General features: G+C 70.3%; 115 protein-coding genes (1 of these 115 only partly in view). 16 read left to right on the top strand and 99 right to left on the bottom strand.

From position 1 onward, the window contains the following. The 3 genes from MQP27_RS42095 to ptsP all read left to right on the top strand — a co-directional run. Positions 1-263: hypothetical protein (locus tag MQP27_RS42095; protein ID WP_242775533.1), on the top strand; the 263-nt coding region annotated here is incomplete at its 5' end. A gap of 246 nt (positions 264-509) precedes the next feature. Next, positions 510-959: a PTS sugar transporter subunit IIA gene (locus MQP27_RS42090; protein WP_242775532.1), complete on the top strand. Its 450-nt coding sequence runs from the start codon at positions 510-512 to the stop codon at positions 957-959. 78 nt (positions 960-1,037) lie between these two features. Further along, on the top strand, positions 1,038-2,708 hold the full coding sequence (gene ptsP / locus MQP27_RS42085) for a phosphoenolpyruvate--protein phosphotransferase (RefSeq protein ID WP_242775531.1): 1,671 nt from the start codon (positions 1,038-1,040) through the stop codon (positions 2,706-2,708). A 60-nt stretch (positions 2,709-2,768) separates the two neighbouring features. On the opposite strand, the gene MQP27_RS42080 is transcribed toward ptsP, so the two are convergent. Next, complete coding sequence (locus tag MQP27_RS42080; protein WP_242775530.1) at positions 2,769-3,662, bottom strand: DUF8829 domain-containing protein; 894 nt, start codon at positions 3,660-3,662, stop codon at positions 2,769-2,771. A 22-nt stretch (positions 3,663-3,684) separates the two neighbouring features. Continuing rightward, positions 3,685-4,893, bottom strand: coding sequence for an MFS transporter (locus MQP27_RS42075; protein ID WP_242775529.1), 1,209 nt, complete (start codon positions 4,891-4,893; stop codon positions 3,685-3,687). A gap of 111 nt (positions 4,894-5,004) precedes the next feature. Between MQP27_RS42075 and MQP27_RS42070 the strand changes: the two genes are divergently transcribed. Then, complete coding sequence (locus tag MQP27_RS42070) at positions 5,005-6,324, top strand: aminotransferase class I/II-fold pyridoxal phosphate-dependent enzyme (protein WP_242775528.1); 1,320 nt, start codon at positions 5,005-5,007, stop codon at positions 6,322-6,324. Between the two features lie 3 nt (positions 6,325-6,327). Here MQP27_RS42070 and MQP27_RS42065 read toward each other — a convergent pair whose 3' ends face one another. Continuing rightward, on the bottom strand, positions 6,328-8,295 hold the full coding sequence (locus MQP27_RS42065) for an acetoacetate--CoA ligase (protein WP_242775526.1): 1,968 nt from the start codon (positions 8,293-8,295) through the stop codon (positions 6,328-6,330). A gap of 264 nt (positions 8,296-8,559) precedes the next feature. Beyond that, complete coding sequence (locus MQP27_RS42060) at positions 8,560-9,738, bottom strand: tyrosine-type recombinase/integrase (protein WP_242775524.1); 1,179 nt, start codon at positions 9,736-9,738, stop codon at positions 8,560-8,562. A 471-nt stretch (positions 9,739-10,209) separates the two neighbouring features. On the opposite strand from MQP27_RS42060, the gene MQP27_RS42055 reads away from it, so the two are divergent. After that, positions 10,210-10,452, top strand: a complete 243-nt coding sequence (locus MQP27_RS42055) for a DNA-binding protein (protein WP_242775523.1) — start codon at positions 10,210-10,212, stop codon at positions 10,450-10,452. 230 nt (positions 10,453-10,682) lie between these two features. Beyond that, a complete protein-coding gene (locus tag MQP27_RS51260; protein ID WP_308290084.1) occupies positions 10,683-10,967 on the top strand; it encodes a helix-turn-helix domain-containing protein in 285 nt (94 codons plus the stop codon). Between the two features lie 31 nt (positions 10,968-10,998). Here MQP27_RS51260 and MQP27_RS42045 read toward each other — a convergent pair whose 3' ends face one another. From MQP27_RS42045 to MQP27_RS42015, 7 genes are all read right to left on the bottom strand, one after another. Further along, positions 10,999-11,313 carry a MazG-like family protein gene (locus tag MQP27_RS42045; protein ID WP_242775521.1) on the bottom strand — a complete coding sequence of 105 codons (315 nt, stop codon included), beginning with the start codon at positions 11,311-11,313 and terminating at the stop codon, positions 10,999-11,001. Between the two features lie 25 nt (positions 11,314-11,338). Beyond that, positions 11,339-12,136 carry an endonuclease/exonuclease/phosphatase family protein gene (locus MQP27_RS42040; RefSeq protein ID WP_242775551.1) on the bottom strand — a complete coding sequence of 266 codons (798 nt, stop codon included), beginning with the start codon at positions 12,134-12,136 and terminating at the stop codon, positions 11,339-11,341. Continuing rightward, positions 12,021-12,761, bottom strand: coding sequence for a dTMP kinase (tmk, locus tag MQP27_RS42035; RefSeq protein WP_242775519.1), 741 nt, complete (start codon positions 12,759-12,761; stop codon positions 12,021-12,023). Before tmk ends, MQP27_RS42040 begins: the two co-directional genes overlap by 116 nt. Then, complete coding sequence (locus tag MQP27_RS42030; RefSeq protein ID WP_242775518.1) at positions 12,758-13,873, bottom strand: radical SAM/SPASM domain-containing protein; 1,116 nt, start codon at positions 13,871-13,873, stop codon at positions 12,758-12,760. The genes tmk and MQP27_RS42030 overlap by 4 nt, the downstream gene beginning before the upstream one ends. Further along, a complete protein-coding gene (locus tag MQP27_RS42025; protein ID WP_242775517.1) occupies positions 13,870-14,124 on the bottom strand; it encodes a hypothetical protein in 255 nt (84 codons plus the stop codon). The genes MQP27_RS42030 and MQP27_RS42025 overlap by 4 nt, the downstream gene beginning before the upstream one ends. 96 nt (positions 14,125-14,220) lie before the next feature. Continuing rightward, positions 14,221-14,700: a hypothetical protein gene (locus MQP27_RS42020; protein ID WP_242775516.1), complete on the bottom strand. Its 480-nt coding sequence runs from the start codon at positions 14,698-14,700 to the stop codon at positions 14,221-14,223. Next, positions 14,697-15,227: a hypothetical protein gene (locus MQP27_RS42015; protein WP_242775515.1), complete on the bottom strand. Its 531-nt coding sequence runs from the start codon at positions 15,225-15,227 to the stop codon at positions 14,697-14,699. Before MQP27_RS42015 ends, MQP27_RS42020 begins: the two co-directional genes overlap by 4 nt. A gap of 377 nt (positions 15,228-15,604) precedes the next feature. On the opposite strand from MQP27_RS42015, the gene MQP27_RS42010 reads away from it, so the two are divergent. Then, positions 15,605-16,879: an NsdA family TPR-like regulatory protein gene (locus MQP27_RS42010; protein WP_242775514.1), complete on the top strand. Its 1,275-nt coding sequence runs from the start codon at positions 15,605-15,607 to the stop codon at positions 16,877-16,879. Between the two features lie 3 nt (positions 16,880-16,882). Then, entirely contained in the window at positions 16,883-17,425 is a 543-nt protein-coding gene (locus MQP27_RS42005; protein ID WP_242775513.1) for a GNAT family N-acetyltransferase, read from the top strand. 823 nt (positions 17,426-18,248) lie between these two features. On the opposite strand, the gene MQP27_RS42000 is transcribed toward MQP27_RS42005, so the two are convergent. From MQP27_RS42000 to MQP27_RS41925, 16 genes are all read right to left on the bottom strand, one after another. Next, positions 18,249-18,581 (bottom strand): hypothetical protein, encoded by a 333-nt coding sequence (locus MQP27_RS42000; protein ID WP_242775512.1) that lies wholly within the window; start codon positions 18,579-18,581, stop codon positions 18,249-18,251. A gap of 38 nt (positions 18,582-18,619) precedes the next feature. Further along, a complete protein-coding gene (locus MQP27_RS41995) occupies positions 18,620-19,561 on the bottom strand; it encodes a GH25 family lysozyme (RefSeq protein ID WP_242775510.1) in 942 nt (313 codons plus the stop codon). After that, positions 19,561-19,752, bottom strand: a complete 192-nt coding sequence (locus MQP27_RS41990) for a hypothetical protein (RefSeq protein ID WP_242775509.1) — start codon at positions 19,750-19,752, stop codon at positions 19,561-19,563. Before MQP27_RS41990 ends, MQP27_RS41995 begins: the two co-directional genes overlap by 1 nt. Positions 19,753-20,354: 602 nt before the next feature. After that, complete coding sequence (locus tag MQP27_RS41985; protein ID WP_242775508.1) at positions 20,355-20,918, bottom strand: hypothetical protein; 564 nt, start codon at positions 20,916-20,918, stop codon at positions 20,355-20,357. A 43-nt stretch (positions 20,919-20,961) separates the two neighbouring features. Beyond that, on the bottom strand, positions 20,962-24,375 hold the full coding sequence (locus MQP27_RS41980) for a hypothetical protein (RefSeq protein WP_242775507.1): 3,414 nt from the start codon (positions 24,373-24,375) through the stop codon (positions 20,962-20,964). Between the two features lie 49 nt (positions 24,376-24,424). Next, a complete protein-coding gene (locus MQP27_RS41975; protein ID WP_242775506.1) occupies positions 24,425-28,423 on the bottom strand; it encodes a phage tail tape measure protein in 3,999 nt (1,332 codons plus the stop codon). Between the two features lie 63 nt (positions 28,424-28,486). Beyond that, entirely contained in the window at positions 28,487-28,900 is a 414-nt protein-coding gene (locus tag MQP27_RS41970) for a phage virion morphogenesis protein (protein ID WP_242775505.1), read from the bottom strand. A gap of 270 nt (positions 28,901-29,170) precedes the next feature. Next, the gene (locus MQP27_RS41965; protein WP_242775504.1) at positions 29,171-29,539 is read right to left on the bottom strand and encodes a hypothetical protein; all 369 of its coding nucleotides are present in this window, start codon (positions 29,537-29,539) and stop codon (positions 29,171-29,173) included. A gap of 38 nt (positions 29,540-29,577) precedes the next feature. Next, positions 29,578-30,825, bottom strand: coding sequence for a phage tail tube protein (locus tag MQP27_RS41960; RefSeq protein ID WP_242775503.1), 1,248 nt, complete (start codon positions 30,823-30,825; stop codon positions 29,578-29,580). A gap of 3 nt (positions 30,826-30,828) precedes the next feature. Next, a complete protein-coding gene (locus MQP27_RS41955) occupies positions 30,829-31,236 on the bottom strand; it encodes a hypothetical protein (RefSeq protein ID WP_242775502.1) in 408 nt (135 codons plus the stop codon). A gap of 55 nt (positions 31,237-31,291) precedes the next feature. Next, complete coding sequence (locus tag MQP27_RS41950) at positions 31,292-31,828, bottom strand: hypothetical protein (RefSeq protein ID WP_242775501.1); 537 nt, start codon at positions 31,826-31,828, stop codon at positions 31,292-31,294. Next, positions 31,825-32,679 carry a hypothetical protein gene (locus tag MQP27_RS41945; protein ID WP_242775500.1) on the bottom strand — a complete coding sequence of 285 codons (855 nt, stop codon included), beginning with the start codon at positions 32,677-32,679 and terminating at the stop codon, positions 31,825-31,827. The genes MQP27_RS41950 and MQP27_RS41945 overlap by 4 nt, the downstream gene beginning before the upstream one ends. Before the next feature lie 25 nt (positions 32,680-32,704). Further along, complete coding sequence (locus MQP27_RS41940; RefSeq protein ID WP_242775499.1) at positions 32,705-33,046, bottom strand: hypothetical protein; 342 nt, start codon at positions 33,044-33,046, stop codon at positions 32,705-32,707. A gap of 83 nt (positions 33,047-33,129) precedes the next feature. Further along, positions 33,130-34,605, bottom strand: a complete 1,476-nt coding sequence (locus MQP27_RS41935; protein ID WP_242775498.1) for a hypothetical protein — start codon at positions 34,603-34,605, stop codon at positions 33,130-33,132. Positions 34,606-34,687: 82 nt separating this feature from the next. Beyond that, positions 34,688-36,649, bottom strand: a complete 1,962-nt coding sequence (locus MQP27_RS41930; RefSeq protein ID WP_242775497.1) for a hypothetical protein — start codon at positions 36,647-36,649, stop codon at positions 34,688-34,690. Beyond that, positions 36,646-37,029: an XkdF-like putative serine protease domain-containing protein gene (locus tag MQP27_RS41925; RefSeq protein ID WP_308290083.1), complete on the bottom strand. Its 384-nt coding sequence runs from the start codon at positions 37,027-37,029 to the stop codon at positions 36,646-36,648. The genes MQP27_RS41930 and MQP27_RS41925 overlap by 4 nt, the downstream gene beginning before the upstream one ends. Before the next feature lie 32 nt (positions 37,030-37,061). Between MQP27_RS41925 and MQP27_RS41920 the strand changes: the two genes are divergently transcribed. Continuing rightward, the gene (locus tag MQP27_RS41920) at positions 37,062-37,703 is read left to right on the top strand and encodes an HNH endonuclease signature motif containing protein (protein WP_242775494.1); all 642 of its coding nucleotides are present in this window, start codon (positions 37,062-37,064) and stop codon (positions 37,701-37,703) included. Between the two features lie 57 nt (positions 37,704-37,760). On the opposite strand, the gene MQP27_RS41915 is transcribed toward MQP27_RS41920, so the two are convergent. From MQP27_RS41915 to MQP27_RS41735, 37 genes are all read right to left on the bottom strand, one after another. After that, the gene (locus tag MQP27_RS41915) at positions 37,761-41,195 is read right to left on the bottom strand and encodes a phage portal protein (RefSeq protein WP_242775493.1); all 3,435 of its coding nucleotides are present in this window, start codon (positions 41,193-41,195) and stop codon (positions 37,761-37,763) included. A 15-nt stretch (positions 41,196-41,210) separates the two neighbouring features. Further along, on the bottom strand, positions 41,211-42,902 hold the full coding sequence (gene terL / locus MQP27_RS41910; protein WP_242775492.1) for a phage terminase large subunit: 1,692 nt from the start codon (positions 42,900-42,902) through the stop codon (positions 41,211-41,213). A gap of 22 nt (positions 42,903-42,924) precedes the next feature. Further along, positions 42,925-43,632, bottom strand: a complete 708-nt coding sequence (locus MQP27_RS41905; protein WP_242775491.1) for a hypothetical protein — start codon at positions 43,630-43,632, stop codon at positions 42,925-42,927. Continuing rightward, positions 43,632-44,132, bottom strand: a complete 501-nt coding sequence (locus MQP27_RS41900; protein ID WP_242775490.1) for a hypothetical protein — start codon at positions 44,130-44,132, stop codon at positions 43,632-43,634. The genes MQP27_RS41905 and MQP27_RS41900 overlap by 1 nt, the downstream gene beginning before the upstream one ends. A 56-nt stretch (positions 44,133-44,188) precedes the next feature. Continuing rightward, positions 44,189-44,479 (bottom strand): hypothetical protein, encoded by a 291-nt coding sequence (locus tag MQP27_RS41895; protein ID WP_242775489.1) that lies wholly within the window; start codon positions 44,477-44,479, stop codon positions 44,189-44,191. Positions 44,480-44,508: 29 nt separating this feature from the next. Further along, the gene (locus tag MQP27_RS41890; protein ID WP_242775488.1) at positions 44,509-45,945 is read right to left on the bottom strand and encodes a hypothetical protein; all 1,437 of its coding nucleotides are present in this window, start codon (positions 45,943-45,945) and stop codon (positions 44,509-44,511) included. A gap of 21 nt (positions 45,946-45,966) precedes the next feature. Continuing rightward, on the bottom strand, positions 45,967-46,365 hold the full coding sequence (locus MQP27_RS41885) for a phage tail fiber protein (RefSeq protein ID WP_242775487.1): 399 nt from the start codon (positions 46,363-46,365) through the stop codon (positions 45,967-45,969). Between the two features lie 362 nt (positions 46,366-46,727). After that, positions 46,728-47,057 (bottom strand): hypothetical protein, encoded by a 330-nt coding sequence (locus tag MQP27_RS41880; protein ID WP_242775486.1) that lies wholly within the window; start codon positions 47,055-47,057, stop codon positions 46,728-46,730. Between the two features lies 1 nt (position 47,058). Further along, on the bottom strand, positions 47,059-47,397 hold the full coding sequence (locus MQP27_RS41875; protein WP_242775485.1) for a hypothetical protein: 339 nt from the start codon (positions 47,395-47,397) through the stop codon (positions 47,059-47,061). Further along, a complete protein-coding gene (locus tag MQP27_RS41870) occupies positions 47,378-47,782 on the bottom strand; it encodes a hypothetical protein (protein WP_242775484.1) in 405 nt (134 codons plus the stop codon). The genes MQP27_RS41875 and MQP27_RS41870 overlap by 20 nt, the downstream gene beginning before the upstream one ends. A gap of 65 nt (positions 47,783-47,847) precedes the next feature. Beyond that, complete coding sequence (locus MQP27_RS41865) at positions 47,848-48,366, bottom strand: hypothetical protein (protein WP_242775483.1); 519 nt, start codon at positions 48,364-48,366, stop codon at positions 47,848-47,850. Between the two features lie 41 nt (positions 48,367-48,407). Next, on the bottom strand, positions 48,408-48,563 hold the full coding sequence (locus tag MQP27_RS41860; protein WP_242775482.1) for a hypothetical protein: 156 nt from the start codon (positions 48,561-48,563) through the stop codon (positions 48,408-48,410). Beyond that, positions 48,553-48,798: a hypothetical protein gene (locus MQP27_RS41855; protein WP_242775481.1), complete on the bottom strand. Its 246-nt coding sequence runs from the start codon at positions 48,796-48,798 to the stop codon at positions 48,553-48,555. The genes MQP27_RS41860 and MQP27_RS41855 overlap by 11 nt, the downstream gene beginning before the upstream one ends. Positions 48,799-49,153: 355 nt before the next feature. Further along, positions 49,154-49,831, bottom strand: coding sequence for a GIY-YIG nuclease family protein (locus MQP27_RS41850; RefSeq protein WP_242775480.1), 678 nt, complete (start codon positions 49,829-49,831; stop codon positions 49,154-49,156). A 216-nt stretch (positions 49,832-50,047) separates the two neighbouring features. Next, a complete protein-coding gene (locus tag MQP27_RS41845) occupies positions 50,048-50,263 on the bottom strand; it encodes a MerR family transcriptional regulator (protein WP_242775479.1) in 216 nt (71 codons plus the stop codon). A 110-nt stretch (positions 50,264-50,373) separates the two neighbouring features. Continuing rightward, complete coding sequence (locus tag MQP27_RS41840) at positions 50,374-51,189, bottom strand: hypothetical protein (RefSeq protein WP_242775477.1); 816 nt, start codon at positions 51,187-51,189, stop codon at positions 50,374-50,376. Positions 51,190-51,474: 285 nt separating this feature from the next. Beyond that, the gene (locus MQP27_RS41835; RefSeq protein WP_242775475.1) at positions 51,475-52,002 is read right to left on the bottom strand and encodes a hypothetical protein; all 528 of its coding nucleotides are present in this window, start codon (positions 52,000-52,002) and stop codon (positions 51,475-51,477) included. Between the two features lie 345 nt (positions 52,003-52,347). Beyond that, entirely contained in the window at positions 52,348-53,076 is a 729-nt protein-coding gene (locus tag MQP27_RS41830; protein ID WP_242775473.1) for a PP2C family serine/threonine-protein phosphatase, read from the bottom strand. Positions 53,077-53,430: 354 nt separating this feature from the next. Next, positions 53,431-53,997, bottom strand: a complete 567-nt coding sequence (locus tag MQP27_RS41825) for a hypothetical protein (RefSeq protein ID WP_242775471.1) — start codon at positions 53,995-53,997, stop codon at positions 53,431-53,433. Between the two features lie 16 nt (positions 53,998-54,013). Beyond that, the gene (locus MQP27_RS41820; protein ID WP_242775469.1) at positions 54,014-54,247 is read right to left on the bottom strand and encodes a hypothetical protein; all 234 of its coding nucleotides are present in this window, start codon (positions 54,245-54,247) and stop codon (positions 54,014-54,016) included. Positions 54,248-54,342: 95 nt separating this feature from the next. Continuing rightward, a complete protein-coding gene (locus MQP27_RS41815; protein ID WP_242775468.1) occupies positions 54,343-55,374 on the bottom strand; it encodes a hypothetical protein in 1,032 nt (343 codons plus the stop codon). Further along, positions 55,371-55,826, bottom strand: a complete 456-nt coding sequence (locus MQP27_RS41810) for a hypothetical protein (RefSeq protein WP_242775467.1) — start codon at positions 55,824-55,826, stop codon at positions 55,371-55,373. The genes MQP27_RS41815 and MQP27_RS41810 overlap by 4 nt, the downstream gene beginning before the upstream one ends. A gap of 14 nt (positions 55,827-55,840) precedes the next feature. After that, on the bottom strand, positions 55,841-56,815 hold the full coding sequence (locus tag MQP27_RS41805) for a hypothetical protein (RefSeq protein WP_242775466.1): 975 nt from the start codon (positions 56,813-56,815) through the stop codon (positions 55,841-55,843). Continuing rightward, positions 56,812-56,979 carry a hypothetical protein gene (locus MQP27_RS41800; protein WP_242775465.1) on the bottom strand — a complete coding sequence of 56 codons (168 nt, stop codon included), beginning with the start codon at positions 56,977-56,979 and terminating at the stop codon, positions 56,812-56,814. The genes MQP27_RS41805 and MQP27_RS41800 overlap by 4 nt, the downstream gene beginning before the upstream one ends. Before the next feature lie 9 nt (positions 56,980-56,988). Next, on the bottom strand, positions 56,989-57,222 hold the full coding sequence (locus tag MQP27_RS41795; protein ID WP_242775464.1) for a hypothetical protein: 234 nt from the start codon (positions 57,220-57,222) through the stop codon (positions 56,989-56,991). Further along, positions 57,219-57,359 carry a hypothetical protein gene (locus MQP27_RS41790; protein ID WP_242775463.1) on the bottom strand — a complete coding sequence of 47 codons (141 nt, stop codon included), beginning with the start codon at positions 57,357-57,359 and terminating at the stop codon, positions 57,219-57,221. The genes MQP27_RS41795 and MQP27_RS41790 overlap by 4 nt, the downstream gene beginning before the upstream one ends. Continuing rightward, positions 57,356-59,044 (bottom strand): hypothetical protein, encoded by a 1,689-nt coding sequence (locus tag MQP27_RS41785; RefSeq protein WP_242775462.1) that lies wholly within the window; start codon positions 59,042-59,044, stop codon positions 57,356-57,358. Before MQP27_RS41785 ends, MQP27_RS41790 begins: the two co-directional genes overlap by 4 nt. Further along, entirely contained in the window at positions 59,041-59,769 is a 729-nt protein-coding gene (locus MQP27_RS41780; RefSeq protein ID WP_242775461.1) for a hypothetical protein, read from the bottom strand. Before MQP27_RS41780 ends, MQP27_RS41785 begins: the two co-directional genes overlap by 4 nt. Continuing rightward, a complete protein-coding gene (locus MQP27_RS41775; protein WP_242775460.1) occupies positions 59,766-60,197 on the bottom strand; it encodes a zinc finger domain-containing protein in 432 nt (143 codons plus the stop codon). The genes MQP27_RS41780 and MQP27_RS41775 overlap by 4 nt, the downstream gene beginning before the upstream one ends. Next, positions 60,194-60,781 carry a hypothetical protein gene (locus MQP27_RS41770; RefSeq protein WP_242775458.1) on the bottom strand — a complete coding sequence of 196 codons (588 nt, stop codon included), beginning with the start codon at positions 60,779-60,781 and terminating at the stop codon, positions 60,194-60,196. The genes MQP27_RS41775 and MQP27_RS41770 overlap by 4 nt, the downstream gene beginning before the upstream one ends. Then, positions 60,778-61,242 carry a hypothetical protein gene (locus tag MQP27_RS41765; RefSeq protein ID WP_242775457.1) on the bottom strand — a complete coding sequence of 155 codons (465 nt, stop codon included), beginning with the start codon at positions 61,240-61,242 and terminating at the stop codon, positions 60,778-60,780. Before MQP27_RS41765 ends, MQP27_RS41770 begins: the two co-directional genes overlap by 4 nt. 47 nt (positions 61,243-61,289) lie before the next feature. After that, positions 61,290-62,702, bottom strand: coding sequence for a glycosyltransferase family 2 protein (locus MQP27_RS41760; RefSeq protein WP_242775455.1), 1,413 nt, complete (start codon positions 62,700-62,702; stop codon positions 61,290-61,292). Next, a complete protein-coding gene (locus MQP27_RS41755; RefSeq protein WP_242775453.1) occupies positions 62,695-62,853 on the bottom strand; it encodes a hypothetical protein in 159 nt (52 codons plus the stop codon). The genes MQP27_RS41760 and MQP27_RS41755 overlap by 8 nt, the downstream gene beginning before the upstream one ends. A gap of 46 nt (positions 62,854-62,899) precedes the next feature. Then, positions 62,900-64,159, bottom strand: a complete 1,260-nt coding sequence (locus MQP27_RS41750; RefSeq protein ID WP_242775452.1) for a nucleotide sugar dehydrogenase — start codon at positions 64,157-64,159, stop codon at positions 62,900-62,902. 96 nt (positions 64,160-64,255) lie between these two features. Next, entirely contained in the window at positions 64,256-64,429 is a 174-nt protein-coding gene (locus MQP27_RS41745; protein WP_242775450.1) for a hypothetical protein, read from the bottom strand. Then, positions 64,429-64,638 (bottom strand): hypothetical protein, encoded by a 210-nt coding sequence (locus MQP27_RS41740; protein ID WP_242775449.1) that lies wholly within the window; start codon positions 64,636-64,638, stop codon positions 64,429-64,431. Before MQP27_RS41740 ends, MQP27_RS41745 begins: the two co-directional genes overlap by 1 nt. Next, positions 64,635-65,051 carry a hypothetical protein gene (locus MQP27_RS41735; protein ID WP_242775447.1) on the bottom strand — a complete coding sequence of 139 codons (417 nt, stop codon included), beginning with the start codon at positions 65,049-65,051 and terminating at the stop codon, positions 64,635-64,637. Before MQP27_RS41735 ends, MQP27_RS41740 begins: the two co-directional genes overlap by 4 nt. A gap of 170 nt (positions 65,052-65,221) precedes the next feature. Between MQP27_RS41735 and MQP27_RS41730 the strand changes: the two genes are divergently transcribed. From MQP27_RS41730 to MQP27_RS41720, 3 genes are all read left to right on the top strand, one after another. Beyond that, entirely contained in the window at positions 65,222-65,542 is a 321-nt protein-coding gene (locus tag MQP27_RS41730) for a helix-turn-helix domain-containing protein (RefSeq protein WP_242775446.1), read from the top strand. Between the two features lies 1 nt (position 65,543). After that, entirely contained in the window at positions 65,544-66,269 is a 726-nt protein-coding gene (locus MQP27_RS41725) for a hypothetical protein (RefSeq protein WP_242775444.1), read from the top strand. Positions 66,270-66,468: 199 nt separating this feature from the next. Continuing rightward, a complete protein-coding gene (locus MQP27_RS41720) occupies positions 66,469-66,708 on the top strand; it encodes a hypothetical protein (RefSeq protein ID WP_242775443.1) in 240 nt (79 codons plus the stop codon). A 3-nt stretch (positions 66,709-66,711) separates the two neighbouring features. On the opposite strand, the gene MQP27_RS41715 is transcribed toward MQP27_RS41720, so the two are convergent. Beyond that, positions 66,712-67,275 carry a hypothetical protein gene (locus MQP27_RS41715; RefSeq protein WP_242775442.1) on the bottom strand — a complete coding sequence of 188 codons (564 nt, stop codon included), beginning with the start codon at positions 67,273-67,275 and terminating at the stop codon, positions 66,712-66,714. 51 nt (positions 67,276-67,326) lie between these two features. Here MQP27_RS41715 and MQP27_RS41710 point away from each other — a divergent pair, with 51 nt between their 5' ends. The 4 genes from MQP27_RS41710 to MQP27_RS41695 all read left to right on the top strand — a co-directional run bounded on the left by MQP27_RS41710 (position 67,327) and on the right by MQP27_RS41695 (position 69,086). Continuing rightward, a complete protein-coding gene (locus tag MQP27_RS41710; RefSeq protein ID WP_242775441.1) occupies positions 67,327-67,665 on the top strand; it encodes a DUF6233 domain-containing protein in 339 nt (112 codons plus the stop codon). A 44-nt stretch (positions 67,666-67,709) separates the two neighbouring features. Continuing rightward, a complete protein-coding gene (locus MQP27_RS41705; RefSeq protein ID WP_242775440.1) occupies positions 67,710-67,934 on the top strand; it encodes a hypothetical protein in 225 nt (74 codons plus the stop codon). A 78-nt stretch (positions 67,935-68,012) separates the two neighbouring features. Further along, positions 68,013-68,249, top strand: coding sequence for a hypothetical protein (locus tag MQP27_RS41700; RefSeq protein WP_242775439.1), 237 nt, complete (start codon positions 68,013-68,015; stop codon positions 68,247-68,249). 69 nt (positions 68,250-68,318) lie between these two features. Beyond that, positions 68,319-69,086, top strand: coding sequence for a hypothetical protein (locus MQP27_RS41695; protein ID WP_242775438.1), 768 nt, complete (start codon positions 68,319-68,321; stop codon positions 69,084-69,086). A gap of 465 nt (positions 69,087-69,551) precedes the next feature. On the opposite strand, the gene MQP27_RS41690 is transcribed toward MQP27_RS41695, so the two are convergent. The 34 genes from MQP27_RS41690 to MQP27_RS41530 form a co-directional block, all read right to left on the bottom strand. Then, positions 69,552-71,216 (bottom strand): TROVE domain-containing protein, encoded by a 1,665-nt coding sequence (locus MQP27_RS41690; protein ID WP_242775437.1) that lies wholly within the window; start codon positions 71,214-71,216, stop codon positions 69,552-69,554. Positions 71,217-72,407: 1,191 nt separating this feature from the next. After that, entirely contained in the window at positions 72,408-72,551 is a 144-nt protein-coding gene (locus tag MQP27_RS41685; protein ID WP_242775435.1) for a hypothetical protein, read from the bottom strand. Between the two features lie 105 nt (positions 72,552-72,656). Next, a complete protein-coding gene (locus tag MQP27_RS41680; RefSeq protein WP_242775433.1) occupies positions 72,657-72,896 on the bottom strand; it encodes a hypothetical protein in 240 nt (79 codons plus the stop codon). An 88-nt stretch (positions 72,897-72,984) separates the two neighbouring features. Next, positions 72,985-73,161 (bottom strand): hypothetical protein, encoded by a 177-nt coding sequence (locus tag MQP27_RS41675; protein ID WP_242775431.1) that lies wholly within the window; start codon positions 73,159-73,161, stop codon positions 72,985-72,987. A 69-nt stretch (positions 73,162-73,230) separates the two neighbouring features. Next, positions 73,231-73,449: a hypothetical protein gene (locus MQP27_RS41670; protein ID WP_242775430.1), complete on the bottom strand. Its 219-nt coding sequence runs from the start codon at positions 73,447-73,449 to the stop codon at positions 73,231-73,233. 2 nt (positions 73,450-73,451) lie between these two features. Further along, positions 73,452-73,658 (bottom strand): hypothetical protein, encoded by a 207-nt coding sequence (locus tag MQP27_RS41665; protein WP_242775429.1) that lies wholly within the window; start codon positions 73,656-73,658, stop codon positions 73,452-73,454. Next, entirely contained in the window at positions 73,655-74,836 is a 1,182-nt protein-coding gene (locus tag MQP27_RS41660) for a hypothetical protein (RefSeq protein WP_242775428.1), read from the bottom strand. The genes MQP27_RS41665 and MQP27_RS41660 overlap by 4 nt, the downstream gene beginning before the upstream one ends. Positions 74,837-74,842: 6 nt before the next feature. Next, complete coding sequence (locus tag MQP27_RS41655) at positions 74,843-75,004, bottom strand: hypothetical protein (protein ID WP_242775427.1); 162 nt, start codon at positions 75,002-75,004, stop codon at positions 74,843-74,845. Continuing rightward, on the bottom strand, positions 75,001-76,707 hold the full coding sequence (locus tag MQP27_RS41650; protein WP_242775426.1) for a hypothetical protein: 1,707 nt from the start codon (positions 76,705-76,707) through the stop codon (positions 75,001-75,003). The genes MQP27_RS41655 and MQP27_RS41650 overlap by 4 nt, the downstream gene beginning before the upstream one ends. A gap of 3 nt (positions 76,708-76,710) precedes the next feature. Further along, positions 76,711-76,836, bottom strand: a complete 126-nt coding sequence (locus tag MQP27_RS51255) for a hypothetical protein (RefSeq protein WP_278197151.1) — start codon at positions 76,834-76,836, stop codon at positions 76,711-76,713. 3 nt (positions 76,837-76,839) lie between these two features. Further along, complete coding sequence (locus MQP27_RS41645; protein ID WP_242775425.1) at positions 76,840-77,499, bottom strand: helix-turn-helix domain-containing protein; 660 nt, start codon at positions 77,497-77,499, stop codon at positions 76,840-76,842. After that, complete coding sequence (locus tag MQP27_RS41640; protein WP_242775424.1) at positions 77,496-78,335, bottom strand: tRNA(His) guanylyltransferase Thg1 family protein; 840 nt, start codon at positions 78,333-78,335, stop codon at positions 77,496-77,498. Before MQP27_RS41640 ends, MQP27_RS41645 begins: the two co-directional genes overlap by 4 nt. Beyond that, a complete protein-coding gene (locus tag MQP27_RS41635) occupies positions 78,320-78,772 on the bottom strand; it encodes a hypothetical protein (RefSeq protein ID WP_242775423.1) in 453 nt (150 codons plus the stop codon). Before MQP27_RS41635 ends, MQP27_RS41640 begins: the two co-directional genes overlap by 16 nt. Next, positions 78,769-79,056, bottom strand: coding sequence for a hypothetical protein (locus tag MQP27_RS41630; RefSeq protein WP_242775422.1), 288 nt, complete (start codon positions 79,054-79,056; stop codon positions 78,769-78,771). The genes MQP27_RS41635 and MQP27_RS41630 overlap by 4 nt, the downstream gene beginning before the upstream one ends. Continuing rightward, complete coding sequence (locus MQP27_RS41625) at positions 79,053-79,499, bottom strand: hypothetical protein (protein ID WP_242775421.1); 447 nt, start codon at positions 79,497-79,499, stop codon at positions 79,053-79,055. Before MQP27_RS41625 ends, MQP27_RS41630 begins: the two co-directional genes overlap by 4 nt. Next, positions 79,496-79,744, bottom strand: a complete 249-nt coding sequence (locus MQP27_RS41620) for a hypothetical protein (RefSeq protein WP_242775420.1) — start codon at positions 79,742-79,744, stop codon at positions 79,496-79,498. The genes MQP27_RS41625 and MQP27_RS41620 overlap by 4 nt, the downstream gene beginning before the upstream one ends. Next, complete coding sequence (locus MQP27_RS41615; RefSeq protein WP_242775419.1) at positions 79,741-80,100, bottom strand: hypothetical protein; 360 nt, start codon at positions 80,098-80,100, stop codon at positions 79,741-79,743. The genes MQP27_RS41620 and MQP27_RS41615 overlap by 4 nt, the downstream gene beginning before the upstream one ends. Then, entirely contained in the window at positions 80,097-80,879 is a 783-nt protein-coding gene (locus MQP27_RS41610) for an RNA ligase 1 family protein (protein ID WP_242775418.1), read from the bottom strand. The genes MQP27_RS41615 and MQP27_RS41610 overlap by 4 nt, the downstream gene beginning before the upstream one ends. Beyond that, complete coding sequence (locus MQP27_RS41605; protein WP_242775417.1) at positions 80,879-81,208, bottom strand: hypothetical protein; 330 nt, start codon at positions 81,206-81,208, stop codon at positions 80,879-80,881. The genes MQP27_RS41610 and MQP27_RS41605 overlap by 1 nt, the downstream gene beginning before the upstream one ends. Before the next feature lie 28 nt (positions 81,209-81,236). Next, on the bottom strand, positions 81,237-81,797 hold the full coding sequence (locus MQP27_RS41600) for a hypothetical protein (protein ID WP_242775415.1): 561 nt from the start codon (positions 81,795-81,797) through the stop codon (positions 81,237-81,239). Further along, positions 81,797-82,129, bottom strand: coding sequence for a hypothetical protein (locus MQP27_RS41595; protein ID WP_242775413.1), 333 nt, complete (start codon positions 82,127-82,129; stop codon positions 81,797-81,799). Before MQP27_RS41595 ends, MQP27_RS41600 begins: the two co-directional genes overlap by 1 nt. Positions 82,130-82,193: 64 nt before the next feature. After that, positions 82,194-82,511, bottom strand: coding sequence for a hypothetical protein (locus MQP27_RS41590; protein ID WP_242775412.1), 318 nt, complete (start codon positions 82,509-82,511; stop codon positions 82,194-82,196). Beyond that, complete coding sequence (locus tag MQP27_RS41585) at positions 82,508-83,005, bottom strand: helix-turn-helix transcriptional regulator (RefSeq protein WP_242775411.1); 498 nt, start codon at positions 83,003-83,005, stop codon at positions 82,508-82,510. The genes MQP27_RS41590 and MQP27_RS41585 overlap by 4 nt, the downstream gene beginning before the upstream one ends. An 86-nt stretch (positions 83,006-83,091) precedes the next feature. Then, positions 83,092-83,481 carry a hypothetical protein gene (locus MQP27_RS41580; protein ID WP_242775410.1) on the bottom strand — a complete coding sequence of 130 codons (390 nt, stop codon included), beginning with the start codon at positions 83,479-83,481 and terminating at the stop codon, positions 83,092-83,094. 57 nt (positions 83,482-83,538) lie between these two features. Next, positions 83,539-83,757: a hypothetical protein gene (locus tag MQP27_RS41575; RefSeq protein WP_242775409.1), complete on the bottom strand. Its 219-nt coding sequence runs from the start codon at positions 83,755-83,757 to the stop codon at positions 83,539-83,541. Further along, positions 83,754-85,298: a hypothetical protein gene (locus MQP27_RS41570; RefSeq protein WP_242775408.1), complete on the bottom strand. Its 1,545-nt coding sequence runs from the start codon at positions 85,296-85,298 to the stop codon at positions 83,754-83,756. Before MQP27_RS41570 ends, MQP27_RS41575 begins: the two co-directional genes overlap by 4 nt. 39 nt (positions 85,299-85,337) lie before the next feature. Then, complete coding sequence (locus tag MQP27_RS41565; protein WP_242775407.1) at positions 85,338-85,862, bottom strand: hypothetical protein; 525 nt, start codon at positions 85,860-85,862, stop codon at positions 85,338-85,340. Between the two features lie 26 nt (positions 85,863-85,888). Further along, on the bottom strand, positions 85,889-86,110 hold the full coding sequence (locus MQP27_RS41560) for a hypothetical protein (RefSeq protein WP_242775406.1): 222 nt from the start codon (positions 86,108-86,110) through the stop codon (positions 85,889-85,891). A gap of 203 nt (positions 86,111-86,313) precedes the next feature. Beyond that, the gene (locus tag MQP27_RS41555; RefSeq protein ID WP_242775405.1) at positions 86,314-86,937 is read right to left on the bottom strand and encodes a hypothetical protein; all 624 of its coding nucleotides are present in this window, start codon (positions 86,935-86,937) and stop codon (positions 86,314-86,316) included. Beyond that, positions 86,934-87,407 carry a hypothetical protein gene (locus MQP27_RS41550; protein ID WP_242775404.1) on the bottom strand — a complete coding sequence of 158 codons (474 nt, stop codon included), beginning with the start codon at positions 87,405-87,407 and terminating at the stop codon, positions 86,934-86,936. The genes MQP27_RS41555 and MQP27_RS41550 overlap by 4 nt, the downstream gene beginning before the upstream one ends. Beyond that, positions 87,404-87,667 carry a hypothetical protein gene (locus MQP27_RS41545; protein WP_242775403.1) on the bottom strand — a complete coding sequence of 88 codons (264 nt, stop codon included), beginning with the start codon at positions 87,665-87,667 and terminating at the stop codon, positions 87,404-87,406. Before MQP27_RS41545 ends, MQP27_RS41550 begins: the two co-directional genes overlap by 4 nt. A gap of 18 nt (positions 87,668-87,685) precedes the next feature. Next, complete coding sequence (locus MQP27_RS41540) at positions 87,686-88,009, bottom strand: hypothetical protein (RefSeq protein ID WP_242775402.1); 324 nt, start codon at positions 88,007-88,009, stop codon at positions 87,686-87,688. Then, complete coding sequence (locus tag MQP27_RS41535) at positions 88,006-88,317, bottom strand: zinc finger domain-containing protein (protein WP_242775401.1); 312 nt, start codon at positions 88,315-88,317, stop codon at positions 88,006-88,008. The genes MQP27_RS41540 and MQP27_RS41535 overlap by 4 nt, the downstream gene beginning before the upstream one ends. 17 nt (positions 88,318-88,334) lie before the next feature. Continuing rightward, positions 88,335-89,300, bottom strand: partial view of a zinc finger domain-containing protein gene (locus MQP27_RS41530; RefSeq protein ID WP_242775400.1) — the 3' portion only. Its footprint extends 78 nt past the window's final position; 966 of the gene's 1,044 nt are visible here — the last part of the coding sequence; its start codon lies beyond the right edge, outside the window; it ends in the stop codon at positions 88,335-88,337.

Below are 89,300 nucleotides of genomic sequence, written 5' to 3'. Positions count from 1 at the left end.
CCCCGACGGTTCACAGCGTCCTCGCTGTGTTTTATTTCAAAGGAACCTCGCCCCAACCGGCAAAGCCGACCGGAGACGGGGTATCAACATATCTGGCGTTGATTTTTGGCACGCTGTTGAGTTCTCAAGGAACGGACGCTTCCTTCGTACTCACCCTCGCGGGCTTTCCTCCGGGCTTCCCTTCGGTGTTCCAAACTCTATCAGTGTTTTTCCGTCTCCCTGACCACCCTCCCGCAGGCATGCGGAAGATGACCCCGAGATAGGATCTGACGAGTATGGGTGCTGCTGAGCAAGGACGCTTGGTCGCGTCGCTCGGCCTCAAGCAGGAGTACGACTGTACACGGGGCCGCAGAGCGGGTGCAAATCGATTGGGGCTGGTGGTCTAGACCACTAACCGGTATCTTTCGTGCGGAACCAGCACTTCATATGACATACCCTGCTGCACAGTGCGCCGTCCGGGACACACAGTGACGGCCCGTATATGCATCTCCACCCCTGGGAGGCTTCCCATGACCACCGTGACGTCCCCTCTGGCCGGACGCGCCATCGGACTGGCCGCAGTCCCTGATCCGGTCTTCTCCGGGGCCATGGTCGGCCCGGGTACGGCGATCGACCCTGTCCGTGAGCCCTCCGAGGCCGTCGCTCCCGTGGACGGCGTGATCGTCTCTCTGCACCCGCACGCTTTCGTCGTCGTCGACGATCAGGGGCACGGAGTCCTCACCCACCTCGGCATCGACACCGTTCAGCTCAACGGCGAGGGCTTCGAGCTCCTCGTGAACAAGGGCGACACCGTGACGCGCGGCCAGGGCGTCGTGCGCTGGAACCCGGCCGCCGTGGAGGCCGCAGGCAAGTCCGCGGTGTGCCCGGTGGTGGCGCTGGAGGCCACCACCGAGGCCCTCTCCGATCTTCGTGACAACGGCGATGTGAAGGCCGGCGACAGTCTCTTCGTCTGGAAGTGACGTCACTGCCGTCGTATGACGGCGAGTAGGACAACCATCGCGGCGGCGGGACCCGCCGCACTATCGGAGACGGGTGAGATGGAGACAACGCTGCGAGGCGTCGGCGTGAGCCACGGTGTGGCGATCGGCGAGGTTCGGCACATGGGAACGGCGGTGCTCGAGCCGCCTGCCAAGCAGATCCCGGCGGAGGACGCGGAGCGCGAACAGGGGCGCGCCCGCCAGGCCGTTCAGGCTGTGGCGGCCGATCTGATGGCGCGCGGCAATCTGGCGGGGGGCGAAGCCCAGGCGGTGCTCGAGGCGCAGGCCATGATGGCCCAGGACCCGGAGCTGATGGCGGACGTCGAGCGGCGTATCGCCGTCGGCAGCACGGCCGAGCGGGCCGTGTACGACGCCTTCGCCGCGTATCGCGCCCTGCTGGCCGGTGCCGGGGAGTACCTCGCCGGCCGCGTGGCCGACCTGGACGATGTGCGGAATCGTATCGTCGCCCGGCTGCTCGGGGTTCCGATGCCGGGCGTCCCGGACAGCGACGAGCCGTACGTACTCATCGCGCGTGACCTCGCGCCCGCCGACACGGCGCTGCTGGATCCGACCCTGGTCCTCGGCTTCGTCACCGAGGAGGGCGGGCCGACCAGCCACAGCGCGATTCTCGCGAGGGCGCTCGGCGTGCCGGCCGTGGTGGCTCTGCCGGGTGCCGGCGAGCTCGCCGAGGGCACGGTGATCGCCGTGGACGGCAGCACCGGCGAGATCTTCGTGAACCCCAGTGCGGAGAAGCGGGCGCAGCTCGAGGCCGCGGCCTCGGAGCGCAAGGCCGCGCTGGCCGCCTCGACCGGGCCGGGCGCGACCTCGGACGGGCACAAGGTGCCGCTGCTGGCCAATGTCGGCGGTCCCGCCGACGTGCCGGCCGCCGTAGAGGCCGGGGCCGAGGGCGTCGGTCTGTTCCGTACCGAGTTCCTCTTCCTGGACGACAGCAAGAACGCCCCGTCGGAGGAGAAGCAGGTCGAGGCCTACCGGCAGGTGCTGGAGGCGTTCCCGGAGGGTCGTGTCGTCGTCCGTGCGCTGGACGCGGGCGCGGACAAGCCGCTGGACTTCCTGACGCCGGCGGACGAGCCGAACCCGGCGCTGGGCGTCCGTGGGCTGCGGACGCTGCTCGACCACCCCGAGGTGTTGCGCACCCAGCTGACAGCGCTCGCGAAGGCGTCGGAGGGACTGCCCGTCTACCTCGAGGTGATGGCCCCGATGGTGGCGGACCGCGCCGACGCCAAGGCGTTCGCCGACGCCTGCCGTGAGGCGGGTCTGCAGGCGAAGTTCGGTGCGATGGTCGAGATTCCGTCTGCCGCGCTGCGGGCCCGCTCGATCCTTCAGGAGGTCGAGTTCCTGTCGCTGGGCACGAATGACCTCGCCCAGTACACCTTCGCCGCCGACCGGCAGGTCGGTGCGGTGTCCCGGCTGCAGGATCCGTGGCAGCCCGCGCTGCTCGACCTGGTCGCTCTGTCCGCGGAGGCGGCCAAGGCCGAGGGCAAGAGCTGTGGCGTCTGCGGTGAGGCGGCGTCCGATCCGCTGCTGGCGTGTGTGCTGACGGGTCTGGGTGTCACCTCCCTCTCCATGGGTGCGGCGTCGATTCCTTACGTCCGGGCGACGCTGGCCAAGTACACGCTGGCCCAGTGCGAGCGGGCCGCCGCGGCCGCCCGGGCCACGGAGAGCGCCGAGGAGGCGCGCAACGCGGCTCAGGCGGTGCTGTCCGGCGAGTAGGAGCCGGAACGGCTGTTCGTGAGGGGCGCTCCGCCTGCGGGTGGGGCGCCCCTCATGCGTTCAGTGGCGGTGGCCCGGTGTCTGGCCCTCCTGTCCGAGGTCGGGCGGTACGCAGTAGTCGACATCTGACTCGGGGGAGATCAGGTCTCCCGATTCGATGTCGGTGCAGTAGGCGTCGAACACCTCGCCGGCAGTGAGGGGTTCCAGGCCCTCCCCGCGCAGGCGCCAGCCGTAGATGCGGTCGCCGGTCCCGGGAGCGGTGGTGCGCATGACGAGTCCGCCGGGGCTCCGGGTGGCGATGCCGAGGGCCAGCACCGTGGTGAATTCGAGGGCTTCGGCTTCGTCCAGTTGGACCGTGCCCTCGTCGTCCTCGTCGGCGTGCAGGACGGAGACGAGTGTTTCCGGTGTCCCCTTGACGCTGCAGACGAGGTGGCGGTTGCCCGGTCCTGCCGTGTCGAGGATGCGAACGAGGAGGTCGGACGCGCGGGTGAAGGAGGCGCGGCCGATGTCCTCTCCGCAGGAGGCGCAGGCGCCGAGTCGGGCGAGGAGTGTCGAGGCGTACTCCCAGGTGGCCTGTCGTACGGCTTCGTCGACGAGGGCGGGGACGAGGTCGGCCAGGGGCCGGCCGTCGTACGGGACGGTCGGTCCTGTGGTCGCCAGTTCCGCGGTGAAGCGGGTGCGGCTGGACGGGAGGTCGGGGTCCAGGCCCGTGTCCGCGCAGAATTCGGCGTACTCCTGCGGGTCGAAGAGGGCCACCGTGGTGTGGCTGCCCTGGGAGGCGCGTGTCTTGAGGAGCGCCTCCACCTGGTTCAGGTAGGTCGTGTGGTCGCCGAAGGTGAAGCTGCGGTAGCGCCGCATGGCCCGGAAGTCGTGCTCGTCGGTCAGCAGGCCGATGGTGCCGGCGATTTCGCGGCGCAGGACGCGTCGCATGGTCTGGTGGTCGGTGCGCGTCATCTTTCCCCCTGTGCACGGTCGATCAATGCTCACTCACAGTAACTGGCGGCACTGACAACGCCGTCCGGGCGAGGCGTTCGCGGACCAGTCGGTGCTGGAAGATGCAGGTCAGGGCGATGGTGGCGCCGAAGACGGTCCAGCCGGCCGGGCCGGTGGCGATGGCTGCGGTGACGGCGAGTGGTCCGACGCTGCGCTGCGCCGACTGGGCCAGGCCGTGGACGCCGAGGTAGGCGCCCTGTGCGGTGTCAGGCGCCAGAGCGACGGAGAGTTCCCAGGAGACGGTGGCGTGGAGCATCTCGGCCAGGGTGAAGAGGACGGCCGAGGTGGTGAGCAGCAGCGTTGCGGTGACGGCTCCGCCGGTCGCCGAGAGCGCCAGTGCGGCACCGCCGAGGGCGAAGGCGGCGGACAGCGGGATCAGCAGGGCGCGTGCGGCGGCCGTGGTGGTGCCGAAGCGGGCCAGGGGGACCTGGAGGGCCACCACCATCACGTTGTTGAGGACCATCAGCAGGGGTGCGAGGCCGTGTGGTGCGTTGCTCGCGTGCGCGATCCACAGGGGCAGGCCGACCTTGAAGACGGCGTCGTCGAGGAAGAGGACCGTTTCCGTGGCGACGTAGACGAGGTACGTGCGGTCGCGCCAGGGGTTTGGGGGCTTGGTCGCGGGTGCCCGGGTCTTGGAGGTGGTGACGGTCCGGGCCGTGGACGGGGGTTCGCCGCAGCGCAGGGTGAGGAGCGCGGAGGCGACGAAGGAGACCGCGTCGCCGACGAGGAGCCACTGGTACGCGGTGGTGGTGCCGAGGGCGAGGGCCGCGGCTGCTGCGAGGCCGCCGAGGGCCCAGCCGACGTTGGCGACAGTGCGCTGTACGGCCTGGTAGCGGACCCGGTCTGGTCCGGCGGCGCGGGTGGCGTAGAGCTTGGTGAGGACGCTCGCGGCGCGGTCGCCGAGGCTGCCGGTCGCCGCGAAGGCGAGCAGCAGGGCGTAGTCGTTGGTGGTGAGGAGGGCGAAGGAGGCCAGGGCGCGCAGGAGTTGGAGGGCGATCAGGACGCGGGTGAGCGGGAAGCGGTCGGCGAGGCGGCCGCCGAGGGGTGCGCCGGCGATGCCGATGGCCCCTGCCGTTGCGGCGAGTGTGCCGACCTGGGCGACGGAGAGGCCGGACACGTAGGTGAAGTACAGGACGGACACCGAGGCCCACAGTCCGCTGCCGGTGCGGTCGACGAGGGCGACGGCGAGCATTCTGCGTCCGTCGCGTCCTCCGGGTATTCGGCTCGACCATGCGGCTGCGCGGCGCATCGGATGCACTGCTCCCCCTTGCCTCTATTTATGTACTGATACATAATTGGAAACGTGGCAATACAATATGGGATCCGTGGTACGACGGCCAAGGGAATTGCCGCGTCCGTCGAACGCCGTGTGACCGAGGGCGCGTTGGGCCCGGGGGCGGCGCTGCCTCCGGTGCGGCGGCTGGCGGAGGACCTCGGCGTGAGTCCGGGGACGGTGGCCACCGCGTACAAGGAGCTGCGCGGTCGCGGGATCGTCGTCACGCGCGGGCGTGGCGGGACGGTGGTGGCGCCCGCGCCCGCCGTGGCGTCGAGGCGGCCGCCCAGGGTTCCGGAGGGGCTGCGGGACTTGGCGGGCGGGCACCCGGATCCGAGGCTGCTGCCCGCTCTCGTACCGCCGTCGCGTCTGTCTCCCGGCTCTCGCTCGCATCGCTCGACTCCGAGGCTGGCGCGTCTGGAGGACGCGACGCGGGAGTGGGTCGGGGCCGATGGTGTGCCCGTGGAGCATGTGACGTTCGCGCACGGGGCGCTCGATCTGATCGGGCGGCTGTTGTCCGTGGAGCTGCGGCCGGGCGATGCCGTGGCCATGGAGGACCCTGGGTATCACCATCTGCTGGACCTGGTCACGGCGTTGGGGTTGCGCATCGTGCCGGTGGCCGTGGACGACGAGGGTGTGCGGCCGGATGCCCTGCGTGGGGCGCTGCGGGCGGGTGTGCGGGCTCTGGTGTGCAGTCCTCGGGCGCAGAACCCGTACGGCGGCTGCTTCTCCGTGACGCGTCGGGACGCGCTCGTGGAGGTGCTTCGGGACGAGCCGGACGTGCTGGTCGTCGAGAACGACCATGCGTCCGCCGTCGCCGCTGCGCCCCTGCGTTCGCTGGCCGTGAGCGGGCTGCCCCGCTGGGTGCATGTGCGGACGGTGAGCAAGTTCCTCGGGACCGACCTGCGGTGGGCCGCGGCCGCGTGTGACGCGACCACGCTGGCCCGCCACGACGGGCGGTTGCTGCTGACCTCGGGCTGGGTCAGTCATCTGCTCCAGGAGACCGTGCACGGGCTGCTGACCGACACCGCCACGCGCGCGTTGGTGGCGCGTGCCCAGGAGACGTACGAAGAGCGCCGCGGCGCCCTCCTGCGGGAACTCGGCGATCGTGGCATCCCCGCGCGCGGGACGAGCGGGATGAACCTGTGGGTGCCCGTGCGGGACGAGTCGGCCGTGGTGAACGGGCTGCGGTCGTACGGCTGGTGGGTGGCCGCCGGAGCCCGGTTCCGGCTGTCGTCGCCACCGGGTGTGCGGATCACCGTCGCGGAGCTGGAGCCGGCCGACGCGGCAGCGCTGGCCTCGGACTTCGCCACCGTGCTCGGCGAGTCCGAGGCCACCTACGGCGGCTGACGGTCAGGCGCGTTTGCGGGCGAGGTCCTCGTAGAAGGACAGCAGGTCGAGGTTGTCGATGGAGCCGGGGTTGACCGCCTTCTCCAGCGGAGCGCCCTGGAGGAGGCGTTTCACCGGGACCTCGATGCGCTTGCCGGTGAGGGTGTGCGGGACGCCCGGGACCTCGATGATCTCGTCGGGTACATGACGTGGGGAGAGCTGTTCGCGGATGGTCTGCTTGATGCGGTCGAGCAGGGCCTCGTCCAGGACTGCGCCGGGGGCCAGGTGCACGAAGAGGGGCATCCAGTAGCCGCCGTCGGGCTGTTCGATGCCGATGACGAGGGATTCCCTGATCTCCGGGAGGCGCTCGACGGCTTCGTAGATGTCCGCCGAGCCCATGCGCACGCCCTGGCGGTTGAGCGTCGAGTCGGAGCGGCCGTGGATGACGACGGAGCCGCGCGAGGTGACGGTGATCCAGTCACCGTGGCGCCACACGCCGGGGTAGGTGTCGAAGTAGCTGTCGTGGTAGCGGCTGCCGTCGGGATCGTTCCAGAAGCGGATCGGCATCGACGGCATGGGGTTGGTGACGACGAGCTCCCCGACCTCGTCGATCAAGGGTTCGCCGCTGGGGTCCCAGGACTGCAGGTCGGTGCCGAGGCCGGCGGCCTGGAGTTCGCCGATGTGGACCGGGAGGGTCGGTACGGCTCCGGCGAAGCAGGAGCACACGTCCGTGCCGCCGCTGACGGACGCGATCCACAGGTCGTCGCGGACCTCGTCGTGCAGCCAGCGGAACCCGTCGGGCGGCAGCGGTGACCCGGTGGTGGCGACGCACTTCACCTTGGCGAGGTCGAAGTCGCGCGCGGGATGGACGCCGGCCTTGCGGCAGGCCATGACGTAGGCCGCGGAGGTGCCGTAGAGAGTGGCTCCGGTGCGTTCGGCGATGCGCCACTGGGCGCCCGTGTCCGGGAAGCCGGGGCTGCCGTCGTAGAGCACGATCGTGGTGCCCGTGAGCAGGCCGGAGACGAGGAAGTTCCACATCATCCAGCCGGTCGAGGTGTACCAGAAGAAACGATCCTCGGGGCCGAGGTCGCAGTGCAGGCCGAGCTGCTTGAGGTGTTCGACCAGGATGCCGCCCTGGGACTGCACGATGGCCTTGGGCAGGCCCGTCGTGCCCGAGGAGTAGAGCACCCACAGCGGGTGGTCGAAGGGGACCTGCTCGAACTCGGGCTCCACGTCCGCGCCGGTGAGGGCCGACCACTCCAGGGCGCCGTCCGGGGCGTCGGTGCCGAGGAGCGGGATGTGGACCACGGCGCGCAGCGTGGGCAGTTCGCGGCGGAGTTCGGCGACGATCTCACGGCGGTCGTGCTCCTTGCCGCCGTACCGGTAGCCGTCGACGGTGAACAGCACGACCGGTTCGACCTGCTGGAAGCGGTCGAGGACGCTGCGGGCGCCGAAGTCGGGGGCGCAGGACGTCCAGACGCCGCCCACGGCGGCCGTGGCGAGGAGGGCGACGACGGCCTGTGGAACGTTCGGGAGATAGCCGCTGACACGGTCTCCCGGGCGTACGCCGAGGGCGCGCAGCTCGGCCGCCAGGGAGCCGACCTGGCGGCGCAGCTCGGACCAGGTCACGGGGCGTGGCTCGTGTGTCTCGTCGACATGCAGGAGCGCGGGTTGGTCCTCCCGGGCCTCGGCCGCGCGCAGGGCGTGTTCGGCGTAGTTCAGGGTCGCCCCGGGGAACCACTCGGCACCCGGCATCGAGCGGTCGCCGAGTACGCGCGCGTAGGGCGTCGAGAACCGTACGTCGAACCACTCGGTGACGGCTTTCCAGAACGCGTCCAGTTCCTGGACGGACCAGCGGTGCAGTGCCGCGTAGCCGCCCTCGGCCGGGGCGCCGTGGTGTTCGGCCGCCCAGGCCTGGAACTTCGTGACCTGTGCCTGCGTGATGCGTTCCGGATCTGGCTGCCAGAGCGGCTGGGGGTTCACGGTCGACATTGGGGCGGCTCCCGGACTGTGCGCGTCGTGTGCGTCGGTCGCGCACGTGCTGGGGTGTGCGCGTGACGCGGCTGATAGGGGACGATGCCATGTGATCGACTTCTACACCAGGGTGCGCCCCACATAGTCCGTGTCGTGAAGATGTGGCCACGACACAGCGTCAGAGATCACGGAACAAGCGCTCCCGCCCAGGCCAGGGGCTCATCCGAAGGCCTACACGCCCCGATCGCTCACCAGGGCTGAACCCGCCCATCTCACAATCTCTCACAGCGGGCCTCCCCCCAGGCCTCCCCAGCTCTCGGCAGCGCCGCGCAGATCCTCGACGTCCGGCTTCAGGTAGAACATCTCCGTCGTCTTCGGATTACCGTGGCCCGCCCAACGAGCGAGGATGTGCCGGGCAACGCCCTCGTTCGCCAAGAAGGTCAGACACGACGCTCGCGCGTCGTAGAGGCGCACCTTGCGCATCCCGAGCTTGTCCATGAGCTTCTTGGCCTCGACGCGCAGCAGCCGGACGTTCAGGGGCTCGCCCATCTCGTCGACGAGGACGTACCCGGACTCCCGGTAGTCCTGCCCCAGCGCCAGTTTCTCCGACGCCTGCTGCGCACGGAATCTCTTCAGCGCCTCGAAGAGCAGAGCGGGGAGCGGGAGGTCTCGGTCGCTCGACTCCGATTTGGTGTCCTTCTCGACGACCTCATTGTTGTTGATCATGGTTCGGGTGTTGTCGACGACCAGGACGCGCGCAGCCAAGTCGATATCGCTCCAGCGCAGGCCGCAGACCTCCGCCGGCCGCAGTCCCATGAGACTGAGCAGGAACACGGCGAAGAGCCGTTCCTCTCGGATACCGGCCACGAAGGTGCGCACTTCGGTCGTGTTCCACGGCTTCGTCTTGGGCCTGGCCTTGCGGTCGGCCCGGCGGGCCTTCCTCGGGATGGAGACTTCGGAAGCGACGTTGAGGCCGACCAGGCGTTTGGTCACGGCTCGGGTCAGAACCTCTTTCAACCGGCCGAGCGCCATGTCGGCCGTCGTGGTCGACAGGCCCTTGTTGCCGTTTCGCGGGCGGACGCGTCCTTCTGTAAGCAGCCACTTCACCCAGGCCACGACGTCTTCTTCGGTGAGCTCCTGGAGCTGGATGTGTCCCAGGTGCTTCTTGGCGGGCTTGAGCGTGGTCACATACGAGTTGAGGGTGGTGGACTCGACGTCCTCCTCCTTGAGCTTGAGCCACTGGTCGATCCACTGCCCGACGGTGATCTTATTGGGAACGATCAGCGTGCCAGAGTTCTTCGCGGCCAGGAGTCGCGCGTACTCGGCCCGGGCGTCCTTGAGCGTGTTCTTGGTGACGGTGAGCTGTCGTCGGCCGCCGTCCGGTCGCCGGCCGACGTCAAGGACGAAGCGGTAGCGCTTCTTCCCGCTCGGCAGCGTGATCTCTTTGATCGGATCAGCCACGGCGCGCCTCGCCCAGCCATCGGCGGACCTGGTCGGGGGTTAGGTCAGCAAGGCGCACCGCGGAGAGACCGCCGAGGTCCTCGCGCCTTGGCCACCGAGCAGTGTCCGAGGCCGGCTGGCTGTAGCGGCGGAGAGCCCATCGCTGCAGCTTGATCGGTTGGGACATGGAACCCCCTTGCGGGCCGGGCCCAGCCGGTGCCCTCCGTCCACCTGGATCGGTCGGCTGTCGGCGTCGGGACTGTTCTGCGTGTCGGCTGTCGGGCGGAAAGCCGAGGACGGTTCGCGCAAGTTGCGCGCGTGAGAGTTAGTTGCACGGATTCCATATGATGCCTTACCGTCCGTCTCAGGTCGCGGAGTCCGCGAATTTCCGGCGGCGTCCGGGGAGTCGCGGCAGACGCGAGACGTAAGCGCGCCACGAGATCAGCCCCCACTCGGGGCGCAGGCGCCGGCATCGCGATATGGAGCCACCGGATGAGCAGAGCCAAGAAGCCCCCCACTCTCGCCGAGGTCCGCGGATGGCCCGCGACGGTGAGCATCCCCGAGGCAGCTGCCGCCATGGGCATCGGCAAGACCACCTTGTACGACCAGGTCAACGCAGGGGCGGCGCCGGTCCGCGTTCTTCCGATCTCCGGCGTGAAGCGAGTGGTAACGGCATCTCTCGTGCGGCTCCTGGAGACCGGGAACGCCGACCAGACACTGTCGCCAGCCAGCTGACCACTCACGTCTGGGGTCGGCGACGACAGCGCCGACCCCAGACGGATCCGCCCCTCCTGGCTTTGCGGAGCATGGGGAGAGACGGCTCACCACTCGGGATGCTGGGAGCGGCAAGTAGCGAGCCAAGTGCACTTCTTGGCTGAAGTCAGCATTTAAGCACCCCGCCGCGCGGCTGAAAAGTGCCCACTGTGGGCACTGACACATGATCTTTTCCCCACCAGGTTTGTGGGGTGCCTGAGCCAGAGCCGGAATGGAGTGTTCTCCGCCGTCGTGCCATCGGAGATCGCATCCGGACGGTGCGCCGGCATCGCAAGCTGACGCAGGAGCAGCTGGCACACGCTGTCGGGCTTGAACGGCGCACCGTTCACCGGCACGAAACGGGTCAGCGGGATACCCCGTTGTCGCTGCTCATCGCGATCGCGGACGCCTTGGACGTGCCCCTGGCGGTACTGGTCGCCGACACCCTCGAGCTCGATCTGCGCAACGTCCACAGGGACCACCGGCCCACGCGCTGAGATCCCTCAGGCGCGGGCCGGGACAGGGCGATCAGGACAGGGAGCGCTCGCCGATCTGCTGGAGCCGCTCGTCGAAGAGCTTCTGTGCGTCGGGAGTCAGGGAGGCCAGCGCGATCAGGGCGGTGATCGCCACGTCGCTGAGCTCCTTGTGGACGTCGTCCCACGTGTGGCTCGTGCCCTTGCGCGGGTTGGCCCCCATCACGCCGTGCAGCGCCTCAGCGACTTCGCCGAACTCCTCGCCGATCTTGAGCACGCGCATCGCTTTGGCCATGTCGCCCTGAACCGGGCTCTGATCGTCGAGCCAGCCGACGAGGCGGTGCACCAGCTCCCAGGTTGTTGCGTCCATGATGTCCTTCCGGGGTATGGGGCGCTCAGAACAGCGCCGTTTCGGCGGTGCTGGTCGGGTCCACTACGGGCAGTGGGGCGGCCGGGACCAGGTCGAGGCTGACGGTTAGGCCGGAGTGGTCGGTGAGTCGGTTTGCCATGGTGCGTGGCTCGTGGAGGTAGAGGCAGCCGAGCACGGAATCCGCGAGGCCAGCGGACACGTGGGCGTGGTCGTAGCGGTAGCCGTCCCCGGTCCGGCCGACCCACGAGTACTCGGCTGCGTCGGGGTGCAGGTAGCGGAAGGCGTCCTGGTAGCCGTTGAGGACGAGCCACGAATAGAAGCCGTACTCGAACGGCTGGAAGAACGGATACCGGGGCTGGTGGTTCGGCTCCAGGATGTTGAAGTCCCCGAGCACGATGCGGGCGCCCGGGTCGTCGCCTGAGGGGATCGCCCGGTACGCCTCGCGGAGGAAGTCCATCTTCCGTTGCGTCTTGACCGCTGTCGCGTCGCGGGAGGGCACGTACAGGCCAAGGACCTCGAGGGGACCGGTCTCCGTCTCGACGTTGACGGCGACGCCCCGGTGCGGGAGGTATCCGAACGCGATGCCGCTAGGGACGAGCGCGAGGCGGCTGACGACCATGACTCCGCGCTCGCCACGCTCCGGTACCGGGAAGCGGACGTGATAGCCAGCCCTTGTGAAGCGGGAGGCCAGGTACTCGCAGCCGGCGCTAGGCGCCGTCTCTGTCAGTACGAGGACCTGCTCCGGCCGGGCGGTCAGGTACGAGAGTTGCCTCTCCGCTCGCTCCCGGGACGGGTTGTTGAGGTTGAAGGTCAGCACGTCCAGGGGCATGGGACTTGTGGCTCCGCATGGTCAGTACGTCGCCCGCGATGATGCGGGCGAGCGTGTCGGGATCGGCGGCGGTCGCGTCCAGTTCCACGATCGGAACGTCGCGGTCTGCGAGGAACTTAGCGGCTTCGGCGAACAGCCCGTACTCGATGTGACTGCTGTCGGTCTCTCGCTCGAAGCGGCTGTGCGTGCCGCGGCGAGCCAGCCGGTTGGTGAGCACGTCGGGGTGCGCGGTGAGGAGCACGACGAGGTCGGGGCGCTCGGCGGCCTCGTTCATCCGCCACACGGTCTCGCGGTCGACGCCGTCCATGACCTGGAGGACCAGCGACGAGGCGATGTACCGGTCGCAGACGACGATCTCGCCGCGCGCCATGGCAGGCCGGATCTGCTCGTCGAGGTGCTGGTACCGGTCGGCGGCGATGAGGTGAGCCATCGCCAGGCCGCGGTAGACGTCGGTCCCTTGGCGCGCCATCGTGCCCAGCGGAGTGTCCGTGGGCTCCCGTGTCGCGCACACGTTGACCGCGAACTCGTCGCGGAGCAGCGTGGTCAAGGCGGCGGTGACCGTGGACTTGCCGACTCCTCCGGGCCCTTCGACGGCGATGAGCATTCCCTGGCCGTTCACGAGACCTCGATCAGGGGCAGGACGCGGGAGGTGGTGGGGACGACGGGGCACAGTTCGCTGTCGACCTCACCGATGCGGTGCCCGGCGGCGACGACGGCGGCCGGGCAGCCCTTGCCGCACGCGCTGGACATGGCGCAGCTGCCGCAGCTGTTGTTCGCGCCGACCTGCCAACGCTCGTGGAAGTTGTAGGCGTCCAGGCGTGCCGCGATGTCGTCGTCGGTCCACGCGTTGCCGACGACGAAGTCCGTGTCGGGGTGCTGGGACGCCTTGGTCCTGGCCGCGAACACGAGGTAGGGGCAGACGGTGACTTCACCCTGGGTGAAGACGTAGATGATCCTGCCGGCTTCGCAGTTACTCAGGGGCTTGTCGTCGTTCGGGAAGCGGATGTGGACCATGTCGAGGCCCTCGTCGGCGAACGGGAGCGTGATATCGCGGATGTGCCGCATGCGGTCGTCCGGCCGGCGCAGCTTGCGTTCGGAGTTCTCGCCCCGGCCCATCGGGCCGAGGGGGTTCATCAGCACGTAGTCGGCGCCCTGGTCGCGGGCGAAGGCGCACAGGCGCGCGTACTCCTCGTCCTCGGCGAGGTTGTTCGGGGTGCACAGGAGCCCCTGCAGGATGCCCGCGCGTCCGAACCGCCTGACCGTCTCGGTCGTCTCCTCGAAGCCCCCGGGATGGCCGCGGAACTTGTCGTGGGAGCCGTGGGAGAAGCCGTCGAGGGAGACGTTCATGTGGACGTCGAGCTCGGCGAGCACGTCGATCTGGTGGTCCGTCACCAGCGTCGCGTTGGTGCAGATGCCGACGGACATGCCAGCCGAGCGGAACTCGCGGACGATGCCCAGGAGGTCGGCGTGCAGGAACGGCTCTCCGCCGGTGAGGGTGATCCTGGTCGCGCAGGCCTCGGCCAGCTGGGGAATCAGGCGGTCGCGGATGTCCTCGAGGCGCATGTAGGTGCCGCGCTTCGTCGCCGAGACGAAGCAGTGGGCGCACTTCTCGTTGCAGGGCTCGCAGATCTGGATGAGCGCCTTGCGGTACGGCGCCTCCACGGTCGTGCGGAAGTAGCAGGACGCGGCCTGCTGTTGGCTGATGATCGGTCGGGCGGTCAGGGCTGTCACGTCAGTCCTCCCCTGGGATGTGGGGCCCGCCCCGCCCGTACGCCGGGGCAAGCACGGGCGGGGCGGGTGCTGAGGGCGGCAGCGGCGGGCTGCCGCTGCCTGAAGTAGGTGGTCGCCTGCCGCATGAGGCGGGCGAGGCAGTCCGAGCAGGCGTGGGAAGGGGCGTGCTGGCCGTCCCACTGGACCGGCCCGAGGTAGATCACCGGCAGGTCGTCACGGCCGCAGCCGAGCTGCAGGCGCCGGTGACCCATTGCCGTTCCACGGGAGACTCCTTCGAGAGCGGGGCCGAGAGCCGTCGCCGGCGGCCTAGGGCTCGGCGGCAAATCTGAGCGCATGCCGTGGGTGGGCTACGAGCACCCTGCGGGGCGCAGTCGCTGGGTCCCGGCCGCTACGAGGTCGCGCACGAACTGGGGTCGGCAGAGATCGCCTTCGTAGCGGGGACGCACTACCCAGTGAGCACCGGGCGGGGCGACGCGGTGAAGATCCGGGACTCCGAGGTAGACGCCGTCACCAAGGCAAGGGGCATCGTTGTCGAGGTCCCAGACCAGGCCGGCGTGGTTGTTGATGAGGGGGTAGTAGGTGGCGCCGACACGGTCATCGCCGATCACGGCCCCGTCGAGCCGTTCGGCGAGGATCGTGGCGACTTGTGCAGGGTCGTCGGTGTTGCACGCCGCGTGGACGAGTTCGCCGCGCAGTTTGATGGCGCACAGGCGATCGCCCATGGGGAGCATCGCGACTCCCTGCGTGCGCCATTCGGTGTTGGCCTCCCGGGCGCTGCCGTGGACACGTGCCAGCCACTGGAGGATGCGATGGTCGGGAGCAATCACTGGTCTCCTCCTTGCTGGGTGTGCCGGAACCGGCCGACGGTCGCGACTTGGAGCACGGCGTCGGGCTGGCACAGGGCGCCGGGGCCATCCATCGGCACGGCCCAGTAGGAGGTGTGAGCGTGCTGGTTCGGGTCGGTGAGATCTGGGCGCGGGACGAACAGGAGCGACGAGCGGGTGAGGCACTCGATGCCGTGGGGAAGTTTCCGTTTCGCCGTGCTCGGAGGCACGAGGGCGTAGTACTGGTCGCCGTTGGCGCTGACGATGACGGGACCACCGTGCAGGGCGCCGGCGAGGTACTCGGCGACGTCGCCCGGGTGGCTGGTACGGGCCGCGGCGACGACCAGGAGCGCGGGGATGCGCAGTGCCGCGAAGACGCCACCGCACTCAAGGACGGCGAGTCCGGTGTTGCGCCAGTCGGTAACGGCCTCGTCGGCGTTGTGGGCCGCGACGAGGAGCCACTCAGCCACTGCGAGTTCTCTCGTCGCCTGGGAGCCCGCCGCCAGGGTCGGCTCACTGCTGTCCGTCATCGCGGCCTCCCGGGAAGTGGCGCTGCGAGACGTTCCGGGCGCGTACGGACCCGGAGTCTTCGGTGCCGGGGACGGCGACGAGTCCTGTACGCGTGACGGTGTAGACGCCCCTGGACTTTTCAACGTCCTGTGGGCGTGCGGGGCGTGAGGCGGTAACTTGCGTCATGTCGACGCTCCCTCTCTGCAAAGAGCGTTGGCCATCCCCGGGGCCGTGTCAGCGGTCGCCGGGTTTCGCCTGTCCCTTACGAGCCAACAGGAACTGTCCAGTTGCCGTCAGGACGGATCCGGGTGAGTTACCAACTGCCAACCGGACAGTTTTACTTCACGGTGGGTGGCGGTCGGACTACCGTCGTAGGGCGCGTTGACGAGGGGACATCATGGCGAGACAGCGGAATGTGAAGCTCGAAGCCCTGCTCAAGGAGTGCGGCTACACCCACCAGGAGCTCGCCGACCAGGTGAACAGGACCGCCGAGGTCCTCTTCGGTAAGGCCACCCAGTGCACGGACCGGCACGTGCGGCGCTGGATCAGCGGCGACGTCCAGTGGCCTTGGTCTCGCTATCTTCTGGCCCTTCAGGAAATCTTCGGCCGCAGCCCGGAGGCCATGGGGTTCGTCCCGCGCAAGTCGTCACGCGTACCGGCCCCGCCGCCGCGACCGACGCGCGTGAAGGAGGAACGCCCGGTGCGACGACGGGAGTTCATCGCGGTGGGCCTGGCTGCCGCCTTAGGCCTCGACGCCATCCCGTCCGCCGGCCGTCTCGGCGCCAGCGACGTCGAGCGGATCCGGGCGATCGTCCCGGCCTTGTACAACTACGACCACTCCCTGGGCGGCGGCGCTCTCCACGAGGTCGCCGCGCTGGCCCTGGGACAGGTGCACCACGCGCTCAACCACTGCACCTACGGCGACCGCGTCGAGCGCGCCCTGTATGCGGCATCAGGCGATCTCGCCGCCTCGGCGGGCTGGTTCGCCTACGACGCGGGAAGGCAGGAAGCCGCGACCGGCCTCTACAACGAGGCGCTGCAGGCCGGAATGCTCGCCGGGGACGGCCAGCTGCAGGCCCGCGTCTGGTCGAATCTGGCGATGCAGGCTCGGCTTCTCGGTCGCGATCAGGAGGCGCTGCGGATCGGCCGCGCGGCCGTGGAGACCCGGCAGGCCAAGACGGATCCGTGGCTGATGGCGCTGTTGCACTGCCGGCAGGCGGTCGGGCACGCGCGCGTCGGGGAGCGGGTGCGCGCCGAGCGGTCCCTGGTCCACGCCGAGACGGCGTACGGGCGGGCCAAGGGCGAACCGGCGGCCTGGCTGTCGTTCCTCACCCCGGCCGAGCTCACCGGTCTCGCTGGCGCCGCGCACCAGGCTCTCGGCAAGCACCAGCGGGCACAGGAACTGACGGGCGCGGCACTGGGCATGCTGGACTCGCGCTTCGAGCGCAACCGCGTGTACTACCAGCTGCAGCGGGCACAGGCACTACTCGACGGCGGGGACGTCGAGCAGGCCGTCGACGAGGCGCACAGGACGGCCGCCATGATGGAGCGGGTGCAGAGCGACCGGGTACGGAGCAGGCTAAGCGATCTCCGCGTGCAGATGCGCCGCTACGCGGGCAGCGTGCCCGAGGCAGCCGACTTCATCGAGCAGACACGGGCTACGGAAAGGTGAGATGTGAACGGGCCACGCCTGGAACGCAGGGACGCGGCAGGACTCAAGGACATCCGGCCTCAACTCCTGGATGTGTACGCCGAGATCTATGCCGACCGGCTCGGCGAGGAGTTCCACTCGGTGGCCCGGTTCGACGAACGGCTGGGCTGGAACACGGAGGTGCCCGGTTTCGCCGCCGTAGTCGCCTACCTTGACGACGTCCCGGTCGGCTACGCCTACGGCTGCACGCTGCAGCCCGGTACCCGTTGGTGGAACGGCCTGCGCACCGCCGTACCGAAAGGCGCGACCGAGGAGACGGGGAGCCGGACCTTCGCGCTGTCGGAGCTGATGGTCGTGGAGCGGGTCCGCGGCACCGGGCTCGCGGGGCAGATTCACGACGAATTGCTGCGTGGCCGGCCGGAGGAACGCGTGACGCTCCTGGTGGAGCGGGATCATCCGAAGGTGCGCGCCCTGTACGAGGCCTGGGGGTACGAGTGGTTCGGCGAGGTGCTGCCGTTCCCTGATGCCCCGCCGTACGACGCGATGATCCTTCGCCGTCAGGTCTGACGTCCGCAGAAACGCCGAGTTGGGCCCCCACCCCGGACGGGGTGGGGGCCCAACTTGCTTTCGAAGACGTCAGCCCCGCGGCCACGTCTTGGGATCGCAGATCGCGTCCGTCGCTCTCCTGGGATTCCTCGGCGTGGGTCGCCCGGAGCGGGGGCGTCTCCTCAAGCGGTCTTGCGGCGGGGGTCCAGGGCGGCGGCCTGCGATGCTGGGGAGGATCCGCCCGGGTCGGGCGCTCCGTCCTGCCGGCACACGAGGGCGCTCGTGTCGTACGAGGGTGTCTGGAGGCTGTATCCCGACGGGCAGTTCTGGCCGTCCTGGCCATCGCGGCCATCCTGCCCGGCTGGGCCAACTGGGCCAGCCGGGCCTGCTGGACCGGTGGGTCCGGCTGGGCCTGGAGGGCCTGTTGGTCCGGGAGGGCCCGCCGGACCGGCCGCTCCGGGAGCGCCGCTGGCGCCCGGCTGGCCGGCCGCGCCGTTCTTGCCCGGCGCTCCGGAGGGACCGGGGCTCCCCTCCTGGCCCTGAGGGCCTGCAATCGGTCCCGGGGACTTGGTCCGGTCGCCGAGGTTGTCGACCGCGCGGCTCGGGTCCGGGGCGACGGGTGTCTTGCCCTCTGCCTGCACTTGCCGGCGCAGCGCGCGGACGTCGCCGGCAAGGGTGGCGACGGCGTCTCCGCGGAGGGTTGATTCCTCGGCGAAACGGTCGGCCCTGTGAGATTCGCGCCCGATGAGGTAGAAGGCGAACGCGAGGCCGCTGGCGAGGACCAACAGGGTGGTGGCGATCCACAGCAGGTGCCGGGCCCGGTAGAGGGCGCCTTCCGTGCGTGTCACGGGGGTTGCCCTCCCAGCTGGGCGATGAGAGCCCGGAGGCGATCGTTCTCGGCGCGGAGCCGGCTGCTCTCCGCATCGGCTACGGACGACCTGGCTTCGGCCGCTGATGCTCTGGCTTCGGCTGCGCTGGCCCGGGCCTCGGCGGCGGCCTCGTCGGTCTCCGCCTTGTCCCGCTCGTGGGTGAGGTGCCGGGTCAGGTCGTTGTAGATGACAGCGGCGCTGCCTTCGCGGGCTGCCCGGTTCGCGCCACGCTGGCCGTATATGGCCGCTGCTGCCGTCACGGGTGCGGCCACGAGGCTCGCGATGGCCGTGATCAGGGCAGCGTCCATACGGCCTCCTCGGCGCCCGGCGGCTCAGAGTGTCCGGTTCAGGTCTTCGGGACCTTGAGGGCGTCCCAGGTCTCTCGGCCGGGCGGCCAGGTCAGGGCGTCGCCCGTCCAGCGCTTGTGGTGGGTGGCGTTGTACTGGCGCTGCCAGGCCTCGTACGAGGTGACGTCGGCCTTGCCGAGGACGGGACCCGGGCCGACCTTGTAGTGGCCGCAGCCGACGTCGACGAGCCGGCGGCCCATCGCGGTGAAGATGGGCGACCGCTTCCCGTAGGCAGGCCCGGCCCCCCTGAGGAAGAAGGAGCGTCCTGGGTACGGCTCGTACTTCGGGTGTGCGGGCGTTGTGCCGCCGGTGGCCCAGGTGTGCAGGTCGTCCGCGCTCATGTAGCAGATCGACCGGTCGAGGGGGCTGCTGGTGAACTGCCAGAACAGCGCCGTGTGTCCGGACGGCGCCGGCCGCGCCGCGCGCTCGGCCTCGGCGTAGGTGTCGACGGAGGGGCCGGGGTAGCGCGGGAACCACAGGGGGGTGTCGGGCGGGATGTGGCCCTGAGCGACGTCGGCGGCGGAGGTGTAGGCGCCGACGCGCTGTGTGGGGAACGCGGTCTGGACGATGGCGAGCCAGGTGGTGGCCCAGGCGAGGATCTGCGCGTCGCTGCGTCCTTGGTAGTTGCGGCCGTCGTTGTAGGCCTCGAGGTCGAGCCAGTGGATCAGGTGGGTGCTGCGGGCGTAGGGGGCGACGGCGGCGATGTAGTTCGCGGCCTCGGCGTCTGCGTCCTGGGTGGGCCAGGCGAGGTGGTAGGCGCCGGGGGTGAGTCCGGCCTTGATGATGCCGGCGATGTGGGTGTCGAATCGCTGGTCGCGGGTGTGTTCGCCTTCGGTGGCCTTGGCGAAGGCGAAAGCGACGCCGTCTTTCTTGTGGGCGGCCCAGTCCTGGGTGCTCTGGTAGGCGGAGACGTCGATGCCGCGGCAGGTGTTGGTCGTCATCACGCGCCCTCTTCCTGGTCTCGGGTGATCTTCAGCTGGACGGCGTGTGCCGCGGCCCGCCAGGCGCCCTGCACCCGGTCGTCGAGGCCGCTCCAGTCGGGCAGCTGGTCGCCGTTGACCGCGCGGTGGCCGACGGTGTCGGCGTACACCGTGTAGGCGAGAGCGCCCAGTTCGTCGGGGTTGGTTGCCATGAAGGACCTCCTGAGGCGGTGGATCCGTCGTACGACGGCGCGGTCCAGCTGGGGTGAGATGGTGGGTGGGCTTGGTCGCCTTCCCTGTGCGTATGGGCTCGCCCTCGGTCGGCGGCTGAAGGTACGCGGGGCTTTCAACAGCAAGAGGCGTGGCTGGGACCGGATGTGGTTGACGTGACATACGCGCGCCAGCTCGTTCGTCCGCGGGTATCGCCGTGGCGTGCTTTCTGTGGCTGAGGCCGACAAGGGGCAGGAAGAGATGCCACAGGTTTCGGGCGACGAGACCGGTGTGAAGGATGCGCGCGCGTGGGGGCGGCGGTGGTCTTGAAGGCCGGTGGGTGGGGGTTGCTCAGCCAGGTACTAGTGCGGACCCCCCTGCGGGAACGGGTTCCGGAACCCGTCCCGGAACGGGGTCCGGCTTTCTGGGCGGCTCGGAACCCGTCGCGGAACGGGGTCCGGAACCCCCTGCGGGAACGGGTTCCGCCCGGCCCGGAAACCCCTGCGGGGACGGGTTCCGGAACCCGTCGCGGAACGGGTTCCACACAGCGGCCCCCGAGCAGCCATGCCGGGTGGTTCTGGAAGCCGGCTGGGCGGTGGTTGGGTCAGGCGTGGAGCCACATGACGAGCATGCTGCAGTTCTTGCCGGCGGCGACGTCGGCCTGGGTGGACAGGGCGCCTCCGGACACCTGGGAGCCCCACACCTCGACGTAGTCGCCGACGGCGAGAGGCACGATCATGAGGGTGCCTACAACCACGGTCGCGTGCCCCGAGGACACCGACTGAATCTGCACGGACGACCCGCCCGGGATGGTGGTCCCGTTCTTCTGGTAGTAGGTGATGCGCTCCTCGGTCGCGTTGATTGCCCAGGCGGTCGATCCCCACAGCAGGTAGTAGCCCGCGACCTGGCAGGTGTACCGGCTGGTGTTGGTGACGGTGGAGTGGCCGCCGTCCGTGTCGATGACCTCGGTATCGATCGTGATCGCGGCGCCCGTGGTCCCGGAAGCGACGGACTGGCTGGTGGCTTGGTAGCCGAAGAACATCGGCAGACCGTTGCTTCCGCTGCCGACGAGCCACTGCATGATCGCGCCGACCTGGGCGGTCCACAGCGCGCTGGTGACGAAGTTGCCGGGGACTTCGGCGGCAATGCTGGGCACGGTGCGGGGCACGCGGGCACCTCCAGGAGCGTGGGGCCCGCGCGGGCCCGGGGAATCAGTAGGCGAAGGCGACGCTGTCGAACTTGCTGACGGCGTCGTAGGTGGTCGGGTCGGTCACCCCGGTCGGCAGCGGCTCACACACCGTGTCCCCCGCCGTGTGGGCCTTCGTGGTCGCGGCGGTCAGAGTGATCGTGGCGGTCGTCCAGCCGGGCGACGTGGCCCCCACCGCCGACACGGTCACCGTCTCCTGGTTGGCGGAGTTCTGGCCCAGCACGATCAGGTCCCCCGCCGCGAGCTGCGCGGCGAGCGGGTTGGTGTTGTCCGCGCTCGCGTTGACCGTGATACTCGTGACCCCGGAGGCGATGCTGGACGCCAGGGTCGTGTGCCAGGACGAGAAGACGGCGTACGGCGTGAGGTCGGCCGGCGAGCACTGGAGGGTGACGAACGCCTCGCCGGTGTCGTCGATGTCCCACTGGATGTTCTCGATGAAACAGTCAACGGTCGTCGCTGGGACGTTCTGCGCCCGCCGCATCACCCGGACCCGCATGCCGAGCTCCAGTTGCAGGCAGACCGGCCACATCGCCGGGTTCGCGCTCGGATGCAACCGCAGCGAACCGACACGCTGTGCGGGCTGCTTGTACCTGCTCAGGAGGTAGTAGGCGGCGTCGGAGCACTCGTTGGCGTCGCTGGCGTTGATGCTGCGCGACATCGTCCGCGGGAAGAAGTTCGTGACGGAAGTCGCGTCGGTGGCGTAGAAGTTCTGGGACGTGCCCTCCTGCGTGACCGTGATCTGGTTCGACAAGTGGGTGCTGTCGTAGTCCAGCTCGCAGTTCTCGTACGGCCACTCGCCGAGCTCCGTCTTCTCCCCGAACACGAACAGCGGCGTCGTCGCGTTGTAGCGGGCCGAGCGGGCCTTGAAGGTGATCGTCCCGTCCCGGGATACGAAATGGGCGCCGTTCTCCGTGTCCACGACCGCCTGGAGCGCCGACATCGCGTCCTGGCCGTCGAACGCGGCGGGGCCCATGCTGGTGGTCAGGCCGGTCTGGATCGAGGTCCAGCCGCTGTACCCGGCGTAGCGGAGGATCCGCGAGTAGCGGGCGTTGCTCGACTCTCCGGAGCAGGCGCTCTTCCACGCGTTGTACAGGTCCAGGATAGGCGTGGACCCGAAGAAGGAACCGAATTCGCAGACGAAACTGATGTCGCCCTTGAAGTTGTCGATCACTCCATTGCCCACGGTGGCGTCGACGTAGGCGCCGATGCAGTCCGAGACGATCCCGGTGGGCGTGTAGCTGGTGGGGACGCTGCCGTAGAAGGCGGCCGTCGCGCCGTCTTGCGAGACCATGACCTGCTGGGTCGACTGGTTGTATCCGAAAATCAGCAGATGCCAGTCGCCATCAACGCAGTTCGTGGCGCCACCGGCTTGATAGCTCCCGCCACCCCCCGTGGGGCCGGCGATCTGAACGTACGGCTTGCCGTCCGTGCTGAGGAGCACGTGGATAAACGACCCCGACTGGCTGCCGTTCGCACGCTGCCCATCCATGCTGGACCACAGGTACGCCGCGTTGGTCGGCGTCGGCCCCGTGTACCGGAAAGCAATCATCCTGACCCAGACCGTCGGGTCAGCGGGCCCCTTGATTCCGGCGCTGGCCAGCTTCAGGAACGTCGAGGCCGAAGTGGTCGGCTGCCCGGGGTTCGGGTTGTTCAGCGTCGCCACCGCACCGGAGCTGCCCGTGTACGTGCCACCGGAGTCCGTGGAGGTGATGGACGAGCCCCACACCCACGAACCGGCGCCGTACTTGCTGATGCCCAGCTGCGCGGGCGGATTGTTACCCGTCCAGTCAGTAGCCGCGGTCGATCCTGCCGGGTCGTCCAGCCGGTAGACGAACCGCGGAGCGTGGCTGTTGATCTCCTGCGTGAGCGGGTCGTCCAACTGCTGCTGCGAGAGCAGGCTGAAGGTGTCCACCACGTTCGGGGAGACGAGGCTGTACGTGCCGTCCATGTCCCACGAAGGCGTCCACCGCTCCGTCCAGCCCGCGTACATCGGGTACCAGACGCCCGGGCACGTCCAGGACGAGGCGACCGTGCCCTTCTCCAGCTGCCATCCGTCGACTTGGAGGCTGCACGTGGCAGCGGCGTTCGCCGTGAGGGCGACGCCGACGTCCATGCCGGCCGCGTTGGCCGGCGCTGTCCCGGTGACGACGAGGTACGTCCAGGCCGCCGTTGTCGACCCGGTCAGTGTGGTCCCGGTGCCGTAGCTGTACGAGGTGGGCGTACCGCCGCTGCCTGCGGTGTACCAGCCGATGAACGGCTGGACGCCCAGCGATGTGGACGCGGTGACGTTGCGGACGCGGATCGTCATCGTGTACGTCTGGCCCGGGATCGGGGACCAGCGCGGTGTGTGGCAGGGCCGGCTCCCGGTCGTCGACCCGGACGGCACAGACATCTGGATGACGGTCCCGCCCATCCACGCGGTCGCCGACGCGACGAAGGTGCCCCCGCTGGTGTCCGTGGTCGAGAAGATGTCGCTGGTGACCACGCTGATGGTGCCGCTCAGGCCTCCGAGGTCACCGGCCGTCGCCATGGCCTGGTCCAACAGATTCCGGGTCGCTGGCCACTGGGCGCGCTTCCGGTACGGCTGGTACGGCTGGACGTGTCCGTACCAGGGGCCGCTGGCATTGGTCGGGTCGAGGGCTGCGTCCGGGTTGGCCAGGGTCAGGCTGGCCTCACCGGAGCGAACCTGGTCGAGTTCGTACTGCCGTCCTCGGCTGATCGAGATCCCGGAGCGGGTGCGGTCCGACACCTCGACGTACCGGTCCAGCGGCTGAGTGCCCGCGTTGGCGTTCCAGTACGGCGCCCAACTGTCTTCGGTCAGTGGCCAGTTCGGATTGAACTTCCCGCCATTCGGGGTGTTGACGTTCTCGATCGTTGCGACGCTGCCCGCCACCTCGGTGACGGAGGCGCCGGTCTGGAACACGAAGGACATGGCCGTCGGGGACCAGGTGTAAGCGCTCGTCCACTGGGTGGTCCAGTTCAGGCCGTCCGGGGAGGTGTCCGCCGACCACGAGCCGCCGGTCTCCTTCAGTCTCCACCAGCGGTGGGCGTGGGGGTCGTAGGTGGGCAGGGTGGTCGTCACCGTTGACCCGGCGGTCTGCAGGGTCGTCTTGAAAACGCCCGATTCGACGCGGATCGCGACGGAGTTGTTGGCGTCGACCAGGAGCTTGTAGGCGACCTTCGTGCCTCCGGCGCCGTTCGCGGGGACTCCGATCTGGGCGTAGAGAGCACCGGAGGTCGCGTCGAACGTGGTGGTCGTGCCGAAGGTGTTAGTCGCCCCGTTCGTGGTGGGCACGGCCAGGACCACGAGGTCGTTGTCTGTGTCCAGCGTCGCCGCGCCGCCGGTGACGCTGTTCCACAGCGCCGAGTTGATGGACGAGGCGGTGAACGCGTCGGACAGGGCAGACAGTTTCGCCACCGGGCACCGCCGATCTGGCGCCCGGCGGCGCCCTCGAACTCTGGGTAGGTCAGCGCTTGTAGGCGGGGTAGGTCGACGGGTTGCGCATGCCGCGGCGAAGGAACGCGGTCTCGACGTCCTTCGCGAGGCGGTCCACGGTGACCGCGTTGCCCTCGATGTTGAAGTGGAAGTGCTGGTGGATCACTGTGCCGCCGGCTCCGGCAACGGCCAGCCCTGTTCCGGCGAACGAGCCGGCGCCTGCGACGGATCCGGCGAGGCGGTGGACGGCGGTCGTGGCGTGGTGGGCGTGGCGGGTGATACCGGCGGCGAGGCCTCTGGGGATCCACTGGCCGATCTGGGCGAAGACCTGGCTCGGGCTCTTGATCTTGAGGGCGTTCTTGATGGTGGTGGCCATCTTCTTCGCGATCTTGAGCATCTGCTTCTCGATCGCCTTTTCCTGCGACTGCAGGCCCTTGACCAGCCCTTGGGCGGCCTTGATCCCGGACCCGTACATCGCGTCGGCCACCGACTTGCCGGCGCTGGTGGCCGCGTTCTTCGTGGCCGTGTTCGCCGCGTTGATCTGCTTGATCTGGTCCTTCGTCGCTCCGGCCAGAGCCGTGGCGGTCGCGCCGCCCTGGTCCACACCGGCGGCGGCGATCTGCGCGATCAGATCCGCGCTGAGGCCCTTCTTCTTCAGGGCCTGCAGCTGGGCCGCGAACTGGACGGCCTTCTGCTGCTGGTCGCGCATCTTGTTGACCACGTCTTGCGCGGTCAATGCGAAGCCCTCTTGCGGGGCCTCGGTGACGATGGAGAAGCCCTGCATGATGCCCTGGCTGACGTTCTTGACCTCGTCCGACCAGGCCTTCTGGAGGTCTTTCAGCTTCTTCTGAGCGGTCTTCAGCTTGGCGGCGACCGAGTCGCGCTTCGCCGCCAGGCCGCGGAGGACCTTGTCCTCCTTCTTCGCGTACGCCTCCAGCTTCTTGATCGTCTTCTCGTGGGACTTCACCCACGAGTTGGAGACGCCCCGGGTGCCCTTGAGGTCGGCGACCTTGCTGTACGTCTGCATCAACAGCGACTCGATACGCCGGGTCGCGGCCTTGACCTTGGCCATGGAGCCGGTGAGGCCGTCGACGAGGCCCGTGTTGATGTAGACGCCGAGCTGCCGGAACACCTTCGACGGGCTGGCGATGCCGAGGGTGCGCGCGAAGGCGTCCGCAGTCGCTTTCGCGGCGCCACGCATCGTGGCGTGGGCGCGCGGCGCGCCTGCTCGGATGCCGTCCGCCAGGCCGTCCATCAGGGCCCGGCCCGAGTGCAGCGTCCAGCCGCGTCCCGAGAAGGGGCCTTCCTTCGCGGGTGAGTGCGGGAACAGGCCGGCGATCTTCGAGACCACGCCCTTCGCGGCGCTGTACGCCGACCCGGCCATGTTCTTGATCCCGGCGATGAAACCGCCGATCAGAGCCTTACCGGCGCCCAGCAGCAGACTGCCCAGGTTCCCGAGCGCCGACCTGACCCGCCCTGGCAGGCCTTTCACCCAGGCGACGGCTGCCAGGGCCTTCTGGATCGTGGCGGTGCGGAAGTCGGCCCAGGCTTTGATCGCGACGGACAGAATGGCGACGGTGAGCCCGACGATGGCGGCCTTCGCCTTGCCAGGCAGGCCGGCGATCCAGCCGATCAAGGTCTTTCCGGCGCCCACGGTGGCGTGGTAGGCCTCGACGAAGCCGCTGCTGATCTGCTTCCAGTACTTGACGATGAACGCGACCGCGATGCCGATCGGGCCGGTGAGAATCGCCAGGAGGAGCGGCCAGTGCGCCTTCACGAAGTCGACGCACCAGCCGATGATCGCGCCGATGGCCTTGAATGCGCCGTCGACGAACGCCCTGAACCAGCCGATCTTGTTGTAGGCGAGGACGAGTACGCCCACGAGCGCGATGATCGCCAAGATGATCAGCGTGATCGGGTTGGCGTCCATCGCGGCGTCCAGCAGGAACTGCGCCGCCGCGGCCGCTTTCGTCGCGATGGTCGACGCGACCAGAGCGACCTTCTGCGCGACGTACGACGCCGCCGTACGCAAGGCGGACAGCGCCGAGATCGCCATCTTCTTCGCGAAGTCCAGGGCGGCGAGGCTCGCCGTCTTCATCGCCAGACCGACGCTCTTGATGCCGGAGATCAGGCCAGACCAGGCCGCCTTGCCCGCGGTCGCCGACACCCGGCCGATGCTGAGCGCGAAGCTCTTCACGGCGCCGCCGGCAGTCTTCGCACCGGACACGACGGCGTCAAAGCTCTTACGCATGGCCCCGCCGAAGGAGCCAGCGCGCCCAGAGAACGCCGATTCGGCGACTCGGGCATCCCGGAATCCCTGCGCTACGCGCTTCCCCATCCCGACGGTCGCACTGCCCGCGGTTCTGGCGCCCGACACGACGGCGTCGAAGCCCTTACGCATGGCCCCGCCGAAGGAGCCAGCACGCCCAGAGAACGCCGATTCGGCGACCTGGGCCGATCGGAAGCCCTGGACGACGCGGCCCCCCATTTGGACAGCGGAGACGCCCATCTTCCCGAACGCGACCGCGCCTTTGGCCGCGCTCATGGTGAGCTTGGCCGCGTACGCGACCACGGAGAGGGCGAGGACGCCGCCGATGACCGCAGCCAGGGCGGTTGCTGCGGTCTTGTGCTCGGCGAAGAAGCTGATCACGGCGGAGACTACCGGGATGAGCTTGCTGCCGATCTCGATCGCGAGGACTTCGGCCTTCTGCTTCGTCTGGGCGAGCTGGACGTTGAGGAGCTTCGATGTCTCCTTCCAGCCCTCAACGTCCTTGCTGCCGTTGTGGAAGCTCTCCCCGACTTTCCGTACGCGTTCCTTGAAGTCGTCGCTACTCTCGCCCGTGAGCTGGAGCGTGGTGTTGAGGCCGATCGCGCCGCCGGTCATCTTCCGGATCGCGTCGGTGTACGTGGTCGCGGCTGGCCCACCGCGCTTGAGGGCGTCATTGAAGCCCTTGCTCTTGTTCTGCAGCGTCGCGTACTGCGACAAGAGATTGGCCTGCTCCGGCGGGAGTCCCTTCAGTTCCTTCCGCCAGTCCGCCAGGCTGAGCTTCCCGCTGTCGTACGAACGGGCCAGGCCCTGGATGGACTTGGGCATGCTGCGGATCATGATGTCCGCGTCCTTGGCGGCCTGCTTCGACGTGTTGAACGTGTTCAGCAGGATCGTGCCGGAATGCCCCATCCGCGACAGGACGGTCTTCGAGAGTAGGTCCAGTGTTCCGGTCAGGCCGCGCTGGCCCAGCTTGGTCTGAACGTCGGTGGCGGACAGGCCAAAGCGCTGCATGGTCTGTACCGCGACGTTGTTCGGTGAGGCCAGCGAGCGGATCGTCGACGCGAGCTCCTGAGTACCCTCACGAGCGCTCGTGCCGTGCTGGGTGAGGGTGGCGAGCGCGCCGGTCACCTGCTCGAGGCTGATCTTGTTCGCGCTGGCGATCGGGAGGACCGTGGAGAGCGACCCGGAGAATTCCTCCATGGTCATCTTGCCCTGGCCGGCCGCTGTTTTAAGCGCGTTCATGACGCGCACGGAGTCGCTGGCGTGCAGGTGGTACGACGCCATGACCGAGGTCATGGCGTTGGTGACCGTGGAGAGTTGAGCGTTCTCCTCTCGGGCGCCCTGGGCGGCCGCCCGCAGGACCGTGATCCCCTCGGCACCCTGGTACCCGGCCTTTTCGACCTGGTACATGCCGTCGGTCAGGTTGCGCCAGTCGGTGCCGGTGCCGGTCGCGATGTCCTTGATGCCCTGCCGGACCGTCTGGAGGCCCTTGAGGCTTTCCCCGGCCGCGGTGTGCAGGACCATGGTCTCGGACTCGAAGTCCGCGGCCATCTTCGTCGAGGCGGCTGCCACACCGACCCCGATGAGCGACACGGACCGGCCGGCCTTCGCCATGCCGGCCGCGATGGTGGCGCCGGACCGCTTGAAGCTGCCCTCGAGACCGCTGGCTTCGGCGCGTGCCTGGCGGAACGTGCCGCGCAGCTGGGTCATGTCGCCGATGAGGCGGACCAGGACGGGCGGCAGCAGGGCACCCTCGGACACGGCGCCCACCCCCTTCGCGCGGGTTGGGCGCCGAAGGGGGCGCAGGGAGGCGTTGTCGCTAGGTCAGCGGGCGATGGCCGAGCGCCACGCCTCGTGGTAGACGCGGGCGAGGGCGCCCGTGGAGACGAGCTTCGTGTACGAGGGCTGTACGAACGGGCGGGCCGGCAGGGTCGTGGAGTGGCCGCGGCCGGTGACGCCGCCGAGCTCCTGGATCCGCCCGTAGATCGCGGTGGGCCCGATCTGGGCCTCCCAGCGGCCGAGGCCGAGCGGATGCGGGCCCTTCACGCTGATCGAGCGGCGCAGCGTGCCGGTCACCAGCGAAGGCGGCTCCCCCGGGCGTGAGGGTGTGGGGGTGCCGCGGGGGTGGCTGGACGTCGCCAGCGTGGTCTTGATCTCCGCCTCGAGGAGATGCGCGGCATGCGCGGTCGCCGTACGGGTCGCGAGGTTGAAACCCGCGAGCAGCTTCTCGAGAGCCATGTTCAGCCCGGCTACGCCCTCGACCTCGAACCCGCGCCCCACATGGTCACCCCCTCTCGGCCTCTTTCATGGCCTTCTCGTGGGCGCGCTCGCGGGCGTTGTCGACCTCGAGCGCCATGAGCGGGAGCCAGGTGTCCAACCACGCCGGAAGCTGATCGACCTGTTCGGGGGTCCAGTGGTAGCGCTCGGCGTACCAGAGGTAGTCGTACGCCTCGTCGATCGGCGTGATGGGGTGCCCGGCTGGGACGTCGTGTCCCTCCAGCCGGGCCCTCAGACGGCGGAGGGCTCGGTAGGGGACGCCGGGTCCGTGGCGTCCTTGACCGGGTCGGGCTTGCTCGCGAACAGCCGGTCGCGGATGGGGCCGAGCTTCTCCGTCAGGGCGTCGTCGTCCTCCCACGGGATCAGCTCGAGGGAGCCGGGCGACTCTGCGGGGATGGGGAAGGGGTAGGACCAGTCCATGACGAGGACCTGGAGGAGGCCGTCGTCCATCTCCTTGGGGGTCGCCAGGGACATGGTGCCGGTCTCGTCGACCGGCACGGCCTTGAGCGCCTTCTTCTTGTCGCCGCGGCGCAGGGTATTGGAGTCGCGGAACTGGATCCAGGCGCCGGAGGGCAGCGTGAAGCGTTCGGTGGTGGACATGGGTGTGCTCCGAGGGTGTTGAGGGTTGAGGCCGGCGGTCAGTAGGTGCCGGCGGGAACGTTGTTGGTGACGGACACCTTGACCGGGCTGTAGCCGCCCGATCCGCCGGCGTTGGTCGTGTTCAGGACGGCGGTCCAGCTGTTGCCGTACTCGACCGCGGACTTGCTGCCGTCGGGCTCGCTCTCGGTGAAAGCGGCGATCTGGCAGTCGACCTGGAAGGTGATCTTGTTGGTGCCGGAGAGGCCGTTGTCGAGGAGGATCTGCAGCTGCGGCTGGCTGTTGTTGAGCATGTAGAGCAGTGGGCTCTCGTCGGCCGCGACGAAGTTGAGCTTGCCCTCCACCGACAGGCCGCCGCGCTGGATGATGTACGGCGTCTGGACGCCGTTCGCCGTGAAGTACGGCGACAGCTCGCGCTTGATCGTGAGCTCGCCGTCCGTGATGGTCGCGACGAGGGTGCCGCCGGCGGCGGGGCCGCCGATGCCGACCTGCATGCGCCAGGAGGCGACCGGCAGCACCGTCGACGGGGCTGCGACCGGGGCCGATCCGAGGGCCACGGACGGCCACGTGGTGGCCTTCCCGGACCAGGTGAGGAGTTCGGACTCCGCGTTCCACTTCAGGCCCAGCTCGGACAGGCACGCGCCGGGGTACTGGCGGGCGCCGGACGTCGCGGTCGGGCCGAGGAAGTGGGTGATCGTGTGCGAAGGCGGCTGCCCGGTGCCCGAGTTGAGCAGGGAGTGGGCCTGGGTGTAGGGGCCGGTGACGGGCTGTACCGGCTGGGCGGAGGCGTGTGCGAACGCCAGACCGCCGGAGGGGGTGGTTAGCGGGATCGTGTACGGGCCCGATCCCGTGGGCGTGCCGGTCGTGAAGACTTCGGCGGTCGCCCCGGTGCCGATCTGGATGATCGTGCCGTTCGGGATGGTCGCCACCGTCGAGATGGACGCGGCGCCCGCGGCGGCGCTGGCGGAGAGGGTGGTGCCGCCGCTGCCGGTGGACGTGCCGGTGTAGGCGAGGTCGCCGAGGATGTTGCGGAGGAAGAACCCGAGGCCGTCGCCGTAGGCGGGGCCGCCGAGCTCGAACTCGGCCATCTTGACGCCTTGGATCTTCGCGAAGGCGTCGGTGGCCATGCTCCCGCGCCAGCTCTTGTCGTCGAGCCAGGTCGGGTTGTCCTTTGGCTTCGCCTCGTCGACGAGGATCGTCGTCGTCATCGCGACCGGGGTGCCCTGCGAGGTCTCCGGTGCGATGCCCACGAATTGCTTGGCGGGTGCGTAGGTGGTGGGGGTCGGCACCGGTCACTCCTCGCTGGACGGGGCCGGCTCGTTGTCGGCGGCCTGGTTGGGCTTCTTGCGGGTGGGGGTCCAGCGGCCGTCGTCCGGGGCGCCGAAGGCCCAGTCGAAGACGGTCGCGGCGACGGCCGGGGCGCCCGGGTCGTCGTCGGTGGCCGGGCGTTCGGGGCGTGCGGCGCGGGCGGTGAGCGGAACGTGTGGGTACACGCAGTCGCTGACGTGCGTGTACTCGTACACGCCGGGGTCGAGGAGCCCGGTCGGCTGCTCGGGGTCGACGGCCTCGTCGGGTGTCGGCTCCGGGGCCGCGGCGGGGGGCGTCTCCTCGGTGTCGGCGGGCTCGGCCGGTGTGGTGTCTTGGGCCGCGGCGGGGGGTGTCTCCGGCTGCGGCTTCCTGGGGGTCTTGGCGGGGGGCATGCGAACTCCGCAGGCAGAGGGAACGGAAAGGGGGTGGAAGAGGAGGCTCGGCGGGTCAGGCGTTGACGAACTCGATGGCTCCGAAGTCGAGTTGGAGGAACGACTTGGTGAGCTCGGCCTTGGTCTCCGGCTGACCGTACTTGAAGTCGATGCCGTCCATGCCGCCGTCGACGTGCTCGCCGGCCTGGAACACCGCGCCGCCGAGGGTGCGGTCGAGACGCATGTGCTCGACGAGAGCCCGGCGCAGGGCGTAGACGTCGTCCTGGGCATCCTCGGCGTACGGCGTGGTGGAGCGGACGTAGCAGAGCAGCTGCACGTCGTAGTTGATCTGCTTCATGCCGCCGTGCTCGCCGCCGAGCGCGATGCGGAACTCGTGGTGGTGCGGGATGAAGACGACGATCTGGACGCCCGTACGCGCGCCGGACGGCTGGCCCCAGAAGTAGTCGCGGTGGTCGTCGCGCTTGGCCCACGCGCGGCGCACGACACCGACGCCGTACTGGGAGAGCGGTGAGGACCGGTAGGTGCGGGTCCGCGGATCGTAGGGGCCGCCGAAGTACTTGCAGATCCCGTCCAGGGCTGTCTCGATGCTCACATGCGCCTCGCGAACGGGTGGAGGAGGCGCACGGCTTCGGCGACGAGGCCGGAGCCGTCGCGGCGGGGGTCTTTCTGCCGTGTGCCGGAGGCGAGGGGGGTGTCCGGGTAGGAGTCCTCGGCCGCGGTGTCCGGCCGCATCAGCTGCGAGACGCCGTAGTTGACGACCGCGAGCCGCATGTCGCTGGGCATGCCCGACCAGCCGCCGCCGGGCGTGTGGTCGGACGTGGTGGGGGCGGCGAGCGGGATCGCGGTCGCCGTCGGCGGGACCGTCACCGCCGCGGGCGCGTATGCCTCCGAGACGGTCACGACTTCCTCGACGCCGGGTTCCCACAGGCGGTACCTGTGCCCGGGCAGGATCCCGGTCGGATCGGCCACCGTCAGCGACGTCGACCCTGCTGTCGCGCCGGCGGTCAGGGTCGTGGTCACCCAGCCCGCGATGTAGGTGAGGTCGACGTACAGCCACGCGCCGGGGCGCGCGGCGCCGGCCCCGATGGAGATCAGGATCGTCTGGTTCTGTTCGACCCGGTACGCCGGGGAGGTGAGCGTGGTCTGGGCGCCGACCGTCTCGCCGAAGGCGACCTTCGACACCGATCGGACGGGCCGGTCCGTGGGGTAGACGTGGAGGACGCCTTGGGCGTCGCAGCGTCCCCGGGTCGCCAGGGTCAGCTGGTGGGCGGCGAGTGGCTGGTTGCACTCCCCGTCGGCCCAACTGGACGCCATGAGCAGGACGTTCTCGAGCTCGGCGGTCTGTGCGTCGGGGTCGGCGATGCCGGAGCGCAGGTCGCCCAGGTCCAGGTAGGTGGGGTGGGCTTCGAACTCCGGCGCCGTGACGTAGGGGTTGATGGCCACGCGTGGTCACCTCCCAGCAGCGGGGCTAGTCGGACGTCGTCTTGGCCGCCGAGCGCCGGGTGGCCTTCTTCGCCGGTGCCGGGGCGGCCGGTGGCTCTTCGGGGGCCGGGGTGGCTTCGGCGGCGCTGACGAGCTTCTCGACGGCCGCGAGCAGGGTCGCCGGGTCCTTGCGGCGCTCCAGCTCTTCCGCGAGGAGGCGCTGCTGGCGCTCGACGTCGGTCTCCCACTGGGGCTTCCCGCCGACGTGGAAGGCGTGGAGCTGGTCGGACAGTTCGTCGGGGAAGTCGAAGCCGCCCTGCTCGTCGGCTTCGAAGTGGCCTTCCTCGGCGTCGAGCGCGGTGGCGCCCGTGAGTGTGTAGAGGCGCATGCCTGCACTCCAGGGAGGTTGGATCGGTGAGGGTGGGAGGTGCGTAGGGCGCAGGCGCCGGGGCCTGCGCCCTACGCCGGAGGTCAGGCGACGTTCTGCAGGACGCCCATGGCGACCGGGGCCCGGTTGACGAAGGCGCCGATGCTGCGGATTTCGAACTCCCGGCGCGGGCCGCCACCCGCGGTGTTCGCGACGCGGCTGATGCCGTAGTCGAACTGCGCGGTGTCGCGCAGGTTGCGGTACTCCAGCACGGAGCTGATGTTCGCCTGCGGGAACGGGACCCGGTCGGTGCGCGCCACGATGGTGCCCGGGGGCAGGGAGACGTGGACCTCGATCGGGACGGTCACGCCGCCGGCCGGGGCGTTGACGATCTCGCCGACGCGGCCGCCCGCGGTCGTGCTGAGACGGCCCGAAGCGTCGGTGTTCAGGAACGTCGTCGCGGCGCTGGAGCCGAGGACCAGGTTGGCGATCTCCTGAGCCTGGACCGCGTTCATCATGAGCGCGGTCGGGGAGCACTTGACCTGCTGCCACAGCGGCAGGAACAGCAGGTTCTCGATCTCGGCGATACTGCCGCCGGCCAGGGTGAGCGCGGCGCCGTCGAGGCTGCTGTTGATCGACGGGTTCGCCGTGGCGGTGCCGGGCTGGGCCCACTGCCCGGCGGAGGTGTAGTCGCCGGCGAGGGAGGCGAGGAAGCCGTCGTAGTCCTTCGCGTTCGCCGACCCGTTGTCGGCCGCCGTGTTGATGGTCGGGACGACGCTGGACATGTCCGGCGTGACGGTGCTCGCCGGGAGCGCCTGGTTCGCGGCGATGGTCTTGGTGATGGTGACCGTGTTGGTGGTCGTGGTGGTGTAGTAGTACCAGGTCGTGCCGTCGGCCGAGTAGAACCAGTCGTACGCGACGGCCCCCCTCACGGAGGCGACGGTGGCGGTGATCTTGTTGGTGGAGCCCGAACCGAACGTCGTCGACGCGCTGTTGCCGCGGCTGTTGCCGCTGCCGTAGTAGTAGCCGGAGCCGGTGCGGGCGGCGACGCCCACGTACGCGGTGACGGCGCCGATGGTGCCGCCCGTCGAGGACTGCGTCAGCGTCGGGGCCGCCGGCCGCGCGAGCGCGAACGACTGCGCGCCGATCAGCTTGCGGTCGTCGCCGATCAGGACCTGGTTGAGGGTCTGGAAGGTGGCGACGGCGTAGGGGTCGCCGTAGCCCTTGGCGAAGTCGAAGGCGTCCTGCGTGGCCAGACCGGCGAGGCCGGTGGGCATGTACTTCGCCTGGAAGTCCTGCTCCTTGAAGATGACCTCGTTCGCGGCGTAGTCGATACCCATGGACGGGTCCGGCTGCGAGTTGGTCGCGTCCATGATGGAGCGCCAGACCGCGAACGGGTTGCCGTCCGGGGACGAGACCCGGGGCACCATGTCGCGGAACGGGGTGACGACGGGGATCAGCTGGACCAGCGGGGACAGGTCGTAGCTGTAGATGCCGGTGGACTGGAGGATGCCGGTGGTCTGCGCCTTGGCGATGGCGGCCAGCGTCTCCTCGGTGACGTTTTCGAGCGTTGCGCTCACGGATGCCTCCTGGGCATGAGAAAACCCCCGGCGCCGGTGGCTGCTCGGGGGTGTGGCTGCGGGGTGGTGCGGGGCGGGGCGCTTACTGGCGGGCGCCGCCCTGGTGAATCGCGTGGAGCGCGTCGATGGCCATCTCGTTCAGCTGGCCGTGGATGGCGTTCTGCTCGCCCGCGTCGGGCCCGCGGTACAGCTGCTTCTTCAGCTCCTGGGCCTTGGCGACGTCGACGGGCTGGGCGCCTCGGTCCTGGCCGCGCATCTGGTGCGCCGGCGGGACGGCTCCGTTGGTGAACACGCCCGGAACAGCGGGCTGCTCCTCCAGCACCCGGATCTGGCCCTTGAGTACCTCGACGGCTTCCGCCAGCTCCGTCAGGTCCTTCTCCTGCTTGGCGATCTTCCCCGCCTGCTCGGACAGGACCTGCTCCTGGGTGGCGCTGTAGTCGTCGAGCTTCTTGGCCACGTCCGCGGCGCTGCTGTTGTCGGCATCCGGGGTGGTGGTCTGCTTGGCGACGTCGTCGTCGGGGACGGCGTCGGCCGGGGTGCCGACCTCTGCCGGCGGGGCGGGCTCGAGGTCGGGGGTCTGTGCGGCCGCGTCCGCGGCGTCGCCGGAGTCGTCGGCCGGGGCGTCGTCCTTGCCGCCGTCGTCGTCGGTGTCGGCGCCGGCGATGCGGGTGATCTTCTCCGGGTCGACGATGCCGACGAGCTTGCCCTTGGCGTCGTAGACGGCGACCATCTCCTTCTCGCCGTCCGCCTTCACCACTGGCGCGGCTGCCGGGGGCTCAAGTCCCTTGGCCAGGCCCGCCTCGACGCTCACAGGGACGCCGGCGGGCGGCTGCGGGGCGGGCTCGGCGGCGCCCATGGCCGGTTCCTGGCCGGAGGCCTCGGTGACGTCTGCGCTGGGGGTGGGCTGGGGCATGTCGGGCTCCTCGTTGGCGGTCTTGGCGACCGGCCGGCCGCCCTCCTCGTCGGTGGTCGGGGCCTGCGGGAGGCTGGTGAGGACCTTCTGCAGCTGCTCCACGGCGCCGCGGATGGCGGCCTCGTTGCTCGCGGACAGCACGCGGCCGGCCTTGGTGATGGAGGCGAGGGCCTCGATCGTGTCGAGCGGGCCGGTGTCGAACCCGGCCAGCGCCTTGCCGACTGCGGCCATGGAGTCGGCGGCGCAGTCGGCTTCGGCCTGCTCGGCGACCGCGAACGGGGCGAGCACGCTGATGGCGTAGTCGATGGCGCAGCAGGCGTCCTGCAGGTCCATCGCCTGCTCGGCGTCGCCGGGGTCGGCCGCGGCGGCCTCGAGCATCTCGCGCTCGGCGAGCAGGTCGATCGCGGTCTTCGCCCGGGCGAGAATGCTGGTCCACTTCTGGGCGGTGGCCGCGTCGATGGCCTCCCAGGCCGGGGAGCCCGGCTCGGCCGGATTACCCGGCGCGTCCTCGGTGGGTGCGGCGAGGGGCACGGTCGGGTCCAGGCGGTCCGTTCCCTCGTCCAGTTCGGCAGTGACAGCCATTTTGGCCACCTTCAGGCTTCCGTCGGCGTTCCAGTTGTCGGGGATCTCGGCTGAGGCGCCGAGGGCCTTGGCGCGGGCGATGATGTGCCGGCGGATCGAGTCGTGGCCGGCGCCCCCGCGGCCGACGGCGCGGACCGCGTGCTCGAGGTCCTCGCGGTCGGCGATGGGGTAGGACTCGTCGTCCATGGCCTGCCCGTTGGCGGCCATGCGGCGCAGGTCGTCGGCGTCGTACTTGGCCTTGGCGACCTGCTCGCCGGCCGGCTCGTTGGCTGGGGCGGGTGCTTCGCGGGAGCGTACGGCTGCCGCGTAGATCACCTTGGCGATCGCGGCCACGCTGCCCGTCATCGTCACCGTCTCCGGGCCCGCAGGGGCCGGTTCGGGCGCGCCGATGAGGTCGCGCACCAGGTCGGGTTCGAGAAGCCCCGGGGCACCGACGGCGCTCTTTGCGATCAAGAAGCTGGTGCCGTTCGCGGCCTTGTCGACGAGGTCCACTCGCGGGATGTCGGCGTCGACGAGCTCGGTGAACTCGTCCTCCTCTGCAGGGGTCATTCGGTGCTCCGTCGGGTGATGCGCCGCGCCTGTCCCTGCGGCGAGAAGCCGGTGATCCGGCCGGACTTGTAGAGCTGCCAGGCGCGTTCGTCGAGGATCGCGCCGATCAGCCAGTCGCCTTTGCGGACGACGGTCCCGTCGCCGAGGTCCCAGTCCTTGCCGCGCCAGATGTACGACTCGACGACGGTCGCGGCGCCGACCGTGGCGTCGGGGCCGTGGAAGAGGCCGACCTGGGCGCCCTTCTGCAGGAAGCCCCAGGCCGCCCGCTCGAGCTCTTCGGCGGTGAAGTAGTCGCGGCCGCCGTCAGCGCCGCGGCGGATCCGCGGGTCGGGGCCAGCCTGGTAGGCGATGCCCAAAACATATCTTTGCGGTTCCGGCACTTTTTCACCGCCCCGTCGATAAGGTGTATTTCATGGGTAGGCCGAAGACGGAGAAACCGAACTGCACCGATTCCTCGTGCTCCAACAAGGCTGTGGCCCGAGGTCTTTGCAGTAAGCATTACCAGCGGCACAGGAAGAGCGAGGCGTTCGAAGCCGCACAGCCTGAAAGCCTTGAGCAGCGGTTCTGGAAGTGCGTCGACACCAGCGGGGGACGGGAAACGTGTTGGCCGTGGATTGGAAGTGTGCATCCGAGCGGCTACGGCACCTTCTTCGTGAACGGCGGCAGGCCGCGTCTCCAAAAGGCCCACCGCTTCGCGTACCAGCTGACCAACGGCACTATCCCAGCCGGGCTGGAGATCGACCATACGTGCCACACCAAGGAGTGTCCGACGCCTGGGTACGGCGACCCGCACCGCAAGTGCTGCAATCCTGCCCACCTCGAAGCAGTCAGCCGTACCGCCAACATTCGTAGGAGCCAGGCGCCGGAGAAGACAATCGAGTACTACGCCCGCTACCGCGAAGAGGTGACCCATTGCCCCAAGGGGCATCCGTTCTCCGGGAATACTCAGTGGAGGCGAAACAAAGAGGGTTACCTCACGCGCCGCTGCGCCGAATGCAATCGGATCAGCACCCGAGAATGGAAGAAACGCCGCGCTCAAGCACGCCGCGTCTGACACCTCCCCTGCGCCTGCGTAACAGCGGCACGAGCCACTGCGGCTTGTCTTGGCATTTCAGCCAGCGCCTGTCACGGGGGTAAGAGCACACCGACACCATGGGTGGCCTGGTGGACTGGAGCGGCCGTTGGGGAAGAGGTTGCCGGGGCGCCGCGGTCCGGCTTCCTCGTTGGTGGCGCAGATGTTGCAGACGCGGCCGTCGCCGGCACTGACCCACTCCACGGCCTCGATGCCGTTCGCGAGGTACGTGCCGAGGCTGGCCTTGGAGACCGCGCGGCACAGCTCGGTGGTGGCGATCATCTCGGCGCGCGAGGGGTTGCTGAGGAGGTCCTCGATCGCCGCGGCGATCGTGGTCGGGGCGTCCCCGCGCTCGGCGGCCCGGGCCAGGATCCGGCCGAGGGCGTTGAGGCGGGTGTCGGCGATGGAGCGGATGGTGATGCCGCTGTCGTCCAGCAACTGGCGAAGGCCTGCGCCGTCGCCGGTCCGTCCGAGGAGGAGCTGGGCGGCCTTGGTGTCGCCGGGCGTCCACTCGCCGAAGCCGGTGGTCAGGCTCGACGCTCCGGCGACGCTGACGCCGGCCTCGGCGATGGCGACGCGGGCGGCGACGGTGCCGATGAGGTAGCCGTCGGTGTAGACGCCGTGCAGCGTCGACTCGAGGGCTGCGGCGAGGCCGGGGTCGTGCGCGGCGAGCCAGGCGCGGGCCTGGGCGCCGAGGAGCCGGATCCGCTCCCGCTTCGTCGACGCGGAGGGTTGGACGGCGACGGACAGCCAGCCTTCGGCGAGCTGGTGGCTGTCCACCGCGGCGCTGAGGGCTCGTGCCAGACGCGGTGTCCAGTAGGCGATGGCCTTCAGGTCCACCTTCCAGCCGGGCCACCGTGCCGCCATGTTCTCGCCCTCAGCGCCTCCGCCTTTTGGGCGGCCGCCGGCCGCCTTGGCGATGGCGCGCATCTTGTCGGCGACGGACTCGAGGTCCTCGTCGTGGCCGATCGAGCCGTCGGCGTGCTGCCAGCCGTCGAGGTCGTCGTACACGGCCGGAGTGCCGCACGGGCACGTCGAGGTGTAGACGCCGTCCGGGGTCACGGTGACGTCCGCGGTCCCCTCGAGGGCTCCTTCGCACGGCATGGGCCCGCTCGCCCCGATGCTGGTGCCGGAGGCGTCGCAGTGCAGGCACTCGGATCCGTTGCTGTGCTCCCCTCCCCCGTCGCAGCAAGGGCAGACGGCGAGCAGCGGCAGCACCGTCCCCAGGGAGTCCTGCAGCTCCCGTCGTACGGCGGGGTTGCCGGCGAGCTGGGCGGGGTCCCACCAGGCGATGCTCTCGACCTGGTCGCCGTCGGGGTCGTCAGGGTTGGTGACCGCGTCGCGGTAGCCGAGGTCGAGCATGTCCTCGGCGTCGATGGTGTAGACGAAGCCCTGGTAGATGCCGTGCGTCCACATCGGCCCGTTATCGAAGGCGTGCGCGGCCGCGGCCTCCGGGGCGTACGGCAGGATCAGGCCGGTCTCCTCTCCCCACTCCCGCACGGCGGCCGCCAGGGGTTTCTCGCCCTCTTCGATGCCGCCGCCGGGGAACTCCCACGCCCCGCCAGCCGGGTCGTCTGGCGCGAGGGCGCGCTGGAGCATGAGGACGCGGCCGGTGTCCGCGGCCCGTACGGCGAGGCCCGCGGCGGCGATCTGCCCGGTGTCCTTGCGGACGGCGAGCCGGCCGGCGTCGTTGAGGCGGTGCGCGCGGACGCGGTCGACGTGCCGGAACTCGAAGTCCCGCCACACCTTGCTGCGGCGCCGTGCCTGGCGGAATCGGCGGAATGCGGCCAGCTCCTGCTTGGCCAACTCCGCTTCCTGCCCGGGTTCCTCGCTCTCCTCCTGGTGCTCGTCGTGGTCGAGGAGGTCGTAGCCGACGAGCCCGGTCTGCGCGGTGATCCCGGCCGTTGCGGCGCCGTCCTTGGACATCTGCGCCGCTTCCGCTGCCGCGTCGACAGCCTGGTGCTGGGAGGCCTCCCGGACGAGGGTCTGGTAGCCGTCCTCCGCGGTGTTCGCGGCCTTGGCGTCGCTGGTGCCCGCGTCGGAGATGACCCCGGGGGCGGGTACGAACGGCTGGGGCAGCGGCAGCTGGTCCTCGGCCGGCCCGTACGTGAGCGGGTCGATCTTTCCTGCGATGCCCTCGATGGCCAGCAGAGGCACCGGGCCGAGCCGCGGGGTGTTGTGGAAGCGCGGCACCGGCCGGCGGGGGTCGACGGGGAGGCCGAGGAGTTCCTTGCGGCCTTCGTCCGCGGAGGCCATGCCGGCGTCGATGTAGATCTGCCAGGCCTGCGCGAGGGTGAGCCGGTCCTCCTTCTCCTGCCCGGTGTCGAAGCGGAAGTCGAGCGGGAGGTGGAGGTCGTGCTGCAGGAACGCGGTGAGCACGCCTTGCAGGTGGGTGACGAGCGGCAGGTCGCCGACGCGGTGCTGGACGTCCGCCTGGGTCTCCCCGGACGACCGGTTGACGGTCTCCGTGAAGCCCAGGTCGGCGGGGACGACGTGGTAGGCGGCGCAGGTCTTGCGCATGAGGAACAGGGAGAAGGTGTCGTCGAAGTCCTTCTCGTTGGACCATTCGATCTTGCTGCCGCCGGGGATCCACCGGATCTGCGACTTGATGGACTGGTCGCCCATCATGAACTGGTCCCACCAGCCCTGGAACTGCTGGACCTGGTCGGGAGTCCAGTTCTCGGGCGACGAGCCGATCGCCTGGGGGATGTTGCCCTCGGTGAACCGCTGCAGGAAGTACGTCTGGAACCGCAGGTCCGTGTTGGCGTTCAACAGGATGCTCTCGAGGGGCGCGTACCCGTACGGGGAGTTCGAGCGCGGCCGGAACGGGGCGTACACGAGGTCGTTGCGGGTGAGCCAGTTCCACGGCAGCCCGTTGACGTACTGCACATACGCCTCGGCGGGCGGCTCCGGGCTGTCGCCCCAGTAGTCCAGCAGCGGGGCGATGGTGGTGCCGTCCACGACCTTGAGGCCGATCACGTCGCCCCGGCGGTTCTTCACGCGGGAGAGGGCGCCGGCGTCGTAGGCGAGGACGTCGTAGAGCCACTTGGCCAGCCAGGTCGGGAAGAGATTCTGGCGGTCCGGCTTGTGCAGCACCTGCATGCCGAGGGCGATCGCCTCGGAGGCGTCGCCCTTGAAGCCCTGCTTGGGGACGAGCGCCCAGTCCAGGGCGCGGATCGAGTCGATGCGGTGCCAGATGCACATCTGGGCGACGTCGTAGGCGTCGATCATTCCGCGGAGGGTGTCGAACGCGACCGCGCTGTGGCTGCGCGGGCGGGCGCTGATGTTGTAGCCGGTGACGAAGTCGTGGGTTCGGGGGTGGCGGGAGAACCCGTCGTAGGGGCCGATCGGCGCGCCGGGCGAGAACGGCTTGCTGGGGGTCATGCCGGCGGCGGCCTCGCCGGCCTGCATGTCAGCGGGTTCACGGTTGCCGAACACCTTGGCCAGCTGAGTGAAGCGGGAGCGGAGGCCCATCTGCTGCTGTGCCTCCTATCTGCGCTGGTGCTGCCGGAACGCGGCGTCACGGGCTCGCTGGCGGGCCGCCACCGGGTCTTCCGGCACGTCAGCAGCTGGGGTGGTCGGTGGGGCGGGGGCGTCGCGCTCGCCCTCCGGCGCGGCACCGGGCTCCATGCCCTCGGTGGCCTCGGCAGCCGGCGGCTGGTCGTCGGCCTGGGCTCCCTGGACGCGGGCTTTGGCGAGGCGCTTGACGTACTCGATCCATGCCTGGGCGCCGGTGCCGTCGAGGAGCATGTGGGCCAGGGCCTGGCTGGTGGCGTCGACCTGGTCGTCGTGGGCGCCGCTCGGGAAGTCGGCGGCCTCGCCGATGAGTTCTTCGGGGTCGAACAGAGCGATCTCCCCCTCGGGGAGGAAGACGTTGCCGGCCTGGACGACCGGGGCGACCGCGTTGGCGCGCGCGTACTTGCTCTCGGTCGGAGTGATCTCGACAATCCCCGGGATCTTCGACTTGAGCGTGTTGATGACCGCGGTGCCGTTGGCCTTGTCCTCGACCAGCTTGGCCGTGGCCTGGGGCCACCGTTTGACCATGGCCTGGAAGGCGGTCAGGGTCTCGGTGAACGTGAGCCGCTTGCGGATCTGGTCCAGCAGGTAGACGTTCGCGCCTCGGCGCGCCCAGACCTGCCCGACCACGTAGTCGCTCGACTTCGTGTCCTTGAAGGCCATGTCCCAGGACATGATCATCTGGTCGAACTCGGCGACGGTGTAGCCGTCCGGGATGGTGGGGTGCTGCGACCACAGCGGCGTGGTGTAGCGGCGCCACCAGGGGCGCTGCCAGACGTTGCCGGTGTCCGGGGACGGACGGCCCTGGTAGAGGGCGTTGAAGCCGCGGGTGCCGGCCTGGATCCGGATCGCTTCCCACTCTTCGTCCGTACGGCCGCGAGCGGACTGCAGCCACTCGCCGGGCTCACGGCCGAGGGGGTCGCTCTGGCCCTTCTCGGGGTCGTGGTCGGCGAGGGCGGGGATGTTGATGGTCCGCCAGCGGTGTCCGTCCTCTGCGGCCTTAAGGCGGCCGGCGATGTCGTCCTCGTGCCAGCGGGTCAGGATGACGATGACGGGGGCGCCGGGGGCGAGTCGGGTGGAGCCGACGGTCTGCCACCAGCCCCAGACTCGGTCGCGGTAGTAGGCGGAGTCGGCCTGTTCCTTGTCGGCGAAGGGGTCGTCGATGACGAGCGCGTCGAGGGGACGGCCGGTCAGGGAGCCCTTGAGGCCGACGCAGATGATGCCGCCGGCGTGGCCGGCGAGCTGCCAGCGGGAGGCGGCGCCGTTGTCGCGGGCGATCCGCAGGCCGAGGTCGGTGGTGCCGTCGTCGCCGTTGTAGGTGGTGATCCAGTTGCGGACGTCGCGGCCGAAGCTCTCGGCGAGCGGCTTGTTGTAGGAGACGATCCCGATCCGCAGGTCGCGGTTGCGGTGCAAGGCCCACAGAGACCCGGTCTTGGTGACCCGCTGGGACTTCCCCTCCTGCGGGGGCATCGAAATGATCAGGCGGGCGTGCGGCGTGCTGTACGCCCAGACCACGGCCTCGTCGACGAGGTCGAGGGCGGGGGTCTGCATGCTCGCCGGTTCGACGACCTTGGCGAGCGCGCCGGGGGTGGGCCAGCGGTCGGCGTCCGGGCGGGGTTCGAAGGAGCGGGCGGCGTATTCGGCCCAGTCGGGTGTGGCGGCCATGGGCAGCCGCCTCCTCCCGGCGCTAGGAGGCGAGCGCGCGCAGGTGCCGGGGCACTACCTCGGGGACGCGGGCCTGCTGTTCCTTGGTCAGCCGCAGGTCGGCCAGGATGGCCCGGATGACCTGGGCGACCAGCGCGCCCTGCTGCTCGGCGACACGGACCTTGCGCTCTTCGATCCCGGCGCGGATCGCGGCCTCGCACACCTTCACCAGGTGCGCGCGCTCCTGCTGGTAGAGGCGCAGCCAGATGTTCGGGGCGGCCTCCTCGGTGCGCCCCCAGTCGTCACCGCCGGTCTTCCGCCGGGTGACGCCCCACACGAGTGGATGAGGACGCTCGCTGCCAGGGCCAGAGGTCTGCTCCTCGTCTTCGTCGGCGTCAGGGTCAGTGCGCCCGGCTTCGGCGTCCTGGGCTTCGATTTCCTGGACGCGCTGGCGCAGCCATGCGACGTGCCCGGCGGTCCACTTGACCTCGTCGAGCAGCGCGTCGCTGGGCGTCGTGTCGACCGGCCGGCCGTAGGTCTCGACGAGCTCGAGGGCCCGCTCCTCGGTCTGTCGGCGCCGGGCGGCGGCCAGGTTCTGCGGGGCCTTGCCGCCGTGGACGCGGCACACGGTCTGGCCCTTGAGGGCCCAGGCCTGGCAGCGCTCCCCCTTCTCCCCGTTCGGGCCCTTCTTGTGGGCCGTGCAGCGGCGCTCATCGGTCGGCGCGGCGAGGTTGCCGGTGCGGTTGGTCATCACACGCCGCCGGACACCCAGTGCGCCGGCAGTCGGCTCGGCGCCTGCACCTGGGGCAGCAACTCCGCAGGCTCAGCACGGTGTTCGGGTGTGCAGTCGCAGACAGGTACCTCGTCAGCGTCCACCCGGAGCTTGTCTCGCGGCCCCGCAGCTGGCGCTGTGCACGTCGCCTGGTGGATGAGCGCTGCGGCCTCGAGGCCGATGGCGTGCTCGGCGCACGCGTGCACGATGCGGGTCGTGTCGCCGGCGGTCGGGAGCGGCCCGAACTGCGGGGCCGGGAGCTGCGGGTCGGCCAGGAGCAGGCGTTCGTCGCGGCGGGACTGCTCGGCCGCGACCAGCTCGGCGAGCTCGTCGTCGGTCGGGCGGCGCTGCCAGTGCACGACGGCGGGCTCCCCGCACGCCGCGCACACGGGGCCGGACGGCATGGCCGGTGGAGCCGGAGTTGGGGCGGGAAGCTCGGATGAGGCAAGGGCGGCCGGGTGGGGTGAGGGTGTGGCCATGGCGGTGCTCCACGGGTTGGGGGTGGTGTGCAAGCACACCGGGTGTGGCGTCGCGGTCAGGTGATGCGGAGCAGTCCGAAGGGGATGACGGGCACCTCGGGGTTGTCGGTGATCCGGATCCACATCGTGTACTGGCCGACGGGCAGTTCAACGGTGCCTCCGGGGCCGACGAGGCAGCGCGCAAGGTAGGCGCCGTCGGGCGCGCGGGGCTCCGTGCCGTCCCACGAGCCGGTCTTCCAATCACCGGAGGCGGGCTTAGCGATGCCCGTCGTGAACGCGAACTCAACTACATCGCTGGTGGGGTTGACCGGGGTGCCCGCCGTGGAGACGCTGACGGCCGCTGACACGAATTCACGGGACAACGACGACTGAGTGATCACGGCGCCTCCCAGGCAGACCACGAGGCGGACACTTCGGCCGCGGACCAGCGCCCGGCAGCCTGGGCCGCCCACGGGCTGTACGGCTCCCCCACGGTGATGTCGGCGCCCGTGTCCGGGGTGGAGGAGTGCGTTGTGCCGCTGGCGGTGAGGGTGGCTGTGAAAGCGGTGGCCGCGTTCCCAGCACCGTTTGTGGCGCCGGCTGCTGTGAGCGTGGCGGCGGCGTTGAGGTCGGTTCCAGAGGCTGTGGCTCGGGAGCCGTCTGCTGTGAGGGTGCCTGTCGCGTTCAGGGCGGCGTCGCCACGTACGGGCGCCGCACCGGTGGTCCCCTCGGCCGTGAGTGTCGCTGTGGCGACCAGAGCGGCGGTGCTGGTGTGGTCGATCTGGCCCTGTGCGGTCAGCGCCGCGGTGGCGGTGAGCCCGGTGTCGCCTTGGGTGGCGCGTACTCCGTTCGCGGAGAGTGAGGCCGCGGCGGCGAGGCTTGCGTCGGCGGTGGTCGCGCGTTGTCCGTCTGCCGTGAGGGTCGCGGTGGCTGCAAGCGCGGTGTCGCCTGCTGCCGCCCGTTGGCCGGATGCAGTGAGGCTCGCATTCGCCGAGAGAGCTCCGTCCCCGGCGGCGGCGACGGCGCCGGATGCGGTCAGGGTGGCCGTGGCGGTGAGGCCGGCCGATCCGTTTGTGCCTCGGGTGCCGTCTGCTGTGAGGCTGGCCGTGGCGGTGAGGCTGGCGTCGCCGCTGGTGGCGCGTGCCCCGGTAGCGGTCAGGCCGACGGTAACCGCGAGGGCCGCGTCGGCGGTGGTGGCGCGCAGACCTGACGTGGTGAGGGTCGCGGTCGCGGCGAGCGCCGTGCCACCCGTGGTGGCCCGCAGGGCGGTGGCGGAGAGCGTGGCGGTCGCGGCCAGTGCGGCGTCGCCGGTGGCGCCGGAGGTGACGTCGGCGCCGGTGAAGTCGTCGAACCTGAGCGCGTTGGTGGATTCCGCGCGGAGGCCGACGCTGGTTCCCGTCGTAACGGCCGTGTTGGTGACCGTGACGCGCGCGATGCCGTTGACGTAGCCCGTGATGGTGCTGCCGACGGCCGTTACTTTCGCGACGTCGCCGGCGACAGCGGCCCCGGAGAAGGAACCGAGCGACGTGAACGAGCCGCCCACGTTCGAGAAGAGGTTCCACGACGTGCCGTCATTGCGCCACAGATAGCCGCTGGTGAACCCAGTGTTGCCACGGCACCACACGCCGTGGGAGACGGCTGCGGTGGCGGCGATCGTCACCTGCGCCGAGTTGTCCGACGTGGCCATCGCGGTGGCGGCACGGATGACGATCGTGCCGCCCGCGCTCCCGGACGAGAGCTGGTTGGAGACGATGGTCCACAGGCCGCTCCCATCGACCCAGTTGGCGCCGGGGGCGCCGTCGGCCCTGTTGAAGTCGTCGGTGAAGGTGGTCACGGCGACCTCCCCGTCAGGGCGCTATGCCGCCTGCGCCCCGAGTGAGAGTCCGAGCGTGGTCAGGGTGAACGTGTCACCCGAGGCCCAGGCCTTCGACGCCGTCAGTGCCACCGAGTACAGGAACGTCCCGGATGTCGACGCCGTCCACACGGAGATGTGCGTGAGCGTTTCGCTCGTGCCGCCGTTCGTCCACGCCGACGGCGCGGAGCTCAGCGCCAGCGCCGACCCCGACGAGGACGCGGCGAAGGTGAAGCTGTTGCGGGTCGCCGAACCGGCGCTGACGTTGGAAGTGCCGACCGCACCGGGGTCACCGGTGTGGAGCTGAACGTAGGTAGCGGCCACCGCGTTGTATGCGGAGCCGGCGGCGCGCTGTGTGTTGAGCCAGCCGGAGACGAGGCTGGAGGCAAGTCCTGCGGTCACTGCTCAGCCTCCTCAGGCCCTGGTTCGGTGGTGTCCTCGGCGGCATGGGCGGGGGTGACCTCGCCGGATGCCTCCATGGTCAGGACAAAGGCGTGCTCGTCGGCCACGAGGCCTCCTCACGTTGGATGTTCAGGTTGTGTGGCGTACGTGGCTGGCGCTCCTGCGGCGTGCTCTCCTCCTGCTGCTTCGCGAGCGCGCCATGCGGTACCAGGCGCGCGGTCGGCCGACCAGTCGCCACCAGGTCTGGCGCCGCCAACTGGAGTAGTCCGCCGCGACCAGGCCGCGGTCGTGGACGCTTCCGTCGGGCGGGCGGATGACCACGCGCAGTTCGCTGGAGTGGCGGACGTGTGTCCGGGCCCAGCTCACCGAGCCCGCACTTTGCCGGCCGCGTACGCCGCCATGACGTGGCGCGCAGCCGATTCCACGTCGTTTGCGGCGGGCGGCTGACGGACCGTGAAGGTGACGCTGGCCGCCGACGTAGCGGCCGCTGTCGTCTCCGTATCGGGTGGCTTGGCTGCCAGCAGCTCAGGGTGGGCGGCGCGCAGGTGCGACCTGATCGGCTCCATGTCGAGGCTGAGGGCGACGACCAGGGGTCCGCCGTCGCGCCGGGCCGGGCCGGTCGTCAGCGGGAGGTCGAACGGGGTGTCACAGACCGGGCAGCCGATGGTGAGGTGGGCGGGAAGCGCGACCATGTCAGACCTCCTGCCGTACCGGCCACGCCCAAGTCCCCGCCTGCGCGCCGCAGATGACGTGCTGCGCCCAGTAGGTGTCGGGTCCGTCGAGGAAGACCTGCAGACTGCACGGCGCGTCCGGGGTGCTGCCGTGGACGCGGACGATGAGCGCGGGGAACACGTCCCCGGCGCGTACGGGGCCACCGCGGACGTGGGCGGTGAGGCGCTGGCGGTGGATGGCGCGGATGGCGCCGTCGTCGAGGCGGTAGAAGACCCGCTGCCCGATCTGCGGGACGGCCAGCGCCCGGCCCGTCGGGTGCTCAACTTCGTCGACGGCGGGGTCAGTGAGGGTCTGGGACACGGAAGTCCTCCTCGAGGGCAGGCGCCCCGTCGGCCGGGGTGGGGACGAAGGCGATCAGTTCCGTCACCTCGAGCAGGCCGGCGCGGGAAGGGTGGGGATCCCACGCCATCTGGCCGTCGGCCCAGCAGACGGCGTGCCGTACGGCGCGCGGGGAAGGCCCCCAGCCCATCCCGTACGTGACGTGGGCGTCGAGGCGGCGGTTGAGGGGCCGGTAACCGTGGGCAACGCAGAACGCGGCGAACCGCTCCAGCCAGTCGGTGAAGGTGACGAAGTGCGGCACCGCGTCGAGGGGCAGCTCGAGGAGCGAGGCGGTGGCGGCCTGGAGGCAGTTGCCGGGGCGGCCCTGCGGGTCGTCGTGGAAGATCGTCTGGGTGACCTGGTGCACCGGTCACCACCTCTGCGCCATCTACGAGCGACTGTGCGCTCGTTCAGGTGGGGCGGTGCTCGGCTTCACGCGTACGGTTCCCACCACACGCGGCCGTCCTCGAAGCGAAGACGCAGACCGGACACGGACTGGATCCGATCCCGCGCCTCGTGACCGAGGGCCGGGTCGGCGAGGTGGACGGTGTAGAACTTGGCGTGGTGCGTCGGCCGGGTACCGATGGACACCCACTCGTAGGTGCCCGCGAGGTCGCGCCAGCCGTCGGTGTTGACGTCGTCCGGCACCTCGTCCGCGCGGATCCACGTGGTACCGACGAGTCCGGTCGGCGTGCCGGTCGTCGCCCCGGTGATGAACCGCTGCTCCGGCCGCCGGTTCGCCAAGGTCACGTAGAACTTGTGGGGGTAGCCGTACTTGCGGTCGGCCCACTCGGCGCGCCAGTCGGTTTCGGCGGCGAGGTCATCGGGGTGGATGCACCCGCAGTAGGAGCAGGTGCGGTAGTGCTCGCCGCGGGAGGCCTCTCGCCACGACCAGCCGCCCCATCGCTCGGCTTCCGCCCCGTGGACGGGATCCGTGCTGCTCGTGTCCATGTCGCCTCCGTCCGGGCTCGGTGCTGCCGGGCCGGCCCGGTTCAGCGGTAGTGCGTCGGACAGATGCCGGAGAGGCAGTCGGACTCGCCGAACGAGACGAAGTGCACGTGCTTGCCTTCCGCGACGAGCCGCTCCGCGGCCTCCCTGGCCGTGCGCGGCGCCGCTTCTGGATCGGGAGGGGGCGCCTCAGCGATCATCACGGGCGTCGTTCCCGTCAGTGCCGCGCGGGACGTGGGCGAGAACGAAGGCCTCGGCGTCGGCCTCCATGTCGACGATCGCCCCGGGGACGACGATCCGCGCCTCAGCGTGGCCTCGTGCATCAACGACGAGCTCGACGCGGGAGACGAACGAGAGCGGCTCACCGTCGAGTTCGATGGTGGTGGTATCAGGGGCGCCCTCGCTGCGCACAACGAGACGGTGGCGGTTCGACATGGGGATGCCTCCAGGCGGGCGGAGTGGGCGGGAAGTTGGCCCCGCGGGCCCGGGAGGCGGTGCACCGGACGGGCGGGGAGACTGGGGCCAGCCCGCTGCAGGAACTCGGGCCTCGCCAGGCGCGTCCGCGGGCAGGAGTGGCCGCTTCGCCTGGCGAGGAGGGTGGCCGCTGCCCGGCGGTGAGACCTCGTCCCGGAAAGCTCACGGCGCCCCGCCCGGGCGCACAGTGCCGGACAGCGGAGTTGGTGTGGCGGACCGCCGTCGAGCGGCGACCCTCAGCGCTACCCGGCGACGGTCCATCCCTGGCTCCGCGGCTGGGATGCCGAGGTACCAGGGAGTTCATGGAAGCAGGCGGCTACTTGGCGGAGACCTTCCGGGCGGCCACTAGATCCTTCGACCGGCCTGCGAGGAAGCGCATCTCGTCAAGTAGGTAGAGGGGGCGTCCTTGTTCGTTCTTCCCGACGGGGGACAGGAGTTGGCGGTAGACCCATCCGCTGATGGTGTTCGCCGCCACGCCAAGGACGCGCGCGGCCTCCCTGACGGTCGCCGTGTCTGCTGACACCGCAGGCGGGGGCGCCGGGTGAAAGTCGGGACGGGGGCGCCCGAGATCCTGCGTGGTGGGCCACGAGGGGTTCGGCGCTCCGAACTCTGCTCGTACACGCTCGATATGGGCGTCGAGCTCCTGGCTGCGTTGGAAGTACTCGGAGGTACCGACCCGCAAGGGACGGAATTCGGCATGCCGCTGGCGCTCGCGGCGCTTGTCTCCGGGCTCGACTGCCAGGATGGCGTCGGGCATGAGGGCCGCGAATCTGCGTGCCGGCCTGACGGTCGTCCCGATCTTCACGAGTGGGCCGCGGAGCACGTAGTACACGATCGACTCAAAGTGCGGGGCGATCTTCTCGACTGGAACAGAAGGCTTGGCCTGCTGCTCTTCCCACTGGCGTCGGCCCATCTCCACGGCGCGGGCCACCGTCTCCGCGTCGAGTTCCTCGCCACGGTCCTGTACCTCGCGCAGTACTGCGGCAATTCTCATGAAGGCAGGATCTTGAGTGTCGACGAGGGCCAGGAGCCGCGCGCCGCTGGGGCGTGGGCCTTCATCCTCGGCGTGGATTCGCTGCCTGCCTGTTGAGGCAATCCACCTAGTATTCATCCGTCCGGCGCTCCCGTAAGCGTCGTACCCGCGCCTCGGCGGGTGGTGACGCACTCGCCGAGGCCTGAACAGGCCCGACTGTAACGGGATTTGACCCTTTTAGTGGGTTCTCCGGGCGCGCTCCCGAGTTGCCTTCTCAGCCTTGATCACGTCGATCGGCTTGAAGAGCGGGCGCCCGTGGTCATCGTGGGCAGCCGCGGGGAGATGGCCTCGGTGTTTCCAGGCACGGATGACGCCGGGGCGTACCCCCGCGGCCTCGGCAGCCTCGGCGACGGTCCAGCGCGCAGTCTGAAGGTCGACAGCCAGATCGATCATGGATCACCCCCGAAGGTCCTGGAAACGGCAAAGGCCCCGTCGAAACGGGGCCTACCTGCGTGCGGGCACGCTGCGTGTGCCCCCACGTTACGCGTAACGCGATCCGGCGATCAAGCAACTGCCTCAGCCTGCGCGCCGTCCGGGTGAACCGGCGCGCGCCGGGCGGCAGTCTCCTGGGCGGCGAGGTCTTTGACGTAGCGGGCGTACTCGGCGTGGGTGAACAGGGCGCGGCAGTCGGGGTCCTGGCACTCGATGTAGGGCTGGTCGTCGACGAGGCGCAGGTCGGCAGACTCGGCGAGCCAGGGGCCGCCGCAGCGCTTGCAGGGGGCGAATCGTTTCGCTTCGGGGGCGTGGTCACGGCGGGTGAAGCGCGTGGCGGCGCGGTGCCAGTGGGCGATCTGGGCGGCGGGGTTCCCGGACGGGATGAGGTCGCGGCCCTGGCGGACGGGATCGTGGGATTCGGTGGCGCAGGGGTGTTCCTGCAGGAGCCAGTCGACGTGAGCGACCAGGAGCCGGACCGTCGTGTTGATCCACTCGCCCTCGCGTACGCCGGGCTGGCGGGTGGGGTGGTCGCCGAGGCCGCGCAGGCGGCGTACGTCGGCGGCGGTTTCGGCGAGGCCGCCGGCGATGAGGTCGGTGAGGAGGCGGGCGGCCTGGCCGGGCCAGGGGGTGGTGTCGGTGGGTGCGCTGTTCGTCGTGGCGGACGTGGGGCCGCGGGTGCCGTGGAGGGGTTCGAGGCTGATGGCGACGAGGAGTTCGGGGAGCTCGGCGAGGTGTCGGCGGGCGCGGTCGACGCAGGCCTGGCAGTGGACGGGGGTGCCCCAGGTGACGGGGATGTCGTGGGGGGTGCCGGTGGTCGCGTGGTCGTGTTCGGCGCGGCGCCAGGCGGTGTTGCAGACTCCGAGGCAGGGAGCGGGAGTTGACATCGTGGGGGCCTCCCCGGGCGGTGGGTGGGAGAGCGGGGTGGTGGTACGCGTACGGCCCCGCTGGAAGAGCGGGGCCGTACGTTGTGATGCGACCTGACCGGGAACGGACCTGGCAGGCTTCGATCTTGCCCCATGGTCCTCAGCAGGAGCAAGGAAGCAGGGCAAACAGCCCATCGCGTCACGGGAGATGCCGTCTCCTGTCCGCTCGCGCGTTGACTCTGCTCCCGGCCGGTCCAGAGCCGCATCGAGCGGAGACCGCGCGGGTGATGCCGTGCGTCGTCCGCTTCAACCGCTTCCGGCGATGCCCTCGGCATCCTCGTCTGCCTTGGCCAGGGCCCCCAGAGCATCCGACGCGTCCTTCCTCGTCTTCTCGTCCGGCGCGTCGGGGCTCAGGCCGTCTACTGCGAACTGGGTGATCGCCGCGTTCCCGTCGCCGTTGTCGTCCCGCCACTTCTCCAGCAGGCTGGTGGGTTCGTTGCCGTCGCTCAAGTACGCCTCGGCCTTGTTGAACGCGGTCTGCTTCATGTCCAGGCCGACGATGGCCTGCTTGTACCAGGGGGTGAAGTCGAGCGTGCCGACGACGTCTTGGCCCTTGGCGAGGAAGTCCCGGAAGTCCTGGTCTTCCTTCTCGAGGATCGCGGCGGCCTTCTTCCGCGCCTGGGCGGTGGGGAGTTTCCCGGCCGCTGGCGTTCCGGTCGCGGTCGGTTCACGGAGTTCCAGTGTGATCGGCGTCGTCCTGCGTACCTGGGCACCGTTGCGTGGCTGGCTGGAGGCCACGGTCCACGTCTGTGTGTCCGCGGCGGAATCGTTCATTACGTCGTGACCGTCGGGCGCGAGTGCCTTGATGTGGTCGAAGCACTGAAGGTCTTTACCCAGGGGGTCGAATGTCTTGCCGACGGTCTCCGGCATGGGCTGTGGCCAGTGTTGTGCGCGGCAGAGTGCCTCGAGGCTGTCGGTAGCGTACGAGGCCGATGGTTTGTCAGTGCCGCCGGTGGGACTGCCGGCGCCGCACGCGGTGAGGGAGGCGAGCAGCAGGACGGTAGCCGCGGTGAGGGCTCGTTTCATGCCCGCGAGAGTGGCCGCCTACCGCCCCCTGCGGGCGGGATGTCACCGTGTTGTGACGGGGCGTTCGACAGCTCCCCGTGCCGGCGGGGGCGGTCAAGTGGCGGGCTTGAGGTCGGCGATGAGGACGGTGGCGTTGTCGGCAAACGGGTCGGGAACAGCGCGGGCCGTGTCGACGGCGGCGCTGACGAAGTGCCGGGCGGTCTCGCCCGGCTCACCAACGAGGAAGTCGGACACGTTGCGCCCCGCGTCCTCCAGAGGCTCGTATGCGCCGTCGCTGGCGAGGAGGAGACGGGAGTCTTCCAGGAGGCGGGTGGTGGTTTCGATCGCCGGGTGCCCGTAGCGGTCTTTCACCGCCTGGTCGGTTTCCGGGGCGCCGAGGCAGGAGGTGACGACGTTCCGGTCGCCGCCGCCGTGCAGGTCGCTGGGCGGGGAGACGCGCCGCAGGTTGTGATCCTGTGTGAGGCGCAGCGCGGTACCGCGGACGAGGAGGTAGGCGCGCACGTCGCCGCACCATGCGATGGTCAGCCAGCGGCCGGCGGTGACGGCGACGACCGCGCAGGCGTCGGGCTGGGACACCCAGAGGGCGTCGGCGGCGTAGCGGTCGTACTGGGTGCGCAGGCCGGTTTCGGCATCGCCGTGGTAGGCGGCGCTGCGGGCGAGTCGGCGGGCCGCGGTGCGCGTCCAGTCACGGACTTCCTGGGTGGAGCCGATGCCGTCCAGCAGGACATAGGCGCGGGTTCCGTCGGGGCCGGTGGCTGTGGCGGTGGCGTCGCACTGGTGGGTGCGGTCCCCGATCAGCTGGGCAGTGGCGTGCGTTCGCATGAGGCCTTCCAGGCGGTGAGTGCGTCCGCGAGGAGCTGGACGCGGGGTGAGAGCGGTGCGGACGGCTCCCATTAGACGGGGCGGGTGGGGCACTTGACCGTGCTCGCCAGTCCGCACTGTCCGGAAGGGCAGATGATCGTGATCGATGAGGGCGCGCTGGAGGCGAGCGGTCGCCGAGTTCCTCCGGGCTGCGCCTGGTGCGGCCGGGCGGCGGCGTGATGCGTCGTTCGTCGCGTACGCGTCGGATCCTCGCGGTGCCGACGTTCAGCTTCCGGCAGATGGCTTCGTGCGTCGCGCCGGCCTGGAGCAGCGTGGCGACCTGGTCGTCGAGGTTGTTCCAGTGGGTGGGCATCGCTACTGCCACGCCGTCTTGCGGAAGGGGTCCTCGAGGTCGCCGGCGAGGATGCTGTGGACGATCGCTGCGACCTCCCGCGCCCCCTCCGGCGTCCCGGGGGCATGAATGGTGAAGACGCGGGTCCGGGCCTGGTTGACCATGAGTTCCCAGCCGCTGTCCGCGTACAGGGCTACAGCGAGCCCTACATGGCCGTCCCATCCCCAGCGGGGGCCGCCGGGGAGCGGCTCGACAGCGACGCACATGTGGACCTGGCTGGCGGCCGGGGTGAGTCCCTCGTCGAGGAAGGCGAGCCCGAGCTCGGCCTGGAGGGCGACGATCTCGGTGGGGGTGCGCTCGGCGGCGGGGCGCCCGTACTTCCCGGAGGTGGCCTCGGCCGCCGCGGTGATGAGACCGCCGAGCCGGCCGAGCCGGTCTTCCCGGGGGTGTCCGTGCCCGGCGGCGGTCTCGTACAGGGCGTCGAGGAGGTGTGCGGCCTCGGCGACGACACTCGGGGTGTACAGCGCGCGCAGGCCGCCGTACGCGGTGGTGATCTTGTTGATGGAGTCTTCGGTGGGTGGTGCTTCCACGGCGGGTTCCTCAGAGTCAGAACGCCTTAATGATCAAGGCGAAGAGGACGACTGCGACGATCGCGGCGAGGATCCGCAGCTGCGCCGTGTCGGGCAGCTGGTAGGGGACTTCCTGGATGGTCTCGCCATGCGGGTGGTCGCCACCGTGGCGCTCATCGCGATGCCTCTGCCCCTGGCGCTGCGCTGCTTCCTCGAGCGCGTACGGGCGCGACTCGATACGGCAGACGGGGCAGCTGTAGAGGTGCGGCATTGCGGGCCTGCTCTCAGGGTCAGGGGCAGGGTGGTAGATGAGCCACGGTAGACGGCCGGTAGATGGGTGCGGTAGATGGCGTGTGACCTGGGCGTCTACCCCCTTCCAGGAGGCGTCGGAGAGGGGTCGGGAAGTGGGGTGGGACCGGGGGTGCTGGTGGGGCTGGCAGGGCGGGTGAAATAGGCCCGCAGGAGCTCCTCGAAAGTCCGCCTCTTCCGGAGGCGGGAGTCGGGGCCGGCGGGGGCCTCCTCCGCCCGCTCGAGGGGCACCTCCGCCGCACCCTCCGGGACGGTGCTCCGCGCGGGCTGGGCGAGGAGGGTTTCGAGGACCGCGATGGCGTCCTCGAGGGGCCGGCCGAGGGCGGCGGTGAGTTCGTCCACGTGCACCCCGTGCGTGGGGCCGCCGCCGGTGCCCCGGATCTGCATCGACTTGACCGGGATCCCCAGCCGCCCGCAGTGCTCCCGCAGCGTCGTCACCGTCCACGCCTCCGGCACCCCGGGCTCATCGAGGAGCGCCTTGAGGTGGACTCCGCGCCGCCCTTCGGCCACCGCGTCCCGCACGCGCACGCACACCAGATGCCAGAGCCAGTACCCGGCCGCCCGGACATCGCCGGCGTCCGGGCCCGCAGCGTCGCCGTGACCGTCGCCGTGCTGTGCGGGGGTGGCGCGGCCTGCCTTGTCGTACTGGGCGGCCAGCCACGCGGCCACGAGCCACCACAGGGCCGCCCACGGGGTGATGGCGGCCAGGTCGGGCGCGAGCGCGCGCCACCCGGCCGCGATCGGCCGGTGAGTGAAGCACCAGCCGACCCAGCCGAAGAAACCGACTCCGGCGACGCGGTCCAGCGTCCACGGCCGGGCCTTCCCGCGTGCGGCAGCCCGGGCGGTCTCCTGCGCCACCGCGGGCACCGGTTCAGCCGACGTGCTGCCACTGGTCTCCACCGCGGGCGTGGTCCCGTCCGTCCCTCCGTAGCCCGCCGCGAGGTTCAGCCCGCGCAGGCCAGGGTGCCGCGCGCGCCGGTACAAGCGGCGGGCACCTGTACCGATGCGCTTCGCCAGCAGGGCACTGCCGTGGACGACGTCCCGCACGAAGACCATCAGGACGCGCCCGGCGCGAGGGGTGGCGCTCATCCGTGGGCCCCCAAGTGCCCGATGCTGAGGCGAGCGGCGTTGAGGACGACCGCTCCGATCCCGCCCGCCTCGACCAGGAAGCCCGAGGCCATCAGGGCGTACATCGCGTGGATCCATTTCCGCTTGTAGTTGCGGCCGATGGCGAGGAGGACGAGGCAGGCGCCCACGGCCGCCGGCCCGAAGGCGGGCAGTCCGGACTGCGCGACGACGGACGACGGGATGGAGCCGAGGCCGGTGATGACGTCCACCCAGTTCCCGCCGGCCGCCAGGCACATCGAGCCGGTGAGCAGGGCCCAGACGGTGATGCGCTCCTTCGTGTTGATCTTGATGGTGTCGGAGCCGGTCACGCCCAGGAACAGGGCGAGGAACATCACGGCGGCGATTCCGCTCAGGGTCATCGTGCCGAGCCAGTTGCCCTTGGCGAGGGTGCCGGTGGCGGCGAGGGTGAGCATCAGTCAGCGGCCTTTCAGCGCGGTCCGGGGGCGTACAGGGCGACGGCGAGGGCAGCGGAGGCGAGCGGGATCCGTACGAGCCACCGCACGGCGAGCGGCATGGCCTTGAAGCGACGGTCGACGAGCCAGTACAGGCCCCCGCACAGGGCAGTTGAGGTGGCCAGCAGCGCCACCGCCGAGGCGTCCAGGCCCACGTAGGCGCCGTACTGGTTGAGGATCTGCACTGCGTCGGGGGCGAGGCCCGGGGCGACGGAGGCCACGAATACCGCGGCGATCGCACGGCCCACGATCCCGGCCGGAACGATGCCTGCCACCCCCGGAATCCCGAGCACGCGCCAGCTGGCGTAGCCACTGGCGAGGGCCAGGAACGTCCCCGCTGCCCCCGTGGCTCCGTGGTCGGCGGCCGTCAGGAAGCTGCCCATGACGTCGACGAGGCCGATGCTGTAGCCGAACAGGCCCGCAGAGAGGGTGAAGGCGATGGGGCGGACGTAGCTGCGGCCGACCGCCGCCGGGCTGCGCCGCTGGGGCCGCTTCGACGTCGGGGTGCGCCCTCGCCTGTTCGGCTTGGGCACGACCGCGGGCCTGGCGGTCGCCTGCTCGGCGTCCTCGTCGGCCGGTTCAGGGACGGGGAGTTGCTCGTCGCAGTCCAGGCAGAGCATCGCGACGAGCTCGCCGTACGGCTGGGCGTGGACCGGCACGGTGTGCTCGTGCGCGCACTCCGGCTCCTCGGGCTCGGGGTCCTCGCGCTCCCGCTGCTTGGTCTTGCCGGGGCTGCGGCCGAGGATGACGTTCAGCAGCCGGGGCCGGGAGTCGTCGTCGGGGGCGTCGTCCTCGGTTTCGTCGGCGGAACCGTCCGCGTCGGCGGTGGGGCCGTTGGCTATCTCCGGCTCGGCCGGCTGCTTCTGCTCGTCGTCGGGCGACTGGACCGCCTCGGGGTAGAGCCGGTCCCACCAGTCCTGTTCGCGCGGGATCTCGGGTGGCTCGGTCACAGGGGCCTCCCCGTGTCCAGGGCGTGGAAGCCGACGGCCGCCAGCGAGCACATCACCGCGAGTGCCACGCCGCCTCTGCGCTGGGCGACCAGGAGCAGCCCGAGGGTCACTGCGAGCAGGATCCAGACGAGGCTGTTGAGGATCAGGTGGATGGTGGGCGGCATGACGGTTCCTCAGTGCAGGAGGGAGACGGCGACCGTGCTGGCGGCCACAGCAGCGGAGAGCGTGGCCGCGGGGCGGACCCGCCCGCGAGCGCACGCAACGAGCGCGAGCGCGACCGCGCCGAGATCGGTGCAGGTGGCCGCCGTCGGGGAGGTGACGCCTGCGAGCACGCACAGGTGGAATGCCTGCACGGCCGGGGTGAACAGCCCTTCGCCGGGCGGTCGGCCGTCGGGCCCGGCGGTCATCTCGGCCCCCAAAACAGACAGGACGCCATGGCGGCCGTGATACCGATGAGCGCGGCGTAGTAGCGGGTCTCGGCGCTGCGGGCGCGGGCCAGGACCCCGAGAGAGCCGGCGAAGACGCCGGCGACGGCATACATCATGGGGTGGCTTTCTGGCTGCTGGCGGACGCGGCGGCGTTCTGCTCGGCGTCGAGGAGCGCGCGGAGGCGTTCTGCCTTGGGCTGGCCGACGCCCACGCCCTTCTTGAGCGCGCGGACAGAGGCCGGCTTGCCGCGCGTGCGACGGTGGTCGGCGTCAACCTCGCGGGCCCGCTCGAGTTCCTCCGCTTCCGTACGGCCGCCGCCCGCAGCCGCACCCGCCGCCGCAGGCGGCCGGGGCGCGGGTGCAGTCTTCGCAGAGGAAGCGCCCGCTCGGATGAGGTTGAGGGGGCGGCGGAGGGTCGCCGCGGCGCCCGGGCTAGCCCCCGGGGCACGGCTCAGGATGTACCCGAGGTTGCCGAGCCCATCGGGTACACGGGCGTGCACCTGGGTAAGGCTGCGGGCCGGGTTGAAGGACGCGGCGGGTACCGTGCAAGCATCCTCGGGGCGCACCCGGTCCTCGGTGACGACGTCGAGGTGCAGGCTGCCGATTCGGCTCGCGAAGGCGAGCAGGCCCGGGAGCGGCTTGTCGGCAGGGCTGGGTACATCGGTGAGTCGTGGCGGCTCTGCCTGGGCAGGTACGCGCTCGGGTGCAGGTGCGGGCGCGGCTTGGGCGGGGTCGCGCCCCGCGACTTGGAGGGCGGCGCGCACGAGGTCTTCCGTGACGAACAGCCCGTACCCGTTGCACAGCTCGGCGAGCTCACGCGGGGCCAGGTGCGGGTGCACGGCGTGCACCCGGAGAACGGCGTCAATCGGCTCCATCCGCCGCAGCGCCGGCCCGTCGAAGGCGGCGGGTCCGCTCGCCTGGGCAGCGGGTGCAGAGGCGCTCGCAGGTGCAGGTGCAGGTAGGGGTTCAGATGCGGGCGCGGGTGGGGTCCGCGCGGTCCAGGGCGAGGCGAGGTCGATGGTGCGGAGCTGGTCGGCCGTACGGCGGCCGGCCAGGAGAGCGAGGAGCTGGTCGCGCTGGGTGTCATCGACAGCGGCACCCGAGCGGGCGACGGCGGCCTTGAGGGCTCCCCTTCCCCACCAGCCGAGGCGGCGGCGCGACGCGAGGCGTACGGCGCGCGCGGTGGCACGGTCGCGGGTGAGCTGGGCCGCGTCCCGGCCGCGGACCGATAGGCCGAGGTAGGACAGGAGGCGTTCGCGGAGTTCGTGGCCGATCTGCGCGGGCAGGCCGGTGGACAGGGCGTTCGGTTTGGTGATGCGGATCTCGAGGCCCATGGCGAGGTGCCAGAGCAGGCCGGCCATGACCGGGCCGATCGCGGCGCGCACGATGCCGCCCCAGAATCCGGACTCGGCGAAGGCGGGGATGATCTGGACGCCGGTGATGCACCAGACCAGTACCCCGGGGACGCCCGGGGTGCCGGCGTGGTCGTCGGTGGCGGTCGCGCGCTTGTTGGCGCGGGCCATGATTCCGCAGGCGAGGAGCGCGATCTCCCCGGCCGCGAACATCGCGGCGCGCTCGTCGACGGCGTGCATGCCGAGGCGGTGCGCAGCGAACCGCCAGCTCGTGTCCCCGCTGTACGCCGTGCACACGATAGCGCCGGTCCCGGCGGCGAAGACGGCCGGCTTCGTGCGCCCTGCGAGCGCCCGCAGGGCGGCGGTGAGCGCGGCCAGGACCAGTGCGGCTGCAGCGGCTGCCGACCACGGATGGCCAGCAGCCCATGCGAGGACCTGGTGCCGGGTCACTGGCCGGCCCCGGGGGTGACGGACTCTTCCGGTTTCTGGAGACCGCAGTAGATGCAGGCCTGCGGGGCGTCGGTGAGGGCGCCCTTCTTGAAGAAGTGATCGCTGAACTCGCCGAACACGACGTTGCGCCAGCACTTGCCGTCGACGTCGGTGGCCGCGATCCGCTCGGCCAGCGTCCAGGCATGGCCGAACGTGAACAGCACGGACCGCTGCTGTTCCAGCCAGGCGGGGCCGCCGAGGCAGGCTACCCACTGGCCGCCGTTGTCGCGGCTCCAGCAGTGATCAGTCTGGTCCAGGATCGCCCAGGCGTCGTCTTGACCGTGGACACGCTGCATGAGCAGGGGCGGCTTATGCGCTTCGGCGCGCGGGAACTCGAAGGAGCTGGCGTACTTGAGGAGTTCGGGGCCGGGAGTGGACTCGCCCTCGGCTGGCCGGTTGCCGCCGCTGGTGTCCTTCTCCGCGCCCTCGGCGACGGCTTTCTCGATCTCCTCGACGGGCGGTGTGCCGATGTCGGTGAACTCGGTGTCGGGGTCCATGTAGTCGGCGGCCCACGTGGACCAGCCCTTCGCCTTCCCGACCGCGCGGATCCTGGCCGCCCACGCGCGGAGTACGTCGTCCGTGGCGGCCTTGATCAGTTCCTCGGCGGGGACGTCGTTGATCTCCTGGGCGACGATCGTGTGCAGTCGCTCGACGGGAGTCCAGTCCGTAGTTCGGTCCGAGCTCATTCGGGCTCGCCTCCCTCGGCGTTCGCGAGGAGGAGCTGGGCGGCCTGGTGGGCGGACATGTGACCCTTGCGGGCTTTCACCGCGGCCCGGACCGTGTCGGCCTCCGTGGAGTAGCCGTGTTCGGCGAGGAGGTCGGCGGCGTGGCGGGCGTGCCGGATGGTCCGGTCCTTGGCCGCGTCGGCGACGAGTTTGGCCGCCGGGTGGCTGTCGAACCGCCACAGGTTCCAGGCGGCCGTGCGCGCCTGGTGGACGGTGTGGAAGAAGATGCGGGCACCGCCGTGGCTGCTGCAGTTCTCGCCGGCCTCCGCGTGGCAGAACGGGCAGGCGACGATGAGCTGCCGCAGAGGCTGCTGTTGATGGCCGATCGGGACGGGCAGCGCGCCCAGCTCACGAACCGCGGCCTCCGTCGTCGTCAGAGGGTCGCTCACAGTCCACCGTCCAACTCGTTGCAGGCCTCGACGGCGGCGAGTTCGTCACCGGCGCGGGCGAGCGCGTTGGAGACACACGGCGGCGAGCAGTACCAGCGGGGCTCGTCGTCGGTACCGGCGACGTGGAGGCGGGTCCAGCCGAGCAGGGCCGGGTCAGAGGGGTCGCAGTCGTCGGCGGTCCCGCACCCGGTGGTAAGGCACGTCGCGTAGATACCGCGGACCTCCATGTCCAGGAGGGCGGCGAGCTTGACCCTGTCGTCGCCCGCGACGACCAGCTCGGCGCTGATCCCATTGGGGGTTTCGCCGTCGATGACGGCCCTGTGGGCGAGGGCGCTACCGTCGGGGTAGCGCACGGTGCCGGCCCAGTTGACCCGGACCGTCAGCGGGGCCGTGGCCTTCTCCTGCGCCCAACCGCGCAGCTGCTGCACGGCATCGCCGCGGCCCGGGTCGAGCTCCCAGTCCAGGGGCAGGGCTTCGATCCTGTCGGCGACGTCGTTCAGGATGCCGCCCCGGACCGTGCTGGCGATCATGCTGCGCAGTTCCTGCTGGAGCTGGCTGAGTTCCGTGTCAGGGGTGCGGTTCACCGCTTCGCACCGGCGGTCGCTACGACCGGCAGCCCATCCGGGCCGACCGGGATGTAGATGACCGAACTGTTCTTCCCGGACTTGGCGATCTCGCCGAGCTGGTCGACCATCTCGTGCTGGACGTACAACGGCGTCAGCGTCTTGTTGATGATGTCTTGGGCTTCGCGGATGCCGATCGCGTTCTGCTTGCGGATCTCGGCTTTCTGCTGCTCGATCTTTACGCGCTGCTGCTGTTGCCCGATCTCGATCTCGTTGAGCTTGACCTGGTTGTTCGCGCGGACCTGACTGGTCTTAACGTAGTTCTGGACGTCCTGGCGGGCCTGGTAGCGGCCGTAGGCCTTGAAGCCGAACATGCAGCCGAGGACGATCGAAATGACCGCGGCGATGGCGACGGCAACGGTGACGGTGGCGTAGCGGGCGAAGCGGAAGTCCTGCTCGCGCGTGGTGGGCTGGTTGGGCACGTGCTTCTCCTGGGGTAGTCGAGATGTTGCGCTGGCGTGTGCCGACGTCAGCGGCGTACGAGGGAGATCTGGAGGGTGGTTTCGGAGTCGGGGTCGAGGAGCTTGGCGACGGGCAGCGGCATGGGGTCGTTGAACACCGGGAACGCCACGGTCGGATCCGAGCCGGAGGTGGCGCCCTCCGCGTCCACGGCGGGGCTCTTGCGCGTCCCCCAGTGCGTGGTGCGCGCCTGCGTCAGCGCCCAGTACATGGCGGGCTTGATCAGGAGCAGGTTGAGCAGCGACACGAATGGGGTGAGGAGCAGCCAGGCGAGGAACTTCTCCCGCGCCTTCAACTCCGGTCGTAGCGCGGCGTACATGCCCGTCTGCGCGTACGTCATGATCACCCAGTAGCCGAAGCCCTGCAGGAATACGAAGTACTCGCCCTGGTGGTACGGCAGCGCGAAGAACACCCAGGCGTACAGCACCGGTGCCACGCCGGTGAGGACCATTCCGTAGAGGCGGAAGAACAGCGGCGCCCCGTCGAAGTAGGTGAGCTCCCAGCCGACGTACCTCCAGTACGACTTGAACCAGCGCACCCGCTGCGTCCACAGTTCTCCGAGCTCGGCGGGCATCGCGCTGTAGACGAGGGCTTCGTTGACGGCGACGACCTGGCCGCGCTGCAGGGCGTAGTGGGTGAGTCGGCGGTCGTCGCCGGCGGTGCCGGAGGTGACGTAGTCGTCGAGGTTGTCGAGGACGACGTCCTTGCGGTAGACGGCGAGGATCCCCGAGGTGGGTGCCACCGCGCCGAGAGCCGAGCGGGCCATGCGCGTGACCAAGCACCAGGTGACGATCTCGACGTCGATGATCCGGGTCAGCCAGTTGTCGAGTCGGTTCCTCACCAGGGTCAGGCCGGTGCACGCCTGGACCTGCGGATCCGACATGGCCTTCATGCAGTGCCACAGCGCCGTCTTGTGCAGCACGGAATCCGAGTCGACGGTGAGGATCATGTCGTACGAGTCCGGGGGAACCAGGCGCAGCACGTGGGCCTGGGCTTCGCGCTTGCCGGCATTGTCCTGTCGGTGCCACGTCACCAGCGGATGGTGGAAGGGCACCACGGGAACCCGCGAGCCGTCGTCGACGACGTGAATGGCCTGCGGCGGCCGCACCTGGTCGATGAGCGCGCGGACGGTGGCGTAGAGGGCTTCGGGTGGCTCGTTGTAGGCCGGGACGATGGCGAGCACGCGGGATTCGTCCGCCGGCAGATGGGCGAAGCTGCGGCCTCGGACGGCAGCGCCGAGGGAGAAGATCAGCATCCCGGTGATCGTGAAATAGAAGACCATCGAGACGCCGAAGGGCTGCTTGCTCCACATGAAGTGGTAGAGCAGCGACCATGCGGTGGCCGCCGCGAGGGCGGCCACACACACGAGCACCTGCCAGGGGGATCTGCTCCGCCCGGACTTCCTGCGGTGCCTGTTAGCCATCGGCACGGTTCCGCGTGACGATCCGGTAGGAGACCGCGCCGAGCAGGATCAGCGCGATCGCCAGCCCGAGCAGCCAGTCAAGGGTGAGGCTGACGCCCGCGATGGTCAGTGCGCCTACGCCGGTCTTCGCCAGCGCTCCTTCGTCGTACATGACGTCCTTTCTGTTCGTACGGCCTGGGGGCCGTGATTCCTGCGGCTCAGAGCCGCTCGATGTGCGGGGCGACGGGCATGACGCCCCGCGTGTCCAGCACGTAGAGCGCCTGGCTGGCGACGCGCTGGAGGTCGAAGTCGGTGTGCGCGGTGAGCAGCACCACGGCGTCGAAGTCGAGGCGGCCGTCGACCGCCGCCGGGATCTCCGCGAGCACACCGGTGTCAGAGCCGTCGTGCGGCGCGTAGGGGTCGACGGCGACCACGTGGGCGCCGGCATCCCGCAACAGCTCGACAACCTCGACGGCCGGCGACTCCCGCATGTCGGCGGTGTCCGCCTTGTACGCCAGGCCGAGCGCGAGGATCCGGGAGCCGTTGACGGCCCGGCCACGCTCGTTCAGCGCCGCCTGCAGACGCGTGGCGACGTAGCCGGGCTGGCTCTCGTTGATGTCCTGCGCCAGCTCGACGAGGCGGAAGGCCTGCCCGTACGTCGTGCGCAGGTGGTGGGAGAGGTAGACCGGGTCGACGGGCAGGCAGTGACCGCCCACACCGGGGCCGGGCTGGAATTTCGTGAACCCGAACGGCTTCGTTCCGGCCAGGTCGAGGGTGTGCCACACGTTGACGCCCAACAGGCGGCTCATGCGGGCGAGTTCGTTGACGAGGGCGATGTTGACGTGCCGGAAGGTGTTCTCGAACACCTTCGCCAGCTCCGCCTCCTCCAGGCCCTCGGCGACGACGACGTCCTGCGTGATGTGCGCGTAGAAGTCCTTGACCCGGTCGCGGCAGGCGGCCGTGAGCCCGGACACGATCTTCGGGGTGTTGGTGAACTGCCACTGCTGGTTGCCCGGGTCGATGCGCTCCGGGCTGAACCCGACGTGGAAGTCCTCCCCGGCCGTCCAGCCGGTCAGCTTCTCCAGGATCGGGGCGACGAACTCCCGGGTCGTGCCCGGGTGCGTGGTCGACTCCAGGATCACCGTGGCGCCAGCCTTCAGATGTGCGGCGAGGGTCTCGGTGGCGGCGCGCACGTAACTGAGGTCGGGCTGGCGTTCCTTGAGCGGGGTCGGCACGGTGATGACGGCGACATCGAAGTCGGCCAGCATCCCCTCGCCCCGGGTCGGGACGTAGCGGCCGGTCTCCCGCGCAGCGCGCAGGACCTTGTCCGGGACGTCCTCGACGTACGACAGGCTGGTGTTGAGCTTCTGGAGGCGCTGCTCGTCGGGCTCGAACCCGACGACCTCGTGGCCAGCCTCGACGGCGGCCATGGCGAGAGGCAGGCCGACGTAGCCCTGCCCCATCACGACGATCTTCACGAGTGGTGTGTCCCTTCCAGGGAACGGTCTGGTGAGTTGAGGGCCGGGCCCGCGGCCCGGGGGTGTGGCCTGCGGGCCCGGCAGTTTGTGCGCGGCCTAGGACCGCCAGCGCACCTTGGGCTCCCGGCGCGAACTGACGAGCGCACGGCGCACGCTGCTCACGCGGGCCCGGCGCCGCTCCTTGCGCTCCGCGCGGTCCCGCTCGGTGGTGCTGGGGTTCGCGGCGTGGGGGTTGATGGCCTTCAGGCGTCGCTCGAGCAGCCAGCCCATCAGCTGGTCTCCTCGCTGGGCCGGGCGGCGCTGATCGCCGCCGGGCTGTGGCCCTCCGCCCGGGCCTGCGACCACAGCTGCTCGGCCGTCCGCTCGGCGCCACGCCACTCGGGCGTCTCGTCGTAGCCGGCGCCGAGCCGGTGGGCGGTCTCGCGGACGGCTTGGTTCGCGTCCGCGTACTGCGTGAGGATGTCGGGCTGCTCGCTCATGCCGTCGCCGCCGAACTGGGCTCCGGGCCCCGGGGCAACTCGGCGAGCAACGTGAGCAGTGCCGCCCGCAGAGCGCCGAGCGCCTCCGCCACCAGGCCGGACCCCGACGTACCAGGGTGAGCGTCGCCGTACTGCTCGAGGACCGAGCGTGCCACCGTGTCCGCGGCCGTCACCGGGAGCTGCTCAGCCCGCCGCGAGTCGCAGAGCTGGGCGACCGAGTGCCGGATGTAGCCGATCGCCTCAGCCACCTCCATCGAACTGTCGCCGCCTCGCACGTCGCCGTACAGCTCCAGCGCGCGGTGACCGCTCTCCAGGGCGATCGCGAGCGGGTAGATGACGTCGAGGAAGTAGGTGGGCGCCGGTTCCGGCGCCTGTGATCCCCCGCCGGGAACGGGGTGGGTACTCTCGGGCATTGCCTGCCCTTTCGTCGCTGTGAGGGCGGGTGCCCCCGGCCCAAATGGCGTTCCAGCGCCGGGTCGGGGGCTTTTTGCAGAGCAGCCCTGTGGGCTACTTGCGCGCCACCGTATGGGACCCATACGGTGGCGCGCAAGTAGCCCGCCCAGAATTCGGAAAGGTGCGGGCGTTGAGTCACGACGAAGAGGTGCTGTGGGTGTCTGAGGCCCTTAACGCCGTAGAGGCCATCCCTGACCCAGAAGAACGCGTGCGCGCCATGAGCGAGGTCATGGCCGAGCAAGTGCGCCGCAACAAGGAGTGGTCGAAAGAGCGCCAGGCCATGGTGTTCAAGCTCAAGGGGGAAGGAGTGTCGATCCGCAAGATCGCCGAACGGGTCGGCACGTCGCCGAGCACCATCCAGGACATCCTGCGCGGCTACGGGGGTTCCGGGAAACACAGGCCAGCGGCGAAGCCGGAGAGCACCCCCGCACCAGGGCCCGACCAGGAGTGAGATGACAGGCACGCGAGAGCCGCACAACGACCAGCCGTCGCAGCCCACTACCGGCCCCTCGCCGCAGAGCGCGCACTCGCCCGTCAATGGGAGGCCGGCCGCCCGCGCGGAACCGTGGCAGAGCGCGCAGCCGGCTGCCGTCTACCGGCTGTACGACGCCGACGGCCAGCTTCTCTACATCGGTTCGGCCTTCCAGCCCGCGGTCCGCCAGGGACACCATGCGCGCAAGCCCTGGGGCCCCGAGATCGCGCGCCGCGAAGACCGCTGGTACCGCGACCGCGAGACTGCGTACGCCGAAGAGACAGTTGCCATCCGAAGCGAGCTGCCCCGGTACAACGTCACGGACAATCCGGAGAGGCCCATACGGCACACCGGCAACGAGCTGGATGCATCCGAGGAGTGCGAGGAAGTCCGTCTCATCCTCAGCGCGCTCGCCGCCGTGGAACGCATCGCAGACCCGGAAGCACGCTCACGAGCACAAGCGCGAGTCGCAGCAAGGACCAGGGAGCGCGCGGCCGAGTGGAACGCCGAGCGGGGCGTACTGGCCCGGCAGCTGAAGGCCGCGGGGGAATCGGTGCGCAGCATTGCGAGGCGACTGGGCGTGGAGCCGGCGACCGCGCAAGACCTGCTGCGCGGCTTCAAGGGCTCCGGGAGGGACCGACCGCTTTCAGAGCTCAGGCGGGCGAGACGGCGTGGCAGCACCGGCACGCAGGAGCGGTTGCCGTAAAGGGCCTGGCGCTGGAGGTTCACGGCACACGAGCTCACCGCAGACGACGCGCACGGTCCGGAGATGACCGGGTTGTACGGGCGATGGGTCCGGGCGTGGCGCGCCCGGGCCATGAGGTGGCGCCGGCGCCGCGCCGTCGGGCTGGCGGGGCGGGGCGGGGCGCCTGGGTGTGTGCGGGTGTCGCTTAGGATCCGTGGTCGTGGCAGACATCCCCGACGAATTGATCAAGCTGGAACGTTCCGCCGTCGAGGCGCACGCGAAGCTGTCCGGTCTCGAGGGCGAGGCGTACGAGGCGCAGTGGAGGGCGTGGCACGAGGCGGCCGCGGTCTTTCAGGCCGCGGTGACGGAGTACGCGGCGCGCGACGGCGTGACGATGTCGCGCTACGAGGTGGAGCAGGCGGTGAAGAAGGCCGTACGGCATCCCGCGTCGGCGGGTTGAGGGTTAGGGCTGGTCGGGCCAGACGTCCAGGGTTTTGCGTTCGGCCAGGTCGACGAGGACGATGCGCACCCCGGGAGTTCCTTCGTACTTGCTGACGCGGGCGGCGAACCGTTCGCGTGCGGTCTCTTCGTCCGAAGCGACGCCGTCGAGCGTGGGCTGGCCAGGGGCAGAGATGGTGATGCGGTAGCGCCAGCCGTGCCGGAGGGCCGCGCGGCGGCCTGTCTCCTCCCACTCCTCCTGGCTGATGGGGCGCAGGGTGAGTCCGACTTCGGCGGCGACTTCGCGCACGTCGTCGAGGATGCCTTCCAGGGTGGTGGGCATGCGGGGTGCTGGCTTCATGGTGAGGATCATGTGCGGCATGCACAGGTCTACCCAGCGTGGGCCGTGGTTGGGGCTGTTGTGGACGCGGGTGCTGGCGGCCGTCTCGCCGCACGCGGTGCAGGGCAGCATGCGGTGGATGCGGCGGAAGTACTCGCGCTCGGTTGGTCTGCCCGGCGCCGGATCCAGTCCGGACGGGTCGACGTGCTGCTGGTGTAGCAGGTCGCCTAGTTCCATGCGCTGTCGCATGTGGCCTCCCCTCGGTGTGCAGGTGGAAGCCTACTGTCTAGAATCGAACATGTGAACGATGTTGTCCCGTCGAGGCTCGATCTGCTCCGCTTTCTGCTGCGGGTGCAGGAACGGGACCTGGCGCGTACGCGCCGGTGGATCGCCGATGAGGAGCGCCGCGAAGCCGAGCACCAGCGCGGCGTCCAGGCCCGCCCGCCCGCTCCGGATTGGCTGCTCGAACTCGGCCTCAACCGGCATGCCCCACCCGTCTTCGTGCACAGCGGGGACTGCTGGAACGCGGGCAAGCGCAGCCAGCCCATGACCCGGGACCAGGCCCGGCGCGCGCTCGCCGACGGGATCAAGGCGTGCCCGCACTGCCAGCCCGACACCGCCCTGGGCATGCTGGACTGATCCGCCCGGATGCGGAGCCGTACGCCCCGGATGATCCTGAAGACGTGGCCGGACCGATTCGCGTGGTCGTGCACCCGCCGTCACCGACGGGCGGCCGCCGCGTGCGCGTCGACGGCGAGATCCTCGGCCTGGCGCACAACGTCGTCGACCTCGCCGAGTTCCTCCGCCGGGCCGGGCTGGAGATCGACCCGGCGGACGTGGCGGAGCTGGTGTGGATCGACTGGCGCGGGGTGGGGCCGGAGCGCTGGGGCCCGGAGCCGCGCGGCTGAGTTATCCACAGGCTCTCACGCGGCCTGCCCGTCGGCCGTACGGTGCTGCCCTGGCTGATCACGAGCACGGGGGTGCGCATGCCGTACGAAGTGGATCTGGCGTTCCGGGTGGAGGAGGCGCTGGCCGACCTTCCCGAGCGCGGTCGCCAGGAGGTGATGGAGGTGATCGCAGGCGTGCTGGTCCGTCCGGATTCGTGGCCGGCGCCTGGCGGCTGGGCCGGGGCGCTCGCGTTCGGTCCGCGGTCCTGGGTGGCGTTCACCGCGCATCTGGACGGGATCGAGGTGTACGACGCGGGGTGGGCTGGCCCCGCCTGACCAGCGACTGCCTGCCGGACAGCGGGGTGGGCGTACGGGGCTGACGTGTTGAGGCCACAATCTTCCGCTATGTCAGACACTTTCTGGACCGCTCTCGCGGCGGTCTGCAGCATTCCTGCTCTCGCCGGCGTCTTCTGGCAGGGGTACCTCACGCGCGGCACGCTCAAGGTCACGCAGCTCATGGCCGCTGACGCGATACGTACCCGGCTGGATTCCCAGGCCCCGGGCGTCACGCTCCGGCTCAGTGAGCCACCGTGGGAGCCGCTGGCGGCGACGAACCACGGCATGCCCTGCAACACCTGGCCGAACGGGCACACTTGGCACTTCCCCAGGGATCAGGAGGGCGCGAACCGGATCGTGCTGCAGCAGGTCCTGGTGCTGGAGAACCTCAGCGACCGGCGCCTCCAGGTCCGGTGCGAAGGCGATCTGGTCATGGCCGACGTCGAGAACCGGCCCACGGCCGCGGGGGTGTTCGTCCTGGAGCCGGGCGTCCGAAGCCCGGACATCTATCTCCAGCGGGACTTCACGATCAAGGCGCTGTCGGAGAACTACCTGGCGAAGCAGGACGGTCGGGAGCTGCCCCATCAGGTACGCGGCAGCGTGACGGCGGAAGACGACCGCGACAATGGGAGCACTGACCGCTGGGATCTGACGCTGACGGGCTGCCCTGTCGAGCCGGTCCCCGATCAGGACGGCCTGTGGCGGGTCGTGCCCTGGCACATCACCGAGGGCTCAGGCCTGCGGACCATGGAGTACAGCCTCCTGCCGCCCAGGCAGCGCATCCACTGGGTGTCGCGGGCGAGGGGGATCCAATTGCCCGCCCCGGACGGCACGTAGCCTCGGGCTCCGCCGCCGACGTGTCACAACAGGCTGCAGGCCCGCCACAGCCAGACGGCCGCCGAGCAGTGACCGTGGTCGACCAGGCGGCTGGCCACGGTGCCGATGCAGCGCTCGGCACGCAGTCGGCCGCGTACGTGGAGTGGGAGGCGGGGCTATAGGGCGCGCAGGGCGTGCACTGGCGGGCCCCCCCTCGGGCTTCGGCTGGAGTGCGGACGCCGAAGCCCCGCCATGGTGGCGGGGCTTCGGTTGACTCGGGGCGTGCACCTTCCCGGTACTGCCGGTGCCGTTGTCCGAGTTTTTGTTGGCGGGGCGGCAGGGTCCGCGTTCAGGCCGTGGTGCGGCAGCCTCGCCGGGTGCGGGCCCCGTAGGGCCAGACCGGCATCCCATCCCTGGACGCCCCTGATCATTTTTATGTGGGAGTCCTTCGGCGTGATCGCCTGGAAAGAGCGTACGCGGCTCAGGTCAGGCTGCGCGGTTCATCCACGGCCACGCCGTGTCCCGGCCTGCCTCGAGGAGCGGGATCGTGCGGAAGGCCGCGTCCGTGAGCCCGCCGAACGTGTGCCGCTGTCCCCGGCCGGAGGGCGCGTGTCCGGCCTCGTATCCGGCGAGGTTCCAGGTGTACAGCGGTGTCGTGGGCGGGATGGACCGGTCGACCTCGAGGTAGTCGTAGCCGGCCTGCTCGTCGGTGACGATGACGACGCGGTCGTGGCTGTGGAACTCCTTCCGGAGAGCCGCCGCGGTGTCTGTACCGCCGCCGAGGAACCAGCCGCCGTCCTTCCACCGGCCGACCGCCCGTAGCAGGGACTCGCCGCGCTGCAAGGGGAACGCCTTGGTCTTCGCGCCGGGTGCGTCGTGCATGTAGTAGCGGGCCGACGAGAACGAGATGACGTCCGCCTGCGCGCATCGCTGTCCGAGGGCGATCCCGAACAACGCTGCCGCGTCCCACCGCATGACCGTGCCGTCCTTGGAGAAGGCGTCTTCCATCGACGACGAGGTGTCCACCAGGACCAGCGTGCGGCCGCCAACCCTCGGGATGTTCGCCAGCGACGCGGTGAGCGCCTTCTCCAGCGCGTGGCCCCAGCGCAGCGACGGCGCCGCGCGGTACGCGGAGTGGAACCGGATCGGCAGCTGCCGCGATCGGGCAATCTGCTCTGGATCTGCGAGCGTCCGCGCCACGGTCTCGGCGACGTCGTCCGAGACGCCGGCCTCGTCGAAGTTCCGCAAGTTCCGCAGCAGGGCCATGTAGCCCATGGACGGGATGATTGCCTCCCACGCTTCCTTGTCCATCGGGCCCTGAAGCCAGCCTGCCAGCGCCTCCCACGTCATCCCTGCCTTGGCGAGGCAATCCGTGTCCTCGGAGAGGAGGCTGCGGCGCACGTCGGCCGGCGCCTTCATCATGTGGGCGCGGTGGCGCGCCATCGCCAGGCTCTCGGGGATCTCCTCGTCGCGGCCGTGGCGGCGGTCGAGGGCGTGCTTGAACAGGTCGCCCTGCCACGGCTTGTCCACCGCCGGGGCTGCATGGACCAGCTCGAGGACGTCGCCGAAGCGGTAGCCCTTGCTGTCGGTGTCGTACTTCAGCAGGGACCGCTCCGTGTACAGGCGCTGCACGGCGTCGGCGATGCCCCGCTTCACCGGCTTCGGTAGACGCCGGCCGTACTTCGACGTCCAGTAGCCGAGGAGCTCGCCCGGCTCGTCCGCGCGCTGGAGGACGGAGTTGATGACGCGTCGGTTCCAGCCGCTGTCCTGCTGCTCGATGGTCATCTGGTCGCCGAGGCCGCTGTCTCCGGCGTCGGCGTCGAGGCGGGCCTTGGTGAACTCGGCCGCGCCGACGAGCGCGGCCGACCGCAGGTTGCCTTCCCCGCGCAGCCAGCCGAGGAGGCCGGCGGTCCAGGCGGGGTCCTCGACGGCCAGCTGGTGGATGAGGCGCTCGTAGCGGTCGTCGCGGGCCTTGCCGTCCTCGTAGAAGGTGTCGGTGGCGACCATGTTCGAGACGGCGAGGAGGTAGAGCTCGGAGCGTGCGTCGCGGAGATGGCCGGTGCCGCCCTCGTGGGTCCGGGTCGTCTGGCCGGTCGTGGTGACCGGGGAGGTGGCGGCCGGGCGGGCGGTGCGGGTGTTGAAGCGCGACATGTAGAAGCCCCTCGCTGTGGAGGGGAAGCGCAAGCGGTCGGGGCGCCCGAGGTCAAGGTCGGCGGATGGGACAAGGCGCTCTGGGCCGCTGAGCTACCGAGCCTCGGACCTTGCGGTCGTCAACGGCAACGGGCGGGATTCGAACCCGCGACCACCCCATTAACAGTGGAAGTACCACCTGCCTGCGCACCGGGCGCCCCCGATGCTTGAGCCTCCCGAGATCAAGGACGGCTGCGGCGGTTCCATGCAATGAAGTAGCCGCGGCCTGCGCACCGGGAGGTGCAGAAGTCTGAAGTTGTTGCCCAGAGATCAAGGTCGGCGACGGACACGTACGCGCTCTGCCAAACTGAGCCACCGGCCAAACGATGTTGTCCGGGCGGGATTTGAACCCGCGACCTCGTCATCCCAAATGAAGTAACCGTTGCCTGCGCACCTGGGCGGAGCTCACCGTAGCGGAGCGATTACGTCTCGTACAACGCAAATTGCCCCTGCTGGCCCAAAGCGGGCGCGGGCGGTCGGGCGGCTCTGGAAACCGGAACGCCCCTCGCGGGGAGGGGCGTTCGGTACGCGGGCCCCGTGGGCCTTCGCCGACTGGAGTGTGACCTCCCGGTTGGGCGTGCGCGTCCTGCCGTCACGCGGAGTCTGTGACCCTTGACCTCAAGGTTCGGGCGTCGCGTGCCGCCCTCGGTCGTTCCCGCCACCGGCGGCGAGGACTTCCTACACGGGCCCCAAGAGACCTTGACCGCGTCCGGCACTGGCGTACGTGTCTTGCCGTGGGCCTACTGTCGACCATGCGCGCCACCGTCGAGGGCAGCAACACCGACGCCCGTCTGGATTACTCGGTCGGGCGTGTGAGGTCTGGGCAGCAGGTGGCGCGCCAGCCCGCGGGGACCTCGAGGCGGATCTGCGTGCCAGCGGTGTACGGGCGGAGGCAGGCAGCGCAGGTCCCGGGGCGCGGTGCGGTGAACCAAGGGCGGGTGCGCGCGGTGCTCCTGGTCGTCGAGTTGGCTGGCGCCCGGCGCGATCGCCGGTTGGTCAGGGCCGACGGTGCTGGGCGGCAGTGCGCGCACATGGACGGCTCGAGGTCGGTGAAGTCGCAGCGGCTCATCGCCGCGTCGGCGCAGGCCCGTAGGGGCTCGCCCAAGCGGGCCGGGGCGGCCGGGTGAGTACGGGCTGGAGTACCCGGGCCTGTCAGGCGACGCGGCGGAGGGCATCGAGGACGCGGAGAGCCGCTGCACAGAGCTGGTCCCTGAGTCTGCGGAGGTAGTCGAGAGCGCGCTGGAGCATGTGCCCGGCGGCGCGGGCCTGTTCGGGCGTAAGCCGGGTGATGCGCACGGGTCGTTCCCTTCCTGATCTGCGTGCCCTGGGTGGCGCCGGTCGCGTGAGGGGCCGACGCCAGGTACAACGACGCCCCGTCTTGTCCGTCGTTGCGGGACTCCGCTATTCAGCCCGCATGGCGATGGTGAACAGGAGCTCGCGAGCGTCCAGCCAGTCGGGGGTGGGCACCTCGTGCCCGTTCACGCAGGTGAGGGTGACGGGCACCGTTTCGTCACCGAGGTCGCCTCGGATGGTGTGGGCGGGGGTGGCGCCGCACGTCGAGCAGCGCAGCGTCCAGGCGGGGTTGTCCTCGTCGGGGCCCGAGGTGATGCGGCCGTGGAGGCTGATCTCGACGGTGGCCATGGGGGCATCCTGGGCGCGGGTAGGGCGCATGGCGACGCCCCGCCTCCGCCGTCGTCGTGACGGGGTGACGGGGCGTCTGTCTGCGTCGTCAGCCGTGCTGCTGGTTCGGGTAAGTCAGCCAGGCATACGCCTCGGCGAGGTTCTTCAGCCCCTCGGTCTGCGCTGCTGCCCCTGCGTTCTTACGCAGGTCGGCGACGGCTTCGGTGATGGCGTCGTAGAGGACTGCCTTCACTGCGGCGCTGGGAGAAGGGGTCTGGTCGGACATGGTGCTCCTTGGTCGGGTCGTGCTGGTGGTACACGCGGGGACGCATGGGACAACGCGGGCGGTTCCCGATCAGTCCCACGTGATCCCGTTGTTCGCGAACGCCCGGACCACGCCCGGGTCGTCTAGGAACAGCTGAAGTGAGTCCAGCTCCGTGTCCCAGTCCTCCTCTTGGAGGTTTGCGATCATCGGGGTGAGGGTCTTCTCCTTCAGTTCGTCGCTCGCGCCGGCCTCTTGCAGGGCACGGGCCACGGGGTCGATGAACTTGCTGCCTGCGCTGCCCCATCCCATGGTCAGGCCTCGTTCGTGGTGTCGGTGGTGGGCTGCTCGGTGCCGTCGAGGGCGGTACGCAAGTCGCCGAGCATGCGGTGCGCTTCGGAGTGCGGGAGCGCCTTCCTGGCCCACTCCTGTTCGACGCTGCGTACGAGTTGGATGGTGGTGCCGCGGGCGGCGTAGGCGTCGAGGAGAGCATCGACGGCAGCCGGCGAGTTGGGGGTCACGTGCTTGCCCCTCCTTCGGGGGTTGTGGGGTTGAGGGCGGTGCGCCAGCGGGTCATGTCGTCGGGGTGGATCGGGTGTTCGGCGATGTGGCCGACGGTCTCGCCGTTGACGCGGCGCAGCGTGGTGAACGCGTCGAGGACCTCGCGGAGGGCGGTGGCGAGCTGGTCTCGCTCGCCCTCGAGGGCGGTGACTTTGGCGGCGTGGCGTTCGTCGGTGCAGACGAGGGGTGTGCCGGCGGTGATGCGTTCGCCGTGGAGGAGTTGGTCGGCGGCCTCGGGGGTGGGGCATTCGAGACGTGAGCAGGTGATGTGGCCACCGTCGCCAACGAACAGAGATCGCCAGCGGCAGGCCGGGCAGCGGCCCTGCACGTCGGCGACGTGCTGTGGTCCGTCTGGGGCGAGGTCGGTGAGGTCTTTCGCGAGGTCGGCGGCGAGGGAGGGGTGGACGATGAGGCGGCGGGCGCGTTGGTGGTCCGGGTCGCCGAAGGCGTAGCCGGTGAAGTCGATGACGTGCGGAATGGTGTGGGGATGGCCGGGGTGGGCGTCGGCGAGCACCGCGGTGTATCCGTTGGGGACGAAGGTGTCCATGGCCGCCGCTTGAGCGGCACCGGGGCCTTGTCCCGGGGGCGTGGTATAGCCGATGGGGCATTCGGGGTGGGGGTGGACCTCCTCGCCTTGCTCTTCGTAGCACCAGCCGCAGTCGAGGAGCCGCGGTACGGCGGTCTGGTCTCGTACGAGGTTGGTGATGGTGGTGAGGGCGTGGGCCCAGCTCTCGAAGCGGACCGCGCGGTCATCGAGATACACCGTGGCGGGGAGCTTGCGGTTGGTCACGAGGAGCTGGCCGCGCAGGTTCCAGAAGAGGAGCTCGCCGGAGCCTTGGCAGTCGTCGCACTGCCGCGCGGGCTGGGTTGGCCGGTCGTCGAGGTCGACGGCCTGGTCGCCGCTGGCGCCGAGGCAGGTGCCGCATCGTTCGTCGATGGTGACGTTGAAGCCGTGCTGCTCGAGCCAGGGCATGATCTGCTCAGGTTCGCGGGTGGTGTGGATGAACACCGCGTCCAGCTGCAGGAGTTGGTGCAGTCCGTCGATGGCTCCGGGGAGGGGCGGGTCGTAGATGGTGCCGTCGTGCCAGCCCTTGCTGTAGGCGTGGATGACGCCGTCGAAGTCGATAGCGAGGGTCATGCTTGGTCACTGCTCCTTGGTTGCCGAATCGCCGATGCAGATCCGGCTCGGGGACTGCGACGCCTTTCGGACGAGGCGCCGCAGCACGGTCTGGATCGCCCGCCGCGTGGATTCGCTGACACGACGGCGGGCTTCCTCCAGGTCCTGATCGAGCGCGGCGCCGCTCACCGGGTGGGTTCCTTCGGGTGCAGGAAAGTGCGCCAGCGTTCGACGGTGTTCAGGCGGATCCAGCCGGAGGAGAGGCACGACTCCCCGGGGTGCCCCTTGTGAACGAAGTGGCGCAGCACCTCCTCGAGCACAGCGCGGGTCTCGGCGAGTTGGGCCTCGGAGTCTCGGAGCAGGCTGCCGAGGATCTTGCCGTGTGGGAGGACGACGGCAAGCACGGCGTCCGCCCGCTTCCCGTACCGCTCCTTGACGTCCTGTTCGAGGGCGCGGAAACCCCGGCCCTCGGGGTGATCGGCTGCGTACAGGGCTTCGGCGATGTGCCGGCGCAGTACAGACTTGTCGGTCGTCAGGGCTTCTTCGGCCATCCTCCGTTTCCCGGCCCGGACCACCTCGGCGAGCGCGGCCTGTCCCTCCTTGGTGAGCTCGCCGCCGCCGCGGACGCGGATGGTCTCGCCGCCGACCTCGACCGGGCGGCACGCGTCCGGTGCAGGCTGATCTTCACCCGCCGAGTCCGCCTCGTTGACCTGCGGCTCGGCCGCGAGGTGGACGAGAGCCGTGCCCTGCGGCCGTGAATCGTCCGCCTCGTCCTCATCGCGGAGGCGGGACGGGGCGGCGGCTTCGAGGACGGCGTTCGCCACGAGCCACACCTGAGCGGTGCGGGCGGCCTTCGTGGTCGGGAGGCGGTCGCCGAGGCTCTCAAGGTAGGTGCTCACAGCCTTGTAAGCGCGCTGGCGTGGGGTGCGCTCGGCTGTGTCGGGCAGCTGGCCGGGGCGGCGAGCGGGGCCGTCGGTGGTGGGCGGGAAGAGCTGGCCGTAGGCCTGGTCGGCAGCGGCGATCTCCTTGTCCAGTTCGGCCATGTGGTCCCGACCGCAGTCCCCGCACTCGTTGGCCTTCACGCGCTCGTTCTCGCGGTGTTCGAGGGCAGTAGCGACGATCCGGCGTTCGGCACCGATGAGGTCTTTCTGCACGCTGATGACCTGATGGGCCTCGGCGAGGAGACGGTCGTATTGGTTGGCGCGGTTGAGGGTGGCGATGCGGTCGGCCTCGTTGACGGCGAGTTCATCGTGGTAGCGGTCCCGGTCGGCCTCGGCGGTCGCAGCGCGGTCGCTGACGGCCCGGCACCAGTCCCCGAGACGCTGTACCTCGCTGCGGAGCCGGTCCATCTCGGGGTCGCGTACGGCGAGGACGGCGTCGCGTACGCGATGGACGCCAGGGGTGCCACCGCAGTCGATGGTGAGGCCGATGGCGCATTCGACAGCGGCCACGTACTCGTGTTGCTCAGCTTCGACGGCCGGGGCAGCGGGCTGTTGTTCCCCATGTCCGGTCTCGGCCTGTTCCGTCCTGCCCTCTGCGGCGGCGGCCTGACGTACGGCCTCGTCGACCACGGCGCGGGTGATGCGGGTGCCGGCAGGGAGGTTGGCAGTGCGGAGGGCCGTCATCTCTTCGTCGGTGAGCGCGCGACCCGTGAACGGTGTGGGCCACTCGTCCGGGTTTGCCATGAAGGCGTGGGCCCAGTCCTGAGTGAAGCCGCAGCCCTCGTCGTACGGGTCGGAGCAGTGCCAGCCGTCTTCGCGGGCTACGAGGACGGGCGAGCCTGGCGTGTGTTCGCCACCGCAGGTGAACGGGTGCATGCCGCCCCGCTCCTGGAATGCGTTGAGGGCGTCGACCTGCTCTGACGTCCACGGGGCGCGGATCGTGTCGGCCATGGATCAGCCCTTCTTCCGCTTGGCCATGAAGCGGTTGACGGCGTCGCAGTACTTGTTGAAGGGGATGACGAGCCACGGAAGGGCGAGGAACAGCGCGACGGACGCGCCGAGGAGTACGAGGAAGTGCACGGGCTACTTCTCCTGAGGGGCGCGGCGGAGGGCTTGGTGGAGTTCGATCAGTCGGGCGTCCCACCAGCGGGACACGGACGTACCGAGGGGAGGCGGTCCGGCTTGCGTCCAACGGCGGTTCAGCTCGAGGACGCGCTTGAGGGCGGCGGCTTCGTCGCCGGGGCGGATGGCGGACGCCAGCGCTGCAGCCAGCTGGGCCCGCTCATCGGGAGTGACCGCGGCGGGCACCTCGAGCACGCCGTCGCCGAAGGGCAGTGCCCAGGTACCGTCGCCGCGCCGTACCCAGGCGTCAGCCGTGGCTTGTACGGGTTCACCGATGGCCGGCCTGCTGTCCGCGGGAGTGTCCTCCCTGGCAGCTGGGTTGACCTGCTGGTTCCTGATTGTGGTCATGGTTTCTGTCCGCCCGTGTGTCCGGGCGGGGTGTCCGTCGGCCGGGTGGGCGTTGATGGCGAGCGTGAGCGTGAGGCCGCACAGCCGGAGGAACTGCTGGGCGCGCCGGAGGCTCATCGGGGCGAGACCGGTGAGGAGTTGGCTGACGTGTTTCTCGCTCAGGCCGAGTTCCTTGGCGGCCGCGGCCTGGGTGATGCGCGAGGTGGTGAGCGCGATGTGCACCTCGGTGCGGAGCTGGTCCTCGAGGCCGTCGAGCGGTCGGCTGGTGGTCACGGGGCGGGGACTCCTTCCGGACGTGGTGCCGAGGTGGTGTCGAGCGGGGCTGCCTGGAGGGTGGGGAGTTGCGGGATCGTCTGGCTGAGCCAGCTGCCGGGTTCGGTCGTGAAGCGCGGGGCCGGGCTGGTCTCCCACCAGGAGCGCAGGGCCATCGTCGCGTTGCGCTGCTGGGTGCGCTTGTCCGTGTAAGTGACCAGCCGTTGACCGGACTTGCGGACCGTGATCCGTCCTCTCTTGGCTCCGTCGGGGTAGTCGTTCCAGTTCACGCCGGCCTCGGACCACAGCAGCTCCTGCATGCCACCGGCGGAGACGCCTTGGAGCCGTTTGTGGGAGAAGTGGGCCTGGGCGGCCATGGCGATGCTGTTGCGTACGGTGTCGCGCTGGCGCCAGATGAGGTAGTTCGCGACCTCGACGGGGTCGGAGAGGGTGAAGACGCGGGCGTCGAAGAGCGCGCGGGCGCCGGGCCTGCGCTCGTTGAGGACCGCGGTGGCGAGGGCTGCCGAGAGGCTGAGCCACTTCGCGGTGACGCCTCCGAACCACGGCTCCGTGTTCTCAACGGCGAAGTCCGTGACGAGCACGCTGATCTCGTCGGACTGGGTGTAGGCGCACACGCTGCCGGTGATCTCGCCGCAGAGGGCTTCGGCGACCGCGTCCATGTCGGCCATGAACTCGGTGTCGAAGGGCTTCTGCGCGCCACGCAGGTAGCTGTGGAACGAGCGGCCGTCGACGCGGAGCAGGGTATAGGTCCGGCGCGGGAGGACGCTGCGGTGGGCGGCCTCGTGGCGTTTCATGCGCTCGGCCAGCGCCGTGTGGCTGGTCATTCGCTGGGGCACGGTGGTGCTCCCTTCGGTTCGCGGTAGGGCTCGGCGGGCAGCGGGCGGCCGGTCTTGAGGGCCCACCAGCCCGCGCAGATCAGCTCGCCGAGCGGGATCTCCTTCTTCGCACCGTCGGGCCGGTAGTAGCCGGGCGGCTGGTAGGAGCCGGCGTAGCCGGTGGCCATGCCGTGGTGGCACCAGAACGGCGAGTCCTCCGGCAACTGGACGCCGGCGTTCTCGAGTTCCGGGCTGCCGCGGCGCAGCGCGCAGTCGCCGCACGCCCGGCGCATCACGCCGGGCGGGACCGGGGCCGGGGTGAGTTCGGACTCGTCCCAGCCGTCGACGTCGTTGGTCAGGCCGACACCGTGGCAGTGCAGACACCGGCCCTGTGTTTCGCCCATGTCTCCGTTCGTGCAGAACGGGCACAGCCAGCGGAAGATGACAAGTTCACTCACGGGACGTCCACCCTCTCGAGGCCGGCTGCTCGCAACTGGGTTTCGTGGGCGTCGCGGTACCGGGCGGCCCGGCGACGAGCCAGCTGGGCCTTCTGATCCTGTGCGGCCCCGCGGACGGCGAGGACTGCCTGTTCGGCAACGATCACGACCAGTCCGGCTGCCGCCAGGCCGAAGAAGGCGCCTGCCCCGGGGTGGTTGTGCTGCGCCTCGAGATCGGCACACCAGGCCAGCCACATGGCGCCTGCGGCGTTGAAGGCCCATCGGGCGGACGCACGCCAGGTCATGAGCTGCTCCTGGTGGGCTCGTCTGCCCAGTGGATGACGGTGTTCTCGTACTCGTCGGTGATCACGGAGATGGTGAGGAAGGCTGTGAGGCCCGTGTACGGGACGTCGGCGATGACGTGCCCGGAGGGGTACTCGACGCCGTGGATGTCGGGTTGGCCGGGACGCTGGGCGACGAATCGGCGCGCGAACCGGACCTCACCAAGGAAGGTGTGGGGGTTCTCGTTGACGGAGGCGCGGGTGATGCGGCGGATGCCGGTGACGAGTTCCTCGGTCTCCTCGGCCAGGACGTGGACCGCGCCACCGCCCCTTCCGTCGCCGCGGGCGGTGCGGAGGCTGATCGCGGGTTTGCCGTGGCGGACAGCGGGTTCGAGGTGGAGCTGGTCGCCGTCGACGTCGGTGAACCGAACGGACTCGCACCGGTCGTCGCGGTAGTCGAAGGTCACTGCCGGCCACCTCCGTTGATCGCTCGGGCCGTGGCGAGGGCGTGCGTATTCACCGGGGGTTCGTCGAAGGCCGCGGTGAGTTTGTGCAGGGCAAGGGCGCTGCCGCGGCAGTGCTCCAGCCACTCGGCCAACGGCTCACGCGCGGCCAGGAGGGCGGCCACCGCGGGCGTGGCGGTCATGGCGCCGCTGAAGGTGGCCTTTCGTAGGGTTGCGGCCGCGGCGGCGAGTTCGTCGACGGGCTTCACCGCTGTCCTCCGGCCGTGACGTGCTGGTAGTTGATGGCCCGGGCTGCGACCAGGAGGGGTTCGTCGTCCGCGATGGTGTGGCCCTCGAGGGCTTCGGCGCCCTGCTGCAGCAGTTGCAGAAGCGCGGCGCCGACGCGGGGGTTCATGGTGCAGATGTACTGCGCCAGGGTCGGCTCGTGGCTGGGGTCGGTGGTTGTGGTGGCGACGCAGTAGGGCACGCCGATGTTGCTGATGTTCTGCGGGTACGGGCGCGCCTGTTCGTTGACGATGTACCAGGGGCCTCGGCAGTCATCGAGAGCCTCGACGCGCTGCTCGAGCTTGGCTGCGGCAGCGCGGATCTCCTCGAGGGGTGTCATCGCTTCTGACCCCCGTTGATCGCCTGGGCGACGGCGATCGCGGCGTCGATGAGGGGGTGGCCCGGGGCGCCGCTGCCGAAGTCGATGTGGTCGGCGGTCGTTTCGAGGAGCTTCGCGATGGGCTCGGCGGCCGGCCCGTTCAGGGTGCGCATCCTCACGGCCGCGGTGTGTAGTTCGTCGGTCGGGCTCGGCGGGAGTGGCTCGGGGTCGGTGAAGTCGCGGGCCTTGATCTTGACCATGCGGCCGTCGGGGTGGTGCCACACGATCCCTTCGATGTGGCCGATCCGGTGCCAGCGAAGCACGCTGTCGCGGATGCCGTCGAAGGTGAGCTCGTCGACGCGGAGGGTTTCGGTGTAGGTGTGGGCGACGAGCCAGTGCCGGTCGTAACGCTCCGGGTTCCCGTTGATGTTCGGGCCGATCAGCTCGTACGTGCCCACGATCCAGGGCTCGGCGGCGTTGTGGGTGGTCTCGGCGGCGTCGAGGGCCTCGGCGTGGTACTTCGCGAACGAGGACTGGACGATGGGTTCCCAGCCGACGAGCTTGCTGGTGTTCTCGTCGTGCTGGACGGTCACGAAGCCGGGCGGGATGGTCTTTCCGGGCTTGACCTCGCGGCGGGCCCACCAGGCACCGTGTTCGTCGTACATGACGCAGGTGCCGTCGAGCTTGCGGGTCGGGCGCCCCTGACCGGCAAGGACCCACTCGCAGCCCGGGGTCACGGTCGGGAGGACGCGGCGGCGGTCTTCGGGGTCGCGTACGAACAACGTGGGGATCTTGCGCATCAGTTGGCGCCTTTCGTAGGAGGGGTGAGGGTTGCGGCCCACATGTCGGGCGGGTCGCGGTGGTACTCGATCTCGGCGACCGTGAAGCGCTGGCGCTGGCCGCCGTAGTCGATGAGAAGGTGATCGCCCTCCTCGATGCCGTCGCCCCAGCCGGAGACACGGACCTGACCGTCCTCGGCGACGTGGTGGATCACGATGTTGTGCCCCCATCCGCACCGTTCTGACGTGTAGTCGAAGGCGCGGGGCTCGCGTACCGGCTTGGGCGGTTCGGGCGCCGAGGCTCGGACGGGGTCGGGGCGGGTGGGCTTGCGGCGCAGGAAGTTCAGCACGGCGGCTCCCCGAGGCGGTCGCTGGCGGTCATCGGTTGCGGCTCCGGTGGATGTTGCGGGCCAGGAGGAAGATCTCGGCGGGGATCGGGGTCTGGGGGCGGGTGTGGCGTTCGAGGATCTGGGCGAGGAGACGGGCGTTGCCCGGACCGAAGAGGCCTGCGAGGAGCCCGGGCGGGCCGCCGACGGCGTTGTGGATGCCGTGCGCGAAGAGGTGCTCCTGGTCGGCGAGTTCGGAGCGCCAGTAGGTGTTGGTAGCCATCTCGGTGTCAGTGGCGGCCGCAAGCGTGCGCAGGTGCTGAGCAGCGTCCAGGACGAGCTCGACGGGAGCTGGTGCCTCCGCGGCGTCCTTGACGGGCGCCGGGCGGCTTGGGGTGCTGGGGCGGAGCTGGACGACGGTCTGGTCCGGGACCGGGCGGCGGTTGCCGGAGTGGCCGGGGCAGTAGGCCTTCCCGTCGGTGTGGGTGCGCCAGCCCAGGCGGCGGCCGGCCGCCTCCGCTTCTTCGACTGTGTGGGCGTCGGTGACCAGGAAGGTCGCGCAACCGCCCTCAGACCACTGCTGGTTGCAGTGGAGGTGGATGCTCGTGCTCATCAGCCCTCGGTTTCACGGAGGATGCCGGCGAGCGCGGCTTCCACCTTGTCGATCACGGGGCCGGGCTGGCCCGGGCCCGGGCGGCCTGCGACCGGTGTGAGGAAGGCCCGAGCGACGATGACTGCGTGCTCGCCCGACAGGTCGGTGGTGATCGGGGTGAGGGCGAGGCGCTCGCCTTCGGCTTCGAGCCAGGCGGTGATGGGATCGCGCATGCGCATGAGGGCGGCGAGGTGCTCGAGCATGCGCTGGTTGTTGCTGTCGACGCGGCCCCGGGCGGGGGCGTCTTTCAGGGCTTTGATCGCGGCGGCGATGTCTTCGAGTGGTTGGGCCACGGGGTGCTCCGAGGAAGTCGCGGGCGTGATGGACAGTGGGGATCCTGGGGGGGGGCGGCGCTGGTCAGGGCGGAGCGACCGGAGTGAACAGGGCCAACTGCGTGGCTGAGAGCTGCAGGTGCTTGGCAAGCCGGATGACCTGCTCGGAGAGCCACACGCCGACCAGGAGGGCGACGACGAGCTCTTTGTGGCGTTCGGCCGCCCAGAAGCGGCGCTCCAGGCCCCAGCGGTGCTGGGACTTGCCGCAGGTGCAGCACACGGCTTCCGTGCCGACGCCACCGGTCTTCGTGTCTTCGACCTCGAAGAGCACGGTCTCGACCCGCGGTCCGCACCAGCGGCATCCTCGTCCGGCCCGGGCGCGGCCGGTTCGTTCGACGATCACCGTGACATCGCCGTTCCCGAATTGGCGGGGCCCAGGAGTCCCCACTGCCAGCCGAGAGCGACCGCTCGGTAAGCGCAGGTGGTGCCGAGCCGCTCGTACAGCCGGTCCCGGTACGCGCGGGCCGATTCCCGTTTGATCCCGAGCTTGCGGGCTGTCGCGCCGGTCGACAGGCCCTGCGCCATGTACTGGAGGGTCCGCAGCTGGGAGATGGGGAGTCGTAGGTGCGGCGGCGGGGTCCGGGGCTTGATCGCGAGGTCGGGGATGTCGGCGAAGTAGCCGTGGCGGTAGGCGTAGTCGACGAGGCCGGGGAGCACGCGGTTGCTGATGGTGGCGCGTCGGGCGGCGCGTTGGACGTGGCGGCGGATGGTCCGCTCGGACATGCCCAAGTCGGCGGTGAGGGTCGCTGTGCTGCCGCCGCAGGCGTAGGCGGCGATCACGCGGACTTGAGCCGGGCTGAGGGGCGCTCCTGGGTTCGCCTCGGTGGTGCTGGTCAAATCGGTTTCCTTGGCGGTGAGATGGAGGTGCGGGGGCAGGGGCCGGTCGCTGCTGCAGTGGTCGGCCAGCCCCCCGTCGCGATGGGTCAGGGACGGCCGAGGCCGAGGGCGTCGATGACTGTGCGGGCGGTGGCCCGGTACTCCTCCTGCACGGCCGCGGCCAGGTGGGCGTACGGCAGGCTGATGCGGCCTCCGCGGTGGTCGTGGGTGGCGAGGAGGACCGCGACGTCGTCGGCCGACGGGGAGGCGGGCTTCTCGGTCTCGTAGCTGATGACGATCTCCGCAGCGGCGGGCCAGAACGCGATCGCGTTGTCCGGGAGCGGGGCGTCGGCGGGGAGTTGGTGGGCCTCGCGGTAGGAGCGGGTGGCGGATGTCCAGGCCTTGCTGATCTCGGCGTGGTTGGCGCCGTACGCCGGGTCGGCGGGGACGACGAACTCGCGCCGGGTGACCGTGAAGGCACGCTCCGTGTGCGACATGAAGAACTCCTGGGTGAGGGTGGTGAGTTGAGGACAGATGGTTGGGGCCTACGGGGCTTAGGGCCGGGATTCGTCGGGTGGCTCGTCAGGCGGACTGCCAGTGGCTGGCGCCTCGGCGTCGTAGCTGGGCGCGGATTTTCCGCGGCGGCGCCGCGCGATGTGCACGACCACAGCCGGGAGGCCGAGTAGGAGTGCGGTTCCGCTCAGTACGCCGGCGGCGATCCAGGCCAGGGCTGCGGCGATGAAGACGACGACGGTGTGGACGACCTCATTCACGTCGCCGGCCCCGTAACGTTCTCCGCGCCGGTGCCGTCGACGGGGCCGCCGTGTTCGACCCGGTCGGCGCCGTGCTCCAGCGTGGCGGCGACATCGTCCGCCCACGCCTCCTCGTAGGCGTCACGGACGAAGTCGGCGCAGCGGCGCATGACCTGGGCCTCGTAGCGAGCCAGCGCTCGTGCTGCGTCGTCCGGCTGTGCACTGATGCCGCTCGTGGCCTGCGATAGCAGGTACAGAGCCCCAAGGGCATTACTCCCGGGGTCGTCCAGGTCGCAGCACAGGGCACCGAGTGCAGCGTGCGCCTCGATCGCGGCATTCTCTAGTTGCCCGAGCGACGTCTCCGTCTCCTCGCCGGTGTCGGCTGCCGCGGGCTGCACCGGCACGGTGTGCGTCGTCGGCATGGCGCGGGGGCTGCTCGCTGCCTGCTCCGGGAAGCAGACCGTGTTACCGCCCGGGTCGTGGACCCACCATGCGGCGAGGGTGCCGGTGATGCGCCGGATGGGCTTGCCGCAGTGCGCGCAGGACGCAGGCTGCGTCTCGGTGTCGGGCTGGGGCGCCTCGGCGGCCAGCTCGTTCACCTTCCTGTGGATCTCCTCCCAGGAGGCTGTCTCAGTGTCGAGACGGAGCGCGAGAGACAGAGCAAAGCGCCAGCCACCGATGACGGATCGACCCTGCTCGATCAGCCCCTGGTGGCCCTCGCGCATGCAGCGTGCGCCCACCTTGGCCAAACCTCGGTCACGCTCGTTGTCCTGCGTCAGGACCTCGACCTGCGCGCGGAGGCGGCCCTCCTCGGTGAGTGCAGGCGGCGGCACATCGACAGCGGACGCCCCGCTGACGGCCTGCATGGTCGGGCACGGCCACGGCACCCACCAACCCACCGGATCCGGCTGCCGCTCCTCCTGCGAACAGGTCTGGCACCAGCGGGTGTCGCCTTCCCCTGCGACGGGCTGGTGCAGCGCGGCGATGCGGTCGCGGAGGCTGCCGTCAACACCAGACACGACAGCGGCGAGGAGCCGCTCCACGAGCACGTCGAGCGGCTGCCAGGCGACGATCCGGGGCGTGCGCGCACTGCCCGCTTCGAGGAGGGGGACGACCATCTGAGGAGGCGAGCCCCCGACGACAGCCATGGGCGCAAGCGTCTTGACGACGCGGTCGCGGAGCACGCCGACGGCAGGCGGGGCAGCAGGCTCAACCAGGTGCAGCCCGGCCTCCTCCAGCTCTTCGGGTGTCACGGCCAGCAACGACAGCTCGGCCGGATCGTCAGCGAGAGCGCGCAGCCAGCCTGTCGGGACGTCCTGTCGCCGGTGGTAGGTCTCGACATGCTCGGCAACGAGACGCAGCAGCGCCGCCTCCAGGCCGTCGCGCGCCTCCTCGATGCGGTCGTTGTAATCGGCCTGCTGCCGCTTGCCCTCGGCGGTGAGGGCCTCGCCGCTCGGGTGGTACTTGTGGTGGCCGTAAGCAGCGAGCTGGAACATCTCAGAGTGGGCGACGTTGTACGCCTTCTGCGTATCGGTCAGATCGTCAGGGGGCTGGCCGGGCATTGATCTGGTCCTCCTGGGGCGGTCGGTCGGCAATGCAGGTCAGGCGGCGGTGAGGCGCTGTCGGCCCGCGTCGGTCACGGTCACGCGGTGGCCGCCGATGTTGGACACGCGGGTCGTGCGGATGTAGCCGGCCTTCTCCAGCGCCACCCAGATACCGATGGAGGCGCGGTGGCCGTCGCGAGACGCAACCCGCCAGACCCGGCGCAGGCCGTCGTCGTAGACCATCGGCGGCTCGTCGTACTTGGCGATCTCCCGCAGCAGTCGCAGTGCAGTGGCGCCGTTCGCGGACGGCTTCGGGCGCGTCTTCTTCTCGGCCTGCTGGGCGTCGAGTTCGGCGAGGGCCTGGCGGCCGGCGTCGGTGATGCGAACGGGGGCGTCCTCATTCTCGTAGTCGATGAGCTTTGCCTTGCTCAGCGGCCAGAAGGTGCGGGCGTTGTAGCAAGACAGAGTGTTCGGGTGGGAGAACCGACCGCGGCTGGCGTACCGAAAGAGGACGCCGTTACCGGTGTCGTACTTGGCGATCTCGCGGAGGAGCTTCTGCGAGGCAGGAGGCAGCGTGGTCATGCTCTGTGCCCTTCGTGGTCGGGCGGTTACAGGCGGGCGATGACGTTGGCGGCGTCGCGGTCGGTGGCGTGGCCGTGTTGGCCGGCCCAGTCCGCGATGTCGAGCGGGTAGCGCTTGTCGAAGTACGTGATGACGACGACCGGGCCGTCCTGGCGGACCTTGTGGTCGGGGTCGTCGGGGCGGTGGGCTTCGGCGATGACGGCGGCGGCGTGCTGTTCGTCGAGGCAGGCGAGTCGGATGTCGGGCATGGTCAAGTGGTCTTTCGGGATGGCGAGTTGGCCGGGTGGGGCGGGGCGCGGGGTGTTGAGGTTGCGTCGGACGGCGGCCGCGGCGCGGCCAGCCGGGGTTCGGAGCCAGCGGTCGCGGCGTTTGCGGCGGCAGCGGGGGCCGAGGCCGTCAGGGCTCGGCCGGAGAAGGACGTGGTCGCAGTCGCTGCAGCGGACCTCCGCTGTCACGTCGACGACGCCTGGAGAGTGTCGATGTGCTCGATGAGCGCGAGGAGACCGGCGCCGGCGTGTACGGCTTCCTGCCGGACGGCGTCGAGGCCGGTGTGGGGAGTACCGTCGGCGCGGGTGGCGGCAAGGACGCTCTCCGCCAGACTGCCGATGTCCTCGACCAGGGCCAGCACCCACTCCTGGAGCGTGTGCTCCTCGGTGCCCAACTTGGTCTTCTGCTCCTCTCGTTCGGTGTGGATGTCGAGGTAGGGGCCGGTGCGACGGGGGCTGTCGTAGTCCGGGTACACGCTGGGGCTCCGATCGGTCGCGGGATGCCGGTGGTTGGCGATGGTGTGCAGGGTGTCGATGCCGGTCGGGCTGGAGCGGGCGAGCTGGACGGCGGCGACGAGGGCCGGGTAGGCGCGAGCGAAGTGGCGCCGGTGGGTGGTGTCGGCTCCGGCGATCAGCGCGACGAGGCGTTCCCGGAAGTTGCTGGTCTGGTCCGGTCGCCCGGGCGGGTGGTAGCCGAAGTGCTGGAGGACGAGGAGCGTGTCGGCCGCGCTGATCGCTTCCGAGACGCCTGCGGGCGTCGGGGCGGGCGCTGGTCGGGGCGGGGGCGGGCAGGGGGTGGTGAGGGTCATGAGCGGGTGTCTCCGAAGAGGGCGGTCAGGACGCTGACGAGGTAGCGCCGTTGGGGCTGGTCGACGAGGTGGTGCGGTTCGACGCAGCGGTCGTGGCCGCAGGCGGGGGTGGCCGGGCCGTCGGGGTCGCGCCGGTGGCCGAGCTGGTAGGCGACGCGGCGCGCGGCGTAGACGTGCGGGCCGTGCTGGAAGCACGGGCCGCCGTCGGGGTCGAGGCCGCCGAGCCAGAGCAGGTGCCCGTCGGGGATGTGGCGGACCTGTCCCCAGAAGGCGTCCTCCAGGCTGCTCGGCCTGAAGCCGTGCGCGGAGTTGGCCGGGGCTCCGAGTTGCTCCCGTACGGCGGTCACGACGGCAGGGGCGACGCCGAGGCGGCGGACGATGTCTCGGTTCATCCAGCCGGCCCGGACGTGGGCTGCGACGTCTGCGCGGGTCAGCGCGTGGAGGCGCTCGCGCTCGCGGACGAGGCTCATGAGCGGGCCTCCGCGCGCTGGTCCAGGAGCTGTTCGGCGACGAGCTGCAGGGCCCCGTTGGCGGTGGACAGGTCGCGTCGGGTTGCGGCGAGGGCGCTGAGCGCGCGGTCGAGGCGTCCCCGCAGGTTCTGCCGCTGCTGCTCCAGCGCGGTCCCTAGGCGGCGCTGTTCGAGTTCCGCCGCCGTGCAGGTCTGGGTGAGCTGCTCCTGGAGGCCGGCCTGGACGGCGCGGAGGCGTCTGGTGGTGGTGAGACCGAGCATCGGGTGGTGTCCCTTCGGTCAGCTGCGGCCGCGCGGGGTGCGGCGGCGGTCGAGGCGGACAACGTTCTGGGGCAGCTGGAGGGGCAGCTGTTCCTGCTGGTTGGGGCAGGTGGCGGGGTGGGGCATGTGGAGGCGCTCGTAGCCCATGAGGGGCTGCTGCTCGGTGACCCGGCGTGAGACCCAGGCCGTGGTGCCGTCGCGGCGGACCGCGGTGTTTCCTTCGGGGTGCGGTGTGGGGTCGACCGCCAGGCGCTTGCCGCCGGGCGTCGTCGCGCCCGGGAGGGTGCGGGTCCACAGGACCCGGCGGCGGCAGTCGGGGCAGATGCCGGGGCCGTTGTTCACCGGGGCCGTCCCTTCACGTCGTGCGAGGCCTCCTCGAGCGCCGCCGCGTACGCCGCGGCAGCGGCCTGGGCGCGCTCGGAGTGGACGCCGGCCAGGGGCTGCCCGCTGTCCGCGCGGCAGGCCTGTCCGGCGGACGCCTGGCAGCAGGGGCAGTCGAAGTGGGCGGCGATCCAGGCGTCCTTGCGGCTGGGGTGGGGCTCGGGGCGCGCGTTGTTGTGGCGGTTGGTGCAGGGGCTGCCGGGGGCGGCGTGGCACCAGCCGCAGCGCTGCTCGAGTTCGGGGTGCCGGCGTTCGGCGCGCGAGGTCATATGGAGGTCCCCCTGGGTCAGGTTCCGGTTTCGGTGCGGGGCTGCCGTTCGGCGACCGCCCTCATCTGGGCGCCCAGTTCGGCGCGTTGCCGGTGGATGCCGTCCTGGGGAGCGCCGTCGGGGCCGGTGCACGGTTTGTCGACGGTGGCCTTGCAGTCGGGGCAGTCGGCGTTGGCGATGGCCCAGGCGTCCATCCGTGCCTCGTGCGCGGTGCCGCGCAGGCCGGCGCTGTTGCGGCACGCACCGCCGGGCGGCGCTTCGCAGTAGCCGCAGGGCACCGTCAGCTCGGGCGGGACGTACGGGGCCACGCTGCTGCCGGCGGCGAGTTCGCGTGTGACGCGTTCGCGGCCGTAGAGGCGCAGGGCCTCAGGGACGCCGTGCTCGGCGAGCGTGTGGCGGATGTCGTCCGTGGCGGGTTCGTCGTGGCCGGGTACGGCGAGCAGCAGGGGCGGCTGTGTCGACGCCGAAGAGGCCGTGGTCCGGCGTGTGCGGCCGGAGGGTGTGGGGACGGGCGCGAGCGCGGGCCCGTGAACGGGTCCCGGCGCTTCTGGGCTCCCCGCCGGGAGCGGGGGCCGGCGGTCGTGGACCCCGTTCCGCGACGGGTTCCGGACCCCGTTCTGCAACGGGGTCCGCCCGGCGGCCGGTTCGGCCGCACCGCTCGCCATCTGCTCGGCGAGCTTCTGCTCCTTGACCCGCTTCTTGTGCCGGGCCTGCGGGTTGTCGGTGTAGAGGTTCATGTGCACGTCCCAGTCCAGGCATCCGGCCTCGAGCGGGACGAGCCGGTACACGGAGTTGCTGTTGGGCCGCCGCTGCTCTTCGAGTACGCCCAGGGCCTTGAGGACCTTCTTGGCCCGGGAGACGGTCTCGTCGCTGCATCCGGCGACGGTCGCGATGGTGGCGGTCGCGGGATCAGCGTTGGTGCCGTCGGAGTTGGCGTACGACGCGATGACCCAGCCGATGTGCACCACCTTGGAGATCTCCGG

Origin of the sequence: Streptomyces cylindrosporus (assembly GCF_022698165.1) — a bacterium.
GTDB classification, from domain to species: Bacteria; Actinomycetota; Actinomycetes; order Streptomycetales; family Streptomycetaceae; genus Streptomyces; species Streptomyces cylindrosporus.
This window is presented reverse-complemented; position numbering and strand designations above follow the sequence as displayed.

Bases quoted from the DNA above. Each gene is read 5' to 3' on its own strand.
- MQP27_RS42090 (WP_242775532.1), top strand. From the start codon at position 510: ATGACCACCGTGACGTCCCCTCTGGCCGGACGCGCCATCGGACTGGCC.
- ptsP (WP_242775531.1), top strand. From the start codon at position 1,038: ATGGAGACAACGCTGCGAGGCGTCGGCGTGAGCCACGGTGTGGCGATC.
- MQP27_RS42080 (WP_242775530.1), bottom strand. From the start codon at position 3,662: ATGACGCGCACCGACCACCAGACCATGCGACGCGTCCTGCGCCGCGAA.
- MQP27_RS42075 (WP_242775529.1), bottom strand. From the start codon at position 4,893: ATGCTCGCCGTCGCCCTCGTCGACCGCACCGGCAGCGGACTGTGGGCC.
- MQP27_RS42065 (WP_242775526.1), bottom strand. From the start codon at position 8,295: ATGTCGACCGTGAACCCCCAGCCGCTCTGGCAGCCAGATCCGGAACGC.
- MQP27_RS42055 (WP_242775523.1), top strand. From the start codon at position 10,210: ATGAGCAGAGCCAAGAAGCCCCCCACTCTCGCCGAGGTCCGCGGATGG.
- MQP27_RS42045 (WP_242775521.1), bottom strand. From the start codon at position 11,313: ATGGACGCAACAACCTGGGAGCTGGTGCACCGCCTCGTCGGCTGGCTC.
- MQP27_RS42025 (WP_242775517.1), bottom strand. From the start codon at position 14,124: ATGGGTCACCGGCGCCTGCAGCTCGGCTGCGGCCGTGACGACCTGCCG.
- MQP27_RS42015 (WP_242775515.1), bottom strand. From the start codon at position 15,227: ATGACGGACAGCAGTGAGCCGACCCTGGCGGCGGGCTCCCAGGCGACG.
- MQP27_RS42010 (WP_242775514.1), top strand. From the start codon at position 15,605: ATGGCGAGACAGCGGAATGTGAAGCTCGAAGCCCTGCTCAAGGAGTGC.
- MQP27_RS42000 (WP_242775512.1), bottom strand. From the start codon at position 18,581: ATGGACGCTGCCCTGATCACGGCCATCGCGAGCCTCGTGGCCGCACCC.
- MQP27_RS41995 (WP_242775510.1), bottom strand. From the start codon at position 19,561: ATGACGACCAACACCTGCCGCGGCATCGACGTCTCCGCCTACCAGAGC.
- MQP27_RS41990 (WP_242775509.1), bottom strand. From the start codon at position 19,752: ATGGCAACCAACCCCGACGAACTGGGCGCTCTCGCCTACACGGTGTAC.
- MQP27_RS41970 (WP_242775505.1), bottom strand. From the start codon at position 28,900: ATGGCTCTCGAGAAGCTGCTCGCGGGTTTCAACCTCGCGACCCGTACG.
- MQP27_RS41965 (WP_242775504.1), bottom strand. From the start codon at position 29,539: ATGTCCACCACCGAACGCTTCACGCTGCCCTCCGGCGCCTGGATCCAG.
- MQP27_RS41955 (WP_242775502.1), bottom strand. From the start codon at position 31,236: ATGCCCCCCGCCAAGACCCCCAGGAAGCCGCAGCCGGAGACACCCCCC.
- MQP27_RS41940 (WP_242775499.1), bottom strand. From the start codon at position 33,046: ATGCGCCTCTACACACTCACGGGCGCCACCGCGCTCGACGCCGAGGAA.
- MQP27_RS41930 (WP_242775497.1), bottom strand. From the start codon at position 36,649: ATGACCCCTGCAGAGGAGGACGAGTTCACCGAGCTCGTCGACGCCGAC.
- MQP27_RS41920 (WP_242775494.1), top strand. From the start codon at position 37,062: ATGGGTAGGCCGAAGACGGAGAAACCGAACTGCACCGATTCCTCGTGC.
- MQP27_RS41915 (WP_242775493.1), bottom strand. From the start codon at position 41,195: ATGGGCCTCCGCTCCCGCTTCACTCAGCTGGCCAAGGTGTTCGGCAAC.
- terL (WP_242775492.1), bottom strand. From the start codon at position 42,902: ATGGCCGCCACACCCGACTGGGCCGAATACGCCGCCCGCTCCTTCGAA.
- MQP27_RS41905 (WP_242775491.1), bottom strand. From the start codon at position 43,632: ATGACCAACCGCACCGGCAACCTCGCCGCGCCGACCGATGAGCGCCGC.
- MQP27_RS41900 (WP_242775490.1), bottom strand. From the start codon at position 44,132: ATGGCCACACCCTCACCCCACCCGGCCGCCCTTGCCTCATCCGAGCTT.
- MQP27_RS41880 (WP_242775486.1), bottom strand. From the start codon at position 47,057: ATGGTCGCGCTTCCCGCCCACCTCACCATCGGCTGCCCGGTCTGTGAC.
- MQP27_RS41865 (WP_242775483.1), bottom strand. From the start codon at position 48,366: ATGGACACGAGCAGCACGGATCCCGTCCACGGGGCGGAAGCCGAGCGA.
- MQP27_RS41860 (WP_242775482.1), bottom strand. From the start codon at position 48,563: ATGATCGCTGAGGCGCCCCCTCCCGATCCAGAAGCGGCGCCGCGCACG.
- MQP27_RS41855 (WP_242775481.1), bottom strand. From the start codon at position 48,798: ATGTCGAACCGCCACCGTCTCGTTGTGCGCAGCGAGGGCGCCCCTGAT.
- MQP27_RS41850 (WP_242775480.1), bottom strand. From the start codon at position 49,831: ATGAGAATTGCCGCAGTACTGCGCGAGGTACAGGACCGTGGCGAGGAA.
- MQP27_RS41845 (WP_242775479.1), bottom strand. From the start codon at position 50,263: ATGATCGATCTGGCTGTCGACCTTCAGACTGCGCGCTGGACCGTCGCC.
- MQP27_RS41840 (WP_242775477.1), bottom strand. From the start codon at position 51,189: ATGTCAACTCCCGCTCCCTGCCTCGGAGTCTGCAACACCGCCTGGCGC.
- MQP27_RS41835 (WP_242775475.1), bottom strand. From the start codon at position 52,002: ATGAACGATTCCGCCGCGGACACACAGACGTGGACCGTGGCCTCCAGC.
- MQP27_RS41830 (WP_242775473.1), bottom strand. From the start codon at position 53,076: ATGCGAACGCACGCCACTGCCCAGCTGATCGGGGACCGCACCCACCAG.
- MQP27_RS41820 (WP_242775469.1), bottom strand. From the start codon at position 54,247: ATGCCGCACCTCTACAGCTGCCCCGTCTGCCGTATCGAGTCGCGCCCG.
- MQP27_RS41815 (WP_242775468.1), bottom strand. From the start codon at position 55,374: ATGAGCGCCACCCCTCGCGCCGGGCGCGTCCTGATGGTCTTCGTGCGG.
- MQP27_RS41810 (WP_242775467.1), bottom strand. From the start codon at position 55,826: ATGCTCACCCTCGCCGCCACCGGCACCCTCGCCAAGGGCAACTGGCTC.
- MQP27_RS41800 (WP_242775465.1), bottom strand. From the start codon at position 56,979: ATGCCGCCCACCATCCACCTGATCCTCAACAGCCTCGTCTGGATCCTG.
- MQP27_RS41795 (WP_242775464.1), bottom strand. From the start codon at position 57,222: ATGACCGCCGGGCCCGACGGCCGACCGCCCGGCGAAGGGCTGTTCACC.
- MQP27_RS41790 (WP_242775463.1), bottom strand. From the start codon at position 57,359: ATGATGTATGCCGTCGCCGGCGTCTTCGCCGGCTCTCTCGGGGTCCTG.
- MQP27_RS41780 (WP_242775461.1), bottom strand. From the start codon at position 59,769: ATGAGCTCGGACCGAACTACGGACTGGACTCCCGTCGAGCGACTGCAC.
- MQP27_RS41760 (WP_242775455.1), bottom strand. From the start codon at position 62,702: ATGGCTAACAGGCACCGCAGGAAGTCCGGGCGGAGCAGATCCCCCTGG.
- MQP27_RS41755 (WP_242775453.1), bottom strand. From the start codon at position 62,853: ATGTACGACGAAGGAGCGCTGGCGAAGACCGGCGTAGGCGCACTGACC.
- MQP27_RS41745 (WP_242775450.1), bottom strand. From the start codon at position 64,429: ATGGGCTGGCTGCTCGAGCGACGCCTGAAGGCCATCAACCCCCACGCC.
- MQP27_RS41740 (WP_242775449.1), bottom strand. From the start codon at position 64,638: ATGAGCGAGCAGCCCGACATCCTCACGCAGTACGCGGACGCGAACCAA.
- MQP27_RS41735 (WP_242775447.1), bottom strand. From the start codon at position 65,051: ATGCCCGAGAGTACCCACCCCGTTCCCGGCGGGGGATCACAGGCGCCG.
- MQP27_RS41725 (WP_242775444.1), top strand. From the start codon at position 65,544: ATGACAGGCACGCGAGAGCCGCACAACGACCAGCCGTCGCAGCCCACT.
- MQP27_RS41715 (WP_242775442.1), bottom strand. From the start codon at position 67,275: ATGCGACAGCGCATGGAACTAGGCGACCTGCTACACCAGCAGCACGTC.
- MQP27_RS41700 (WP_242775439.1), top strand. From the start codon at position 68,013: ATGCCGTACGAAGTGGATCTGGCGTTCCGGGTGGAGGAGGCGCTGGCC.
- MQP27_RS41695 (WP_242775438.1), top strand. From the start codon at position 68,319: ATGTCAGACACTTTCTGGACCGCTCTCGCGGCGGTCTGCAGCATTCCT.
- MQP27_RS41690 (WP_242775437.1), bottom strand. From the start codon at position 71,216: ATGTCGCGCTTCAACACCCGCACCGCCCGCCCGGCCGCCACCTCCCCG.
- MQP27_RS41680 (WP_242775433.1), bottom strand. From the start codon at position 72,896: ATGGCCACCGTCGAGATCAGCCTCCACGGCCGCATCACCTCGGGCCCC.
- MQP27_RS41675 (WP_242775431.1), bottom strand. From the start codon at position 73,161: ATGTCCGACCAGACCCCTTCTCCCAGCGCCGCAGTGAAGGCAGTCCTC.
- MQP27_RS41670 (WP_242775430.1), bottom strand. From the start codon at position 73,449: ATGGGATGGGGCAGCGCAGGCAGCAAGTTCATCGACCCCGTGGCCCGT.
- MQP27_RS41660 (WP_242775428.1), bottom strand. From the start codon at position 74,836: ATGACCCTCGCTATCGACTTCGACGGCGTCATCCACGCCTACAGCAAG.
- MQP27_RS41650 (WP_242775426.1), bottom strand. From the start codon at position 76,707: ATGGCCGACACGATCCGCGCCCCGTGGACGTCAGAGCAGGTCGACGCC.
- MQP27_RS41630 (WP_242775422.1), bottom strand. From the start codon at position 79,056: ATGACCTGGCGTGCGTCCGCCCGATGGGCCTTCAACGCCGCAGGCGCC.
- MQP27_RS41615 (WP_242775419.1), bottom strand. From the start codon at position 80,100: ATGACACCCCTCGAGGAGATCCGCGCTGCCGCAGCCAAGCTCGAGCAG.
- MQP27_RS41610 (WP_242775418.1), bottom strand. From the start codon at position 80,879: ATGCGCAAGATCCCCACGTTGTTCGTACGCGACCCCGAAGACCGCCGC.
- MQP27_RS41600 (WP_242775415.1), bottom strand. From the start codon at position 81,797: ATGAGCACGAGCATCCACCTCCACTGCAACCAGCAGTGGTCTGAGGGC.
- MQP27_RS41580 (WP_242775410.1), bottom strand. From the start codon at position 83,481: ATGTCGCACACGGAGCGTGCCTTCACGGTCACCCGGCGCGAGTTCGTC.
- MQP27_RS41570 (WP_242775408.1), bottom strand. From the start codon at position 85,298: ATGCCCGGCCAGCCCCCTGACGATCTGACCGATACGCAGAAGGCGTAC.
- MQP27_RS41565 (WP_242775407.1), bottom strand. From the start codon at position 85,862: ATGACCACGCTGCCTCCTGCCTCGCAGAAGCTCCTCCGCGAGATCGCC.
- MQP27_RS41560 (WP_242775406.1), bottom strand. From the start codon at position 86,110: ATGCCCGACATCCGACTCGCCTGCCTCGACGAACAGCACGCCGCCGCC.
- MQP27_RS41555 (WP_242775405.1), bottom strand. From the start codon at position 86,937: ATGACCCTCACCACCCCCTGCCCGCCCCCGCCCCGACCAGCGCCCGCC.
- MQP27_RS41550 (WP_242775404.1), bottom strand. From the start codon at position 87,407: ATGAGCCTCGTCCGCGAGCGCGAGCGCCTCCACGCGCTGACCCGCGCA.
- MQP27_RS41545 (WP_242775403.1), bottom strand. From the start codon at position 87,667: ATGCTCGGTCTCACCACCACCAGACGCCTCCGCGCCGTCCAGGCCGGC.
- MQP27_RS41535 (WP_242775401.1), bottom strand. From the start codon at position 88,317: ATGACCTCGCGCGCCGAACGCCGGCACCCCGAACTCGAGCAGCGCTGC.